We start from the raw sequence: 114320 nt of genomic DNA, 5'->3' as shown, positions 1-114320 counted from the left end.
CGGCGCGATCACGCGCGACGGCGTGCTCGCCGTCTACCGCAAGACGCACCTGTGGGACCTCGAGCAGACCCTCTTCGAGCCCGGCGACGCCGAGCCGCCCGTCGTCGAGACGCCGATCGGCCGCCTCGGGCTCGCCATCTGCTACGACCTCGAGTTCCCCGAGGTGCCGCGCGCGCTCGCGCTCGCCGGCGCCGAGGTCATCGCCGCGCCCGTCGCGTGGCCGCTCGTCGACCGGCCCGCCGGCGAGCGACCGCCCGAGCTCATCCAGGCGATGGGGTCGGCGCGCACGTCGCGCATCCCCATCGTCATCGCCGACCACCACGGCGACGACCGCGGCATCGACTGGACCGGCGGCACCGCCATCGTCGACGCGTACGGATGGGTGGCGGATGCGGGCGAGACCGCCGCGACCGCGACGGTCGAGATCCCCGCCGACACCCGTGCGGGCGACCGCAACGACCTGCTCGGCGACCGCCGGCCCGAGCTCTACCGCGGACTGCTCGACGAGCAGCCGAGCGCGCCGAGGAGGCACCGATGAGCAGCACCATCGAGACGAAGTCCATCGACTTCGTGCCGCTGACGGAGCGCAAGGGATCGGTCTGGTCGCTCTTCCCGCTGTGGTTCATGTCGAACGCGAACCTCACGACCCTCGCCACCGGCATGATCGGCGTCGGCCTCGGCGCGACGTTCATGACGAGCGTCATCGCGATCCTCGCCGGCGTCGCCGTCGGCACGATCTTCACGGCGTTCCACTCGGCGCAGGGTCCGCAGCTCGGTCTGCCGCAGATGCTGCAGTCGCGCGCGCAGTTCGGCTACCGCGGCGTCGCCGTGATCTGCGTCGTCACGATCCTCAGCATCGTCGGCTTCAACATCTTCAACCAGATCCTCGCCGCCGACGTGCTCACCATCACGACCGGCGCATCCGTCGCGCCCCTCTGGTACGTGCTCATCACCGGCCTCGCGCTCGTGCTGGCGATCGTCGGCTACCACTGGATCCATCGCACGCAGCAGTGGCTCACCCTGCTGTTCCTCGCGACCTTCGGCGTCTTCTCGATCGCGTGCATCGTCGCGCTGCCGCTGCCCGCGGAGCAGCTGGGCCTCGGATCCTTCGCGTGGCCCGCGTTCCTCGTGCAGTTCGCCGGCGCCGCCGGCTACGGGCTCGGCTGGGCGCCGTACGTCTCCGACTACTCCCGCTACCTCCCGCCGCGCACGAGCCCCGCGGCCGCGACGGCCTTCACGTACGGCGGCGTCTTCGTCGGCGCCTCCTGGCTTATGGTGCTCGGCGCCTTCGTCGCCGCCCAGTTCGCGGGCGCGGCGCCGCTGCAGGCCGTGGCGCAGGCGGCGGATGCGATCCTCCCCGGCGCGAGCGGATGGCTGCTGCTCGCGGCCCTGCCGGGCCTCATCAGCGTCATCACCGTGAACATCTACGCGGCGTCGATCGAGGGCATCACCGTCATCGACTCCTTCCGCCCCCTCGCGCCCACCCGCCGCGTGCGCATCGTCGCGTGCTCGATCGTCGGCGGCGCCGGCCTGCTCGGCGCGCTGCTCAGCACCGGCGAGTTCCTGGCGAACTTCGGCAGCTTCCTCGTGATCCTCGTGTACGTGCTCGTGCCCTGGACGAGCGTGAACCTCGTCGACTACTACCTCGTGCGGAAGGGCCGCTACGCGATCGGCGAGATGTTCCGCCCCGACGGCGTCTACGGTGCGTGGGGCTGGCGCGGGCTCGCCTCCTACGGCATCGGCATCGTCGCGATGGTGCCGTTCGTCGTGACGGCGTGGTTCGTCGGGCCGCTCGCGCAGGCGATCGGCGGCATCGACATCGCCCTGTTCGTCGGGCTCGTCGCGGCCGCCGTCGCGTACCTCGCGCTCACCGCGCGGCAGGACCGCAGCGCCGAGGACGACGCCATCGCACGCGCCGCCGACTCGGGCGCCGCGTCGTCGGTGAGCTTCGGGCGGGAGCCGGCCGCGCGTCCCTGACGCGAGCGGTGCACGGATGCGCGCCTGAGTCATCCAGGGCGGGCGCATCGGCGACGCATCGGGCGCGCACCGCATCCGTCCCCTACGGTCAGGAGCGTGACGGACGAGACGCGTGCGCCGGCGGGTGCGCGACCCGTCGCCGCCGTCGTCCACAACCCCGTGAAGGTGTCGACCGCGCGCCTGAGGGCAGCAGTCGAGCAGGCCGAGCAGAGCCACGGATGGGCGCCGTCGCGCTGGTACGAGACCGCCGCCGACGACTCCGGCGCCCAGGCGGCGCGCGACGCCGCAGCGGCACGCCCCGACCTCATCCTCGTCGCGGGCGGCGACGGCACCGTGCGCGCCGTCGCGGAGGCGATGCACGAGTCGAGCATCCCGCTCGCGCTCCTGCCCTCGGGCACCGCGAACCTCCTCGCCCGAAACCTCCGCCTGCGCACCACGAGCCTGCCGCGTGCGGTGTCCGACGCGTTCGCGGGCGTCGACCGACCGATCGACGTCGCCTTCGCGACGATGCGCACCGCCGACGGCGCGATCAGGCGCAAGGCGTTCCTCGTGATGGCGGGCATCGGCCTCGACGCGCGCATGGCCGCCGACACCGACGCCGAGCTGAAGCGCCGCATCGGCTGGGGCGCCTACGTCGACCCCATCGCCCGCTCGATCCTCGGCGGCGCCCGCTTCGACCTCCGCTACCGCGTCGACCGCAGCCGCGCGCGGTCGCTCACGGCGCACACGATCATCGTCGGCAACGTCGGCACCGTCACCGCCGGCCTGCTCCTCATGCCCGACGCGGTCGTCGACGACGGGCTGCTCGACGTCGTCGTCTTCAAGCCGAAGAGCGCATGGGGATGGGTGCAGATCGCGTCGCGCTTCACGACGAACGGCATGTTCCAGGCATCCCGCCCCGGCCGGTGGGTGCTGAGGAACACCCCGGATCTGCACGCCCTTCGGTACACGCAGGGCCGCCGCTTCGACGCGCGCTTCGAGACGCCGCAGCTGCTGCAGCTCGACGGCGACGTCGTCGGCGAGGTCGTGAGCGTCGCGCTCACCGTGCAGCACCACGGGCTGCTGCTGCGGACGCCGCGGGGCTGATTCGCGCGGCGCGATCCCGCAGATCGCGGCGCGACCGCATCGCGCGCACGGCCGAGGGACAGGGGCTGGGCGGGCGCCTGCCGGAGCGGCCCGCGGTGCGCGCGAGCCGCCCCGCCCTCACCCCTCGTCGGAAGTGAGGAGCACGACCTTGCCGGGGCCGAAGCGCTCGCTCTGGGCGCGGCCGGCCTCGGCGAGCGGCAGCGTCGCGGCCACGATCGGCCGCAGCAGCCCCGACTCCACGAGCTCGACCATGCCTGCGAGCCCGACCTGGTCGGCCTCCACGAACAGCGCCGCGGCGCGCACGCCCGCGGCCTCCGCGATCGGCGCGAGCGTCGCCATCTGCTGCGGCAGCGTGATGACGAGGATGCCGCCCGGCCGCACGGCGGCGACCCCCAGGGCGGCGCTCTCGCCGCCCTGCACGTCGAGCACCACGTCGGCGCCGCGCACGACGTCCGCATAGTGCTGCTCGCGGTAGTCGAGCACCTCGTCGGCGCCGAGCGAGCGCACGAGCGCCGCATCCGTCGCGGATGCGACGCCGATGACATGCGCGCCGATCGCATGGGCGATCTGCACCGCGAGATGGCCGACGCCGCCCGCCGCGCCCGTCACGACGACGCGCTGCCCGCGCTCGAGGCGCGCGGTGTCGACCAGCGCCTGCCACGCGGTGAGTCCGGCGAGCGGCAGCGCTGCGGCCTCGGCGTGGCTCAGCGACGCCGGAGTGCGCACGAGCGCTCGCGTCGGGGCGACGACGTGGGTCGCGTACGCGCCCGCGGCGTGGGGGAAGGGCAGCATGCCGAACACCGCGTCGCCGGGTGCGAACAGCGTGACGCCGGGGCCGACCTCCTCCACGACGCCCGCGACGTCGTAGCCGATGCGGATCGACCGGCCGCCGCCGAACGTGCCGTGCTGGCGCTGCATGACGTCGACCGGGTTCACGCTCGCCGCGTGCACGCGCACGAGCACCTCGCCGATGCCGGGCTCGGGCATCGGCACGGCGGCGACGCGGAGGACGTCGGGCCCGCCCGGCTCGTCGGCGACGACGGCGCGCGCCGAGGCGGCATCCTCGGGCATCAGAACATGCCGTGGTCGTTGCGCGACTGCGCCGGCACGGGCTGGATCGCATCCCAGTGCTCCACGATCCGACCGTCCTCGAGGCGCCAGAAGTCCATGGCCGACATGGTCGCCCCACCGACGTCGAAGCGGCTGTGCGTCGCGACGAGGTCGCCCTCTGCGACGATGCGGATGAGCTGCGCGCGGAAGCCCGGATCCTGCTGCTGCAGCGCCCCGACGAACCCGACGAGCCCCTCGGCGCCGTCGACGGCGAGCGGGTTGTGCTGGATGTACTGCTCGCCCAGGTGCTCAGCAGCGGCCCCAGCCGGATCCTTCTGCTGGAACGCCTGCGTCCAGAACTCCCTGACGATCTGCGCGTTGTCCATGCTTCCTCCTCATGAGTGCGATCGAAACCGACTGTACTCAGAAATGACGAAAGGGCAAGCGACGGTGCGCGCGGATAGCCTGAGCGCGCCGAGGGGAGACGAGTGGCAGCAGGCACGGCGGAGCCGACGGGACGGCGCGAGCGCAACAAGCAGGAGAAGCTCGAGCGCATCACGCGAGCGGCGCGGGAGCTCTTCGACGCTCGCGGCGTCGACGGCGTCACGACGCAGGAGGTCGCCGACCGCGCCGACGTGGGCACCGGCACGCTCTTCCTCTACGCGCCGACGAAGGGCGACCTCCTCCTGCTGGCGCAGAACGCCGCGTACGCCGAGGCGCTGGAGCGCGGCATCGCTCGTGCCGACGTCGCGACGGAGGCGCTCGACGGCGTCATGGCGATCATCGGCGAGGTCGTGCACTGCAACCGCGCGCACGTCGCGAACGGCCGCACCTACCTGCGCGAGCTGCTCTTCGGGGATCCCACGACGCCCCACCGGATCGAGGCCCTGGCCTCGACGGCGCGGACCGAGCGCGCGATCGCCGAGACGATCGCGCGCACGACCGGCGTCGACGCGACGGCTGCGGCGACGCTCGCCCGGCTGGCGAACGCTGCGATGCTCCTCGCCCTCACGTCGCCGCTCGCCGCCGACGCGTCGGAGGACGAGCTGCTGGCCTTGCTGCGCGCGCAGGTGACGGTGCTGCTGCCCTGAGCGCGTGCGACCCGCACGGCTGCTCGGCGTCCGAGCGAGCCGTGCAGGCCAAGCGGTGCGCAGGCGCGCCATCCGCGGATGAAGGCAGTCGCGGAACGCTTGTCGCGCCGCCCCGTACCTCGCAGGCACCGCGGCCGCGTCCGAGAGGATGGACCCATGCGCATCCTCATCACCGGCGGCGCCGGCTTCGTCGGCACGCAGCTCGCCCACCGCATCCTCGGCCTCGACGCGCCGCTCGGCCGCGTCGACAGCCTCACGCTGCTCGACATCGCCGAGCCGCGCCCCGAGCTGCTCGAGGACGGACGGGTGGATGCGCTCGTCGGCCCGATTGGCGAGCAGGTGGCGCATCTCGGCCCGCTCGACGTCGTGTTCCACCTCGCGGGCGTCGTCTCGGGCGCCGCGGAGGCCGACCTCGACCTCGGCCTGCAGACGAACGTCGACGACACCCGCGCGCTGCTCGACCACCTCCGCGCCGCGACCGAGCGCGGCGCCGAGCCGGCGACCTTCGTGTTCTCGAGCTCGCTCGCCGTCTTCGGCGACGACCCCTTCCTCGGCCAGCCCGACGTCATCCGCGACGACACCCTGCCGCGCCCGCAGTCGAGCTACGGCGCGCAGAAGTACATGGCCGAGCTGCTCGTCGCCGACTACGGACGCCGCGGCCTCGTGCAGGCGCGCACGCTGCGCCTCCAGACCGTCGCGGTGCGCCCCGGCGCGCCCAACGCTGCCGCATCATCCTTCGTGTCGGGCATCGTGCGCGAGCCCGTCGCGGGCGTCCGCGCCCCGCTGCCGGTGCCGCGCGACACCCCCATCACGCTCTCGTCGCCCGAGCGGACGATCGACGCGCTCGTCCGCGCCGCGACCGCGACGGCCGACGAGTGGGGCAGCCCCACCGCCGTCATGCTGCCGGGCCTCTCGACGACGCCCGCGCAGATGCTCGAGGCGCTCGACCGCGTCTCGGGGCGGCCGCTGTCCGACCTCGTCGACGACGCCATCGACCCGGCGATCGTCGCGATCGTCGAGACCTGGCCCGCGGCCTTCGCGCCCGAGCGCGCGATCGCGCTCGGCATCGAGGCGCCGGAGTCGGTGGATGCGGTGATCGCCGAGTACCTCGCGCTCGTCGGGGAGTCGACCGCGGAGTGAGCGCCTCGCCCCGCGGTGCGGCTCGCCGCCGACCTCAGCCCTCGGCGCGCACGAGCGCCCACGCCATCGTCACGTCCTCATCGGCCGCGAGGGACAGCTGCACGAGTCCGTCGTAGGGCAGCGAGTACGAGAAGTTCTCGACGGCCGGCGCATCGCAGTCGATCGTGCCCTGCACGAGCAGCCGCTCGTCGGCGTCGCCCGCGATGGCCCGGTCGACGCGGAAGTCCATCCGCTCGCCACCCGTGCACTGCCCCTCGACGACGAACGTCTGACCGGCGACGACCGGCGCGAGTGCCGTGATGCTCATCTGCGGCACGCCGTCGACCATCGCGATCTCGGCACGGGCGATGGATCCCTCGGGCGTCCCGGGATCGTCGTACGGCGCGGCGCTCGCCGAGGGCGTCGGCGAGGGGCTCGGTGACGCGGAGGCGGACTCCGGCGCGGACGGCGACGGCTCGGGCTCGGGCTCGGGCGCCGACCCGCATCCGGAAGCGGCGAGCACGGCGGCGACGGCGGCCGCGCTCAGGACGATGCTGCGCGTGGCGTGCATCCCGGCAGCCTGCCAGAGGCGGCAGCGGCATCGAAAGGGCCTCTGGATGATCCGTCGAGCCACCCGAGACGGGTCCACGATGGAGGCGCGACGGCCGTGACCGACCGCGCGTCGAGATCGGAGGGGTCGTGGCGGTGCTGCTCGAGAGCGCGGTCTGGGGAGCGATCGCCGCGTCGTCGCTCCTGCTCGGCGCCATCCTCACCGCGATCCGGCCGTGGCCGCGGATGCTCGTCGGACTCGTGCTCGCGTTCGGCGCAGGTGCGCTCATCGCGAGCATCGCGTTCGAGCTCGCCGAGGAGGGGCTGTCGACCGGCGGCGCCGTGCCCGTCGCGATCGGGCTCGCCATCGGCGCCGCCACCTTCTTCCTCGCCGACCGCGGGGTCGAGCGGCTCGGCGCGCGCGACGGGAAGAGCGGAGCAGGGCTGCCGCTCGCGATCGGTGCGCTGCTCGACGGCATCCCCGAGCAGGCGGTGCTCGGCATCGGCATCGCCACCGGCGAGGGCGTGAGCGCCGCACTGCTCATCGCCATCTTCGTCTCGAACCTGCCCGAGTCGCTCGGCTCCTCCGCCGACATGCTGCGCGCCAAGTCCCCACGCCGGCATGTGCTGCTGCTCTGGGCCGGTGTCTCGGTCGCGTGCATGGTCGCGACGGTCGTGGGCACCCTGGTCGCCGACGCCGCATCCGACGAGCTGCGCGCCGGCATCGAGGGCTTCGCCGCCGGCGCGCTGCTCGTCATGCTCATCGACGCGATGGCGCCTGAGGCGCGCGAGAAGGCGAAGGGATGGGCCGGCCTCGCGACCGTGCTCGGCTTCGCGCTCGCGGCCGGGCTGTCGCTGCTGTCGGGGGAGTGAGCCGCAGGGCCTTGAGACGACGTGCGCGGCACCGACGCGATCGCGATCGCTCCGCCGTCCAGGCTCAGGGTGCGCGGAGACGGCGTGTCACGATCTCGCAACGGTGAGCGAGACTCGAGTCTCGATGTCATTGGTGGCACATAGCATCCGACCATGACGACTTCTGCTGCCACGCCGGCGGGCTGGCACCGCGACGCCCACGGCGTCGAGAGATGGTGGGATGGCCAGGCTTGGGGTGCTCCCCGGCAGGCCGCCAACGAGATCATGCTCCATGCGCCGACCGCTCCGATCGCGCAGGCGCCGCAGCAGTCGCCGCAGCCCCAGTTCTACGCGTACGCCCAGCCGCAGGTGGTGATCGTCGCGCCGCTCAAGGAGGCCGGCATCGCCTACGTCCTCGCGATCTTCCTCGGGACGCTCGGCATCCATCGCTTCTATCTCGGCCGCGTCGGCTCCGCGATCGGGATGCTTGCGCTCACGCTGCTGAGCGGGCCGCTCATGATCGCCTTCGGGCTCGGGCTTGTCGCCTGGCTCGGCGTCGCCATCTGGTGGGTCGTCGACCTGTTTCTGATCCCGGGCATGGTGCGCGAGGAGAACCAGCGCCGGATCGCGCTGCAGCAGGCGCCTCGGCAGTTCTAGTTCTGCCAACCCCGCCGAAGAGGCTCGAGCCGCACGCAGGCCAGGACGCGGAGCAGTGGTCGGCGCGGCGATGCGTCACCGCGGGAATGCGCGAGCAGCCCGCGCGGCCGTGTGACGAGCAGCGAGCCGCGTCGATCGGGAAGCGCTTTGCGGCCGCATTCGCTCGGCGGACTCGACGCGCGGCGCAAGCCGTCGCCCGCCGACGCCCGCGCGGATAGCGTCGTGCGCATCCGCCCGAGCCGCTGAAGGAGCCGCCGCCCCATGAAGATCCTCGTCACCGGAGCATCCGGCCGCGTCGGCCGCGCCACGGTCGCGCACCTGCGCGAGCATGGGCACGACGTGCTCGGCATCGACCAGGCGCCCTCGCCCGACGGACCCGACGGCGGGCCGATCGTCGACCTGACGGACTTCGGCCAGGTCGTCGAGGCGATGAGCGGCGTCGACGACCGGCTCGGCGGCTTCGACGCGGTCGTGCACCTCGGCGCCGTGCCCGCGCCGGGGCGCAAGCCCAACGCCGCGATCTTCGCCAACAACGCCGTCTCCGGCTACAACGTCCTCGCGGCCGCGCGCATGCTCGGCATCGCCAAGGTCGTGTGGGCCTCGAGCGAGACCGTGCTCGGCCTGCCGTTCGAGACCCCGCCGCCGTACCTGCCGGTCGACGAGGAGTACACGGTGCGCCCGGAGACGACGTACTCGCTCGGCAAGGCCGTCGAGGAGGAGATGGCGCGGCACTTCGCGCGCTGGCAGCCGGGCGCATCCATCATCGGCCTGCGCTTCTCGAACGTGCTCACCGACGACGACTACGCCCGCTTCGACTCGTGGCAGGACGACCCCGCCGCCCGCGCCTGGAACCTCTGGGGCTACATCGACCATCGCGACGCGGCGCAGGCGGTGCGGCTCGCCGTCGAGGCGGATGGGCGACGCGGCGCCGAGGTCTTCATCGTCGCCGCCGACGACACCGTCATGCGCCGCCCGAGCGTCGAGCTGCTGACCGGCGCGCTCGCCGACCTCGAGCGCCGCGCCCCCATCGAGGGCCGCGTCACGCTGCTGAGCAACGCCAAGGCGAAGCGAGCGCTGGGCTTCCGGCCCGCGTACTCGTGGGTGGACCGCGTCTGACCTTCGCGAGCTCAGCGGATTGAGGCTCTCGGCTGGATGCGGCCTCACGTCCGGCCGAGAACCTCACTCTGAGCGGAGGATGAGGCGCTACTTCACCGAGCCCTGGGTCAGCCCGCCGACGAGCCAGCGCTGCAGCAGCAGCGCCAGCACGTAGACCGGCACCATGCCCGTGAGGGAGGCCGCGGCCATCTGGCCGAACATCACCTCGCGTCCGCCCTGCATGAGGGAGATGCCCACGGGCAGCGTCTGGCTGTCCGCGCTCTGCGTGAGGATGACCGGGATCAGGAAGTCGTTGTAGACGAGCACGAAGCCGATGATCGCCACGGCCACGACGCCCGGCATCACGAGCGGCAGCACGATGCGCACCAGCGTGCGCACGGGTCCGCAGCCGTCGAGCGCCGCCGCCTCGTCGATCTCCTCGGGCACGGCTCGGAAGAAGCCGTCGAGCAGCCAGACGACGACGGGCACGATCACGAGCGCCTCCACGAGGGCGAGGCCGAGGATCGAGTCCATGAGCCCGAGCGTCCGCACGAGCAGGAACAGCGGCACGACCGCGACGACCGGCGGTGCGATGTACACGGAGACGATGGTGCCGAGCGCGCTGCCTCCGCCCGCGCGAAGACGGGCGATCGCGTAGTTCGCCGGGATCGCGATCACGAGCGCGACGAGCGTGGCGAGGCCGGCGACCGCGAACGAGTTCGTCAGGTACGTCGTGATCGGGAAGCGCTCGAACGCCGACGACCAGTTGCTCCACGCGAGCTCCGCCGGGAAGACGCGCAGCGCCAGGATGTCGGCGGGGCCCTTCAGCGAGGTGAGCACGAGGGATGCGACGGGCAGCAGGGCGAACAGCACGGCCACCGCGACCACGATGCCCGCGGCGATGCGTCCCCATGGTCCGCCGGCCGCGCCGCGTGCTCGTCGACCGCGGGCGGGCAGGCGGCGAGCACGGACCGCGCCGCTCGCGTGCGTGACGATGGACTCGGTGCTCGGGGGCACGGGAGGCTGTGCACCCGCGACGCGGGTACGAGCGAGCGGGCGGAGCGTGGTCATGCGGTGCCTCCTTGCAGGCGCTGCCGGATGCGGCTGATCGGCAGCACGAAGAGCGTCACGACGATGAGGAAGATGATCGTCTGGGCGCCCGCCTGCCCGAGATCGAACTCCTCGAGCATCGAGCGGTAGATCGTGTAGCTCGCGACCGAGGTGTCGAGGCCGGGGCCGCCGCTCGTCATGATGAACACGAGGTCGAAGACCTTGAACGAGATGATGAGCTTGAGCAGCAGCACCGTCACGAGGCTCGGCAGCAGCAGCGGCAGCGTCACCGAGCGGAAGGTGCGCAGCGGCGATGCACCGTCGACCTGCGCCGCCTCGTAGACCTCGGCCGGCAGCGTCTGCAGCGCGGCGTAGATGAGCAGCATGCACAGTGGCGTCCACTGCCACGCGTCGGTGACGACGAGAGACAGCATCGCCGACGGCGTCGTGCCGAGGAACGACACCGGCTCGGTCGCGAGCCCCGTCGCGCGCAGGATGTTGTTCACGGTGCCGCCGGTGGGGGCGAGCATGAGCTTGCCGATCACGCCGGCCATGACCGGCGGCGTCATGAGCGGCAGCAGCAGGATGGCCCGCACGATGCGCCCGCGTCCGCGAGCGTGGTGCAGCGCGAGGGCGACCGCGAGCCCCGCGACCACCGCGAGCAGCGCCGACGGGATCGCGAAGCCGAGCGAGCGGACCATCGAGGGGATGGTGTCGCCGCGCGTGAGCACCGACGTGAGGTTGTCGGTGCCCACGAACGACTGGAACGGCACACCCAGCGACGAGCGCGACAACGAGACCGCGAGCGTGTAGACGAGCGGGTAGATGCCGATGACCGCGACCGCGAGCAGGGCGGGCAGGAGCAGGATGCGCCCCGTCCACCGGCCGCGGGCCGGGCGACGCATCGCTCGTCGCTGGGTGAGTGCCGTCATGATGCTCAGCCCTCCAGCTGGTCCCAGGCCTCGGACGTCTGCGACAGCGCCTGCTCGGGCGTCAGGTTGCCCTGCAGCATGAGGGCGAGGTTGTCGCTGAGCGTCGAGATCATGTCCGGCGCGTTCGGGCCGGTCGGCCACGGCTGCGCCTCGGGCAGCACCTGCGCCGCGACCTCGGAGACCGCCGGGGCGAAGTCCGTGTACGTGGCGTCGGTGAGCGTGGAGGTGCGGGTGGGGTCGACGCCGGAGCCGGTCGTCGACGACAGCTCGACGTTCATCGCCGACGAGGTCGCGAAGGCGACGAAGTCCTGCGCGAGCTCGAGGTCGTCGGTGGCGGGGCTGATGCCGATGGCCCAGCCGGCGTTCATGGCGCCGGAGATGCGACCCTCGGGGCCGACGGGCAGCGGCACGACCCCCCAGCCGTCGACGATCGACGACTGCTCGGGATCCTGCGCGAAGACGCCCAGGTCGGTCCAGAACTCCATCATCCCGACGTTGCCGGCGAGGAACTGCGGCAGCGCCTCCTCGAAGCCGATCTCGAGCGGGCTCGGGAGGGCGTACTCGGATGCGTCGAGCATCGCCTGCGCCGCCTGCAGCGCGTACTCGCTCGACAGGTCCGGCCGCTGCGAGTCGATGGGGTCGGGCGAGATCGTCGCGAGGCGGTTGAAGAACGTCGAGCCGATGTTGAACGCCGCCGAGTCGCCGAGCAGCGCGGAGCCGTACACGCCGTTGCCGCTCTCGTTCTCGGTGATCGTCTGCGCGGCCGTCAGGTACTCGTCCCACGTCGTGGGCGGCTGGACGCCGTTCCGCTCGAGGATGTCGGTGTTGTAGAAGAGCACGTGCGTGTCGCCGTCGACGGGCAGGCCGTAGCGCTGGCCGTCGTAGAGCGAGTACGCGTCGTAGATCGTCGGCAGGAAGTCGTCGGCGTCGATGTCGTCGTCGCTCTCGATCCAGTCGGTGAGGTCCATGAGCGCACCCGCCTCGGCGAGCGCACCGACGCCCGTGTACCAGTACACGATCGCGTCATACGTGCCCGAGCCCGACTGCACGTCGAGGATCGCGGTCGTCTGGATCTGGTCGTAGGGCACGACCGTCACCTCGACCTCGGCGCCCGTCTGCTCCTCGAACTGCGTCTCGAGGATCTCGCCGGCGCCGGCCTGCGGTGCGGCGATGAGCACGTTGAGCGTCCCGTCGCCCTCGCCGCCTCCTCCTCCGCCGTTCGAGCATCCGGATGCGGTGGCGATCGTCGCGACGGCGAGCGATGCTGCGAGCGCCCGCCCCGTCCACCTGCGTCGTTGCATGGTCATGGTGTTCCCTTTCGTCGTGCGAGCGCTACGCTGCGCTCGGCGTCCACGGGCGGTCGACCTTGTCGCCGTCGACCGCCGGAGTCTTGATGAAGAGCAGGCGCGCGGATGCGTCGCCCGCGTTGCGCACGAGATGCTCCACGCCCGGTCGGGCCTGCAGCAGCTCGAGGCGCGTCAGTCGCACCTGGTGGGTGCGGTCGAGCCAGACCTCCACCTCGCCCTCGAGCACGAGGAACGACTCCGTGTGGTGCTCGTGGAGGTGGTTGGCGAAGGCGTCGCCCGGGCGCAGGACGAGGGTGCCGAAGGCGGCATCCTCCTCCTGCACGAGGTAGCCCGGGCCCCAGTCGCCGAAGCGGAGGTCCGCGTCGAGCACGCGATGCACGGTCGGCGCCGCGGTCGCGGCGCTCGCACCCGCCTCGGCGCTCACGCGGCGCCCTCGACGAAGCGCGCGTGCGCCTCGCCCGGCTCGACGTCGTCGTGGACGACGGCGCGCACGGCCCGCAGCATCGCCGCGGGGTTCGCGCTCTGGAAGATGTTGCGGCCCATGTCGACGCCGGCGGCGCCGCGGCGCACGGCGTTCGACGCCATCGTGAGGGCCTCGAGCTCGGGCAGCTTCTTGCCGCCGGCCATGATGACGGGCACGGGGCAGCCGGCCACGACGTCCTCGAACCCCTCCTCGCAGTAGTACGTCTTGACGAGCTGCGCGCCGAGCTCGGCGATGATGCGCGTCGCGAGGCCGAGGTAGCGGGCGTCGCGCACGAGCTCCTTGCCGACCGCCGTGACGCCGAGCACAGGGATGCCAGCGTCGTAGCCGCGGTCGACGAGCGTCGTGAGGTTCTGGATCGAGCGCGACTCGTGCTCGCCGCCGACGAAGACCTGCACGGCCATCGCGTCGGCGCCGATGCGCACGGCGTCCTCGATCGACATCGCCGTGTGCTCGTCGGAGAGCTCCTTCAGCACCGACGGCCCACCCGAGGCGCGCAGCACCAGACCGGCGCGGGTGGCGGCCGGGATCGACGTGCGCAGGGCGCCGCGCGTGCACATGAGGGCGTCGGCGTGCTCGGCGAGCGGTGCGATGCCGAGGTCGATGCGCTCGAGGCCCGACGTCGGTCCCTGGAAGTAGCCGTGGTCGAAGGCCAGCATCACGGTGCGGCCCGTGCGCGGGTCGAGGATGCGGGCGAGGCGGTGCTGCATGCCCCAGTCGAGCGCGGTCGCGCCCTTGATGGCGTGCGTGAACGTGGCGGCGGGCGTCTCCGCTCGGAACTGCTTGCCGGAGATGGTGCTGTCGAGATCAGCCATGGGTGCCTTCCTTCAGGAGCGAGGGGGTGATCGCGGTGGCGGCGCGGTACGGGCCGCCACCGGGAGGTTCGAAGAGGGGGTCGATGCCCGCCAGGCGGCCGGCCCTCACCTGCGCGTCGGTGGCGGCGAACCAGGTCTCGGCGTGCCGGTCGTAGGCGGCGATCGCGTCCGGCTCGGGCACGATGCGCTGGGCCAGCGGCTCGGCGGCTGCGACCTCGGCACCGACGGATCGCGCGGCGAGCCGAGCGGCACCGAGCGACGTCGCGTCGGGGACGGGCGACCGGGAGACCGCGCGGCCCGTCGCCTCGGCGATGATGCGGGGCCACGCGACGCCCGAGCTCGCGCCACCCGTCAGCAGCAGCTGCTCGAGGTCGATGCGCGGCTCGAGCTCGGCGAGGATGCCGAGGTGCCCGCGAGCGACGTAGGCGGCCGCCTCCTCGACGGCGCGCACGAGCGCTGCTCGGCCATGGCCGTGCGCGTCGGAGACGTCGAGCCCGACGAACGACGGCGGCGCGTGATGCCACGCATCCGCCTGCATGACGTTCGCGAGCACGGCGACGAGGCCGCCGGAGCCGGCGGGGACCGATGCGGCGTCGGCATCCATCGTGGCGAAGCCCTCGCCGGCGGGCACCTCCGAGTACGCGACGTCGCGCAGCCACCGGAACGCGAGCCCATTGAGGAAGCCGATGCCCTCCGTCATCCACGTGCCGGGATCGACGTGGCACAGGGTGCGCAGGCGGCGCTCGGGATCGATGCGCGGCTCGCGCGTCACGAGCGTCGTCTGCCAGAACGTGCCGCTCACGAGGGTCGGCACGCGCACGTCGGCGCCGAGACCGTGGAGCGCGAGCTGCGTGTCGGCGCCGCCGACCGCGACGGGCGTCCCGATCGCCAGGCCCGTGGCCGCCGACGCCTCCGGCGTCACGACGCCGAGCGGCGTGCCGCACTCTCGGACCTCCGGCAGGATGCGCGCATCCACGTCGATCGCGTCGACGAGCTCCGCCGACCACGTCCGCGTGGCGAGGTCGAAGAGCGCGGTCGACGAGCCGCACGTGGGATCGGTCGCGTGGACTCCCGTGAGGCACCATCCCGCCCAGTCGCTGAGCATGCCGAGCGTGCGCGCAGCGGCGAGAGTCTCGGGCTCGTGCTCGGCCAGCCACAGCAGGCGGGCGGGCGCCGTGATCGACACCCAGTCGCCGCCGACGGCGTAGATGCGGTCGGCGCGGCCGTCGGCCGCGAGACGACCGGCTTGCGCCCGCGCCCGCCCGTCGGTGTTGGGGCAGGCGAAGATCGGGCGGTCGTCGGCGTCGAAGAGCACGAATCCCTCGCGCATGCTCGACGCCGCGACGGCGGCGACGGCGCGACCCTGCAGCTGCTCGACGACGTCGCGGATGGCGCCGGCGATCGCTGCCCAGCCGCCGTCGACGTCGAACGTCGTGCCGCCGGGGTGCCCGGGCAACGGCCGATGCGACCATTCGCGGCTGCCGCGCGCGACCTGCGCCCCCGACGCGTCGAAGGCGATGGCGCGCGCGGATCCCGTGCCGGCGTCGACGGCGAGGAAGACCGGACTCGTCATCGCGCCCACTCCAGCGGCTCGTCGCGCACGAGCCGGTCGACCTCGGCGGCGATCATCTCGGCGCCGCGGCGCAGCGTCTCGACGGTCGCACCGCCGATGTGCGGCAGCACGAGGACCGAGGGATGCATCGCGAGGGCCCGCCATGCGCCGTCGTGCTCGAACACGTCGAGGGCCGCACCGGAGAGCGCACCCGACTCGAGCGCCGCGAGCAGCGCCTCCTCGTCGACCAGCGACTCGCGCGCCGAGTTCACGAGCGATGCGCCCACCGGCAGCGCGGCGAGCTCGGCGGCGCCGATGAGGTGACGGTTGTCGTTCGTCGCACGCGCGTGGACGCTCAGGACGTCAGCCTGCGGCAGTAGGTCGGCGAGCTCGTCGACGCGCTCGGCGTGCTCGAAGGCACCGGCCGGCGCGAAGGGGTCGAACGCGACCACCCGCATCCCGAGGGCGGTCGCGCGGGCAGCGACCCGGCGCGCGACGTTGCCGTAGCCGACGAGGCCGAGCGTCGTCGAGGCGAGCTCGCGACCGAACCAGCGCGCGCCGTCGAAGGTCGACACGACGCCCGGGCCGCCGGTCGCGGCGTCGTGCGCGAGGTCGTGCGCGGACGCGGGGACGTTGCGCAGGAGGGTGATGACGCAGCCGATCGTGAGCTCGGCGACGGCCTCTGCGTTCTTGCCGGGCGACGTGGTCACGGCGACGCCGCGCTCGGCAGCGGCCTCGATGTCGACGTTGACCGGGCCGCCGCGCGCGCATCCGATGAGGCGCAGCGACGGGGCGGCCTCCAGGACCTCGCGCGTGACGGGCGCGCCGTGGATCACGAGCACCTCGTGGTCGTCGAGCAGCGCCGCGACCTGCGCCGGGTCGCCCTCGAACTCCCGGATCCGGTCCGTCGGCCAGGTCGGGTCGGCCACCGCGATCTGGTGCACGTCGACGGTGACGTCGTCGCCGAGCGCCGCGAGCGCCTCGGCGAACCAGCGGCCGTCCATGTAGCTGTCGCCGATGACGAGGATCCTGATGCTCATTCGGGGGTTCCTTCCGTGGCGCCGAGGCGCACGTGGTGCGGCGTCGCGACGCCGGTGAGATCGATGTGGCCGCTGTCGACCGTGATGCGCAGGCGGTCGGTCCGCACCGTCGCGCGTGACACGTCGACGACCTGCTCGTCGGTGTCGTACGCGACGAGCTCGACGACGACCACGGGGTGCCCCTCCTCGAGCTCGAGGAGCCGCGAGACGTGCTTGTCGGCGAGCGCGCCCTCGATGGTCCGGTGGACGCGTGCGATGCGCACGCCGGCGACGCTGCGCAGGGTGCCGTACAGGGAGGCGTGGGGGTCTCGCAGCTCGGGGACGACGCCGTGCAGATGCTGCGGCAGGTAGTTGAGGACGTGCAGCGCGGGGAGCCTGCCGACCGAGCGCACGCGCTCGATGACGGTGCCGACGCTCGCCCGTCCGCCGAAGGCCGCAGCGACCATGGGCGGCAGCGGCTCGATGCCCGCGCGGATCACGAGCGACGTCAGCGGGCTCGCGCCCTGCCGGTCGTCGGGATCGAAGATGCTCGCGGCGGCGGGCATCGTCCAGGCCCACGGCGTCGGCAGCTGCTCGACGTAGGCGCCGCTGCCCTGCCTGCGGCTGACGATGCCGGAGCGCTCCAGCCGATCGAGCGCGGTGCGCACGCTGGTGCGGGACAGCCCGAGCGACGCGCTGAGCTCCCGCTCCGTCGGCAGGCGATCGCCAGGGACGAAGGCGCCCTCGACGATGGCCTGCTCGATCGCTCGGAACAGCTGCATCCAGAGCGGGACGCTGCTGCCCGCATCCAGCTGCAGCCGCTCCGTGACGTCGTCGTCCATGTGCTCCTCCTCGAGTGGTCTCAGTGAAGCGCCCGATTGGTTCGGTGCAGAAGAGACCAATCCCGCGGGTTGGTCACGGTTTGGTCTCGCCGAGGACGGGCGTCTGACCGGTGATTCTTCCGCATCCGGGGTTCCGAGCGATGCTCATGGAGAGGTGGCGTCGCAGATGGGTCAGGACCAATTCGACGGCCAGCGGCATCGCTGTGGCTGCGACGACCAGCGGCGGTGCGACGTGCGGCAGACGAGCGGGTGCGCGGCGACACGACCTCGCCGACCACGTTCGAGGAGCACGGCGGGCCTGCACGCGTCGAACGCGGACCCGCTGCGCATGAGAGGGCTCTCGGCCGGATGCGAGGTCGCATCCGGCCGAGGACCTCGACGCTGCGGCTGGGGCGGCTGGCGGGCAGGGCGGCGCAGGGCGAGCGTCGGCGGCGGTGCGCGGCGGGGCCGCAGGCGGAGCGCGTGCGGAGCTACGAGGCGCGCGACGCCGGCGGGCGGGCCGGCCGGCGGCTCACCAGGCGGTCCGCCAGTGCCTGCGCCGCCTCGAGGAGCGCGGACACGTGGTCGCGCACGTCGTCGTCGGACACGACGCGCTTCGGCTCGACGAGCGAGATGGAGCCGACCGGTCGGGTGCCGAGCAGCACGGGCGCCGCGATCGCACGCGTGCGCTGGTCGTACTCGCCCTCCGAGTACGCCCATCCGTCGCGGTACGTCTCGTCGAAGCGCTGCTCGATGACGGCCTCGTCGACCTCCGTCAGCTCGGTGTAGCGCGCGAACGGTCGGCCCGCGAACATGTTGCGACGCTCGAGCGGGTCGAGGAACGCGAAGTAGGCACGGGACGTCGCACCCGTATGCGCCGGGTAGAGGTCGCCGACGAGCGGATGGCTGCGCACCGGGCCTGCGGCGCCGTCGACGGCGGCGATGCAGCGCACGTGCATGCCGTCGGGGGTCGTGAACGTGGCGGTGCGATCGGTCGTCGCGGCGAGGTCGGCGAGCACGGGCTCGGCGAGCCGCGCGAGCCCGCCGGTGCGCTCCCACAGCGTCGCCATGCGCCACATCGCCGGCCCCAGCGAGTAGCGGCGCGTCTGCGGGTCGGCGATGAGGAAGCCGCGACTCGCGAGCGACGCGAGCAGCCGCTGGCTCGTCGACGTGTTGAGGTCGAACGCCGTCGCGAGCTCGGAGACGCCCCAGCTCGTGCGGGTCTCGGAGAACGACTGCAGCACCTGCAGCGCGCGGTCGACGGTCTGCAGCGGCGGGGTCGTGGAGGGTGCCACGAGACCTCCTGTCTCGGATGTAACACCAGTGAAGCATGCCGGTATCCCAATTGTGATCCCATATAGCGGGATCCGCTTGCGAATGGTGCGCACCGGTCGACACCCTGAACGTCGACCGAGAGGAGTGCGATGCGCACCGTCGTCCGCCGCGTGATGGCGATGATCCCCGCCCTGCTGGGCGTGCTCGTCGCCGTCTTCCTCCTGACGCGCGTGCTGCCCGGCGACCCGGCGCGCACGCTCGCCGGCGAGCAGGCGGATGCGGCGACCGTCGAGCGCATCCGCGAGCAGATGGGCCTCGACCGGCCGCTGCCCGAGCAGTTCGTCTCCTACGTCGGCGCCCTGCTGCGCGGCGACCTCGGCTTCGCGTGGCACACGGGCCGCCCCGTCGTGGAGGACATCGCCACCCGCCTGCCCGCGACGATCGAGCTCGGCCTCGCCGCCCTGCTCATCGCGATCGCCGTGGGCGTGCCGCTCGGCATCGCCGGCGCCGTGCGCCGCGGCCGGATCATCGACCACGTCACGCGCATCGTCTCGCTCGCCGGCGCATCCATGCCGCTGTTCTGGCTGGGCCTGCTCGTCATCGCCGTCTTCGCCTTCCAGCTCGGCGTCGCGCCCGCCCCGATCGGCCGCATCGGCGACGACGTGCTGCCGCCGACGCGCATCACGGGCCTCTACGTGCTCGACTCGCTGCTCTCGGGCGACACGGTCGCGCTCGGCTCGTCGCTGCAGCACCTCATCTGGCCGGCCATGGTGCTCGCGACCGGCGCGACGGCGATGATCGCGCGGATGACGCGCTCGGCGATGCTCGAGGTGCTCGGCCAGGACTACATCCGCACCGCCGACGCGAAGGGGCTGCCGCCTGCGACGGTCGTCGTGAAGCACGCCTTCCGCAACGCCTCGCCCGCTGTCCTCACGGTCGTCGGCCTCGAGCTCGGGCAGCTGCTCGGCGGCGCCGTGCTCACCGAGACGATCTACAGCTGGCCCGGCGTCGGCTCGTACGTGACGCAGTCGATCCTCGCCACCGACTACGCGCCCGTGCAGGCGTTCACGCTGCTCGCGGCCGCGATCTTCCTCGTCGTCAACCTGCTCGTGGACCTCGGCCACGCCGCCATCGACCCCAGGATCCGCCATGCAGCCTGACAGCACCACGAGCGCCGAGACCGCCACGCGCTCCACGGCCACCGCGTCCGCGACGGCCGTCGGCGCCGCACCCGCGCCCGACCTCGCCCCCACGACCGCCCGCCGCTCGGCGAAGGGCGCCCTGCGTCTGCTGCTCGCGAACCGCCTCGCGCTCGTCGGCATCGCCGTCATCCTGCTCTGGTCGCTCGGTGCCCTGCTCGTCGGCGTCCTCAGCCCGTACGGCGTCGCCGAGACGGGCGCGGGGGAGCGGCTGCAGCCGCCGAGCCCGGAGCATCTGTTCGGCACCGACAACTTCGGCCGCGACGTGCTGACCCGAGTGCTCGCCGGCGCGCAGCTGTCGCTGTGGACGGGCCTCATCGCCGTCGGCCTGTCGATGCTCGTCGGCGTGCCCCTCGGCGGCATCGCCGGCTACGTCGGCGGATGGGTCGGCTCGACGATCATGCGCGTCATGGACGTGCTGCTCGCGTTCCCCTCGCTCGTGCTCGCCATGGCGATCGCCGCCTCCCTCGGCCCCGGCGTCGGCAGCGCGATGATCGCGGTGGGCATCGTCGGCATCCCCGAGTTCGCCCGCATCGTGTACGGGCAGACGATGGCGCTCAAGCAGCGCGAGTTCGTCGAGGCCGGCCGCGCGCTCGGCCTCGCGCCGGCGACGATCCTGCTGCGCCACATCGTGCCGAACGCCATGGCGCCGATCGTCGTGCGCGCCGCGCTCGGCATGGGCGCCGCCATCCTCACCGCGGCCGCCCTCAGCTTCATCGGCCTCGGCGCGCAGCCGCCGACCGCCGAGTGGGGCGTCATGATCTCCGACGGCCGCGGCTACATCGTCAGCGGCGACTGGTGGCTCACCGTCTTCCCCGGCATCGCCATCGCCTCGTCGATCCTCGCCTTCAACCTCGTCGGCGACGCCCTGCGCGACGTGCTCGACCCGCGGCTGCGCACCACGGCCTGACCGACCCCTCGACCCCTTCCCCTCCCTTCCCACCGAGGAGCACCATGCACCGTTCCATCCCCCTGGTCGCCGCGAGCGCGATGACCGTCCTGCTCGTGGGCGGCTGCGCCCAGAGCGCCAACGCCCCGGGCGCGGGCGACGAGCGCACGTCCCTCGTCGCCGCCTACTCCGAGGGTGGCCAGACGCTGAACCCGTACGAGGCGAACGACGTCACGAGCGACACATTCGTGCTCGCCGCGTACGACCAGCTCGTCACGTATGCCGTCGACGTCGTCGACGGCGAGGCGACCGCCCGCACGCAGGAGATCGAGCCCATGCTCGCCGAGTCGTGGGAGGTGAACGACGACGCGACCGAGTACACGTTCACGCTGCGCGACGACGTCGAGTTCCAGAGCGGCAACCCGCTGACCTCCGCCGACGTCGTCGGCAGCCTCGAGCTCATCGAGGCCTCCGCGAGCGCGAGCTTCCTCTACGGCATGGCCGGCATCGCCTCCTACGAGGCGCTCGACGAGCACACGGTGCGCATCTCGCTCACCGGCCCGAACCACCTCTTCCTGCAGATCCTCCCCATGTACTCGTTCTCGATCGTCGACACGGCGCTCGTGGAGGAGTCGGGCGGCGCCGAGTGGCTCAGCACGAGCACGGCGGGCAGCGGCCCGTACGTCATCGAGGCGTGGGACCCCGCGACCGAGGCGACGCTGACGCGCAACGAGGACTACTGGGGCGAAGCGCCCGCCGTCGACGACGTGACGGTGCGCTTCATCGCCGAGCCCGCGAACCGCGTGCAGCTGCTCTCGGGCGGCGACGTCGACCTCGCCACCGAGATCCCCGCGAACGACGTCGAGGGCCTCGCCGAGACCGACGGCGTCGTCATCGACTCCCGCGCGAGCAACAAGATCCTCTTCTTCGCGATGAACAACGAGATCGCACCGTTCGACGACCCGCTCGTGCGCCAGGCGATCTCGTACGCCATCCCCTACGAGCAGCTCGTCGACGACGTCATGGAGGGGCAGGCCAGCCCCCTCACGTCGGCCGTGCCGAGCTCGATGGCGGGCTTCGACGACAGCACCTACGCCTACGAGCACGACCTCGACCGCGCCCGCGAGCTGCTCGCCGAGGCCGGCTACCCGGACGGCTTCACGTTCGACTTCACGCTCGGCGGCGGCTTCCAGGACTGGGCCGACGACGCCGTGCTCATCCAGGCCGAGCTCGCCCAGATCGGCGTGACCATGAACATCCAGAACATGGCCCGCCCGCAGTTCCTCGAGGCGCTCGACACCCGCCAGGTGCAGGCGTACATCTCGCGCTGGACGTCGTTCGTGAACGACCCGCAGTACCACCTGGGCCTGCTCATGACGACCGACACCTCGTCGAACTACATGAACTACTCGAACCCCGAGGTCGACGCGCTCTGGCAGCAGGCGTCGCAGGAGACCGACGAGTCGGTGCGCGAGGAGCTCTACGGCCAGATGCAGGCGCTCATCACCGCCGACGCGCCCTGGGCGTACCTCTACGAGTACAACATCGTCGTCGGCCTCTCCGAGGGCACCGAGGGCTACACCTCGTACCCGGACGGCATCGTGCGCTTCGCGCAGCTGAGCGTGGAGGCGTAGGCGCATGACCCGGGTGCATCGATCCGACTGGGACGCCGTGCTGCGCGAGCGCATCGCCGAGCGCGCCGACGAGCTCCTCGAGCTGGCAGGCCTGCTCATCCGCACGCCCAGCGAGAACCCCGACGGCGACTGCACCGCCGTCGCGGAGGTGACCGCCGCCTACCTGCGCGACCGCGGCCTGCCGGCCGAGGTGCACGACGCGGGCGACGGACGCGTCAACGTGCTCTCGCGGATCGATGCACCCGGCGAGCGCCACCTGGCGCTCTCCGGCCACTACGACGTCGTGCCCGTGGGCGACCCGGCCCGCTGGTCGTTCCCGCCCTTCGCGGGCGACGTCGTCGACGGCTACCTCCGCGGTCGCGGGGCGAGCGACATGAAGGCCGGCCTCGCCGGCGCGCTGTTCGTCTTCTGCCTCATGGCCGAGCTGGGCGTGCCGCTCGGCGGCCCCGTCACCTTCCTCGCCGTCTGCGACGAGGAGACCGGCGGGAGGCGCGGCGCGGACCTCATGCTCGAGCAGGGCGCCCTCGCCGGCGTCACGGGCGCCGTCATCGCCGAGCCCGCCCACCGCGCGCACCCCACGATCGGGCAGAAGGGCAGCCACTGGTTCCGCCTGACGATCGACGGCGTGCCCGGCCACGGCAGCCTGCAGCCGCTGCACGGCACGAGCGCCAACCTGCTCGCCGCCCGCGCGGTCGTCGCGCTGCAGCGGCTGTGGGACCTCGAGCCCCACGCGCCCGCCGAGGTGCAGGGGCTCATCGAGCGCTCGAAGGTCTTCGCCGCCGAGCGCGAGGGCTACGGCCCCGGCATCGGCGCGGTCTTCGAGCACGTCACCATCAACGTCGGCACCATCCACGGCGGCACGTCGACGAACGTCGTCGCCGACCGCGCCGTCGTCGAGATCGACACCCGCATCCCCATCGGCCTGTCGGCGGCGGAGGTCGACGCGGCCATCCGCGCGATCCTCGCCGAGGAGGGCATCGAGGGCACGATCGAGCCCCTCGGATTCCGCAGCGAGCCCAACTGGACGCTGCCGACCGACCCCATCGTCGCCACCCTCGTCGAGGCGCTGCGCGACCTCGGCGAGCCCGAGGCCGACGGCGTGCTGCAGTGGGCGTCGTCCGACGCCCGCACCTTCCGCAGCCACGGCATCCCCGTGCTGCAGTACGGCCCCGCCGAGCTCTCCACCATCCACGGCTTCGACGAGCGCGCACCCGTCGACGACGTCGTGCTCGCCGCGCAGGTCTACGCGCTCACCACCCTGCGGTACCTCGGCGTCGCCGAGGGCTGACACGTCTGAAGAAGAGGACCCCATGCTGCACCACGTGCTCCAGCTCATCGAGCTCATCGACTCGCCCGCCGCATCCGGCGAGCGCATCGCCGAGCACCTCCGCGCGCTCGCCCCCGCAGATGCGTCGATCGAGGTCGAGGTCGCCGAGGAGGGCGCGCTCGCCACCGACTTCGTGCGCGTCACGATCCCCGGCACCGACGGGCGCTCGTCGGGCGGATCCGCCCCCACCCTCGGCATCGTCGGTCGCCTCGGCGGCGTGGGCGCGCGGCCCGAGCTCATCGGCATGGTGAGCGACGCCGACGGGGCCGTCGCGGCGCTCGCGGCGGCGGCGAAGCTGCTCCACATGGCGTCGCTCGGCGACCGGCTGCCCGGCGACGTCGTCGTCTCGACGCACGTCGACCCCGACGCGCCCACCGAGCCGCACGACCCCGTGCCGTTCATGTCGTCGGCGGTCGACATCGCGACGATGAACGCGATGGAGGTGTCGAGCACGATGGATGCGATCGTCTCGATCGACACCACGAAGGGCAACCGCATCCTCAACCACCGCGGCATCGCCCTGTCGCCGACCGTCCGCCAGGGCTACATCCTGCGCCCCGCGCCCGACCTCGTCGAGGTCGTCGAGACGGTGACGGGCGAGCCGGCGCGCGTGCTGCCGCTCGCGCAGCAGGACATCACGCCCTACGGCAACGGCCTGCACCACCTCAACTCGATCCTGCAGCCGGCCGTCGCGACGCACGCGCCCGTCGTCGGCCTCGCGCTCACGACGGTGACGCCGGTCGCGGGATGCGCGACGGGCGCGAGCCATGAGACCGACATCGCGGCGGCGGCGCGCTTCGCGCTCGAGGTCGCGAAGGGCTTCGGCGCGGGCCGCATCGCCTTCCACGACGAGGACGAGTTCGAGCGCATGACCGCCCTCTACGGCGGCAACGAGCGCTTCCAGACGCTCGGCCGCGAGGTCGTGACGACGCCGTGACCTCGCTGCTGTCGATCGAGGACCTGCGGGTCGAGATCCCCACGAGCGACGGCGTCGCCGTGCCCGTGGCCGGCGTCGACCTCGCGATCGGCGAGGGCGAGATGCTCGGCCTCGTCGGCGAGTCCGGCAGCGGCAAGAGCATGACGGCGATGTCGATCCTGCGCATGCTGCCGACGCCGGCGGCGCGGCTCGCCTCCGGCCGCATCCTCTTCGACGGCGACGACGTCACCGCCATGACTTCCAGGCAGCTGCGGCGCGTGCGCGGCGGGCGGATCGGCACGATCTTCCAGGAGCCGATGACGGCGCTGAACCCCGTCACGACGATCGGCGACCAGATCACGGAGCCGCTGCGCACGCACCGCCGCATGCGGCGCGGCGACGCGTGGCGGCGCGGGCTCGAGCTGCTCGAGACCGTCGGCATCCGCGAGCCCGAGCGCATCATGGCGAGCCATCCCTTCCAGCTCTCCGGCGGCATGCGGCAGCGGGCGATGATCGCGATGGCGATGTCGTGCGAGCCGCGGCTGCTCATCGCCGACGAGCCGACGACGGCGCTCGACGTCACGACGCAGGCGCAGATCCTCGACCTCATGGTCGAGCTGCAGCGCAGCCACGGCACCGCCGTGCTGCTCATCACCCACGACCTCGGCGTCGTCGCGCAGACGTGCGACCGCGTCGCCGTCATGCGGCACGGCGCCGTCGTCGAGACCGCGGGCGTCGAGCGGCTGTTCGCCGATCCGCAGCACCCGTACACGCGGCAGCTGCTGGAGGTGCGACCCCAGGCGATCGGCGCCGCACGGCTGCGGGAGCGGCTCGCGGTGGCCGCGGACGAGCCGGCGGCGACCCCGCTGCTGGAGGTCTCGGACCTGCGGGTCGAGTTCCGCACGGGTCGCGGCGCGCGGCGCCGCACCGTCGCGGCGGTCGACGGCGTCGACCTGTCGGTGCGCGCGGGCTCGACGATGGCGATCGTCGGCGAGTCCGGCTCGGGCAAGACGACCATGGGGCGCGCCGCCCTGCGCCTCGTCGAGCCGACGAGCGGATCCGTGCGCTTCGACGGCCGCGACGTGCTCGCGCTGCCGCCCGCCGAGCTGCGCGCATGGCGGCGCGAGGCGCAGATCGTCTTCCAGGACACCTACGCCTCGCTCGACCCGCGCTGGAAGGTCGGCGCCTCGCTCGCCGAGCCGCTCGCCACGCACACGCCGCTCACCGCATCCGAGCGGCGCGATCGCGTCGTCGAGTCCCTCGAGCTCGTGGGGCTGACGGCCGCGCACGCCGAGCGGTTCCCGCACGAGTTCTCGGGCGGCCAGCGACAGCGCGTGGGCATCGCCCGCGCGCTCGTGCTGCGGCCGCGGCTCGTCGTCGCCGACGAGCCCGTGTCGGCGCTCGACGTGTCGGTGCAGGCGCAGGTGCTCGAGCTCATGCGCGACCTGCAGGAGCGGCTCGGGCTCACGTACCTCTTCATCACGCACGACCTGTCGGTCGTCGCCGAGGTGGCCGACGACGTCGCCGTCATGCGGCGCGGCGTCGTCGTCGAGCACGGACCCGTCGCGGGCGTGCTGCGCGATCCGCAGCACGACTACACGCGCGCGCTCATCGCGGCCGTGCCGCCCGCGGATCCCGCATCCGCCTGGAGCCGAGAGCGCCGGCAGGCCGCCGTCGCCCGCGGCCTGGAGGCGGAGGCCGCCGCCGTCTGAGGCCGGCGCGGCGAGGCCCGCCCGCCACCGGGTCAGCGGTGGCGGGCGGGCCTCGACCCTGCACCCGCGGCCACAGAAGTGAGGTTCTCGGCCGGATGTGAGGTCACATCCGGCCGAGAACCTCCCTCTCGTGGGGCGTGGGTCATGCGGGGACGGGCTACGCCGGACCGGGGAGCACCTCGCGCAGCAGGTCGTCGAGCGTCACGACGCCCACGAGCTCGTCGCCCGCGACGACCGTCGCGAGCTGCACGTGCTCGCGCCGCATCCGGCCGAGCACGTCGGCGACCGACGCATTCGCCGTCACCGCGAACGCGTCGCGCGCGAGCGTCGCGACCGGGGTCGCGCCGTCGACGAGCAGCGTGTCGCGCACGTGCACGACCTGCGCCGCCGCACCCGCGCCGACGAGCACGCGCATGTGCCCGGTCGCGGCGGTGGCCGCCTGCACGTCGGCGGCGGTCGCCGTCGCTGGCACGGCTGTCGGCACCCCGCCGGTGCGCACGACGTCGCCGATTGTGAGCGTCACGAGGTCGAGCGCCTTCGCGATCGGCTCGGAGTACTGCGACTCGAGCGTGCCGGCCGCCTTCGAGTGCGCGACGAGCTCGCGGATCGTGTCGACGTCCTGCCCGCCGGCCGCGGCCTTCTCGACCGGCTCGACGCCCGACGCCGCGACGAGGCGGTTCGCGATCTGGTTGATCCAGACGAGGAACGGCCGCAGCAGCCAGGCGAGCGCGCGCGCCGGGATGCCCGTGGCCTTCGCCGCGGTCTCGGGGTGCGCGATCGCCCACGACTTCGGCGCCATCTCGCCCACCACGAGGTGGAGGAACGTGACGACGATGAGCGCGACCATGAACGCGACGACGCCGGCGAGCCACGTCGGCAGCCCCCAGTCCTCGAGCACGGGCGCGAGCGCGTAGTCGATCGCCGGCTTCGTGATCGCGCCGAGCAGGAAGGTGCACGCCGTGATGCCCAGCTGGGCGAACGCCATCATGATCGTGAGCTCGTTGACGCCGCGGAGGGCGGCGCGGGCCGACGCGCTGCGCGGGGCGTCCGCCTCGAGGCGGTGCCTGCGCACGGCGAGCAGCGCGAACTCGACGATGACGAAGAACGCGCTCGCGACGATGAGCAGCGTCGTGATGATCGTGACGAGCCACCAGCTCATCGGACCACCTCCTCGTCCGTGGTCGACGCGTCGTCGGCATCCGCCTCCGCGGCGGTCGCCTCGCGATCGAGCTCGACGAGCCGCAGCACGACCTGCGACGGCACGTGCCGCTCGACGGCGACGACCTCGACCTCGAGCCAGCGGTCGATGAGGATGCCCTCGACCCGCTCGCCCGCATCCTCCGGCAGGTCCACGCGCACGACCTCGCCGGCCGCGGGCAGGTCGCCGTGCACGCGGATCGCGACGCCGGCGATCGTCTCCTCGTCGCCCTCGGGCAGGTCGTGGCCGATGAGGCGCTCGACCTCGTCGACGTGCACGTCGCCCGGCACGACCCACGCGTGGTCGCCCTCGGCGACGACCTCGGCCTCGTCGACGTCGTGCTCGTCGGCCAGCTCGCCCACGACCTCCTCGGTCAGGTCCTCGATCGTGAGGATGCCGTCGAACGAGCCGTGCTCGTCGACGACGCACGCGAGCTCGTTGCGCGACCGCTGCATGCGGTCGAGGGCGAGCGGCAGCAGCATCGTCGCGGGCAGCACGACGGCCTCCCGCATGATCTCCGTCACGGGCGCCGTGTCCGGCGCCTGGGAGCGCAGCACGTCGACGAGGTGCACGACGCCCACGGGGGAGTCGTGCTCATCGACGATCGGGTACCGCGTATGCGCGACGGCCATGAGCGCGCGCACCTCGCCGATCGTCGACTCCGGCGCGACGGCGTCCACGCGACTGCGCGGCACCATCGCGTGCTCGACGTCGCGCTCGGGGAAGTCGAGGATGCGGTCGATCATGAGCGACACGTCGGCGGGCAGGTGCCCGCTCTCGCGCGACTCCTCGACGATCGCCTCGAGGTCGCGGGCGGTCGCGGACGCATCCACGTCCTCCAGCGGCTCGATGCGCACGAGGCGCAGGAGCGCGTTCGCGGCGTGGTCGAAGATCGTGATGAGCCAGCCGAACGCCAGCAGGTAGATGCGGGTCGGCACGGCGAGCGCGCGGGCGAGCGGCTCGGGGTTCGCGATCGCGTAGTTCTTCGGGAACAGCTCGCCGAAGATCATCGTCACGACCGTCGCGACGATGAGCGCGAGGGTCGTGCCGACGAGCACGCTGACGGCCGGGTCGATGCCGACGCCGCCGAGCAGCGTGCCGAGCGACTGGCCGATGAGCGGCTCGGCGACGTAGCCGATGAGCAGGCCCGTCACCGTGATGCCGAGCTGCGCGCCCGACAGCATGAACGACGTGCGCTTCGTGATCGCCTGCACGCGCTTCGCCTGCGCGTCGCCCGCGGCGACGCCGGCCGCGATGCGCGACCGGTCGACGGACATGTAGGCGAACTCCTGCGCCACGAAGAAGCCGCACGCGGCGATGATCGCCAACGTCAGCAGCACGCCCACCAGCAGCGTGAGCACCGCCTCGATCACTCGTCCTCACCCCCTCGGGGGCGACGCGTGCGCGTCAGGCTCGGCCTGTGGCCGTCCGCGTCGGAGTCGGGACTTCGCCCCTCCGAGTCGGCGCTGGGACTGTGGCCCTCCGAGTCGGGGGCGGGGATTCGATGGCTCACGGGGTTCTCTCTCGTGGGTCAGGGAATGGTTCTCCTCATCGTACGGAGCGGACGCGGCGCGGGATGGCGATATCGACGCGATCAGCGCCCATGGAGGGCGAACGCATAGGGAGCGGGGGATGCGTGGCTCATCCGCGCGTGCGGCCGTCTGGTGTTCGCGCTTCGCAGGCGATCCCGGCTCTCGAGGGCGATGCTCCCTCGAGGGGCGGGATCGCCTGCGAAGCGAAACCGTCCGCTGGCGACTGCGCGCGACGCCGCTCGCTGCCGATGGCCGAGCGGGGTCTGCCGGGTGTTCGCGTTTCGCAGGCGATCCCGGCTCTCGAGGGGAATGCTCCCTCGTGAGGCGGGATCGCCTGCGAGACGCAGCCAGGGGCGGGGATGCCGGGGTCGCGCGCGTCGGCGGCGGCTCCTAGGCTCGGCTGCACCCGACTCACGGAGGCCCCGGTGACGACGATCGTCTCGACCCTGTTCATCGCGCTCGACGGCGTCGCCGAGATCGATCCCGCGTGGCACTTCCCGTACTTCGACGACGCCGTCGGCGCCGCGGTCGGCGAGGACTACGCAGGCGTCGACGCTCTCATCCTCGGCCGGGTCACGTACGACTCGTTCGCGGGCGCGTGGCCGGATCGCGAGGCGGCCGGCGGCGACGACGCCGGATTCGCCAAGGAGCTCGGCGACCTGCGCAAGATCGTCGCGACGCGCGGCCTGCAGGATCTCGGCTGGCGCAACGCGGAGCGCTCCAACGACGTCGTCGCGGCGGCGAAGGCGCTGCGCGACGAGGGCGTGGGCAAGGTGCTCGTCGCCGGGTCGATCTCGATCGTGCGGCAGCTGCTCGCGGCCGGCCAGCTCGACGAGCTGCGCCTGCTCATCCATCCCGTCGCCGCGGGCACGGGCGAGCGGCTCTTCGCCGAGGGTGTGCCGACGCAGCACCTCTCGCTCGTCAGCGCCGACGCGCTGCCCACGGGCATGCTGCGCACGATCTACCGGCCGGCCCCCGATCCGTCGGCCGGCGGGGACGCGCCCGCGACGTACGAGGACGCGACGCCGCACGTCGCCGAGGCGGAGCGCCGGGTCGCCGACGCGCGCGGCGGCGACTTCGGCGTGGACCCGGGATGACCGACCGCGCCGTGCCGGTGCTGCCGTCGCGCTCGTTCGACGCGACGGTCGCCTTCTACGCCGCGCTCGGCTTCGAGGAGGCGTACCGCGACGACGAGTGGCTCATCCTGCGCTGGGGCGAGGTGCAGCTGGAGTTCGTGCTCGCGCCCGGCACCGATCCGCTGACGAGCGACGCGCTGTGCGTGCTGCGCGTCGCCGACGTGGATGCGCTCGAGCGCGCCATCCGTCGCGCGGGCGTCGAGGAGGGGAGCGAGGGCTTCCCGCGCCTCCATCCCGTGCGCCGTGCGCCGAGCGGCCTGCGGATCGGGCACCTCATCGACCTCGACGGCTCGCAGCTGAGCCTCGTGGAGGAGGTCGGATAGGAGAGCGGCGGTCTCGGCGCGCGCACCGCTTAGCACGCACCGCTGCACGCGCGCAGGGCCGCGCTCGCAGGTCACGAAACGGCAACGTTCCGCGCACCTCGACGGCGAACGAACGGTCAGCGCCTCCTGCTACGCACGCACGCGATAGTCGGCGAGCGGCGCCGTCGCAAGCCCCTGACCGACTTGCACTCGAGCAATCCTCGCGGCACGGTGGACGAGGTCCTTCGGGGCCGCGATCCGACCAGTCCGCGATCGCTGGTGATGCAGATCCGAGTGCGCGCGAGCGCCGACGCATCAGACCGGCGGACGTACGGTCGGGGGCCCTGGCGCAGATCCGACATCCGCGCCGCGCGCCGCCGTGCAGCTCGGCGCCGACCGGTCCCCACCCGGACGCGATGACGCCGCCGTGCCCGCGCGGCGGCGAGAGGTGCGTGCGTGACCGTCCCAGCCATCGAGGCAACCGGCCTGTACAAGGTCTTCGGCAAGAACCCCAGATCGCTCGTCGAGCGCCTGCGCGCAGGCGCGAGCCGCGACGAGCTGCCGGGCACGGCGGCCGTCATCGACGCGTCGTTCTCCGTCGAGCCGGGCGAGATCTTCGTCATCATGGGGCTCTCCGGCTCGGGCAAGTCGACACTCATCCGCATGCTCAACGGCCTGCACGACGCCTCGGGCGGCACCGTCACCGTGAACGGCGACGCCATCACCGGCGTCTCCGACGCGCGGCTGCGCAGCATCCGCCGCGACCGCATCGCCATGGTCTTCCAGCACTTCGCGCTGCTGCCGCACCGCACCGTCGCCGCGAACGTCGCCTACCCGCTCGAGCTGCGCGGCATCGCGAAGGCCGAACGGCTCGCGAAGGCGCAGGAGGTGCTCGCGCTCGTCGGGCTCGACGGCTGGGGCGAGAAGCTGCCCTCCGAGCTCTCCGGCGGCATGCAGCAGCGCGTCGGCATCGCCCGCGCGCTCGCCGCCGACACCGACATCCTGCTCATGGACGAGGCGTTCAGCGCCCTCGACCCCCTCATCCGCCGCGAGATGCAGGAGCAGCTGCTCGAGCTGCAGGCGACGCTCGAGAAGACCATCGTCTTCATCACGCACGACCTCAACGAGGCGATGTTCCTCGGCGACCGCATCGCCGTCATGCGCGACGGACGCATCGTGCAGATCGGCACGCCCGAGGACATCCTCACCGACCCGGCCAACGACTACGTCGAGCAGTTCGTGCAGGACGTCGACCGCGCCCGCGTGCTCACGGCGTCCAACGTCATGGAGCGCTCGCGCTCGGTCGTCGCCGACACCGCCGGCCCGCGCACGGCGCTGCGCACCATGCGCGACGCCGGGGCATCCGCCGCCTACGTCGTGACGAAGGAGCGCCGCCTGCTCGGCATCGTCACCGACCGCGACGCCATGCGCCTCGTGCAGCAGGGCATGACCGCGCTGACCGAGGTGCTGCGGCCCGTGCCCGTGAGCGTGCGGCACGACGAGGTGCTCATGAACCTGTTCGTGCCCGCCGCCGAGTCGCCGCTGCCCCTCGCCGTCGTCGACGACGACGACCGCCTCGTCGGGGTCATCCCGCGCGTCACGCTGCTCGCAGCGCTCGGCCCGGGCGCGAACGCCACGGGCGAGCTCATGGTGCTGCCGCAGCCCGTCGCCCACGACGTCATCGACGAGGTGCTCGGCGACGAGCCCGACCCCGACGCCGACCACGTGGACACGACCGCGACCCCCGAGGAGGTGCGCTGATGGATGGCTTCCGCATCCCCGTCGGCATGTGGGCCGAGGATGGCGTGCGCTGGATGCGCGACAACCTCGACTGGCTGCTCGGCACGATCTCGACCGTCATGGGCACGCTCGTGCGCTCGCTCACCGACCTGCTCGTGTCGTCGCCGATCGTGGTCGTCGTGCTCGTCGCCGCGCTGCTGGGCTGGCTGCTGCGGTCGTGGCAGTTCGCGATCGGCACCGCCGTCTCGTTCGCGCTCGTCCTCGCGATGGGGCAGTGGGTCAGCGCCATGCAGACGCTCGCGCTCGTCGTGGTGGCGACGCTCATCGCCGTCGCGCTCGCGGTGCCGCTCGGCATCCTCGCCGCGCGCAGCGACCGGTGCAGCGCGGTGCTGAAGCCGATCCTCGACCTCATGCAGGCGATGCCCGGCTTCGTCTACCTCATTCCGGCGATCGTGTTCTTCTCGATCGGCGTCGTGCCCGGCCTGGTCGCGACGATCATCTTCTCGCTGCCGCCCGGCGTGCGGCTCACCGAGCTCGGCATCCGCGGCGTCGACTCGGAGACCGTCGAGGCGGGCTACGCGTTCGGCGCGAAGCCCGGCCAGATCCTGCGCGGGGTGCAGCTGCCGCTCGCGATGCCCACGATCATGACGGGCGTCAACCAGGTCATCATGCTCGCGCTGTCGATGGCCGTGATCGCCGGCATCGCCGGCGCCCCCGGCCTCGGCGCGCAGATCGTGCAGGCCATGTCGACGGTGGACATCGCCACGGGCGTCGAGGCGGGCCTGTGCGTCGTCATCCTCGCCGTCTACCTCGACCGCCTCACCGCCGCGCTCGGCGCGGCCCGCGAGCATCGCTGGTCGCTGCTCGGCATCCTGCAGCGCCGCCGCGTCGCGGCGAAGCGCGCCGAGGTGAGCGACGCGCAGCGCGGCCTCGCGCAGGTCGCCTGAGGCTCCTCGCCCCTTCCGAACCCATCCCGATACGCAACGCACGAACGACATACGAAAGGCACCACGCATGCAGCGCAACCGCATCACCAGCATCGCCGCCATCGGCGCAGCCGCCGCCATCGCCCTCACGGGCTGCGCGACCGGCGACCAGGCCGAGGGCGGCTCCGGCGAGGGCTCGGGCGACAGCTTGGGCACCATCACCCTCGGCTTCCTCCCCTCGTGGACCGACGGCCTCTCGACCGCCTATCTCCTCGAGCACCAGCTCGAGCAGCTCGGCTACACGGTCGAGATGCAGGAGCTCACCGAGGCCGGACCCCTGTACACCGGCCTCGCGCAGGGCGACGTCGACATCTACCCCTCGGCATGGCCCGAGCTGACCCACGCCTCCTACATGGAGGAGTACGGCGACTCGATCGAGGACCTCGGCACCTACTACGAGGGTGCGAGCCTCAACCTCTCGGTGCCCTCGTACGTCGAGGACGTCACGTCGATCGACGACCTCGTCGGCCAGGCGGACCGCTTCGGCGGCCGGATCGTCGGCATCGAGCCCGGCGCGGGCCTCACGGCGCAGACGCAGTCGATGATGCCCGAGGCGGGCCTCGACGACTACGAGCTCGTCACCTCGTCGACCGCGGCGATGCTCGCCGAGCTCGACACCGCCATCGCCGCCGAGCGCGACATCGTCGTGACGTCGTGGGCGCCGTACTGGGCGAATGCGTCGTACGACCTGCGCGCGCTCGAGGACCCGAACGGCCTCATGGGCGGCACCGAGGGCCTGCACTTCCTCGCGACCGCGGGCTTCGCGGAGGAGTTCCCCGAGGCGGCGGAGTACATCGCCGGCATCCAGCTGACCGACGAGCAGTACGCGTCGCTCGAGGACATGGTCGTCAACGAGTACGGCGAGGGTCGCGAGGCCGAGGCCATCGAGGCCTGGCTCGAGGCGAACCCCGACGCGTACGACACGATCGTCGTCGAGTAGTCGGATCCTCGACGGCGGGCGGGGCGGCGGCCTTCGGTCGCCGCCCCGTTGGCGTGTCCCGGGGGGTCGTGCGGGGTCTTCCGTTCTGCAGGCGATTCCGCCTCTGGAGGGGAATGCTCCCTCGTGGGCCGGGATCGCCTGCGAGACGTCGCGGTCCGGGATCGGGCCGTGCACGTTCTGCAGGCGATCAGGGGTGGCGGAGGGGGATCTTCCCTCGGCACATGCGGATCGCCTGCGAAACGCACGGCGACACGAGGGTCGGCGGTGACGGTCGGGCCACGCAGGCATCCGCCCGTCGTGCGTCCGCTGCCTCCGGAGCCGCGATCGCCTGCCGTGCGACACGCGATGACGGTCTCCGGGCATAGCCGCCTCGACGGTCGCCTGTCCAGGCGGTGGGCGGCGCGGCGCATCGCGGGAAGCCTTGCCGCATGCTCTTCCTCGCAGGCGACGACGCCGGACCCTCCGACCCGCTCACCGCCGACCTCACGCCCGTCTTCCAGACGCTCGGCGTGGTCGGCGCCGTCGTGGTGGTCCTCGCGCTCGTCGTGCTCGCCGTCCGATTCGCGCGGCTGCGGCGGCGCGAGACGATCCCGCGCGCGCTCACGGTCGCCGCGGTCGTCGGGGGCGCCATCGGGTTCATCCTGCTGGTGATGGCCATCGGCGCGGGCGTCGTGGTCGCCTGATCGTCGCGGCGCGCGGTCAGCGGGATCGGCGCTGGTCGACGGTCGCCGCGCGCCGATGGCCGGGCGCGCGCCATCCCGTCCGCGTCGGACAGCCGAGGAGCGACGGCCGCGCGGAGGCGGGCGTCTCGACCGCGTCCGGCGCTCAGCCGACGACGCGCGGGTCGTCGAGGGGCGTGCCGGCCTCGTAGGGGCCGAAGAACAGGTCGGCGCCGTCGGCGGTCAGGGTCGTGCCCAAGCCTCGGCGGCCGCCGGCATCCGCCTCCTCGATCGCTGCGACGTCGGCGAAGTGCAGGCGCACGGTCGGCGCATCCGGATCCGAGAACTCGACGCGCCAGCCGTCGCCGACGGGCGTGAGCGAAGGCTCCGACAGCTCGACGTGCATCATGCCGTTGTGGCCCTCGAACGTCACGACGCCGCCGAACCGGAGGGTGTCGCCGTCGAGGCCGCGCGGCGGGAAGGCGAAGCCCTCGGCCGTCTCGACCACGCCGTCGTCGAGCAGCACCTCGCCGTCGGACATGCCGCGCACGTAGGCGATGAGCGACTCCTTGATGCGCCACACGAGGCTCCCGGGCGGCGCGGAGGGGCCGAATGCGGTGGCGTCGTCGGCCGGCGTCGGCACGGGGTCGGGCATCGCCACAGCGTAGCCGGGGCCGGCCGCGAGGATGCCGGCGAGCGCGAGCAGTGAGGGATGTGGACGGTCCGCTCGTCGTCCGCCATGCGAGGCGCTCGACGCCACGGCCGCCCACCGTTCCGTCCCCTAGGTGCGAGCGCAGCGAGCCTCGAGGGGTGGCCGTCCAGACGCCGGGTCAGCCGTCCTATGCTCCGCTCCCTGAGGTGCGAGCGGAGCGAGCCTGGAAGGGTGGCCGTCCAGACCACGGGCCAGCCGTCCAACGCTCCGCTCCCTGAGGTGCGAGCGCAGCGAGCCTCGAATGGAGCACCCGCGCATCGTCCCCCGCAGGGTCGGGCTCGCGGCATCCGATCTCCGCCCCGGGCCTCGACGCGCCCGAGTCGCAGATGCCCTGCGCCTCAGACGGGCGTCGGCCACTCCAGCGAGGTCGCGAAGTCGATGAGCGCCGCGACGCGCGCGGGCGGCTCCGCCTCCGCCGACCAGATGACGTCCACGCCGACCGGATCCACCGCCGGCTCGATCTCCCGCACCGCGAGCGGCAGCCCCTCGTAGCTCGCGGGGTTCGCCGGGCGCTGCACGAGGATGCCGTAGCCGAGCCCGCGCGCGACGAGCGTGCGCACCGCCTCGTAGCCGCGCACGCGCTGGCGGATGCGCGGCGTCAGCCCGCGGGCGGCGAAGAGCGACAGCGTGTGCTCGCTCGACGGCGGCGCGTCGAGCAGGATGAGGTCGCGGTCGACGAGCGTCTCGAGCCGCACGGTCGGCTGCGCCGCGAGCGGATCGTCGGCGGCGAGCACGACGTGCGCCGGCAGGGCGTAGAGGCGTCGCCGACGCGGGTTGCCGGGCACGAGCGTCTCGTAGACCACCGCGACGTCGATCTCGCCCGACTCGATGCGGCCCGCGAGCCCGTCCTGCGTCGTCTCGACGACGCGCAGGTCGACGCCGGGATGCGCGGCGGCGAAGCCGGCGAGCAGCGGCGGGAGGATCGTCGGCACGAGCGTCGGGAAGCACGCGATCGTGATGGGGCCGACGAGGGCGTCGCCCGCGGCGACGCTCCGCTCGAGCTCCAGCGCGGCGGCGAGGATGGGTCGCGCCTGCGCGACCACGTGGGCGCCGGCGCTCGTGAGGGTGAGTCCGTGCGCGCGGCGGCGGATCGCGAGGTGCGCGCCGAGCGCGCGCTCGAGCTCGGCGATCCCATCCGACATCGCCGACGCCGACACGTGCAGCCGCGCGGACGCCGCAGCGATGGTGCCGGCGTCGGCAGCCGCGACGAGGTATGCGAGCTGCCGCAGCGTGAGGTCGGGTACCTGTGCGTCGCGGCTCATCCGATCTCCTTCCTCTCATCGGTCACTCGATGCTGCGTTCGGAGGCAGATCGCAGCACCTGTCGACCACGCAGCGGAATCGAATGACCGATCACCGGGGCGAAGGTGATTCCACGGTTCCATCGCGGAAGCATCTCGCATCTCTCCGTTTTTCACGAGGAAGCGAGACGCGGATGCTGGAGGTGCGCGCAGCGACGACGCCGCGCGCGGAAGCGGAGCGAGACCATGCCGACCCCTCCCGTCGCCGACTGGGTGCGCATCCCCGACCTGCATCGCGACCCGTTCCCCATCTACGAGCGCCTGCGCGACGAGGGTGGCGTGCACTGGGTGCCGGCGGTCGGGCGCTACCTCATCACCTCCTACGAGGCGGTGCACGCGACCGAGCTCGACCAGGAGACGTTCTCGGCGAACGAGGAGGGGTCGCTGCAGATCCGCGCCATGGGGCACTCGATGCTGCGGCGCGACGACCCCGAGCATCGGCTCGAGCGGCAGGCGTGGCAGCCGACGCTGCGGCCCGGCGTCGTGCGGCGCGTCTGGCGCGGGGTCTTCGAGCGCAACGCCGCACGCTACCTCGACGAGCTCGTCGCGAAGGGCCCCGGCGAGGCCGACCTCATCTGGGACTTCGCCGCCCCCTTCGCGGCCGAGAACCTTCGCGAGATGCTCGGCTTCCACAACGTGCACCAGACCGACCTGCAGCGCTGGTCGCAGACCCTCATCGACGCGACGGGCAACTACGCCGACGACCCCGAGGTGTGGGCCAAGGGGAGGCGGTCGTTCGACGAGGTCGACGCCGCGCTCGACGAGATGCTCGCGTGGCACGCGCAGCATCCCGACCACTCCCTCATCTCGCAGCTGCTGCGCATCCCCGACTATCGGATGCCGATCGAGCGCATCCGCGCGAACGTCAAGATGACGATCGGCGGCGGCCTCAACGAGCCGCGCGACGCGCTCGGCGTCGCGGCGTGGGCGCTGTTCGAGCACCCCGAGCAGCGCCGCATCGTCGAGGCCGACGCGACGCTCTGGCCGACGGTGTTCGAGGAGACGATCCGCTGGATCTCGCCCATCGGCCTCTACTCGCGGCAGACGACGCGCGAGGTCGAGCTCGCCGGCGTCACGCTGCCGCAGGGCGCGCGGCTGGGCATCTGCATCCTCTCGGCGAATCGCGACGAGCGCGTGTGGGATCGCCCGGAGGCGTTCGACGTGCGCCGCGAGGTCAAGCCGCACCTCGCGTTCTCGAAGGGCGTGCACGTGTGCCTGGGCAACTGGGCGGCGCGCTCGGCCGTCGCCGACGTCGCGCTGCCGATGCTCTTCGAGCGGCTCCGCGGGCTCGACCTCGTGGCCGAGCGGCCCGCCGAGATCGGCGGCTGGGTCTTCCGCGGCATGCTGACGCTGCCCGTGGCATGGGATGCGGCCACCCTGGCGAGCGCGCCGGTCGCGGTCGACGCGACGCGGCAGGCGGCATCCGCCGACCTCGCGCCGAGCGTCGCCGTCGTCGGATCGGGTCCCGCAGGATGCTTCTCGGCGCAGGCGCTGCGGCGCGCGATGCCGGCGGCGCGCATCGACGTGCTCGACCGCCTGCCCGTGCCGTACGGGCTCGTCCGCCATGGCGTGGCCGCCGACCATCAGGGCACGAAGGCCGTGAGCCGCCAGTTCGACCGGCTCTTCCTGCACGAGGGCGTGCGGTTCGTCGGCGGCGTGCACGTCGACGCGGCGCTGCTCGCGCGGCTGCGCGAGACGTACGACGCCGTCGTGCTCGCGACCGGGCTGCCGGTGGACGCGGCGCTCGCGATCCCCGGGGCCGACCTGCCGGGCGTCGTCGGCGCGGGCGTCGTGACGCGGGTGCTGAACGGGCATCCCGACGAGGAGGCGGTGCCGCGGCTCGGACGCCGCGTGGTCGTCGTCGGCCACGGCAACGTCGCCGTCGACGTCGCGCGGCTCGTCGTGCGCGACGCGGCCGACCTCGACGGCACCGACGTCGACGACGCCGTGCGCGACGCGCTCGCAGGCGAGGTGCGCCAGCTGCACCTCGTGGGCCGCTCGTCGCCGTCGGCGGCGCGCTTCGATCCGGTCATGGTCCGCGAGCTCGCCGCGCTCGCCGGCGTCGCGCACGTCGTGCACGACGCCGACCTCGACGCGGCGGCACCGGGCAAGGATGCGCGACTCGATGCGGTCCGCGCGCTCGCGGCCCGCTCGGCCGACGCGGTCGGCGACGTGCGGGTTCGCGTGCACTGGTGGTTCTCGGCGACGCCGGTCGCCATCGAGGGCGAGGATGCCGTGACCGGCGTCCGCGTGGCGACGCCGGCGGGGGAGCGCGTGCTCGACGCCGATGCGGTCGTCACCGCGATCGGCTTCGCGGCGGGGGCCGACCGCCTCGTCGAGCCGGGCGCGCATCCCGACGGCCGCGTCGAGCCCGGGCTGTACGTCGCGGGCTGGCTGCGGCGCGGACCGCGGGGCACGATCCCCGACCAGCGCGCCGACGCGAAGGGGGCTCGCGGGTCTCGTGCTCGACGACCTCGCGGCCGGCGCGGCGCCGATCGGCCACGCTGGGCTCGCGTTCGACGATGCCGTCGACTTCGACGGCTGGCGGCGCATCGACGCGGTCGAGACGGCCGCCGCGGCGCCCGGGCGACGTCGCGCGAAGCTGCGCTCGGTCGCGGCGATGCGCGCAGCCGCCGCGGATGCGTCGATCGTGCTGCCGGAGGCGTCGGAGAGCGGCGGGTCGGGCGGGGGCGAGCGAGTGCCCGTGACCATCCTGTTCGGCTCGGAGTCCGGCGGGGCCGAGCTCGTCGCCGACGAGCTCGCCCGGCACCTCGCGGATCGCGCCGACGTCGAGGTCGTCGACCTCGCCGACGCCGATCCGCACGGGCTGGACGCAGCCCGTCTGCATCTCGTGGTGTGCGCGACGTACGGCGACGGCGAGGTGCCCACGACGGCGCGGCCGTTCGTGCGGGCGCTCGAGGAGGGCGATGCGTCGCTCGCCGGGCTGCGCTACGCCGTGCTGGGCATGGGCGACCGGTCGTACGCGAGGACGTACTCGCGCGGCTCCGAGATCGTCGACGAGGCGCTCGCCGCCCGCGGCGCGACGCGCATCGGCGAGTACGGGCGGCACGACGCCTCCGGACCGCTCGACGCCGGCGACGTCGCGCGCGAGTGGGCGGACGGCGTGCTCGCGGCGGAGGCGGCGGAAGCGGCGGTGCCTGCAGTCGCTCCCTGAGGTGCGAGCGCAGCGAGCCTCGAAGGATGCCGAACCCGTCGGCGTGTGCCACCCATCAGCTGGTCGAGGAGGCCCCGAGCGCAGCGAGGAGCCGTCACGAGACCGCGTGACGAGCCTTCCCGGCGCGACCACGCTCGGGGCTGGGCGGGAGGCGCGGGTCGCGTGGTCTCGTGACGCGTGCTCGCTCGCGCTCGCGCGCTCCTCGACCAGCAGGATCGGCGCCCGCTCCCCTCGGCAGCCTGGCTCCGTCGCGAGCGCTCCTCGCTCGCGCCGCGCGATCGGTCACGACCGCTCCCTGAGGTGCGAGCGCAGCGAGCCTCGAAGGGTGCCGCCCCTCCCCAGCAGCTGGGGAGCGCCCCCTCGCGACGCGCGATCGGTCACGACCGCTCCCTGAGGTGCGAGCGCAGCGAGCCTCGAAGGGTGCCGCCGCCCCCCAGCAGCTGGTCGAGGAGGCCCCGAGCGCGAGCGAGGAGCCGTCACGAGACCACGTGACGAGCCTTCCCGACGCGACCACGCTCGGGGCTGGGCGGGAGGCGCGGGTCGCGTGGTCTCGTGACGCGTGCTCGCTCGCGCTCGCGCGCTCCTCGACCAGCAGGTGCAGAGCCGCCCGCTGCGCAGCCGCTCAGGGGACACGCAGCGCTCGCCTCGCACGGTGACGGCGGATGGGTGCATGATCGTCTCCGTGCCGAACGACGTCACCACCGACCTCCTCGAGATGCAGAGCGTGCTGCGCGCCTTCGACGACGAGACGATCGGCATCCGCGACGTCGCCGAGCTCGACCGCGTCGACGCCTGCGCCGCCTCCGCCAGCGAGCACCTCGGCGACACCGACCTCGACCGCTCGGTCGCCATGTGCATCCTCGCGGCCTGCCAGGCGGCCGACGAGGCGCGCGAGGCTGCGGAGAGCCACCGTCGCCTGCCCATCCTGCGCCCCATCACGCGCCTGCAGTTCGACGCGCGCATCGACGAGGCGACGGATGCCGTCGCCGTGGCGCTCGCGGACCTTGGCGACGACGAGGCCGCGCGCGGCTAGCCGTGCGCCGCACGGCGCCCGAGCAACGCGGCTCAGCGCCGCACGAGCCTCGCGAGCGCCCATGCCGCGACGGGCGCGTACGCGGCCGTCACGGGCAGCGGCCCGCGGATGACGAGCCGCGTCAGCGTGCCCTCGCGCTGCGTGCCGACCTGCGTCGCGGCGACGACCGAGTGGGCGAGCCGAAGGCGCACCGGGCCGATGCGCACCGTCCACGACCACGTGCGCGCGGCCTCGTCGACGGCGTCGACGCGGAAGCGCGCCGCGATGCCGCCGACGGCGACCACGCGGCCGGTGAGGCCGGGTCGGATGCGCGCATCCGGCTCGCCGCCGTCGACCTCCACGGCGCGCAGATGCCCCGCCCACCACGTCCACCGGTCGGTGCGGGCGTAGCGCTCCCAGGCGAGCGCGGGATCGATCGGCCCGCCGACGGCGAGGTGCATGCGACCGCGCACGCACCTCACGAGGGCTCCGTCGCGACGCGCATCGATCCAGGCTAGCCGGGCGTGCGACGGCCCCCTCGACCGGCCTCGCCGGATCGAGGGGGCCGCGGAGCGATCAGCGGCCCAGGCCGACGCGGTCGACCTTGCGGTGGAAGCGCATGCCGGCGAGCCCGCCCAGCACGGCGCCCAGCAGGCTCACGAGCAGCGCAGCGACGGCCGTCACGATGCCGGCCGTCGTCAGCTCGCCCTCGCCGAACGGCAGCCTCGGGAAGCTGTTGAGGTTCGCGAGGACGTTCCACTGGCTGCCCGCGATCGCGCTGACGATCGCGAGCACGATGGCGACGACGAGCGCCCACAGCCACACGGCGATGCCCTGCTTCGCACCGCTGAAGCGCGCCATGCGCCCGGCGACGTAGCCGCCCGCGAAGTACGCCACGAGCAGGATGACGAGCACCGCGATCGCGCCGACGAGGCCGATCGTGCCGGCGTTCTGCGCGGCCTCGTCGGCCACCTGCTCCGGGTCCACCTGCGAGCCGAGCCCCAGCGCGGCACCGGCGCCGGCGACGAGCGCCGTGAGCAGCACGGCCGTGCCCGTCGCGGTGAGCCATCCGAAGAAGGCGGTGCCGAGCTGCATGCCGCCGAACTCCTGCTTCTCTCGCGCGACGACCTCCTCGCGCACGGGAACCGCCTCGCGCGCGGCGGCGGCGACGCGCGCGTCGTGGTCGGCGTCGGCGGTCGTGCGCCGGTCGATCGGGCCGCGGTGGTCGTCGACCACCTCGTCGCGGTGGACGTCGCGGTCGCGTGCGTCGGCGACCGGCACGGTGCGCGGTTCGTCGATGCGCGGGTCGTCCACGCGCGGCTCGTCGATGCGCCGATCGTCCGCGCGCGGCTCGTCGATGCGCCGATCGTCGACACGCGGGTCGACGACGCCCCCGGGGGCGACGCGTCGATCGCGGTCGTCGAGCGGTGCTGCCTCGTACCGCGGGTCGATCGGGTCGCGATCGTCGCGGGGCGGATCCTGTCGTGCGTCCATGGTGCGCATCTCCCGTCCTTCGATGGTGCGCCCCAGCGAACGCGCCCGCGGACCCCGCGCGCAACGGGTAGCCGCAGGGTTGCTCCACGTGCCGCGGGCGGCGATGCAGGCGCCACGGCGGTCGAGTCCGACGGGCGCCCGGCGCTCGCGAGGGGTCGGGGAGGGTCGCACCGCGAGCGGACCTGCGACGCAGGTCGGGCCCGACGCCACCGCGCGAGCGCCGCGCCAGCCGGTGCGACCATGGGGCATGCCCTCGCTCCTGCGCTCCTGGCGTCCGCTGCTGCGCACGCGCGGCTCCGTCACGCGCCTGCGGTGGCTCAGCCGCCGCTCCCTCACCCAGCGGTGGTATCCGCAGGGCATCGACGTGGGCACGTGGCAGGGACGCCGTTGCCTGGCGGTGAGCTGGTTCCGACAGGATCGCGCCCGGCGGCACCTCGCCTCGCGGATCGCGTTCGTCGACCTGGAGCGGGGCACCAGCATCGACGTCGCGCTCGCGATCCCGGCCGACGACGGCGCCCTCGAGCCCGCGCCGGTGCACGCCGGCGGTCTCGCATGGATGGGGGACCGGCTGCTCGTCGCGGCGACGGGCAAGGGCCTCTGGGAGTTCGACCTCGGCGACGTGCGCACGGTGCGCGGCGCGGCCGCCCGCCGGCTCACGGGATCGCGCCTGCCGGCCCTCGGCGCCCGCGTCCGCGCCGTCGTGCGCACCCGCGTGCACGAGGTGCCGCTGCGCTGCTCGTTCGTCGGCCGCGCCTACGACGCCGATGGCGCGGCGCTACCGAGCGTGCTCGTCGGCGAGTACCGCACCGACGAGACGGGGCGCATGGCCGAGATCGCCGTCCCCGCAGCGGGGGAGGCGCTGCCGGCGCCCTACGTCCCCACGACCCCGGGCATCGTCAGCATGCAGGGCGCCGTGCGGTGGGGCGGCACGGTGCTCGTGTCGCAGTCGCGCGGCATGCGCCCCGGGCGCCTCTGGCGGGGTCCGCGGGATCGTCTCGAGCCGAGCGGCATCGCGCTGCCGGTCGGATGCGAGGACCTCGCCATCGATGCGGAGTCGGGGACGCTGTGGACCGTGGCCGAGCATCCGTGGCGGCGCGAGGTCCGCGGCATCGCGCTCGCCGATCTGCAGGTCCCCCACGGCCGCCCGTAGCACCTCCGAGCGCTGCGCGCATGGGGCATGCCACCGCCGTCGCGCTCTGCGACCATCGCTCGATGGCGACCGATCACCGCGTACGCGAGGCGCACGCCACCGAGGCAGCAGCTCGCGGCAGCGACGACGCCGACGTGCGGGTGACGGTCGTCGTCCCCGTCTGGCGTCCTGGTGAGGCGATCGATCCGCTCATCGCCTCCCTCGACGCCCAGACGCTCAGCGCGGACCGCTTCGAGCTGCTGCTGTGCGACGACGGCTCGGGCACGGAGACCGAGGAGCGGCTGCGCGCCATCGCCGACGCGCGCCCGAACGTGCGCGTGCTCGCGCTGCCGCACTCCGGCTGGCCCGGCACGCCCCGCAACCGCGGCGTCGAGGAGGCCCGCGGGCGGTACGTGCAGTTCGTCGATCAGGACGACCACCTCTTCCCCGAGGCGCTCGAGCGCCTCGTCGACTACGCCGACGAGCACGGCGCCGACGTCGTCGTCGGCAAGGAGGTGGGCGTCGGCCGCGACATCCCCGGCCGCATCTTCCGGCGCGACGTGCCCGACGCTCGGCTGGGCCGGGATCCGCTGCTGCAGATGCTCACGCCGCACAAGATGTTCCGCACCGCGTTCCTGCGCGAGCACGGCATCCGGTTCCCCGACGGCAAGGTGCGCCTCGAGGATCACCTCTTCGTCATGCAGGCCTACTTCGCCGCGCGCCGCATCTCGATCCTCGCGAGCACGCCCTGCTACGCGTGGCTGCGACAGCCGGGCAGCGCGAGCTCGTCGCGCATCGACCCGGAGTCGTACTTCCCGCACCTCGAGACCGTGCTCGACGTCGTCGAGGCGAACACGGAGCCGGGCGAGCTGCGCGACGGACTGCTGCGGCACTGGTTGCGCGGCAAGATCCTGCAGCGGCTCTCGGGGCGGCAGATGACGCGCTACCCGGACGAGTACCGCGAGCGGCTGCTCGACGTCGTGACGCCGCTCGTCGAGCGGCGCTTCGGCCCGGGCGTCGACGCCGGGCTCGCCTACCCGCACCGGCTCCGCGTCGCGCTGCTGCGCGAGGGGCGTCGCGACGATCTCCTGACCCTCGCGCGGTTCGAGCAGTCGATCGGCGCGGCCGCGACGATCGAGCGGGCGACGTGGTCGCGCGGCGGCGGCCTCGCGCTGCGGCTGCGGCTGCGGCTCGACGGCGAGGAGACGTGGACCGGCCCGGCATGGCTCGACGCGCTGCACGCCCGCGTCACCTCCGAGCCGGTCGACGACCGCCTCGAGATCCTCGCGAGGCACGACGACGACCCGGCGACCGACGTGCGGATCGCATCCGGCCGGATCGACGGCGCCGGCGTCGCCCAGGTCGCGATCGATCCGTTGCGCGCCTTCGCCGCCGACGACGAGGCGCGCCGCGTGGCGCTCGTGGTGCGCGCGCAGCGCGCCGGCTGGCCGCTCGAGGCGACGCTCGGCGCGTCCGCCGCGCTCCTCGCCGCCGTGCCCGCCTCGCCGCTGCTCGCCGGCCGCGCCGTGCGGCTCGAGCAGGACGACGCCGGCCACGTCGCGCTGCGCCGCCGGTGGCCCGAGGGGCGCATGCGCGACGCCGCGGGCCGCGCCGCCCGCCGCGTGCGCCGCCGCCTGCGCCGCCGCGCGTAGCCCGATGCGGCAGCGCGAGCATCCCGCGCCTGCCAGGATGGATCCTCGGATCGAGGAGGACCATGACCGCGCCGAGCGCACCCGCCACGCTGCCGCCGCTCGGCGAGGGCTCGCACCGCCGACGTCTCGGCCTCGTCTCGATCGTCGCGTGCCTCGGCGGGCTGCTCTTCGGCTACGACACCGGCGTCATCAACGGGGCGCTGCTGCCGATGACGCAGGAGCTGGGCCTCACGCCCTTCACGCAGGGCGTCGCCACCTCGTCGCTCGTCTTCGCCGCCGCCATCGGCGCGCTCGTCGGCGGCCGGGTCTCGGATGCGCGGGGCCGCCGCGCCACGATCGTCGCGCTCGCGGTGCTCTTCTTCGTCGGCGCGCTCGTCGTCGTCGCCGCGCCGAGCCTGCCCGTGCTCGTGCTCGGCCGCGTGCTGCTGGGCCTCGCCGTCGGCGGGGCGTCGACGGTCGTGCCCGTCTACCTCTCCGAGCTCGCGCCGTACGAGATCCGCGGCTCGCTCTCCGGTCGCAACGAGCTCGCGATCGTCTCCGGCCAGCTCGCCGCGTTCGTCGTCAACGCGATCCTCGGCGCGCAGCTGGGGCACGTCGAGGGCGTGTGGCGCATCATGTTCGCCGTCTGCGCGCTGCCCGCCGCCGCCCTCTTCGTCGGGATGCTGCGCATGCCGGAGTCGCCGCGCTGGCTCGTCGACCACGGCCGGCGCGACGAGGCGCTCGCGGTGCTGGGGCGCATCCGCACGCCCGAGCGCGCCGCCGCCGAGCTCGCCGAGATCGAGGCGCTCGTGCGCCTGCGCCGCGCCGACCGCGTCACGATCGGCGACGTGCTGCGCGACCGCCGCCTGCTCGCGGTGCTGCTCACGGGCATCGGCCTCGGCATCGGCCAGCAGGTGACCGGCATCAACGCGATCATGTACTACGGCCAGACGGTGCTCGTGGAGTCGGGCTTCGAGCGGCAGGCGGCGCTCGTCGCGAACGTCGCGCCCGGCGTCATCGCGGTCGTCGGCGGCCTCGTCGCGCTGTGGATGATGGATCGCGTCGACCGGCGCACGACGTTCGTGCTCGGCTTCGCGCTCACGACCTTCTGCCAGCTGCTCATCGGCGTCGCCTCGCTCGTGCTCGAGCCGGGCGACCCCGCGCGGCCCATCGTGATCCTCGCGCTCGTCGTGGCATTCGTCGGCGCGATGCAGACGTTCCTCAACGTCGCGTTCTGGGTCACCCTCTCCGAGATCTTCCCCATGCGGATGCGCGGGCTCGGCGTTGGCGCGGGCGCCTTCGCGAACTGGATCGCCAACGCGACGCTCGCGCTCGCCTTCCCGACGCTCGTCGCATCCGTCGGCATCTCGGGCACGTTCTTCGGCTTCGCGGCCCTCGGCGCCTGCGCGCTGCTGTTCGTGCTGTGGCGCCTGCCCGAGTCGCGCGGTCGCACGCTCGAGGCGATCGAGGCCGACGTCGTGGGCGCGCGGCGCTGACGGCCTCATCCGCTCGGACGACGCGGCCGGTCGCGCCGCGCGGCTAGCGTCGTGTCTCGATGCGTCGCCCGTCCCCCCTCGTCCTCGCCGCCGGCGGCGTCGTCCTCATCGTCGTCGCGGGCATCGCGACCGGCGCGCTGCTGCTCGAGCAAATCGTCCACCCGCCGAGCCCCACGACCACCGTCGTCGCCGAGGACGGCACCGAGGTCGTGCTCGACTGGGCGGACTACCCGGCCGATCCTTGGGTCGACCCCGAGGAGGTGCTCGCGGCGCCGCGCGCCGAGGACGTCGAGGAGGTGGGCGACGCCGAGCTCGCCGCGCTCGCCGCAGCGATCGGCGCGGTCGCGCCCGGACTGACCTGGACGCTCGAGCCGACCGGCAACGCCGAGGACGTCATCCCGACGGGCGGTGGCAACGGCTACGGCGGGCCGACGCTGCACCAGGTCTACAACTCGCCGACGAGCCTGGGCGACGCGCTCGCCGCCGACGCCGACTGGCGCGCGATCGCCGACGCGCTCGACGCCGAGCTCGCGGCTCTCGGCTACGGACCGATCGCCTGGGACCACGAGCGCGAGCCCTACGACCACGAGACCGAGGCCGACCGCGACGCGCAGATCGTCGCGCAGTTCGGATCCCTCGACCCGGGCGCCATGTGGATGTGGGCGGGGACGGCCGAGCGCGGGTCGATGTGGGTGTGGGTGTCGATCTGGGACACGCGCCGCGGCTCGACGCCGGAGGGCGCCTGGAGCGAGACCGACGCGGGCGTGAGCCTCTTCGTCGGCGGCACCGTCGTGTCCGAGGACGACGCGCAGGCGTACGCCGACGGCACCGCGCCGTTCGACGGGCTCATGCGGCCCGAGCCGACCCGCTCCGACTGACCTCGCCGAGCGCCCCGTCATGCCCGAGTGCGATCCGTCAAGGGCCCCGGTTCTTCGGCGGCGCGGTGCATGCTGGGCATCCCGGGTCGGCGGCGTCGCCGACCCGTCCGAGGACAGGAGCACGACGTGGTCAGCACTCGTCGCATCGCGGGCGTCGCCGCCGTCGCCGCACTCACGACCGCCGTCGCCGGCTGCGCCGGCTTCACGGGAGGCGGGGGAGGTGGCGGTGACGCATCCGACGACACGCTCACGTTCACGACCTGGGCGAGCGAGTCGGAGCAGGCCGCCTTCGAGGACCTCGTCGCGCAGTTCGAGGAGGAGTCCGGTGCCACCGTCGAGCTGAACGTCGTGCCCTACGAGCAGATGTTCACGAACATCGACGCGCAGCTCGGCTCGGGCGACGCCCCCGACGTCTTCCGCGTCGACTACGGCAACCTCGGCGTCTACTCGAGCCAGGAGCAGCTGCTCGACCTCTCGTCGTACTTCTCCCAGGACGAGGTCGACGCGTTCACGCCCGCGATGTGGGAGGCCGTCTCGTACGATGGCGCGCCCTACGGCGTGCCGCACCAGACCGACGTGTCGGCGCTGCTGGTGAACCTCGACATGCTCGAGGCCGCCGGCATCGACACGTCGACGCTGCCGACGACGCAGGACGACGCGTGGACGTGGGACGAGTTCGCCGAGGTCGCGACGCAGCTGCGGTCGTCGCTGCCCGCCGAGCAGTACCCGTTCGTCGTGAACTGGCAGCAGGGCGGCGTGCTGCGCTGGCTCTCGTGGCTGTTCCAGGCGGGCGGCACGCTCATGGACGAGGACGGCGCGCCGCAGATCGACTCGGCCGAGGGGGCCGCGGCGCTGGACTTCACGCGCTCGTTCTACGACCAGCAGTGGGTGCCGCCGGCATCCACGCCCACCGGCACCGTCTACGCCGACTCGCTCTTCTCCGAGCAGACGACCGCGATGGCCTTCGTCGGCTCCTTCCTCGTGCCCGACCTCGACTACTTCAACGAGTTCGAGTGGACGGCGCTGCCGATGCCGCGCGACGAGCGGGGCGCGACCGACCTCGGCGGCAACGCGCTCGTCGCGACCGCCGACGCCGCGAACCCGGACCTCGCGGCCGAGTTCCTGCGCTTCATGGCGTCGGAGGATGCGATGTCGTCGTTCTGCGGCGCCACCAACGAGCTGCCGACGCTCACGGCCCTCGAGGGCGACGCGGTCGAGTTCGCCATCCGCCCCGACCTCATGCCCGTCTTCGTCGACCAGGCCACGACGATCGAGCCCGACGACGTGCGGCAGCTCACGTCGCCCGCGATCGCCGAGATCGGCGTCGCGATGAGCACGGAGCTCGAGGCGGCGTTCGTGCAGGGGCAGTCGACCGAGGACACGCTCGCCAACCTGTCCGCCGCGATCTCGGACGCGACGGGCCAGTGACGAGCGCCGCCGTGCGCGCCGGCCGGAGGGGCGCACCACCCACCCGGCCGCGCGCCGGCGCGCGTCGGGCCAGGCGGCGGGAGGGGATGGTCGGCTGGGCCTTCCTCGCTCCGAACCTCGTGCTCATGATCGGCTTCCTGTTCGTGCCGATCGTGCTGGCGGTGCAGCTGTCGTTCCAGGAGACCCGCGGCTTCGGCGACCCCCAGTGGGTGGGGCTCGCGAACTACCGGACGATGGTCGAGGATCCGGACTTCTGGCGCAGCCTCGCCAACACCATCCTCTTCACCGCCGTCACGGTGCCGATCGAGCTCGCCGCCGGTCTCGGCCTCGCCGTGCTCATGAACTCCGCGCTGCCGGCCCGCGGGCTGCTGCGCACCCTGCTCGTGCTGCCGATGGTCGTCTCGGGCGTCGCGTCGGCGATGATCGCCGTCATCCTCTTCTACGAGTCGAACGGGCTCGTGAACAAGGTGCTCGAGACGCTCGGCCTCGACCGCGTCGGCTGGCAGTCCGAGGGCGCGCCCGCCATGGTCTCCGTCATCCTCGTCGCCATCTGGCTGCGGCTCGGCTTCAACATGGTCATCTACCTGGCGGGCCTGCAGTCGATCGAGCCGGAGCTCTACGAGGCCGCGCGCATCGACGGCGCCTCGCGCTGGCAGCAGCTGCGCTCCATCACCGTGCCGCTCCTCGGGCCCTCCACCTTCTTCCTGCTCATCATGAACGTCATCGCGTCGTTCCAGGTGTTCGACGTCATCTTCGTCATGACGGGCGGCGGTCCGTCGGGCGCGACGAGCGTGCTCGTCACCTACGCGTACCGCAACGGATTCCAGATCCGCGAGCAGGGCTACGGCGCAGCGCTCGGCATCGTCATCTTGCTCATCACCCTCGTGTTCACGTTCGTGCAGTGGCGCACGAGCCGCACCCGCGACCTGGCGGGCTAGGAGGCATCGTGACCGCTCCCGCGCACCAGCTGCCCGCGCAGGCGGCGACCGTCGCCGCGCCGCAGCAGCCCCGGCGGCGTCGACGGCGCGACGAGTCGCGCCGCGGCATCGTGTGGCGCACGATCGTCGCCGTCGTCGTCACGATCGTCGTCGTCTTCCCGCTCTACTGGATGCTCGTCGTCGCGTTCTCCCCGCGCGGCGAGATCTTCGAGCCGGGGCTGCGCCTGTGGCCGTCCACCTTCACCCTCGAGAACTTCGAGAAGATCCTCGACCGCTATCCCGTGCTCGGCTGGTTCGGCAACTCGCTCGTCATCGGCGTCTTCGTCATGGTGCTCACGACGGCGCTCAACCTGCTCGCCGGCTACGCCTTCGCCCGCCTCCGCTTCCGCGGGCGCACCGCGATCTTCCTGCTGGCGCTGTCGACGATGATGATCCCGGTCCAGGCGATCATGGTCGCCCAGTTCCGCCTCGTCGTCGACCTCGGCGTCTACGGCACCTACTGGGGCGTCATTCTGCCGGGCGCCGCGGCGGCGTTCGGCATCTTCCTCGCGCGGCAGTTCTTCCTCTCCATCCCCGACGAGCTCGTCGAGGCCGCGCGGCTCGACGGCGCCGGGCACCTGCGCATCTTCCTGCAGATCGTGCTGCCGCTGTCGCGCCCGCTCATCGCCGTGCTGCTGCTGCTCACGTTCCTCGGCTCGTGGAACGACTTCGCGTGGCCGCTCATCGCGCTCAAGGAGAACGAGCTGTTCACGCTGCCCGTCGGCCTGCTCTACCTCAAGGGCCAGACGACGCCCGACTACAACGCGATCATGGCGATGGCGCTCATCTCGGTGCTGCCGATGGTGCTGCTGTTCCTCTTCTTCCAGCGCTACTTCGTGCAGGGCTTCGCGCGCAGCGGCATCCGCTGACGCGGGGCGAGCGCTCGGGCGCTGCTCCTAGGCTCGTGCTCGAGCGAGGGGGATGCATGGCGACGAGACGCGAGGAGCGCGACGAGCGACGGTTCGTGCAGATCGCCGAGCGGCCGAGCCTCGGCGTCGAGCTGCCCTCGGGCACGCCGTGGGTCGGCGTCGACCGGCAGGTGGGCCACGGCTCCGCCGACGCCCTCTTCGCGCTCACCGACGCGCAGTACTCGGGTGCGCTCGTCGACTCCTGGACGGCGCTCGACGGGTTCGAGGCCGAATGCTGGCGCGGCGAGCATCCGGACCTCGAGCGCTTCGGGCCGGGTGGCGCGCACTGGCGGCCCGAGGGCTGGTTGCCGCGGCGAGCGCGGATGCTGCCGCAGGCGTTCGAGGGCGAGCTGTGGCGGATCGTCGACGCCGTCGATGCCGGCGACCCGGACGGCGAGCGCATGGCGATCGCGGGCGACCTCGCGCGGGGGGCGCTGCACGTGGAGGGTCGCGGCGATCGGCCGCGGGCGATCGTGGTGCCGCTCGTCGGCGACGTCGCGTACCCGCGGCCGTCGGCGCTCGTCGGCGGCGGGCTCGGCCCCGGTGCGGCGCGCGACGACGTCGAGCGCATCCTCGGTGCGCCGACCCCTGGGGAGCGCGATGCCCACGCGGTCGAGGGCGTGCTCGTTCGCGCTCGGTACGACGACGCGGGCGGGCTCGTCGCGCTCGCGGTCGAACGCCGACCGACGCCCGAGCCGCCGGCCGGCGCGATCGGCGTGCTCCTCGCGGCGGTCGGCGAGCCCGAGGAGGGCGACGCGTATCGCGCGGTCGCACGGCTCGACGGCGCGACGAGCCGGCGCTGGGTGCCGTCATCCGGACACGCCAGGCGCCTGATCGCCTTCGACGCCGGCATCGAGGTGCACGTCGAGGACCTCCGGGTGCTCGGCGTCCGCGCCGACCTCGTCGCCCGGGCCGAGATCGCAGAGGGGCCGGGACGGGCGGCGGATCCCGTGCTCGCGGCGCTCGGCGCGACCGACGGCCTCGCGACGCGCGCCGACGTGCACCGGATGCTCGGGGCACCGCTCGACGCGCGCGGCCGCGTCGAGCTGCGCCGCTTCGGACGCTGCGACCTGCTGTTCGAGCTCGACGGGGACGGCGACGATGCGATCGCGACGTCGATGACGGCGGTGCAGGTCGGCGTCTCGATCTCGCCGACCATGCACCGATGGCGCTCGGGCGACCTCACGCGGTTCCTCGACGCGCTCGGCCGACCCGCATCCGAGCCGCTCGTCGCGGCGCTGCAACAGCGCGACGGCGTGCGGGTGCGGCTGGAGGCGGGCGTCGTCGACGCCGTCGAGATCCAGGCGCCCGGCCCGCTCGCCGCGTCCTTCCTCGACGGCATGCCCGAGGCGCCCGAGCGCGGCGACATCCCGCTCGGCTGGCCACCGTACGCGCTCGAGCGCGAGGACGCCTGGCGCTTCGACCAGGGGTGGGTCCACGTGCACGCACCCGACGGCCGCACCATCGGGCGCATCGTCGTGCAGCGCTCGCAGCCGCCGGGGCTCGGCAGGGAGGGCGACGGCACGCGGTGGTGGGCCGAGCGGTTCCGGCCCGGCGGTCGACGCTAGCCGCGCGACCCGTCCACGCCGAGCCTGTCGAGCGCCCGCTCGGCGAGCGTCACGAGCCCGTGCGGGCCGAGCATGCCGTCGAGGGCGGCGGCGCGATCGACGCCGACCGGTGCCGTGTCCGCGAGCGCGTGCCGCACGACGGCGGCGACGTCCTCGATCGCGCGCACGCAGCCGAAGCGCGCGATCCGCTCCTCGTCGATCGGCGCGTCGAGGCCGTAGCCGGCGCGGAACCGCTCGCGATGCGACTCGTCGAGCGGCATCGAGAACAGCACGCCGAGCTCGACGAGCATGAGGTCGACCTCGCGCGGTGCGACCGCAGCCTCGTCGAAGTCGATGAGCCACGGTCGGCCCTCGAGGTCGACCACGACGTTGCCGAGGTGCGGATCGCCGTGGAGCGTGACGCGACCGGCGGGCTGTCGCGTGCGCTTGAGCGCGCGCTCCGCCCGTGCGAGCCTGCGCAGTCGCGGCAGCGCATCCGGCCATCGTTGCCGCAGGGGCGCGAGACGCGTGTCGTCGCCCGCGGCGGTCAGCTGCGCGTCGACCTCGTCGAGCAGCGCCTGCGGTGAGCGGTCGACGCGGCGGATGCCGCGACGGCGGGCGCGCACCGTGCGCGGCGGCTCGAGGTCGTGCACGCGCCGCAGCGTGCGACCGAGCATCGCGAAGTCGACGACGTCGACCGGCACCGTGACCGCGTCGGCGCCCGCCACCCACGCCGAGACGACGAGCGCGACGCCGTCGAGGTCGTGCCACAGCCGGCCATCGCGCGTGCGACGCGGCGGCACGACGCCCTCGGCGCCCTCGTCTGCGAGCCGCGCGGCGACCTCGAGCCCGAAGCGCACGTCGCGCACCGTCGCCTTGACGCTCCAGTAGCCGCCGTCCGCGTCGTCCGCGACCCACACGATCGCATCGCCGTCCCAGCCGCCCGCGACGGGCCGGAGGTCGCCGACGCGCAATCCGTACGCATCGTCGAGCGCCGCGAGCACGCGCTCGCGCGGCAGGTCGCCCGGCCTCACGGGACGCGCCCCGCCCGCGTCCCGCTGCGACATGCTCGCGAGCCTAGCCGCGGCCGGCGCCCTCGCTCGCACGTCGCGTCGCCAGCGCACCCGGAGCCTCGGCGCAGGCACCGTCCAGCCGGCATCCGTAGGTTGGCCGCATCCCCGCACCTACGGAAGGACCACCGTGTTCGGTCTCGACCTCGGCCTCGTCGTGCTCATCGCGCTCGCGGTCATCGTCCTCCTGCTGCTCGTCTTCGGCGCCGTGCGGCGCTACCGCATCGCGGAGCCCGACGAGGCGATCATCGTCACCGGCCGCAAGGGCCGCACGTACGTCGACGCGCAGGGCAACGAGGTCACCGACCTCTCCGGCCAGAAGGTCGTCACCGGCGGCGGCATCTTCGTCATGCCGTTCGTGCAGAAGCACTTCCGCATGTCGCTGCGCTCGCGGCGGCTCCTGTTCAACACGACGGCGCAGACGCGCAACGGCATCACGATCCACGCGCAGGCCGTCGCCGTCATCAAGGTCGGCGGCTCGGAGGAGATGATCCGCCACGCGGCTCAGCGCTTCCTCTCGCAGCAGGAGGAGATCGAGTCGTCGACGCAGGAGGTGCTCTCGGGCTCGCTGCGCGGCATCATCGGCTCGCTCACGGTGCTCGAGATCATCCACGACCGCAAGGCGCTCGCCGACGCGGTGCTGCAGGCGGCCGAGGATGCGCTGTCGAAGCAGGGCCTCGTCGTCGACACCCTGCAGATCCAGGAGATCAACGACACGCAGAACTACATCGCGAACCTCGGCGTGCCCGAGTCGGCCGCCGTGCAGCGCGCGGCGGCGATCGCGAACACCGAGGCGCAGAAGGCCGCCGAGCAGGCGTCGATCGAGGCGAAGAAGCAGATCCTCGAGGCGAACCGCGTGCTGCAGCTGCAGGAGGCGGCCGTGCAGGCCGAGACCGACAAGGCGCTCGCGCAGGCGAACGCCGCGAAGCCCCTCGAGGACGCGGTGCAGCGGCAGGCGATCGTCGCGCAGGAGGAGATCACGGCGCAGCGCGAGGCCGAGCTCAAGGAGCAGACGCTGAACGCGGAGGTGCGCAAGGTCGCCGACGCCGAGGCGTACCGCATCCGCATCACCGCCGAGGCGAACGCCGTCGCGCGGTCGACGGAGGCCAACGCCGAGCGAGCCGCGCGCGAGGCCCGCGCCGAGGCGCAGAAGGCGGAGGGCGTCGCGGAGGCGAGCGTGACGGAGGCGCGAGGCAACGCGCAGCGCACGTCGCGCATCGCCGCTGCCGAGGCCGCGAAGGCGGAGGGCGAGGCGGAGGCCGTCGCCGTCGCCGCGAAAGGTCGGGCCGAGGCCGAGGCGATCTCGGCCCGCGGTCGCGCCGAGGGTGACGCGATCGCCGCCCGTGCCGCGGCGCTCGCGGAGAACAGCCAGTTCGTGCTCGCGCAGGAGCTGCTCGAGCGCCTGCCGGAGGTCGCGGAGGCGTTCGCGAAGGCGTACGCGTCGTCGAGCATCACGGTCGTCTCGGCCGACGGCACGAACAAGCTCACCTCCGACATGGTCGGCAACATCGCCTCGATGACGACGATGATGAAGGACGCGACGGGCATCGACCTGCAGCAGGTCATCAACGCGACGGCGCAGGGCAATGCGGCCGGCAACGCGGTCGCGAACGCGCAGGACCGCTCGGGCTCGCGCGCGACGAGCGCGACGCGCGCCGCGGCGGCGACGACGGGCGGCGAGCAGCCCGACGCGGAGTGACCGCCCGACCTCCTCGTTCCGAGGTACGCATCTCGTCGTCAGGTACTGCGGTTGCGGTACCTGCCGGCGAGATGCGTAGCTCGCAACGGGTGGATGCGGGGGAGGGGGCTGCCGAGCGCGAGCGGCTCGGGGTCAGGCGCCCCAGTCGGCGGGCTTCGTGTCCTTGCCGTCGAGCCACAGCGTGTCCGACTCGTCGCGATGCGTGCCCGTCGTGCCGACGTGCTTCGATCCGATGCCTGGGCCCTTCGTGATGACGTGCACCATGGCCATGCCGTGGCCGCGGCCGAGCCCGTAGGACTCCTGCAGCCACGCGAGGATCGGGCCGGCCTTCGTGTCCGGGCCGAAGCCGAGCTCCGTCGCCTCGGCGACGAGCGCGCGCGGCGTCTTGCCGGTCTTCGTCTCGACGGCGTCGAGGTAGGCCTGGAACGACATGGGATCCCCTTCGACCGATGCGGCTGCTGACGGCATCCTGCCACCGGGCGTCGCGGATCGGCACCCCTCGAGGCTCGCTGCGCTCGCGCCGTCATGACTGCTCCTTGAGGTGCGAGCGGAGCGAGCCTCGAAGGGGGCTGCGTGGCGCGACTCGGCGCCCCTCGAGGCTCGCTGCGCTCGCACCTCGGGGAGCGGTTGGGTTCGCTGCGCTCGCACCTCGGGGAGCGGTTGGGTTCGCTGCGCTCGCACCTCCGGGAGTGGGTGGGCTCGCTGCGCTCGCGACGCCATGCCCGCCCCTTGAGGTGCGAGCGGAGCGAGCCTCGAAAGGGGCTGCGTGACGCGGCTCGGCGCCCCTCGAGGCTCGCTGCGCTCGCACCTCGGGGAGCGGGTGGGTTCGCTGCGCTCGCACCTCGGGGAGCGGGTGGGCTCGCTGCGCTCGCACCGTCATGCCCGCCCCTTGAGGTGCGAGCGGAGCGAGCCTCGAAAGGGGCTGCGTGACGCGGCTCGGCGCCCCTCGAGGCTCGCTGCGCGCGCACCTCGGGGAGCGGGTGGGCTCGCTGCGCTCGCGCCTGAGGGAGCGCGCAGGCGCGCTGCGCCTCCGCCCGGAGGACCCGCTACGGCAGCGGCGCCAGCCAGGACACCTGCCCCTCGCGGCGGTTCTCCTCGTCGAAGAGGTGCCCGACGCGCTTGTAGTAGTGCAGCAGGATCGCCCGGTCGAGCACGCGCAGCTCGAGGCTGCGCGCGAGCTCCGCCTCCATCGGCGCCGCGTCCTCGAGCTCGCGCAGCCACACGATGACGTAGAGGTTCGACGCGCCGCCGGCGAGCGCCGCGCACATGCGCGTCATCGGCAATCCCGCGATCTGCAGCGCCGTCGCCTCGAGCCGCGCCGCCGGCACGACGAGCCAGAGCGCGAGCGCGTGCGGCCACATCCGCTGCTCGAGCGACACGTCGATGCGCTGCTGGATCCAGCCGTGCGCCACGAGCCTGCGCACGACCCGCCGCGCGTGCGCCTCCGAGGTGCCGAGCCGCTCGGCGAGCTCGCGCGCCGACGCGCGGCCGTCGCGCTCGAGCACCTCGAGCGCTGCGAGCCACTGCTCGCGGCTCGCCGCCTCGCCGTCGGCACGGCTCTCGTGCACCGTCGGCAGGAGCCCGTCGTGCGGCGGCCCCACGGCGCGCCACCGCGAGCCGTCGGAGAACATCCGCGTCACGATCGTCGAGCGCACCGCCGTGACGGCCTCGTGCGTGCCGAGCCACGACTGGATGAGCTGGCGGAACTGCGCCATGTCGTCGGCCAGGATCGTGAGCACGAGGTCGCGCTCGCCCGTCATGCCCGTGACCGAGATGATCTTCGGATGCGCGCGCAGCGCGGCCGCGACGGCGTCGACGGTGCCCGGTCGGCAACGCACCTCGGCGAGCCCGAACAGCAGCCCCGCGGCGAAGCCGGCATACGTCGTCGCCCACGCCGCACCCGACTCGGCGATCGCCTCCCAGCGGCGCCTGGCCGTCGGCGCGCTCACGCCGATCGCCCGCCCGATCGCCGCCCAGGACGCACGCGGCGCGTCCTGCAGGGCGGTCACGAGCGCGAGGTCCGAATCCGGCAGGTCGTGCGGATGCGCCGGGGCGTTCGATCGCGAAGCATGCACGAACCCAGCATCCCAGGTGCGAATCGAACATGACACACGGTTCGTGACATGGGAACGGCAGGATCGCCACCAACTTCCGTCCCGACACGCACACAGCACGGAGCACGCACATGTCCACCGACACCACCACGACGCTCACGCTCGCCGACGCGAAGGGCGTCGGCGGCCGCATCCTGCGCGGCATCGAGCGCGTCGGCAACAGGCTGCCGCACCCCTTCTACCTCTTCCTCATCATCGCGGGCCTCGTCGCCGTCGCCTCGGCGATCGCTGCGCTGCTGGGAGCCGAGACGACCGACCCCGCCACGGGCGAGCCCGTCGCGATCCGCAGCATCCTCTCGGGCGAGGGCGCCGTCTACGCGCTGACGTCGGCGATCGAGAACTTCGTCACCTTCCCGCCGCTCGGGCTCATCGTCACCGTCATGCTCGGCATCGGCGTCGCCGAGCGGCTCGGCCTCCTCAAGGCCGCGATGCGCGGCGCCGTGCTCGCAGCCCCGGGCTGGGCCGTGACGTTCGTCGTCGTGCTCGTGAGCCTCATGGGCAACCTCGCCTCCGACTCGGCGATGGTCATCCTGCCGCCGCTCGCCGCCGCCGCGTTCCTCGCCGCAGGGCGCCATCCCCTCGCGGGCTTCGCCGCGTCCTACGCTGCGGTCGTCGCCGGCTTCAGCGCGAACATCGTGCCCGCGGGCACCGACGTGCTGCTGTCGGGCATCACGACCTCGGCGGCGCAGATCGTCGACCCCGAGGCATCCGTCTCGCCCGTGGCCAACTACTTCTTCATGGCGACGTCGACGATCCTGCTCGCGATCGTCATCACGATCGTCTGCCAGCGCTACGTCGAGCCGCGCCTCACGCCCTACGAGGGCGGGCTCGCCGACGAGGACGCGTCGAAGCCGCTCGAGCCCGTCGAGCGCCGCGGCCTGCGCGTCGCCGCCATCGCGGTCGTCGTCTACCTCGCGCTCGTCGCGACCGTCGTGCTGCTGCCCGGCTCGCCGCTGCAGGGCGAGGGCGGCCAGATCCTGCGCTCGCCGTTCATGACGGCGCTGCCGATCTTCATCCTCTTCCTCTTCCTCATCGCCGGCGTCGCCTACGGCCTCGGCGCGAGGACGCTCAGGAGGGCGACCGACGTGCCCGAGCACATGGCGGCCGCGGTGAAGGACCTCGTGCCGTTCATCGTCGTGATCTTCACGGCGGCGCAGGCGATCGCCTGGTTCAACTGGTCGCAGCTCGGCCTCCTCATCGCGACCTCCGGCGCCCACGCCATGGAGGCGACGGGCCTCGGCGGCATCGGCGGCCTGCTGCTCTTCAGCCTCTTCTGCACCCTGCCGGCCCTGCTGCTCGCGTCGGGCTCGGCGCTGTGGACGCTGCTCGCGCCGATCTTCGTGCCGATGTTCATGCTCGCCGGCATCGACCCCGCCTACGTGCAGGCGGCGTTCCGCATCACCGACTCCGCGACGAACCCGCTCGTGCCGATGAACCCGATGCTGCCGGTCGTGCTCGGCCTGCTGCAGCGCTGGGAGCCGAAGGCGGGACTCGGCACCCTCTTCAGCCTCGTCATCCCGTTCACGCTCGTCATCTGGGGCGTGTGGCTGCTGCAGTTCCTCGTATGGGGCTTGCTCGGCCTGCCCGTCGGTCCTGGCCACGGCCTCGAGCTGCCGTGACGCCCCGCACCCCCACCATCGTCCCCGCCGACCCCGAGGAGGTCCATCCCGTGTCCATCACTACCGCGCCCGAGGCCGTGCGTCCCGCCACCGAGGCGAGCGTCGCCGCGATGCCCGCGACGATCGCCGAGCTGCGCGCGCTGCTCGAGCCGCGGCTCGCGACGCTCGTCGACGTCGCCGCCGACCTGCACGCGCATCCCGAGATCCGCTTCACCGAGGTGCACGCTGCTGCGCGCCTCACCGCGGAGCTCGAGCTGGCGGGCTTCGCCGTCGACCGCGGCTTCGCGGGCCTCGACACCGCGTTCGTCGGCCGCTGGTCGACGCCCGGCGCCGGCGACGACGCCCCGACGATCGCGATCTTCTGCGAGTACGACGCGCTCGAGGAGATCGGGCACGCGTGCGGCCACAACGTCATCGCCGCCGCCGGCCTCGGCGCCGGCATCCTCGTGAAGGACGCGCTCGAGGCCTCGCCCGTGCCCGCGCACCTCGTCGTGATCGGCAGCCCGGGCGAGGAGGGCGCGGCGGGCAAGGTGCCGATGATCGACGGCGGCGTGCTCGAGGGCGTCGACCTCGCGATCATGGTGCACCCGTCGGGCTCGGACGCCGTGCGTGGCTCGTCGCTCTCGCGCGTCGCGCTCGACGTCGACTTCCACGGCAAGGCCGCGCATGCGGCCGGCGCGCCCGAGCTCGGCCGCAACGCGCTCGACGGCGCGACGCTCTCGCTCACCGCCATCGGCCTCCTGCGGCAGCAGATGACCGACGACGTGCGCATCCACGCCATCATCACGAACGGCGGCCAGGCGCCGAACATCATCCCCGAGCGCGCCTCCCTGCGGATCTTCGTGCGGGCGGGGGATCGCGACCACCTGCTCTCGGACGTCGTGCCGCGCGTGCGGGCGTGCTTCGACGGGGCGGCGCTCGCGACCGGCACGACGGTCGAGATCGCCGAGAACACGCCGCCGTACTTCTCGCTGCGCTCGAACGCCACGCTCGTCGACGTCGCCGAGTCGGCGTACGCGGTGCTCGGGCGCGAGCTCGAGCCGAACCCGACGCTCGCGGGCTCGACCGACATGGGCAACGTCAGCCACGTCGTGCCGTCGATCCACCCCATGATCTGCCTCGCCCCGGGCGTCGCGGCGCACACCCGCGAGTTCGCGGCGGCGGCGGGCGACACGGCGCTGGCGACGCCGGCGATCGCCGACGGTGCGCTCGTGCTCGCGGCGACGGCGCTCGCGGCCTTCCGCGATCCGGCGGTGGTGGCGGACGCGCAGGAGACGTTCGAGGGCTGAGGCTCGGCAGTACCGGCCATCGTCGGTCGAGACTGGCCACGAACGGTCTTGATCGGCCACGAACGGTCGAACGCTGGCCACGTGTGGTGAGCAGTGGCCACGAAGGGCGACCCTTCGTGGCCACTGCTCCGCCGTTCGTGGCCAGTCCGCACCCTCCGCGGCCAGTCCGGACCGTTCGTGGCCAGTCCGCACCCTTCGTGGCCAGTCCGCACCCTTCGTGGCCAGTCGGCCGCTGCGCAGCGACGGGGCAGCGGTCAGCGGTCCGCGGGGCCTCGCACGGTGGCCAGGAAGGGTCGGACGGTGGCCGCCTGTGGTGAGGATCGGCCACGAAGGGCGACCCTTCGTGGCCATCGTCCTGCCCTTCGTGGCCAGTCCGGACCCTTCGTGGCCAGTGCGGACCCTTCGTGGCCAGCGCGGACCCTTCGTGGCCAGCGCGGACCCTTCGTGGCCAGTGCGGACCCTTCGTGGCCAGTGCGGACCCTCCGTGGCCAGTGCGGACCCTTCGTGGCCAGTCCGGACCCTTCGTGGCCAGTCCGTCGCCTCGCGGCGGCGAGGTCGCCGGTCAGCGGTCGGCGATCGCCCGCACCGCGGCCACGACCGCATCCGGCACCTCGATCGCATCCTCGGCGAGGCGGCGACGGCGCTCGGCGACCGACCGCGCGAAGGGAGCGCGCACGGGATGCGCCGAGTCGAGCGGCGCCGTCGTCTGCAGCGACGCCTGCAGCTCGGCGACGCTCGCGCGCAGCGCGTCGCGACCGCCGAGCAGCTCGGGATCGATCGCGAGCACCAGCATGCCGAAGTCGCGCAGCTCGCCCGGCGCGACCGGCGCGCCCGCGAGCGCCCCGAGCAGCTGCACGGACATGGCGAGCCCGCTGCCACGATGCCCGCCCCACGAGGCGAACGCGCCCGCGAGCGCCTCGACGGGCGACGTCGTCGGGCGGCCGGAGGCGTCGAACGCGACGCCGTCCGGCAGCGGCAGGCCGAGCCGCTGCGCGAGCACGACCTCGGCGTGGATGATCGCCGATGTGCCGATGTCCCACACGAACGGATCGCCGTGGGAGGGGAAGGCGAAGCAGATCGGGTTCGTGCCGACGCGCGCCTGCGTGCCGCCGTGGGGCGCGACCCACGGCGTCGCGCTCGAGGCGAGCATCGTCACGAGCCCCTCCGCGACGATGCGCTCGGCGTAGACGCTCAGCATGCCGGTGTACCAGGTGCCGTGCGCTCCGACGAGCCCGATGCCCGCCGAGCGCGCGTGGTCGATCGCCGCGGTCGTGGCCTCGTCGGCGACGAGGTAGCCGATGCGATCGCGCCCGTCGATGCGCGACGACGTCGGCGACGTCCGGACGATCGAGGAGGGCTCGGGGGCCGGTCCTGCCGCGCCGAGCCGGTCGGCGATGCTCACGATGCGCGCGAGCCCGCTCATCCCCAGCCCGCGCAGCTCGCAGTCCATGAGGTGCGCCGCGATGGTCGCGGCGTCGGCGCTCGGGTAGCCGAGGCCGACGAGCGCGCGCACCGCGAGCGTGCGCGCGCCCGACGCCGTCAGCGTCGTCACGGCAGCGGCACGCCGGCGCGCTCGGCCTCCTCGACGAGGATCGGCACGGCGGTTGTCGCGGCGTGGATGCCGATGACGCTCGCGATCTCCATGACCTCGAGGATCTCGCCGACGGTCGCGCCGTAGCCGATCGCGTTCTCGATGTGCAGCTTGAGGCCGGGCTTGTAGAGGTGCGTCGCGGCCGTGTCGAACGCGATGTAGACGAACTCCTTGACCTTCGGCTCGAGCGTGCCCGTGCGCCACGGGACCGACGAGAAGGCGGTGTACGCCTCGAACAGCTCGGGGTCGAGCTCGAGGATCTCGTCCCAGAACGCGTGCCAGTAGCCGCGCGTCGCGGTGAAGTCGTCCTTCATCGCCTGCTGCCGCTCGTCGAGCGGGGCGGGACCGGTGCGCAGGCCCTGCTCCTCGAGCACCTCGACGAGGATCGGCACGCCGATGTTCATGGCGTGGATGCCGAGGGTCGAGGCGCACTCGATGACCTCCATGATCTCCTGCACCGTCGCGCCATGGCGGAAGGCGGCCTGGATGTGCTGGCGCACGCCGGGCAGGTACATGTGCGTCGCGTTCGCGTCGACGGCGATGTAGATGAGCTCCTTCGTCTTCGCGTCGAGGTGGGTCTTGCGCCACGGCACCATGGACAGCTCGCGGTAGGCGTCGAGGAACTCGGGATCGATCCTCGCGATCGACTCCCACAGGGGGCTCCAGGCGCCCTCGCCGCGCTGCTCGACGAACGCGTCCTTCGACTGCTGCTGACGGGGGGTGAGGGTCATGTGCTGCTCCTTCGCGAGCGGATGCGGATGCGGATGCGGATGCGGATGCGGATGGATGCCGCCGCCGCCCACGAGTGCGGACGGGGCGTGCGGGGTCGGGGCGAGGTGGCCGAGTCGCGCGCGGCGCGAGCGCTCGGTCAGGCCTGGTCGCGCAGGGCGCGCAGCGCGAGCCGCGACGCCATGTGGATGTGCTCGGCCATGAGGCGCGCGGCACGGTCGGGGTTGCGGGCCTCGATGGCCTCGACGATCTCGCGCATCTCGTGCACGACGTGCGGGAGGCGGTCGGCCGTCGAGAGCGACGTGACCCGCAGCAGGCGCACGCGCGCCTGGATGGAGCCGAGCAGCTGCGTGAGCGACGCCGAGCGGGCGCCGGCGAGCAGCACGTCGTAGAACGCGTCCTTCGCCTTCAGGAAGTCGACGATCGTCGGCGGCTCGTCGAGCCGCTCCGCCATGCGGTCGACGGTCGCGACGAGCTGCGCGACCTCGACGTCGTTCGCGCGGTCGATGAAGCGGCGCACGACGAGCGACTCGAGCGACGCGCGCACCTCGTAGAGGTCCTCGGCGTCCTCGAGCGAGGGCGACGTCACGTGCGCGCCCTTCTGCGGCACGATCGTGACGAGCCCCTCGGAGGCGAGCACGCTGATCGCCTCGCGCACGGTGGCGCGGGAGACCTCCATCGACTCGATGATCTCGCGCTCGACGAGGCGGTCGCCCGGCCGCAGCTGGAAGTCGAGGATCGCGTCGCGGATGGCGGTCACGACCTGTTCCTTGACGGGTGCCGCGACGCGCCCCACCGGGGCTGCCGCCCAGCGCTGCGCTGCCGTCTCGGTCACACCAGGGATGCTACTCATCGCGCACCTCCGCCAGCGCCTCGCGACGGCTCGCGACCCACTCCGCCACGCGCGTGTGGTCGGCGTCGGCCGGCAGGGCATCGGCGGCCTCCGCCCACAGCTCGACGGCATCCGCGCCGAGGCGGGACGGCAGACCGACCTGCTCGGCCAGCCCCGTCGCGATGCGCATGTCCTTCAGCATGAGGCGCAGCCCGAAGCCCGAGTCGTACGTGCCGGGCAGCACGAAGCTTGGCCACTTGCCCTCGGTGGAGCCCGATCGGCCGCTCGAGCCGTTGAAGACCGCCAGCATGACCTCGGGGTCGAGGCCGAAGCGCATGCCGGCGTGCATGGCCTCGCTCGTGGCCCACAGGTGCGTCGCGGAGAGCAGGTTGTTGAGGGCCTTGAGCGCGTGGCCGGCGCCGACGGGGCCGCAGTCGACGACGCGGCCGAGCGGTGCGAGCAGCGCGTGCGCGCGCTCGCGATCCGCATCCCGTGCGCCGAGCATGATCGTGAGCGTGCCCCGCTCGGCCCCGCGGACGCCGCCGGAGACGGGGGCATCCGCGAACGCGATGCCGCGGTCCGCGAGCCGCTCGGCGAGCGCCTGCGTGCGCGTCGGCTCGGACGACGACATGTCGACCACGAGGGTCTGCGCGCCGATCGCATCCGCCGCGAGCAGCTCGTCGAAGACCGACTCGACGACGGCCGAGCTCGGCAGCATGAGGATGATGGCGGTCGCTCCGGCAGCGGCCTCGGCGGCGGTCGCGGCGGGCTCGCCGCCGACGTCGCGCAGCCGCTCGCGCGCCGCCTCGGCGAGGTCGAAGCCGCGAACGCGGCTGCCGGCGCCGACGAGGCGCCGCGACATGGGCGTGCCCATGTTGCCGAGGCCGACGAGCGCGACGTGGCTCACGGCTGCGCCGCCCGAGCGTCGTAGGCGTCGACGGCCTCGTCGCCGAGCTCCTCGCGCAGCACGCGCTCGGCGATGCGGAACGCCTCGAGCGCGGCGGGGGCGCCCGCGTACATGCCCGCCTGCAGCAGCACCTCCTGGATCTGCCGCATCGAGATGCCGTTGCGCACGGCGCCGCGCACGTGCACCGCGAGCTCGTGGCTGCGATTCAGCGCGACGAGGATGCCGAGGTTCACGAGGCTCCGCTCGGCGCGGTCGAGGCCGTCGCGCGACCAGATGCCGCCCCAGCAGAACTCCGTGACGTAGTCCTGGACGGGGCGCGAGAAGGGGCTGACCTTCGCCATCGACCGCTCGACGTGCTCGGCGCCGAGCACCTCCTTGCGGATGGCGAGGCCCTCCTCGTAGGTCTCCAGGTGGCTTCCCTCAGCGAACATCGGCCCGGTCCTCTCCATCGATCGGCTGCTGCGCGTACTCGTCGTCGCCCACGGGCTCCGCCCACACGGTCTGCCCGAGGGAGATCGCGGTGTGGACCATGAACGAGTCGGGGGCGGCGCCGTGCCAGTGCCGCTCGCCCGGCGGGCACCACACGGTGTCGCCGACGCGCAGCACGTGCACCTCGCCGTTCGCGCACACGAGCCCGCGACCAGCGAGCACCTGCAGGATCTGCCCGTGCTCGTGGTGGTGCCAGTAGGTGCGGGCGCCGGGCGTGAAGTCGACGGTGTTGATCGTCACGCCGTCGGTCTGCGCCATCGTCACGTACGGGTGGACGTCGCCGGTGAACTGCGAGCCGGGCTTGCCGGCGGTGCCGTCGTAGTCGCGCGGATGCGTGATCCTCATGCCTGGGCCTCCTCGGTGGATGCGTGCAGGCGGACGCCGCCTGCGATGTCGCCGATCGCATCGACGACGGTGTTCGAGATGCGGTCGGCGTAGCCGAGCTGCCGCGCGAGCCCGAAGGATGCGACGGGGCCGGCGCCGTTGAGGCTCGGCACGCCGAGCGATCCGAGCAGCTCGAGGTAGAGCGTGACGTCCTTGAGCATGAGCGTGTTCGTGAGCCCGCCCTCGAGGTAGTCGCCCTGGATGATGCGCGGGAAGCGGTTGATCGTCGCGAAGTTGACGCCCGACGAGGCGTTGAGCACGTCGAGCACCGTCGCGAGGTCGAGATCCGCCTTCCTCGCCGCGACCATCACCTCGGCGGTCGCGGACAGCGCGATGGCGTTGAGGAAGTTGTTGAGCAGCTTCACGGTGTGCCCGGCGCCGGAGGCGCCGCAGTGGAAGACCTGCTTCGAGAAGCGCCCGAGCACGGGCCGCACGCGCTCGAGCGCGTCGGCGTCGCCGCCGACCATGAGCGTGAGCGCGCCGACCTCGGCGGCGGCGGCCCCGCCGGAGATGCCGGCGTCGAGGTAGACGGCGCCGCGCTCGGCGAGGTCCGCGGCGATGCGCCGGGTGGACTCGGGTGCCGCGGTCGACAGGTCGACGATCACCTGCCCCACGCGCACGGATGCGAGGAAGGCGGGGTCGCCGTACACGACCGCCTCGACGACCGTCGAGTCCGGCAGCGACAGCAGCACGACGTCGCTGCCGGCCACGACGTCGGCGGCGCTCGCGGCGGGCGCCGCGCCAGCCTCGCCGATCGCGGCCTCGCGCGGGTCGAAGCCGAGCAGCGCATCCCCGGCGCCCGTGATGCAGCGGGCCATGCGCCCGCCCATGTTGCCGAGGCCGACGAAGCCGATGCGCATCGTCTCGTCGCTCATCGTGCGGCCTCCGGGTCGAAGCCGGGCCACTCGGCGAGCAGGGGCGCGTCGACGGGCGCCGTGTCCCACGCGCCCGCGCCGCCGGCGGGGCGCACGGTGTTGACGATGGATGCGCCGCCGTCGGCCGCGACGATCTCGCCCGTCGTGTACGAGCTGTCGTCGGAGAGCAGGAAGGCGACGACGCCGGCGATCTCCTCCGCGGCGCCCGCGCGACGCAGCGGCGTCGTCGAGGCGCGCCGCACCATGTCGTTCCCGCCGCCCGTCTGCGTCGCCGCGGCGGCGAACAGCTGCGTCGGCACGATGCCGGGCGCGACGCCGTTGACGCGGATGCCGAGCGGGCCGCCGTAGACGGCGGCGCCGTGCACGAGCCCGACGACGGCGTGCTTCGAGGTCTGGTACGGCAGCAGGTCGGCCGAGCCGCGATGGCCGGCGATCGAGGCGGTCACCGCGATGGCGCCGCCGGCGAAGGAGCCGTCGGCCACCTGGTCGCGGTAGTGCCGGAAGGCGGCGCGCAGGCCGAGGAACTGCCCCGTGACGTTGACGCGCATGACCTGCTCGAAGTCGTCGACCTCGAGGTCGGGGATCGAGGCGAACGAGCCGAAGATCCCGGCGTTGAGGTGGAAGCGGTCGATGCGGCCGAACGCGTCGATGCCCGCCGCCATCGATGCGTCGACCGATGCCTCGTCGGCGATGTCCGCGACGACGCCGATCGCCTCGCCGGGCAGCGCCTTCGCCGCCTCGACGATGCGCTCGTCGCGGTCGACGGCGACGACGCGGGCGCCCTCGGCGGCGAGCCGCTGGGCGGATGCGGCGCCGAGGCCGCCTGCCGCGCCCGTCACGAGGGCGACGAGCCCTGCGAACCTCTGCGATGCGGTCATGGTGTGCGCGCTCCTGTCTGCGTGGCGTCTGTCATGGATGGTCGGCTCAGCCGATGCGGGCCGTGAGGCCGGGCAGCGGGCCGTCGGCGATGCGGCCGAACCGGTCGAGCGTGGAGGGGTCGTGGCCCGAGACGAGGTGCTGCACGCGCCCGTCGGCGACCATGGCGTGCAGCAGGTCGAACCCCGCGTACATCGCCGGGAGGTCGGCGACGAATGCGAACGGCACGTCGTCGTCGTGCTCCTCGTAGTAGTGGATGGCGTCGGAGGCGAGCGCGACGACGCCGTCGGCGGTGTCGACGAGCACGATCGACTGGCCGGGCGTGTGCCCGCCGACGCGCAGCATCCGCACGCCGGGAGCGATCTCGAGCTCGTCGTCGAATGTGCGCAGGCGGCCCTCGGCCTCGACGCGGCGCAGCGTCTCGAGCTCCGCATCCTCGATCGAGTGATGGAACTGCGCGCGCTGCTCCATGCCGCTCGACCAGAAGTCGCGCTCGGCGGCCGAGATCGTCACGCGCGCCGACGCGAACGCGTCGACGTTGCCGATGTGGTCGTAGTGCGCATGCGTGACGAGCACCTCGGGCGCCGTCGCGGCGTCGACGCCGAGGGCGGCGAGCGCCTCGATCGGCTGGGCGAGGAAGGTGCGGGAGCGGTTCGCGCCGCCCGCGGCGGAGAACCCGGTGTCGACGACGATCGGACCGCTCGGCGTCTCGACGAGCCAGAGGAAGTAGTCCATGCCGATGGGCTCGTCGGGTCGGCCGTAGATGCCCCAGTTGAGGTACACCTCCGACTTGCGACCCTGACGCGTGCCGTACTGCACGATCGTCACGCGGTTCGCACCGCTCGTCGACACCGGGTTCGTCATGCGTGCTCCTACCGCTGCTCGGTCGTCGTGGCCGCGGGCGCGGCCGGGGTCGTGCCGGGCACGTGTTCCTCGAGGTGCGCGAGGTCGAGCCCGAGCGCCTCGCCCCGCTCCGCCTGGTGGTCGGCGGTGATGTCGCGGCCGGCCGTCTCGGGCAGCCAGCGCCAGATGAACGGCAGCGCGATGAGCGCGAGGACCACGAGGTACCAGGCGGGCGAGACCGGGTCGCCGGTGACGCCCGCGAGCCACACGCCGACGTACGAGGCGGGGCCGGCGATGAACGCGAGGGCGAAGTTGAAGCCGATGGCGCTCGCGCTCGAGCGGTTCGAGGCCGGGAAGAGCTCGACGAGCATCACGACCGTCGTGACCGAGACGAGCGCCTGCGTCATCGTCAGCAGGATCATCGCCAGCACGACGGGCGCGAACCCGCCGCCCGTGCTCGACATGATCATGAAGACCGGGATCGGCAGCAGCACGTAGCCGATGGTGCCGATGATGTTGAGGCGACGTCGACCGAAGCGGTCGGAGAGGGCGCCCGCGACCGGGCACAGGATCATGTAGACCGTGAGGCCGACGGCGCTCATCGCGAGGGCGACGGGCCGCTCGACGCCGACGACCGTCATGAGGTAGTTCACGATGAACGTCGCGAGGTAGTAGAAGCCGGTGCCCTGCACGGCCGCGATCGCGACGGTGAGCAGGATGGGGCGCCAGTTCTCCTTGAACGCGCGCAGCACGGGCGCCTGCTCCTTCTCGTCCTTCGCCTCGACCGTCTTGTAGACGGGCGTCTCGCCGAGTCGCATGCGGATGTAGAGGCCGATGAGCGCGAGCGGCGCCGCCATGAGGAACGGCACGCGCCAGCCCCACGCGAGCAGGTCCTCGGTGCTGAGGATCGTGTTGAGCAGCAGCGCGAAGAGGCTGCCGGCGATGATCGCGAGGGCGGCGGTCGCCGAGATGACCGAGCCGAACTTGCCGCGGTGCGCGGTCGGCGTCGACTCGATGAGGTACGCGGCCGAGCCGGTCCACTCGCCGCCGGCGGAGAGGCCCTGGATGCAGCGGCACACGACGAGCAGGATCGGGGCGAGGATGCCGACGGTCGCGTAGATCGGCAGCAGGCCGATGATCGTCGTGGCGATGCCCATCGCGAGGATCGAGACGGCGAGCGCCGTGCGGCGGCCGAACTTGTCGCCGATCGGGCCGAGGATGAAGCCGCCGAGCGGTCGCATGAAGAAGCCGACCGCGAAGACCGCGAGCGACGACAGGATCGCGACGAACTCCGACGTGTCCGCCGGGAAGAACAGCTGGCCGATGATCACGGCGAAGAAGCCGTAGACCGCGAAGTCGAACCACTCCATGAAGTTGCCGACCGCGACCGCGACCGCCACCTTCGCCTTGGACGGCGCACCGGCCGTCGACGTGCTCGTGCTCACGAGTACCTCCTTGTACTGCGACGCCCTCCACGAGCGTGCGGGGCAACCATGCCTGATTGTCTGACAAAGCACAAGTCGGGCACCAGGTCGCGTCCCCTCGAGGCTCAGCATACGGGGCATTCGCGGGCTCGGCCTTGTTCGCAAGGCGTCTCATATGTACGATTGCCCGACAATCGGACATTCGCGTCGCATCGTGCCTCGCCGTCCGACGGACACCCGCAACGACGCGAGAGGCCGCCATGAGCGCGACGACCGATCCCAGCACGCTGCCCGACGATCCCGCCCGCCCAGGTCTCTCGCCACGCGGCGTCATGGTCGCGAGCGTCGTCGGCAACACCCTCGAGTTCTACGACTTCCTCGTCTACGGCACGATCGCCGCGCTCGTCTTCCCCGTGCTGTTCTTCCCGCAGGGCGGGGATCCGGCGATCGGCGTCCTGCTGTCGCTGTCGACGTTCGCGGTCGGCTTCTTCGCCCGGCCCGTCGGCGCGGCGGTCTTCGGGCACCTCGGCGACCGCATCGGGCGCCGACGCGCGCTCATGGCGACGCTGATCATCATGGGCGTCGCGACGATCCTCATCGGCTGCCTCCCGGTCTTCGGCCAGGTCGGCATCGTCGCGCCCATCCTGCTCGTCCTCCTGCGCCTCGTGCAGGGCTTCGCCGTCGGCGGCGAGTGGGGCGGCGCCGTGCTCATGATCTCCGAGTCGGGGCACCCGAGGAACGCCGGCCGCGGCACGAGCTTCGTGCAGCTCGGCTCTCCCTTCGGCCTGCTGCTCGCGAACGGCGCCGTGCTGCTCACCGTCACCGCCACGACCGACGAGCAGTTCCTCGACTGGGGCTGGCGCCTGCCGTTCGTGGCCTCCGCGCTGCTGCTCGTGGTCGGCATCTACATTCGGCTGCGGCTCGAGGAGACGCCGGTCTTCAAGCAGCTCGAGGAGGCGGGCGCGGTCGCCAAGGTCCCTGTCGCCGACGTCTTCCGCCACCAATGGCGCGCGCTGCTGCTCGGCATGGGCGCGACCGCCGTCGTGTTCTCGGGCTACTACGTCTTCACGATCATCTCCGTGACCTACCTCGGGAGGATCGGCGCGGACACGTCGATCGTGCTCACGGGGCTCGTGGTCGGCAGCGCGCTGTCGATCCCCGTCATCCTCTGCACGGGACGGCTCTCCGATCGCATCGGCCGTCGCCCGCTCTACTGGGTCGGCGCCGCCGCGACGGCCGTGTGGGGCTTCGTCTTCTTCCCGCTGCTCGACACGGGCTCCGCGCCCCTCATCGTGCTCGCCGTCTCCGTCGGCATCCTCACGTGGGCGATCATGTACGGCGTGCAGGGCGCGTTCCTGCCCGAGCTCTTCCCGCAGCAGCTGCGCTACACGGGCTCGTCGCTCGCCTTCCAGCTCACGAGCGCCCTCGGCGGCCTCGTCCCGGTCGTGTGCATCGCGCTGCTCACCGCGTTCGGCACCACGGCGGCGATCGGCGCCTTCGTGGCGCTCACCGCCGTGGTGTCGGCCGTCGCGGCGCTCCTCGCACCCGAGACGGCGCCGGGTGCGCTCGAGGCGAGGGGAGCGGCCGCCGAGCGCTGACGCGGTCGCGTGTCGTCAGCCGGCGCGCTCGGCGGTCGGGGCGACGCCGACGAGGGATGCCGCCTCGTCGAGCATGCGGTCGGCGCGATCCTCGGCGCCCTGCTGCACCGCCGACAGCGCGTGCGCCAGCAGATGGGCTGCGGTGAGCGCCCGCGAGTGGGGGCCGTCGAGCCAGCGGTCGGATGCGACGTCGGCGAGCACGTGCAGCGCGACGGCAGCCTCCGAGCGTCCGGCCGCCTCGGTGAGCAGCGCGCTCGTGCGCGCGTGGCCGATGAACGCCGCGGAGTCCTCGTCGCGGTCGCCGACGCCCGCGGTGTCGACGTCGATGAGCCCCGTGACGGCGTCGCCCGTGAAGAACAGCTGCCCCAGGTGCAGGTCGCCGTGGACGACGACCGGCAGCGTGACGTCGCGGCGGCGCCGGTGCACGCCCGCGCGCACAGCCATCGCGACGCCCGCGCGCGCCGGCGAGGCAGCAGCGAGCCTGGCGGCGTACCAGTCGATCCGGGACGCGAGGGCGGGTCGGGCGGCGCCCGAGACCTCGGCGCGCTCGAGCCCGACGCGCACGACGTCGACCGCCTGCAGCAGCACGTCGGGGGCGAGCTCCGTCGCCGCCTTCGGTCCCGCGACGCCCTCGGCGCCCTCGATGAGCAGACAGCCCTGCGCGGCCCTGCCGGCGACGCGGGGCACGGGCACGCCCGCCTTCGCGAGGGCGGTGTGCAGCTGCGCGATGCGCTCGGTCGCGTCGGGCGTGACGATCTTCAGGAAGCGCTCGCCGTCGTCGCCGCGCAGCCGCAGGACGGCGCGCTTGCCGGGTCGGTACGCGACGATCTCCGACTCCACCGTGCCCTCGACGCCCAGCAGCTCGAGCAGCCGCGCGGCCGACTCGCCGGTCGCCGCGACGGGCAGGGTCGGCAGCCGCGGGTCGGCGGGGTGCATCCACACGCGTGCGCGCACGGCGTCTCCCGAGCGCACGACGAACCCGGTCTCCTCGGGCACGGACTCGCCGGAGGTGTCGACGAACCAGGTCTGGGACGCGCCGTCGTCATCGACCTCGAACCCGGCGATCACGCCACGGCCGTACGGGTCGCGCGAGATGAGCCGCCCGCGGCGGCCGATGGCCTCCTCGAGCAGCGCCTGCTCGGCCGACGACGACTCCATGCCCACGATCCTCCCAGCCCGCGCTGGGCGGGTGCTGGTGTTGCATGCGCGGCGTCGGTGTGCCACGTCGCCCACGACGTCGGTGGCCGTCGCTAGCGTCGGGGCATGGTCGACGTCGCCCTCATCCTCCCGCCCGATCAGCCGCCCGAGTCCTTCTGCCGCGTCGCGGTCGCCGCCGACGCCGCAGGGCTCGACGAGCTCTGGGTGTGGGAGGACTGCTTCGCGCAGTCCGGCGTGGCCGCCGCTGCCGCGATCCTCGCCTGGACGCCGCGGATCCGCGTGGGCATCGGCCTCATGCCCGCGCCGCTGCGGGCCGTCGCGCTCGAGGCGATGGAGGTCGCGACGCTCGCCCGCCTGTTCCCCGGCCGGCTGCTGCCGGGATTCGGGCACGGCGTGCAGTCGTGGATGGCGCAGGCCGGCGTGCGCGCCCGCTCGCCGATGACGCTGCTGCGCGAGCATCTCGAGGCGCTGCGGCCGCTGCTCGCGGGCGAGTCCGTGACGACGATCGGCGACGAGGTCGTGCTCGACGACGTGTGGCTGCGCTGGCCGCCGCGCGAGCCGCTGCCGCTCCTCGTCGGCGCGACGGGTGCCCGCTCGCTCGCGCTCGCCGGCGAGCTCGGCGACGGGGTCATCCTCACCGACGGCCACGACGTCGACGTCGTCGCCGAGCGGATGCGGCACGTGCGAGCGGCCCGCGATGCGGCGGGGCGCCCGGGCGCCCCGGCCGCCGTCGTGTTCCTCGGCGACCGCTGGGGCTCGGACGCCCGCTCGCTCGCGGAGCGGATCCGGTCGCTGGCCGCCGTCGGGGCGACGAGCGTCGCGGTGTTCCACGCCGACGAGCCCGGCGGCGCGCCGATCGGCGATGACCGCATCCTCGAGTCCGTCGCGATCGTCGCCGAGGCCCGGACGCTGCTGCGCGGCTGATCCGCAGGCCCCCGCGCCGCGCGCTCAGCCGACGGGCGCGATGCCGCCCGGCAGCGGCGTCGCGTGCTGCGGCACGCGCTCGGCCCCGCGCGGCGGCGGGGGCGGGGTGCCCTCGCCGAACGGCGAGCCGCCCGTCGACAGCGAGGCGCGGTCGTGCGGCTCGAGCCAGCCCTCGAGCGCCGGCCCCTTCGGCACGATGCCCGACGGGTTCACGTCCTCGTGCACGACGTAGTAGTGCTCCTTGATCTGGGCGAAGTCGATGGTGTCGCCGAACCCCGGCGTCTGGAAGAGGTCGCGCGCGTAGCCCCACAGCGCCGGCAGCTCCACCAGCTTCTGCCGATTCGCCTTGAAGTGCCCGTGGTACACGGGGTCGAAGCGCGCGAGGGTCGTGAAGAGGCGCACGTCGGCCTCGGTGATCGTGTCGCCCATGAGGAATCGGCGGGTCGACAGGCGCTCCTCAAGCCAGTCGAGCGCCGTCCAGAGTCGGTCGTAGGCGTCGTCGTACGCGGCCTGGCTGCCCGCGAAGCCGCACCGGTACACGCCGTTGTTGACCTCGGTGTAGACGCGTCGCATGACCGCATCCATCTCCTCGCGCAGATGCGCGGGCAGCAGGTCGGGCGCGCCCTCGCGGTGGTGCGCGCGCCACTCGGTGGACAGGTCGAGGCTCATCTGCGCGAAGTCGTTCGTCACGACGGCGCCCGAGGGCACGTCGACGATCGCCGGCACGGTGATGCCCTTGGGGTAGTCGGGGATGCGGCGGAGGTAGGCCTCCTGCAGGCGCTCGATGCCGAGCACGGGGTCGACGCCGCCGGGGTCGAGGTCGAAGGTCCACGAGCGTGCGTCGTGCGTCGGGCCGCACAGGCCGAGCGACAGCACGTCCTCGAGGCCGAGCAGCCGCCGCACGATGAGCATGCGGTTCGCCCAGGGGCACGCCCGCGCGGCGATCAGCCGGTAGCGGCCGGGCTCGACGGGCCAGCCGTCGGCGCCGTCCGCGGTGATGCGCGACTCGATGTAGTCGGTGTCGCGGGTGTACTCCTGGCCGGGGCTCACGTAGTCGGAGGGCATGGTGCCAACGCTACGTGCGCATCCCCTGCGGTGCCGATGGGATGCGGAGACGGCGATCGGGCGGTAGTGGCTCGCTCGTGTCGCGAGCCACCGCCGCCCGATCGCGCGCCGACCGTGATCGATCGGTCAGGAGGCGAGGACGATCTGAGCGATCGGCTTGCGCGCGCGGGGCGCGTGCTCGCGCTCGCGCAGCATCGCGTCGAGCTCCTCCGCGTCGCCGAGCGAGCCGAGCGCGACGACCGTGACGGGCTGGAGGCGCTCGTCGAGGTCGAAGGCCGTCGCAGCCGCCGCGGCGTCGAAGCCCGACATCTGGTGCACGACGAGGCCGTCGGCGTGCGCCTGGATCGTCAGGTGCGCGACGGCCTGGCCGAGGTCGTAGACGGCGGTGGGGTTCGCGCGGCCCTCCTCGTTCGCCGTCTCGGCGATCGCGAGGATGAGCACGGAGGCGTTCGGCGCCCACATGCGGTTGAACTCGGCGAGCGATGCGACGATGCGGTCGAACGCCTCGGTGCCGCGGCGCGCGACGACGAAGCGCCACGGCTGGGCGTTGTAGGCGGACGGGCTCCAGCGGGCGGCCTCGAGGGCCTTCGCGAGCAGCGCCTCGTCGATCTCGACGGGCTCGTAGGCGCGCGGGCTCCAGCGCTCCTGGAGGACCTCGAGGATGTCGTGGTCGGTGGGTGCGGTGCGGTCGACGATGGTCATGTCGGCTCCTTCGGTCGCGTGACGGATGGATGCGGTCGCCGTTGACCCGACGACTGCAACGCATCCGTCGCCCTCGTCCATTCCCGATTCGTTCGAATGTGAAGGACCGGTGGCCGCGACGTCGCCGCGCGGAGGGGCGCGCGTCGCCGAGCGCCGCGTCAGTACGCCTGCGAGCGCTGCTCCACGACGACGTGCAGCAGCACGAACCGGTCGCCGGTGCGCGCGAGCTCGAGCGCGCGGGCGACGGCGTCCGGCACCTCGGCATCCGTCTCGACGCGGATGCCGTGCCCGCCGTACGCCTGCGCGAGCAGCGCGAAGTCGGGGTTCTGCAGCTGCGTGCCCGATACGCGCCCGGGGTGGTGGCGCTCCTGGTGCGTGCGGATCGTGCCGTACTCGCCGTTGTCGACGACGATCACGAGGAGACGCGCGCCGATCTGCGCCGCCGTCGCGAGCTCCTGCCCGTTCATGAGGAGCTCGCCGTCGCCGGCGATCGAGACGACCTGGCGCCCGGGGAAGCGCAGGGTCGCCGTGACCGCCGAGGGGATCGAGTAGCCCATCGAGCCGTTGCCGCAGCTGAGCATCGAGGCGTACGTGCGGGTGGGGAAGTACCGGTGCGCCCAGTTCGTGTGCTCGCCGGCGCCGAACGTCACCATCGCGTCGTCGTCGAGCGCGGGCACGAGATGGGCCATGACGGTGTCCATCGAGGCGCGGCCGGCCCGGGGCGTCGGCGACGGCAGCCCCGCGAACGACTCCTGCTGGCGGCGCAGCGTGCGCGTCCAGGCTCCCCAGCCGTCGTGGGGCAGGTCGAGCTCGACGAGGTCGCGCACGAACGCCTTCGGCCTGGCGAGGATGTGGTGGCTCACGGCGCCGGAGCGACCACGCAGGCCGGAGTCGATCGAGACGAGCACGTTGCGGCGCGTCAGCCCCTGCCTCGCCTGGAAGCCGTCGGTGACGACGTCGCCGGGCAGCGTGCCGACGAAGAGCAGCAGGTCGCACTCCTCGAGCACGTCGTACGTCGGCTTCGGCCGCCCGTAGCCGATGGGGCCGACGTATGAGGGCGAGTCGAAGCCGACGATGCCCTCCGTGCGCCACTCGGCGGCGGCAGGGATCCGGTGCCGCTCGAGCCAGGCGGTGAGCGCTGCGGCCGACTCGGCATCCCAGTCGTTGCCGCCCGTGACGACGAGCGGCTTGCGCGATGCGAGCAGCGCGTCGCGCAGCAGGTCGCGGTCGGCGCGCGTCATGCCGCCGTCGGCGACGGGCAGCACGGGCTGCTGCACGCGAGGCACCGGCTGGCGGATGACGTCCTCCGGCAGGCCGATGACGACGGGGCCGGGGCGGCCGCTGCGGGCGGTGAAGATCGCCTCCGCGACGGTCTCCGCGGCGCGCTCGGCGACGTCGAGGATCATGACGCGCTTCGCGCCGGTGTCGAACCAGCCGCGCACGTCGAACTCCTGGAAGGCCTCCTTCTCGCGATGTCCGCTCGGGATGAGGCCGACGAAGAGCAGCATGGGGGTCGAGTCCTGCCATGCGGTGTGGACGCCGACGAGCGCGTTGGCGGCGCCGGGCCCGCGCGTGACCATCGCGACGCCCGGCAGCGCGCCGAGCTTTCCCTCGGCCTCGGCCATGTACGCGGCGCCGCCCTCGTGGCGGCAGACGATCGTCTCGATCGCCGAGTCGTGCAGGCCGTCGAGCACCTCGAGGTAGCTCTCGCCCGGCACGACGTACGCGCGCGGGATGCCGTGCTCCTCGAGCACGCGCACGATGGCGTGGCCCGCGGTCTCGAACGGCGGCGGGCTGGCCTGCTCGGCGTCGAGGATCGCGGTTCTTGACGTCTGGGACACGGTCTCTCCTGGGGTCGACGGCCGCCGACGACGCGTGCGGCGCGGACGGCGGGGTGCGGCGGGTCGCCGTGTCGACCGCATCCGAGCGGCGCGGCGACGATGGGCGAGCAGCACCGGCACGTCCTCGTGCCGCGGTCGACGCTACGCGCGCTTCCGCCGGCCGTAGTAGGCGAATGTGGAGAAGTCGCGTGGTGGATTGCGCGACTGGCAAGAAGTCGAGGTCTTGCGGCGCCGAGCGATGCCAGCGACTCACGCCTTCGTCGTGTGCAGCTCCTCGGTGACGGTCGCGAGGCGCAGCGTGCCCGTGCGCGTCATGCGGTCGGCGCGTCGCTGGCGCGTCCACCACGCGGCGCCGATGAGGAACGCGACGAGCGCCGTGAAGCAGGCGACCATGATCGCCCAGCTCGGCCCGAACTCGTCCGCGACCCAGCCGACGATGGGCGCGCCGATGGGCGTGCCACCGAGGAACACCGCCGAGTACAGCGCCATGACGCGCCCGCGCATCTCCGGCGCCGTCGACAGCTGCACCGTCGAGTTCGCGTTCGTCATGAACAGCTGCGCCGTGAAGCCCGCGAGCGCGAGCCCGACGGCGAAGAGCCAGAGGTTCGGCACCCAGGCGAGGATCGCGCAGGCGACGGCGAAGGCACCGAGGCCGCCGATCACGAGCGTCCACCGCGGTCGCTCCGAGCGCGCGGCGAGGAGCGCACCCGAGACCGAGCCGATCGCCATCGACGACGACAGCAGGCCGAACGTGTCGGCGTTCGCGCCGAACTGCACCGTCATGGTCGAGATGAAGATCGGGAAGTTCAGGCCGAACGTGCCGAGCGTGAACGCCATCACCATCACGATGACGATGTCGTGGCGCCTGCCGACGTAGCGCATGCCCTGCACGATGTCGCCGAGCCCGCGGGCGCCGCGCGGCGCGGGCTGCAGCTCGTCGCGCCGCAATCGTGCGAGCGCGATGAGCATCGCGGCGAACGTCAGCGCGTTCACGAGGAAGACGGGGCCGGCGCCGATGAGCGCGATGGCGAGGCCGGCGACGGCGGGGCCGACGAGGCGCGCGCCGTGGAACGACGCCGAGTTCAGCGCGACGGCGTTCGAGATCTGCTCGGTCCCGACGATCTCGGACACGAACGACTGCCTCGCGGGGTTGTCGAACGCCTGCGTCGAGCCGAACAGCGCCGCGAACACCCACACCATCCACAGCTGCAGCGCGCCCGTGACGGCCAGCGCGCCGAGCGCGAGCGAGAGGATGCCGAGCGTCGACTGCGTGACGACGAGCACGTTCCGCTTCGGGAAGCGATCGGCGACGAGGCCGGACAGCGGCACGAGCAGCAGCTGCGGGCCGAACTGCAGCGCCATCGTGACGCCCACCGCCGTCGCGTCCTGGTCGGTCAGCTGCGTCAGCGTGATCCACGACAGGGCCGTCGCCTGCATCCATGCGCCGACGTTCGAGATGAGGGCGCCGACGAACCACGTGCGGTAGTTGAAGATCCGGAGGCTGCGGAACATCATGCGCGGGCCTCCGGCTCGTCGATGGGGATGGGAGAGTCGAGGGTGGGGCCGCCGCGCGTCATGCGTCGGCCTCCGCGATGCGCTCCATGATGCGAGCGGCCTGCTGCAGCGTCGCGCGCTCCTCGGGGGTGAGGTCGTCGAGGCGGGCGGCGAGCCACGCGTTGCGGCGGCGCCGCGTCTCCTCGATCATCTGCTGACCCTCGTCGGTGATGACCAGCAGCTGCTTGCGGCCGTCGGTCTCGTGCGGCGTGCGATCGACGTAGCCGTGGTCGACGAGCCCCTGCACGGTGCGCAGCATGCTCGGCGGCGTCACGCGCTCCTTCGTCGAGAGCTCCTGCAGCGTGATGGGGCCGCACTTCTGCATCGTGCCGAGGGCCGACATGTGCGGGAAGCCGAGCGTCTCGTCCGCGACCGAGCGGCGCAGCCGGCGCGACAGACGCGCGACCGCGATGCGGAGGTCGTTGGAGAGCGCGAGGGAACGAGGCATGCCGTTCGTTAGCCTAACGAATGGTCTGTCGACACGCCAAGCCCACGTGGTCAGCCGACGCGCGCCTCAGTCGTCGTCGGGGATCTGCGCCGTCTCGCACTCGCCGAGCAGCGTCGAGCGCACGGGGGCGAAGATGCCCTCGAGCTGCGCCGCCTCGGCGTCGGAGATGCGCGAGAGGAAGAGCTCCTCGACGTGGCGCGCGTGCATCGGCCGCGCGCGACGCAGCGTGCGACGACCGTCCTCGGTGAGCACCGCGTCGGTGCCGCGGCGGTCGGCGGGCGACGCCTCGCGCTGCACCCAGCCCTTCGCCTCGAGCTGCTGCATGCGATACGTCAGGCGCCCCGGCGCGAACGCGAGCTGACGGGCGAGGGTGCCCATGCGCATGCGCTCGCCGTCGGCCTCCGACAGCAGCAGGAGGATGTTGAAGTCGGCGAGATCGAGGCCGCACGCGTCCTTGAGGCGCCGCTCGAGGGCGGCTGCGAGCATCGCGCTGCCCTCGAAGTAGGTGCGCCACGCCTCGGAGGCGGCGGTCATGGCTCGAGCGTACGGCGCGTCGCTGGTGACCGCCTGCGATCCGGCGGCGCCGACGACGGTCATCGTCCCAGCAGCGACGCGAAGTCCTCGAAGTCGTCGCTGTCGGCGTCGAACGGATCCGCCTTCGGTGCGCGCGGCATCTGCGTCACGAGGCGGGCGAGCTCGCGGCCGGCACGATCGATGCGCGTCTGCAGCGCGGAGTCCTGGCCCCAGTCCTCCGTCGCGGCGAACACGCCGGTGGGGGCGACGACGGCACCGAGATACGCGAAGAGCGGGCGCAGCGCGGTGTCGACGACCATCGAGTGCCGCACGGTGCCGCCCGTCGCGCCGAGCAGCGTCGGGATGCCCGCGAGCTCGCGCTCGGCGATGCCGTCGATGAACGACTTGAACAGGCCCGAGTACGACATCGTGAAGACCGGCGTGACGGCGACGATCGCGTCGGCCGTCGTCACGCGACGCACCGCCTCCTCGAGCGCCGGGGGTGCGACGCGCGTCACGAGGTTCGTGGCGACGTCGTGAGCGAGCGGACGCAGCTCGACCGCGTCGACGGTGGCGGTGCGGCCGACGTCGGCGAGCGCGCGCTGCGTCGCCTCGCCGAGGCGGGTGGCGAGCATCGTCGTCGTCGAGGGGTCGCCGAGGCCCGCGCTCACGATGGCGATGCGGGTCGGGGTGGTGTCGGTCATCGGTTCCTCCTGGAGGTCCAACCGGGATGCGTCGCGGATGCTTCCGCGTCCATCCCTGAGATCCGTGCCAGATCTGAGGTCTTCGGCCCTTCGTGAGGTCGGAAAGGGCCGAAGACCTCAGATCCGTGTGGGGGTCAGGCGCGCTCGGGGGCGATCGCCGCGGCGGTGTCGACGTCGTCGCGCACGACGTGCTCCGCCTCCTGCACGAGCTCCGCGTCGCGCTGGGCGACGAGGGATGCGTGCGTCGGCGCGTCGGGGACGCCGGGGGCGCGCAGACGGTCGAACTCGGCCCGCAGCACCGGCACGACCTCGCGGCCGAGCATCTCGAGCTGGTCGAGCACGACCTCCACGGGCAGGCCCGCGTGGTCGATGAGGAACAGCTGGCGCTGGTAGTCGCCCGCGTAGTCGCGGAACGACAGCGTCTTCTCGATGACCTGCTCGGGCGTGCCGACCGTGAGGGGCGTCTGCGCCGTGAAGTCCTCGAGGCTCGGGCCGTGGCCGTACACCGGCGCCTCGTCGAAGTAGGGGCGGAAGCGTCGCTTCGCCTCGGCCTCGGTCTCGGCCATGAAGACCTGGCCGCCGAGGCCGACGATCGCCTCCTCCTTCGCGCCGTGCCCGTGGTGCTCGAAGCGCCGGCGGTACAGCTCCACCATCTGCTGGGTGTGCTCCTTGTTCCAGAAGATGTTGTTGTGGAAGAAGCCGTCGCCGTAGTAGGCGGCCTGCTCGGCGATCTGCGGCGTACGGATCGAGCCGTGCCACACGAACGGCGGCACGCCATCGAGCGGCGCGGGCGTCGAGGTGTAGCCCGTGAGCGGCGTGCGGTGCTTGCCGGACCAGTTCACGACCGGCTCGCGCCACAGGCGGCGCAGCAGGTCGTAGTGCTCGATCGCGAGCGACAGCCCGTCGCGGATGTCGTACCCGAACCAGGGGTAGACGGGCCCGGTGTTGCCTCGCCCGAGCGTCAGGTCGACGCGACCGTCGGCGAGGTGCTGCAGCATCGCGTAGTCCTCGGCGATCTTCACCGGGTCGTTCGTCGTGATGAGCGTCGTCGCGGTCGACAGCTGCAGCGTCGTCGTCTGCGCGGCGATGTACGCGAGCGTCGTCGTGGGGCTCGACGAGAAGAACGGCGGGTTGTGGTGCTCGCCGAGCGCGAAGACGTCGAGCCCGACCTCCTCGGCCTTCCTCGCGATCGCCAGGACGTCCTGGATGCGCTTCGCCTCGGTCGGCGTCCGCCCGGTGGTGGGGTCGCGCGTGATGTCGCTCACCGTGAAGATGCCGAACTGCATGCTGCTCATGGCCGCCTCCTGCTGGTCTGTCGATCCAAAGTATTTCGAATCTGAAGCAAACCAACAAGCGCGACGCGAATCCATTCCCGCTGCGCGCAGGAGCGCCGCATCCCGGGCGTGGCGCGCCGGTCGCGCGCAGCACGGCTCGCCTGGTCCGCGCCACCCGTCGCGCCCGTCTCGCGCTCGTGCCACGCTCGCGGCATGGAGCCCATCACCGAGCTGGCCGAGGACGAGGTCTTCGTCTTCGGGTCGAACGCCGACGGCGCGCACGCCGCGGGCGCCGCGCGCACCGCGGCCGAGCGCTTCGGCGCGGTGTGGGGCGAGGGCGACGGGCTGCACGGACAGTCGTACGCGATCGACACGATGAGCGGACCCGAGGTGCTCGCCGATCGTGTCGCCGCCTTCCTGCGGTTCGCCGCCGAGCATCCGCGCCTGCGCTTCCTGCTCACGCCCATCGGCACCGGCATCGCCGGCTACCGGGCGGAGGAGGTGGCGCCCTTGTTCGCCGGTGCACCCGCGAACGTCGTGCTGCCACCGGAGTTCGCCGAGCTGCCCTGACGCGAGCCGCCACGCACGCCCCGGCGCGCGTGGCAAGCGCGTGCGCGGCCGGGCGGTCGGCGGTATCGTCCGTGCACCGTACCCCTGCGTGCGCGTTCGCGGGCAGCCAGCCGCGGCGCGCGCCACCAGCGGAAGGATCGCATCGTGACCACGCAGCACACCGAGCCGGACGGCACGGCATCCCACCCGAGGCTCGAGGTGGCCGACGTCATCGTCGTCGAGCGGAAGAAGGTCCGCACCGCCATCTCGGGCACCGTCGTCGGCAACTTCATGGAGTGGTTCGACTTCGGCATCTACGGCTACCTCACCGTGACCCTCACGGCGGTGTTCACCGCCGACCTGCCGGACCCGTGGGGCATCCTCGTGACGCTGCTGGGCTTCGCGATCTCGTTCATGGTCCGCCCGCTCGGCGGACTCGTGCTGGGCCCGCTCGGCGACCGCATCGGCCGCCAGAAGGTGCTCTTCCTGACGATGGCGATGATGGCGACCGCCACCGCCCTCATCGGCCTGCTGCCGACCTCGGCGCAGATCGGCCTGTGGGCGATCGTGCCGCTCTACCTGCTGAAGATGGTCCAGGGCTTCTCGACCGGCGGCGAGTACGCCGGCGCCACCACCTACGTCACCGAGTTCTCGCCCGACCGCAAGCGCGGGTTCTGGGCGTCGTGGCTCGACGTCGGCTCCTACGTCGGCTTCGCGGCCGGCGCGTCCGTCGTGGCCATCACGACGCTCGTCGTCGAGTCGATCTCCGGTCCCGACGCCATGCTCGAGTACGGCTGGCGCATCCCCTTCCTGCTCGCGATCCCGCTCGGCGCCGTCGCGATCTGGTTCCGCCTGCGCATCCCCGAGACTCCCTCGTTCGAGGTCGCCGAGCATGCCGGCTCGATCTCGAAGGACCCCTCCGATCCGCTGGCACGCCACGGCATCGGCGGCATCCTGCGCCACCACTGGCGCGCGATCCTCATCGCGATCGCGCTCGTCGCCGCGACGAACTCGGCCGGCTACGCGCTCACGAGCTACATGCCGACGTACCTCGAGGAGGAGGTCGGCGTCTCGAACCTCATGGCCGCCGTCGCGACGGTGCCGGTGCTCATCCTCATGTCCGCCTGCCTGCCGCTCATCGGACGGCTGTCGGATCGGATCGGCCGCAAGCCGGTCTACGGCATCGCCGTGGTGTCGACGCTCGTGCTCATGGTGCCCGCGTTCGCGATCATGCAGATCGGGGAGGAGTGGGCCGTGTTCATCGCGCTCGCGCTGGTCGCGATCCCCGTCGCGTTCTACGTCGCGATCTCGGCATCGGCGCTGCCTGCGCTCTTCCCGACCGCGACGCGATTCGGTGCGATGGGCATCGCCTACAACCTCGCGGTGTCGCTCTTCGGCGGCACGACGCCGCTGTTCTCGCAGGGCCTCATCGAGCTGACGGGCAACACCTACATGCCGGCCTTCTACATCATGTTCTTCGCAGCGCTCGGCGGCATCGCGATGCTCACGATGCGCGAGTCGGCGAACCGCCCGCTCATCGGCTCGGTGCCCGCGGTCGAGACGCGCGAGGAGGCCGAGGCGGTCGTCGAGCGGCAGGACACCGATCCGCTCATCGACACCTCGCAGATGCCGGTCGTCACCGCGCGAGGCTGAGCCGACGCCTCCATCGACGCCCCGAGCCGCACTGCTCGGGGCGTCGCTGCATCCGGGCGGCGCTGGCACGATGGAGCGCGTGCTGCGGGTCGAGGTGTGCGTGACCGACGTCGACGGGGTGCGCGTCGCACGCGCGGCCGGCGCGGATCGCGTCGAGCTGTGCGTCGCGCTCGACGTCGGCGGCCTCACGCCCTCGCTCGGGCTCGTCGAGCGCGCCGTCGACGCGGCAGGGGCCATGGGCGTGCACGTGCTGCTGCGCCCGAGGCCCGGCGACTTCGTGGCGGATGCCGACGAGGTCGCGCTCGTGCTGCGCGACGCGGAGCTGGCGCTCGCCGCCGGTGCGGCGGGCATCGTCGCGGGGTCGCTGCGCCCCGACGGCCGCGTCGCGCTCGACGCCATGCGACGGCTGCGGGAGGTCGCCTCGGGCGCGGAGCTGACCGCGCATCGCGCCGTCGACGTGCACCCCGAGGTCGAGACGACGATCGCGGACCTCATCGAGGTCGGCGTCGACCGCATCCTCACCTCTGGCGGTCGCACGTCGGCGCACGACGGCGCGGACCGCATCGCGCGCGCCGTCGCGGCTGCGCACGGGCGCCTCGCGGTCATGGCCGGCGGCGGCATCCGTCCCGAGCGCATCGAGGAGCTCGTCGCAGCCACCGGCATCGCCGACGTGCACCTCTCGGCGCGCGTCGAGGTCGCCGCCGACGAGGGGTTCGGCGCGCGGCATCGCACCGATCCCGCGGTGCTCGCGCGCATCCGACGCTGAGCGCGCCGCATCCGGTCGCGCGGGCATCGCGGCGTGATGCATGTCATCCCGGGCGTGTCGCGTACGGTTCCGAGGGCCCGACTGCCCCTGTCCCGACTGGGCAGTCGCCGGATGGCGACACGCCCGGGCAGACATGCATCTCGATCGTCGTCGATTGGTCCGACCACGGCGAGGTCGGTATCGTCCCATGACCGTCCGGGGCATCCCGCCCGAATCCCGCATCACAGGAGAGCCATGCCCCACGGCGACGCGCACGACCCCTCGGCCCCCGCAGCCCCGACCGCGCAGACCGCGCCAGGAGCGCATCGGCTCGAGGTCGACGACGTGATCGTCGTGCCCACCTCCCGGGTGCGGAAGGCCATCTCGGGCACCGTCGTCGGCAACTTCATGGAGTGGTTCGACTTCGGCATCTACGGCTACCTCGCCGTCACGCTCGCCGTCGTCTTCACCGCCGACCTGCCCGAGCCCTGGGGGCTCCTCGTGACCCTGCTGGGCTTCGCGATCTCGTTCCTCGTGCGCCCGCTCGGCGGACTCGTGCTGGGCCCGCTCGGCGACCGCATCGGCCGCCAGAAGGTGCTCTTCCTGACGATGGCGATGATGGCGACCGCCACCGCCCTCATCGGCCTGCTGCCGACCTCGGCGCAGATCGGCCTGTGGGCGATCGTCCCGCTCTACCTGCTGAAGATGGTGCAGGGCTTCTCGACCGGCGGCGAGTACGCAGGTGCGTCGACGTACGTCACCGAGTTCTCGCCCGACCGCAGCCGCGGGTTCTGGGCCTCGTGGCTCGACGTCGGCTCGTACGTCGGCTTCGCGGCCGGCGCCTCCGTCGTCGCGCTCACGACCGTCGTCACCGAGTGGCTCGCGGGCCCCGGCGCGATGGTCGACTTCGGCTGGCGCATCCCCTTCCTCATGGCGGTCCCGCTCGGCGCCGTCGCGATCTGGTTCCGCCTGCGCATCCCCGAGACGCCCGCCTTCGAGGCCGTGCACGCCGAGGGCGCCGAGCGCCCCGACGACCCGATGGCGCGCCACGGCATCCTCGGCACGATCCGCCACCACTGGAAGGCGATGCTCGTCGTCGTCGCGCTCGCGGCCGCGACCAACACGGTCGGCTACGCGCTCACGAGCTACATGCCGACGTACCTCGAGCGCGAGCTCGGCGTGCACAGCCTCACCGCCGCGATCGCGACCGTGCCCGTGCTGCTCGCGCTGTCGGCACTGCTGCCCGTCATCGGCCGCATCAGCGACCGCGTGGGCCGCAAGCCCGTCTACGTCACGGCCGTCGTCTCGACGCTCGTCGCGATGGTGCCCGCCTTCGCGATCATGCAGCTCGGCACCTTCTGGGCCGTCATGGTCGCGCTGTGCATCGTCGCCGTGCCCGCCGCGCTCTTCATCGCCGTGTCCGCGTCCGCGCTGCCCGCGATGTTCCCGACCGCGTCGCGCTTCGGCGCCATGGCCATCGCGTTCAACGTCTCGGTCTCGCTCTTCGGCGGCACGACGCCGCTCTTCGCGCAGGCGCTCATCGAGGTCACCGGCAACCCGTACATGCCGGCCTTCTACATCATGCTGTTCGCCGCGCTCGGCGGCATCGCGCTGCTGTCGATGCGCGAGTCCTCCAGCCGCCCGCTCGTCGGCTCCGTGCCGACCGTCGAGACCCGCGAGGAGGCCGTCGAGGTCGTCGAGCGGCAGGACGCCGACCCGCGCATCGACCTGTCGTCGATGCCGCTCGACCTCCTGCACTCCGACGACGACGGCGCGCGCCGCGACGACGACCGCGAGCTCTCCCGCACCTGACGCGCGAGCCCCGACCATCCGTCGACCCCGGGCGGCATCCGCAGGGATGGGCGACGGATGGCCCTGTGCGCCGCGCGGGGAGTACGCTGCACGCCGGAGCATCCGGAGGTGCCTGTGCCCAAGTTCGCCGTGATCCGGCAGGACCACACGTTCGTGGACCTGCAGGGCGTCACCATCCACTGGTACACGTGGATGCCCGGCAAGCCGAAGGCCATCGTGCTCATCGTGCACGGGGTCGGCGAGCACGCACTGCGGTACGACCATGTCGCGCAGCACCTCGTGAACGCCGGCTACGGCGTCGCGGCGCTCGACCAGCGCGGCCACGGTGCGACGGGCCTCGAGCAGTACGGCGGCGACGTCTCGCGCCTCGGGCGGCTCGGGCCGGGCGGCGGCATGGCGGTCGTCGGCGACGTCGTCTCGCTCGTGAAGCGCCTGCGCGGCGAGCACCCGCAGCTGCCGCTCGCCGTCATCGGCCACTCGTGGGGCTCCCTCACGATGCAGCGCCTCCTCAACCGGCACGCCGCGCTCATCGACGCCGCGGTGCTGACGGGCACCGCGTACCGCATGCCGGGATGGATGAACGCCGGCGATCTCAACGCGCGCCACAAGCACCTGGGCGACACCGGCTACGAGTGGCTCTCGCGCGACCCGGCGGTGCAGGAGGCGTTCGTCGCCGACCCGCTGACCTTCCCCGCCGACGTGCTGCGCCTCTTCGGCCCCGTCGAGGCGGCGAGGCTCATGGGCGTGCCCGCTCGCTCGCTCGGCGCCGACATCCCCATCCTCGTCGCGGTCGGCTCCGACGACACGCTCGGCGGCGAGGCCTCGGCCCGCCGGCTCGTGCGCGCCTACGAGGAGCGCTCGGGCCTCACCGACGTCGCGCTGCGCGTCTACCCGGGGGCGCGGCACGAGATCTTCAACGAGATCACGAAGTCGAAGGTGCTCGACGACGTCACAGCCTGGCTCGACGCGCACCTCGTTCCCGACCGCGACGGCGTCGGCCGCGCGTCGGCCGCCGCCGGCTGAGCCGCGGCACGCGGGCGGATGTGCTGGGCGTCCGCGACGATCGGGAGCACCATGGAGGCATGGACCCGCGCGGACACCCGCGGGCATGGCGCATCGCAGCGCCGGCCCTGCTCGGATGGAACGTCCTCGGCGGCGCCGTCGGCGGCACCGTCGTCGTGGTGGCCGTGTTCCTCTCGCCGAGCGGCGGGACGGCCGCCTTCTCGCCCGACTCGCTCGCGCTGACGATCCTCGTCGTGGCCGTCGCCGCGATCCTCGGCGCGGTCGGCGGGCTGCTGGGCGGCGGCACGCTCGTGCTCGCGCGCGGACGCAGACCCACGCCGCGCACGCTCGTGCGCGGCCTCGCCGCCGGGCTCGTCGTCGCCGCGCTCGTCGTGCTCGCGGCGCTCTTCGCGCCGATCATGCCGGATGCGACGCGACCGATCGCCGTCGTCGTCGGCCTCGCGATCGGCGCGGTCATGCTCGGCCTCGCCTTCCAGTCGCACGCGGTGCACTGGCGCGAGGAGGAGCCGACGCAGCGCGACCTCCCCGGCGGCGACGCGCCCGCGTACGCGACCGACCCCATCCGCGACCTCGTCGACCCGGATCCGCACGCCGCCGACGACGACGTCGCCGCCGGGCGCTGACCGGCCCGCGCCCCGGCGCTCGGTCGTAGGCTGGGCGTCGGCCCACGTCGACGAGGAGGCGCGCGATGCACGGCGAGTACAAGGTCCCCGGCGGCAAGCTCGTCGTGGTCGACGTGGAGACGGACGGCGAGCGCATCTCGGCGTTCCGCCTCTCCGGCGACTTCTTCCTCGAGCCCGACGACGCGCTGGAGCAGATCGACGCCGCCGTGCTCGGCCTGCCGTCGACGGCGACCGCCGCCGAGATCGGCGCGGCGATCCGCGAGGGTCTGCCCGAGGGCGTCACGATGCTCGGCCTCACGCCCGAGGCCGTGGGCGTCGCCGTGCGCCGCGCGCTCGCCAAGGCGACGTCGTTCGCCGACTACGACTGGCAGCTCATCGACGACGAGCCGCGCCTGCCGATCCTCCACGTCGCCCTCGACGAGGTGCTCGCGAACGAGGTCGGCGAGGGTCGTCGCGGCCCGACCCTGCGGTTCTGGAACCTCTCCGGACCCGCCGTCTACATCGGCTCGTTCCAGTCGTACCGCAACGAGGTCGACCCCGAGAACGCCGAGCGCTTCGGCATCCCGATCATCCGCCGCATCTCCGGCGGCGGCGCCATGTTCTCCGAGCCGGGCAACGCCATCACGTACTCGATGTACGTGCCCGCCGACCTCGTGCAGGGCATGAGCTTCGCCGACTCCTACGCCTTCCTCGACGCGTGGGTCATCGAGGCGCTGCAGGGGCTCGGCATCGATGCCTCGTACGCGCCGCTCAACGACATCACCTCGCCGCAGGGCAAGATCGGCGGGGCCGCGCAGAAGCGGCTCGGCTCGGGCGGCGTGCTGCACCACGCGACGATGTCGTACGACATGGACGCGGAGAAGATGGTGCAGGTGCTGCGCATCGGTCGCGAGAAGCTCTCCGACAAGGGCACGACGAGCGCGAAGAAGCGCGTCGATCCGCTGCGCTCGCAGACGGGCATGGCCAGGGAGGCCGTGCAGGAGGCGCTCAAGGACTCGTTCCGCCGGCTCACGCGTGCGCAGGACGGCGAGCTGACCGCCGACGAGCTCGCCGCCGCCGACGCCCTCGTCGCGTCGAAGTTCTCGACGCAGGCCTGGCTGCACCGCGTCCCGTAGCGGCGCTCGGGTGCTGGCGTCGGCGGATGGCGGCGTCAGCTCGTGCTGGCGAGCCCGCCGAGCAGGAGGACGGGCAGGATCACGATGTGCAGGATGATCCAGCCGATCGAGGCGACGATCGAGATGGATCCGAGCACGATCGCCCAGACGGCGCGGCTGCCGCCCCCGAGCCGCTGCGCGCGTGCGGCGATGCCGAACTGGATGGCGACGATCGCCGGCACGAGCGTGAACCAGTTGAGCAGCGGCACGGCGGAGAGCACGATCGCGACGATGCCCCACACGAGCGCCCGGGTCGCGACGCGATCCGAGCGCTGCGACGCGAGCATCGCATCCGGCACGGGCTGGAACTGCTGCGGCGGCGCGAACCGTCGCTCGGGCCCCTGCGGCGGGCCGGGCTGCGGAGCGGGCGTGCCGGGGAAGGGCGGCGGCGTGGTCACCGGGTCATCGTCGCATGCGCACCCGCGCGTTCCCAGCGAGGATCGGCCATGATCGCCCCATGCTCGACTTCTCCCTGGAGTTCACCCCCGACCTCGTCGCGGTGTTCCTCACGCTCTTCGTGCTCGAGGTCGTCCTCGGCGTCGACAACGTCATCTTCATCTCGATCCTCGCCGCGAAGCTGCCCGCGGACCAGCAGGCGAAGGCCCGCAACCTCGGCCTGACCCTCGCGATGGTCATGCGCGTGCTGCTCGTGCTGCTCGCCGGCTGGATCATCACGCTCACCGAGCCGCTCTTCACGCTCGGCTTCCTCGAGTCCACGCCCTTCGATCCCGAGTTCTCGGGCAAGGACCTCATCCTGATCCTCGGAGGCGGCTTCCTGCTGTACAAGGCGGTCACCGAGATCCACCACAAGCTCGAGGGCGCCGACGACCACGGGTCGACCGGTGGCGCGGCGAAGGCGACGTTCGGCGCGGTCATCGCGCAGATCCTCGCCCTCGACCTCGTGTTCTCGCTCGACTCCGTCATCACGGCCGTCGGCATGACCGACCGCATCGTCGTCATCATCACGGTCGTCGTGCTCTCGTTCGCGCTCATGCTCATCGCCGCGAAGCACATCTTCACGTTCGTGAACCGCCACCCGACCGTGAAGATGCTCGCCCTCGCGTTCCTCGTGCTCATCGGCGTCTTCCTCGTCGCCGAGGGCTTCGGCTTCCACATCGAGAAGGCGTTCATCTACGGGCCGATGGCCTTCGCCGTGCTGGTCGAGGTGCTGAACCTCGCCTCCGCGGCCCGCAAGAAGCGGCGCGCCGAGGCGGCGAAGGATGCAGCCGCGCCGGAGCCCGTGCGCCTGCACTCCGGCTACACGGTCGAGGAGGAGCAGCAGGCGCTGCAGCGCTCGTCGAAGGCGACGACCTCCGAGCCGACGCCGAAGCGGTAGCCCGCATGCGATGGCGCCCAGCGGGCCGTCGAGGGGCATGCACCCTCGCGGCATCCCTGGGCGCCATCTCGTGCGCCGGCCTCGGTCGCCGCACGCCGCGCCGACGTGCCGTACGATGGCTCTCGCTGCCCCTCGCGGGGCGGCGCCGGGGATGTAGTTCAATGGCAGAACTGGTGCTTCCCAAGCACCCGGCGCGGGTTCGATTCCCGTCATCCCCTCCAGCGGAGCCTCCGGCCGTCACCCGGTCCCGGCCCGTCTGACGACGCGGTCGCATCCGCTCGGCACACCCTCCTCGCGGACCGCGTCCGGAGTCGAAGGCCTTCGACCCGAGGGGACGCCATGTCCGAGCCGATCACCGTCGCCATCGAGCGCCAGGTCGACCCGACGAAGCAGCGCTACGCGCTCAGCTGGGTGCGGCAGGGCATCGACCTCGCCCACACGTATCCGGGATTCCTCGGGTCGGGATGGGTGCAGGCCAGGCCCGGCAGCGACACGTGGCACATGCTCTACCGCTTCGACACCGCCGCGAACCTGCTCGCATGGGAGGCGAGCGACGAGCGGCGGCTGTGGCTCGACGCCGGCGCGGACTTCGCGCGCGAGGCGAGCGTCGAGCGCCGCAGCGGCATCGAGGGATGGTTCGACTCGGCATCGGGCGAGGGCGTGGCGGGCGACCGCGTCGAGGTGCGCTCCGTCGAGCCCGTGCCGCCGCGCTGGAAGCAGGGCGTCGTCGTGTGGCTCGGCTTCTTCCCCGTCAACGTGCTCGTGACGCTGCTGCTCGGGCTCATCCCGGGCTTCGCCGAGACGCCGATCGTGCTGCGGCTGCTCGCGACGAGCCTCGTGCTCACGCCGATCATGGTCGGGTTCGTGCTGCCAGCAGTCACGCGCCTGTTCCGGCCGTGGCTGCTGCGCGGTCGGGGCTGACCCGCCCCTGCGTCCCGAGGTACGCATCTCGCGTTCCGAGGTGCGCATCGTGCCGTCCGGTACCGCACTCGGCGTCCCTCGACGCGAGTTGCGTACCTCGCAACGGAGCGACGGCCGGGAATCGCGCGTGACGGATGCGGTTGCATCCGGCATGCGACTCGTCATCCTCCACGGCTACGGCGCGCTGCCGACCTCCCACTGGTTCACCTGGCTCGGCGACGCGATCGGCGGCGACGTCGACATCCCGGCGCTGCCGGACACGGAGGCGCCGCAGCGCGACGCCTGGGTCGATGCTGCACGCGCGGCGATGGCGGGCGACGACGACCTCGTGGTCGTGGGGCACTCCCTCGGCACCGTCGCCGCGCTGCTCGCGCTCGACGGCGTCGACCGCTCCCGCATCCGCGGGCTCGTGCTCGTCGCGCCGTTCTGGGAGCCGGTGCGGACGCTGCCCGAGCTCGACCGCTTCCTCGACCTGCCGGCGATCCCGGATCTCGGCGACGTGCCCGTCGTCGTGATCGCGAGCGACGAAGACCCGATCGTGCCGCCGGAGCTCTCTGAGCGAGCCGCCGCGTCGCTCGGGGTGCCCGTGACGACGGTCGCGAGCGCCGGCCACTTCCTCGACCGCGACGGCTGGACGACGCTGCCCGCCGCGCGCGACGCCGTGCTGGGGATGCTCGCGCGCGCCTGAGGGGCGCCGCGTCAGCCGCGCGGCAGCGTCGGCCAGGACAGCACGCCGAGCTCGACCCAGACGATGGGCGCCGCGACCGCGAGCACCGCGACGAGCACGAGCGTGCCGGCGAGCGCCACGTAGGCGCGTCGCCGTCGGCCGGCGCTGATGCGGTGCATGCTCCACGACAGCGGCGCCGCGACGAGCGAGACGAGCAGCGCGATCGTCGGCGCCACGAGGTGCGGGATGAAGGCGAGCACCGCGAGGACGACGGCTCCGGCGATGGCCGCCCACGGCGGCCGATCGGCGAGCGCCGCCGCGTGCGCCGCCGCCGCGTCGTCCGCCGCGTCCGAGGTCGCGGCGACATCGATGCGCTCGGGCATCGGCACGCGCACGATGGGCGGCAGCTCGCCGCGGCGCAGCCGCTCGACCTCGTCGGCGTCGCGCCCGCTCCACCGGCCGTCGCTCACGCCTCCATCATTCCGCGCGCACGTCGCCCATCCCCAGGGTTGCGAGGTGCGGCTGCTGCGCTCAGGTGCCGTTGCACCAGCACCCGAGTGCAGCAGCCGCACCTCGGAACGCGAGGACGGGTCCGCGCGGGGCGACTACTGCTGCACGATGGCGCCCGTGTCGGGCGTGACCGTCGGCTCCTTCGCGGCCGTGAGGGCGACGCCGGCGGCCGCGACGACGACGATGCCGAGCGCGAGCATCTGCAGCCCGCCGATGCCCTCGCCGACGATGGCGAGCGCGAAGAGCCCCGCCGCGACGGGCTCGAGCGCCATGAGCACGCCGAACACCCTGGGCGGGATGCGGCGCAGCGCCGCGAGCTCGAACGCGTACGCGAGCGCGCTCGAGAGGATCGCGACGCCGAGCGCGGGCAGCAGCAGCCACGGCTGCGCCGCGACGCCGGTCACGGCGCCGACCGCGCCGAAGGGCGTCGTGAGCACCGCGGCGATGCACATGGCGGCCGTGAGCCCGCCGACGCCCGGCACGAGCTCGCCGACGCGGTGGGACGCGAGGATGTAGCCCGCCCAGCACGCGCCCGCGGCGAGCGCGAGGAGCACGCCGAGCGCGTCGAGCGCGCCCGTGAGCGACTGCGCGCCGATGATGCCCACGCCGCAGCCGGCGAGCAGCACCCACGCGGCCTCGACCCATCGGCGCGAGAGCACGAGCGCGAGCACGAGCGGACCAAGCAGCTCGAGCGTCACGGCGAGCGCGAGCGGGATGCGCTCCATCGCGACGTAGAACATGAGGTTCATGCCCGCGAGGGCGACGCCCAGCAGCACGACGGCGCGCCAGGTGCGCCGATCCCACGCGCGCACCTTCGGCCGCGCGACGACGAGGAGGATGAGGGATGCGAACGCGAGCCGCAGCCACGTGACCGCGGCGGGGTCCAGGTGCTCGAACAGCAGCTTCGCGACCGAGGCGCCCGCCTGCACCGAGCAGATGCCCGCGAGCACGAGGGCGATGCCCGAGCCGCCACGACGATCCATCCGCACCACTCGACGCTAGGGGATCGGCGGCGGGTCCGCGGACGTCGTCCGCGCGGATGACGCGCGCGTCCAGGCGGGCCGCCTAGCCTCGGACGCATGCCGCCCGACGAGTCGACCGCAGACCGACCCGAGCAGCCGACCCCCGACGCGCAGCCGGCACCGCCCGCGACCGAGCACGACGCCCACGACCGCCGCTTCGAGCGCCCCGCCGCACCCGGCCAGCATGCGCGACCGCCGCACGCCGCTGGGGCAGGCGTCGCCGCCGAGCCGAGGTGGCTCGCGCCCGACGGCACGCCGCCGGCGCCCATGGCGCCGGCATCGACGCACCCCGCTGCGGCGCAGATGCCCGGCGCAGCGCCCGGCGCGTCGCCGCGCCCGGCCGGCATCGACGTGGTCGACGTGCGTCGCGCGTTCGGGTCCGTGCACGCCGTGCGGTCGATGACGTTCTCGGCCGCCCCGGGCAGCGTCACGGCGCTCATCGGGCCGAACGGCGCCGGCAAGACGACCCTCATGCTCATGCTCGCGTCGCTCCTCGCGCCGGACGCCGGCCGCATCCGCGTCGGCGGCATCGACCCCGTCGCCGAGCCGCGCGCCGCCCGTCGCGTGCTCGGCTGGATGCCCGACGTGCTCGGCACGTGGCGCACGCTCACGCCGCGCACCGTGCTGCGCATGGTCGGCAGGCTGCACGGCATGCCGGTGCGGCTCGCGCGGCAGCGCGCCGACGAGCTCGTGGCGCTGCTCGACCTCGAGCAGCTCGCCGACCGTCCGAGCCGCGTGCTCTCGCGCGGGCAGCAGCAGCGGCTCGGGCTCGCGCGCGCGCTCGTGCACCACCCGAGCGTGCTGCTGCTCGACGAGCCCGCCGCCGGCCTCGATCCGGCGTCGCGGCTGCGGCTGCGCGGCCTGCTGCGCGACCTCGCCGACGCGGGTGCGACCGTGCTCGTGTCGAGCCACGACCTCGGCGAGCTCGACGAGGTGGCGGACGCCTCGGTCTTCGTCGAGCACGGCGAGGTCGTGTCGGGCGAGCGCGTCGCGAGCGCTCGCGGCACGTCGGCGACGTGGCGCATCCGCTCCCTCGATCCCGCCGCGCTCTCGCTCGCGATCGCCAGGATCGGCGTCGCGATCGACCGCGTGCGCGTCGAGGGCGATGCGACGACGGTCGTCGTCGATCGCGACGAGGATGCCGCCGACCTGCTCGCCCGGCTCGTGGCGCAGGGCGTGCCCGTCGTGCACTACGCGCCGACGGTCGGCACGATCGAGCGCACGTTCCTGGGGCTGCAGGGCGGGCCGGATGCGCCGGGCGGGCCGTCGACGAGGGGAGCGCGCCGATGAGCGCCTGGATGGGTCTGCTGGGCGTGGTCGTGCAGCTCGAGCTGCGGCAGCGCGTGCGCAGCGTCGCCTGGTACGTGCTGCTCGGCGTCGTCGGCCTCGTGACGGGCGCCGTCATCCTCGTGCTCTTCCTCGGGCTCGGATCGACGCCGCAGGACATCGGCGGCCTCGTCTTCTCGACGGTGCTCTTCCTCGTCCTGCTCGTGGCGATGCTCGTCACCCCCGCGCTGTGCGGCGCCGCGATCAACGGCGAGCGCGAGGCGGGCACGCTCGCCGCCACGCAGCTCACGCAGGTCACCGCGACGCAGCTCGTGCTCGGCAAGCTGCTCGCGGCGTGGATCGCCTCGCTCGGCTTCCTCCTCGTCACGGTGCCGTTCCTGCTCGTGGCGATGGCGCTCGGCGGGCTGCGCCCCGAGGTCGTCGTGGTGGGCGTCGTCATCCTCGTGCTCGAGATCGGCGTCACGGCCGCGATCGGCGTCGGCCTGTCAGGACTGCTGCGCACGCCGGTCTTCTCCATCGTGACCACGTACCTCGCCATCGCCGTGCTCGGCCTCGGCTCGCTCATCGCCTTCGGCATCGGCGCGCTCGTCGTGCAGGAGACCCGCGAGGTGCCGAGCCTGTACTACGAGTCGACCGACGACGGCGCGACGACGACGTGCGTCGTCGACGGCACCTACGAGGTCTCGCAACCGCGCACCGACCTCATCTGGTGGACGCTCGCCGCGAACCCCTTCGTCGTGATGGCGGATGCGATCCCGCCCTCGTTCGGCTCCTACGGGCAGCCCGACGACGTCTTCTCGGGCATCTCGCTGCTCGTGCGCCAGGCGCAGCAGGCGCCGACGTGGCCGGGCGACTGCGAGGACGAGGAGGCGCTGTACGGCGCGCCGTACTCGCCGACCGACACCACCGACGAGGTGTACGCGAGCAGCGTGCCGAGCTGGTTCGTGGGCCTCGGCGTGCACCTGCTGCTCGCAGGCGGCCTCGTCGCCGGCGCGATCGCACGCACGAGGGCGCCCGCACGGCACCTCGCGCCGGGCAGCCGCATCGCCTAGGGTGAGGCTGCGGCAGCGCGGGCGGCGGCCCCGTCGGTCACGGCGACCCCAGCACGAACGTCGCGATCTCGAACGGTCGCAGGGTCACGGCGCCGAGGTCGGCGGGACCCGCGTCGAGGTCGAGCCCGCCGTCGGCGTCGACGCGGCGCTCGAGCATGTCGGTGCGCCACGCGGCGCGGTGCGGGATGGCCGTGGTCAGCGACGTCGTCGTGGCGCGACCGAGCGACTCGTAGACGCGCACGACGGCGCCGTCGCCCTCGTAGGCCGGCGCGATCGTCTCGACCACGACCCCGGGGTCCGTCGACGTCACGAGCGACGGCAGCGCATCCGCGCGCCCCGGCACGAGCCGCGGCGGAGCCTGCAGCCGGTAGCCGTCGGCGATCACCTCATGCAGTGCGCCGGCGGCGTACGGGCGGATGGCGTACGCGAAGGCGTGCTCGCCGCGGTCGGCGGTGCGATCGGGGAAGGTGGGGGAGCGCAGCAGGTTCAGCGACAGCAGACCGTGCTTCGCGCGATGCCCGTACTTGCCGTCGTTGAGCATCGCGAAGCCCGCGCCCGACGCGTCCTCCACGGCGAGCCAGCGATGCGCGCACACCTCGAACTGGGCCCGCTCGACGCTGTCGCGCTCGGTCGTCGCGCGTCGGATGTGGCCCATCTGGATCTCGCACAGCGCCTCGGGTCCGTACCGCGTCGGTCGGTGCTCGACGCGAAGCATGCGATGCGTCTGGTGCCAGTCGACGTGCGTCTCGAAGCGCACGAGCATCGTGCCGGCCTCGAGCACGACGTCCTGCCGCACACGGACCCGCGGCCCCTCGAGCACGTGCCGGCGCACGGCGCGGGGACCGTGGACGTGCCAGGAGCGCTCGACGACCCGCAGCGGTGTGCCGCTCGCGGCCGCGGCTCGCGGCGAGATGTCCCATGCGTCCCACGGGATCTGCAGCGGGTCGCGCTGCAGCACCAGGCGTCCCAGCCCCTCGCCCGCGTGCTCGAACCCGTCGGCGTCGAGCATCGAGACGATCGTGCCGGTCGCATCGTCGAACCGCAGCGTCACGAGCCCGTTCGCGAGTCCGGCGGCGTCGGCGACGAGCTCGGGATGCGCGGGCTCGGGCACGAGCGCGGCCGTCGCGTACGGCGGCACCTGCGCTCGCATCCACGTGCCGTCGACGAGGATCGGCTCGTCGCGCGCGACGGGCGCGAGGTTCAGCGCCGCCGGGGCGTCGCCGTGCGTCGGCAGCGCGGCGACGAGCGCGTCGATGCGGTGCTCGACGACGCCGGCGAGGCGCTCGAACGCGGCGACGGACTCGCGGTGCACGCGCGCGATCGACGAGCCGGGGAGGATGTCGTGGAACTGCTGCAGCAGCGCCTCCTGCCACACGGGCTCGAGCTCCTCGCGGACGCGCTCGCGCACCGCGGGCCCGTGCGCGGCGGCGAGCGCCTCCACGTCGTGCAGCAGCCGCTCGAGGGTGCGGTTCCAGCGCTTCGTCGCCGCCTGCGTCGTGTACGTGCCCTGGTGCTTCTCGAGGTAGAGCTCGCCGTGGTGCACGTGAGGGACGTCGCGCGTCGCGAGGTCGCGGAAGAACTCGGAGGCGCTGCCGCGGCGCACGCGCGGCAGGCCCGGGATGCCGGCGCCGTCCGGCCCGATCTCCCGGTCGAGCACCTCGTGGTGCACCTCGCTCGGGCCGCCACCGCCGTCGCCGCCCCCGTACACGAGCAGCGCCGTGCCCGTCGAGCGCTCGGGATGCTGCCGCAGCCCGCGCAGCAGCCCGTCGGCGGCGGCGCGGGAGTTGTAGTCGCCCTCCGGGGGCATGTGCACGAGCACCTCGGTGCCGTCGATGCCCGCCCAGCGGAACGAGCGGTGCGGGAAGTCGTTCACCGTGTTCCAGGCGAGCTTGATCGTCTGGAACCACTCCATGCCCGTGCCGCGCAGGATCTGCGGCAGCGCACCGGAGTAGCCGAAGGTGTCCGGCAGCCAGCACAGCCGCATCCGATCGTCGGTGAGGCCGAGCTCGCGCTGCCAGAAGCGACGGCCCACGACGGCCTGGCGGATGAGCGACTCGCCGCTGGGCAGGTTGGTGTCGGGCTCGATCCAGAACGAGCCCTGCGCCTCGACGCTGCCCGCGGCGATCGCGGCGCGCAGCCGTTCGAAGAGCGCCGGATGCCGGTCGCGCAGCCACTGCAGCTGCTGCGGCTGGCTCGTGCCGTAGACGTAGCCGGGGTGCCGCTCGACGGCGTGCAGCTGCCGCGTGTAGGTGCGCGCCGACTTGCGCCGCGTCTCCCGCAGCGGCCACAGCCACGCCATGTCGAGATGCCCGTGGCCCACGGCGGTGTACTCGAGCGGGTCGGTCGCGCCACCGGCGAGCGATGGCGCGAGGGTGGCGCGCGCGGCGGCGAGGTCGCCCGCGCGGAACCGCGCCCACGCATCGTCGAGCGCGGCGCGCAGCGTTCGACGCAGCGCGTCGTCGTCGGTGTGGCCGGCGAGCTGCGTGAGCGTGAGCGCGTCGAAGTAGAGGCCGTAGGCCGTCTCGTCGCGCACGGCGAGGTGCGCGCCGTGGAAGACGGCACGGCCGACGGGGTAGATGAGGAACCCGTTGTACGTCGCATCGGCGTACAGGTCGATGCGCTGCGAGACGTCGACGCCCCGCACCGCCCGGAAGCGGCCGCCGGGATGCGGCAGGTCGCCCTGCAGGTAGACCGTCGTCGTGGCGTCGAGCACCTCGCCCGCGGCGTCGTGCACGAGGCTCTCGCCCCGCAGGCCCAGCAGCACCTCGGCGCGCGGATCGGGGGAGGCGGCGCCGGTCAGGTGGATCCAGCCGCACTCGTGCACGCCGCCCCACGCGGTGCCCGGCCGCAGCGGCGTGAAGTCGCTCGCGCGCCAGTCGCCGAACGGCGTGGGTTCGCCGCTCACGAGGATCGAGGCCTCGAGCGGCACGATGCGGCGCCAGATGCGGGAGCGCATCGCGCGCAGCCGCCGGTACGCGGCCGGTTGCTCGGCGGGGAGCCCCACGAGCCAGCTGGCGAGCCGCCGCACGGCACCTCCTCATGCGCATCGAGGTCGCCGTCGCGCATCCTCGGCGCGGCGGTCGGCGCCAGCGTAGGCCCGCGACGGGGTGCGCGGCTGGATGCCGCGTGCGAAGGGAGAGATGCGCGACTCCCGCACGAGATGACGCTGAGCGCGGCCTCGAGCGGAATGCGCCCTCGACGCGCCACTCGGCGTCATCTCGTGTCTCCGGTCTTGGCAGGATGGCTGCGTGACCATCCCCGCGAAGGCCCTCGCCATCCAGCAGCAGCTCGCCGACCACGGCGTCGACGTCGAGATCCTGCAGTTCGACGGCGGGGTGCACACCGCGAAGGCCGCGGCCGACGCGCTCGGCATCGAGGTGGGGCAGATCGCGAACTCGCTGATCTTCTGGATGGCGGATGCGCCGCTGCTCGTGATGACGAGCGGCGCGCACCGCGTCGACACGGCGATGCTCGCCGAGGCGCTCGGCGAGGGGCCGATCGAGCGCGCGACGCCCGAGCAGGTGCGGCAGGCGACGAGCCAGGTCATCGGCGGCGTCGCGCCCACGGGGCACCCGTCGCCCATCCGCACGATCGTCGACGTCGCGCTCGCCTCGTACGATCGCATCTCCGCGGCTGCCGGCACCCCCGACACCGTCTTCCTCCTCACGTTCGACGAGCTCGTGCGCGTCACGGGTGGCACGGTCATGACGGTCGGCGACTGAACCGATCTCGATCGGGGTTCGCTCTTGCGTGAGCAAGCCTCACCTCCTAGCATCGGCAGCAGCGACCGGCAGCGTTCGCCGCGCACGCACCAGCGGGCGGTCACCTCTCGGTCCCTGGAGCCTCTCGTGCGTCGACACCTCCTCCGTCTCCTCGCCCTCGCGGCCGTCGTCCTCGTCGGGTGGACACTGCCCGCCGCACCCGCGGCGCAGGCCGCCGACGAGGTGCCCGTGCCGATCGCCGCGCCCACCCCGCCCTCGGAGCGGCCCCCGGGCACCAAGGGCTGCTACGGCGTGGCGAACGAGTGCGCCGCGGTGTCCTACCGCGGCATGACCTTCCACGTCCTGTCCGATGCGAGCAACTACTGGGGTGCGTACGTCGCGGGCTACGACGACCGCGGGCGCCTCCAGTCGTTCGAGCTCGTGCCCGGCGAGAACCGCTACTACGACGCCGTCACGGCCGTCGACCCCGTCGCCCGCACGTTCACGGTGCACGGCCAGTCCGGTGAGACCGCGATCTCGTTCGACGTGCTCGACCGCATCGCGTCGACGCCGCTCGTCACCTTCCGCATCCCGGCGCGCATCGGCACGCTGGAGGACGTGTCCTACGCCGTCGAGGTCACGAGCGCCGCCCGTCCCGTGCCCGGCCGGCTGGCGCTCGAGCTCCGCGCGGCGGGCGCGGAGTCGGTGCTGCCGAGCGTGGTGCCGCTCACGGACGGCACCTTCTCGGAGACCTTCCCCGGCGGCGAGCTCCTCCCCGGCGAGTACGAGCTCGACGCGACGTTCCTGCCCGACGCGGACTCGACGCTGTCGTCGGCGTCGACGACCGCGTCGTTCGAGATCTTCCTGCAGCACCGCGTGACCTTCGTCGACTTCGAGGGGACCACCCTGTCCGAGGTCGTCGTCGAGGACGGGCGCGGCGCCCTGGCGCCGCCTGCGCCGGAGCGCACCGGCTACTCCTTCGCCGGCTGGGACCGCGCGTTCGACGTCGTCACGAGCGACCTCACCGTCGCGCCGACCTCCACGGCGAACCAGTACCTCGTGTCCCTCGACGCCGCCGGCGGCACCGTCGACCCCGCGACCCGCGTCGTGACGTTCGACGCCGCATACGGCGCGTTGCCAGTGCCGACGCGCGCCGGCTACGACTTCGAGGGATGGGTGTTCGCGCTCGAGGACGGCTCCGTCTCGACCGTGACGGCCGACACGATCGTCGCGACGCCGTTCGACCACGTCCTCGAGGCCGCCTGGCAGCTCGACGCCACGGTCGACTCGATCGAGCTCACGCCGTCGGGCACCGAGGTCGCCGAGGGCGGCTCCGTGACGTTCACGGCGGAGGGCTTCAACGCCGGCGGCGTGTCGTTGGGCGACGTGACGGCGGACGTGACGCTGACCTCCGACGTCGCGACCGACGTCGTCGACGGCGCGACCGTCACCTTCCCGACGGCGAGCCCGCACACCATCACGGCGACGCACGTCGACGGCGCCACGGACGCTGTCGTCATCGACGTGGAGGCCGCCGCCTCGCCGTCGCCCAGCGCCCCCGCGCCGGGCAGGCCCGGCCCGAGCGCGCCGGCTCCGAGCGCACCGGCGCCGGGATCCCCGACGGCGACCGGCGCGGGCCAGCTGCCGACGACCGGCGGCGAGCCGCTCGCGGCCATCGTCGCGCTCGCGATGCTCCTCATCGCCGGCGGCGCGCTCACGCTGCGTCGACGCGCGACCCGCTGACGCCAGAACGGCGTCCGGGCGCTCGCGCGCCTGGACGCCGTCGGCGCGCGTCCACGGCGCGCCCTACCGTGCGGCACGGCACACTCGCGACCCCGCGCGCAAGTCCAGCGAGCGCATGGGTGCCGCCCGTAGTGTCGGCACGTGAGCACAGCACCTGAGGTCTGGCCCGGCACCGCCTATCCGCTGGGGGCCACGTACGACGGCAACGGCACGAACTTCGCGCTCTTCACGGAGGTGGCCGAGCGCGTCGAGCTGTGCCTGTTCGACGACGACGGCACCGAGACGCGCGTCGACCTCGTCGAGGTCGATGCCTACGTCTGGCACGGCTACCTGCCGAACGTCCAGCCCGGCCAGCGGTACGGCTACCGCGTCCACGGCCCGTACGACCCGTCGCAGGGCCAGCGATGCAATCCGTCGAAGCTGCTGCTCGACCCGTACGCGAAGGCGACGAGCGGCGACATCGAGTGGGGCCAGCCCCTCTTCTCGTACGACTTCGGCGACCCTGCGAGCCGCAACGACGAGGACTCCGCGGCGCTCATGACGAAGTCCGTCGTCATCAGCCCCTTCTTCGACTGGACGGGCGACCGCGCTCCGCGCATCCCGTACAACGAGTCCGTCATCTACGAGGCGCACGTGAAGGGCCTCACGCAGCGGCACCCCGACGTGCCCGAGTCGATGCGCGGCACGTACGCCGCCGTCGCGCATCCGAGCCTCATCGCGCACTACAAGCGGCTCGGCATCACGGCCGTCGAGCTCATGCCCGTGCATCAGTTCGTGCACGACTCCACGCTGCAGGAGAAGGGCCTGCGCAACTACTGGGGCTACAACACGCTCGCGTTCTTCGCCCCGCACGCCGAGTACGCCGCCTCCGGCAGCCTCGGCCAGCAGGTGCAGGAGTTCAAGGGCATGGTGAAGGCCCTGCACGCCGAGGGCATCGAGGTCATCCTCGACGTCGTCTACAACCACACCGCCGAGGGCAACCACATGGGCCCGACGCTCAGCATGCGCGGCATCGACAACGCGGCCTACTACCGGCTCGTCGAGGGCGACCTGCAGCACTACATGGACTACACGGGCACCGGCAACACCCTCAACGTGCGCACGCCGCACTCGCTGCAGCTCATCATGGACTCGCTGCGGTACTGGGTCACCGAGATGCACGTCGACGGCTTCCGCTTCGACCTCGCCTCGGCGCTCGCACGCGAGTTCTTCGACGTCGACCGCCTCTCCACCTTCTTCGAGCTCGTGCAGCAGGACCCGGTGATCAGCCAGGTCAAGCTCATCGCCGAGCCGTGGGACGTCGGCCCCGGCGGCTACCAGGTCGGCAACTTCCCCCCGCAGTGGACGGAGTGGAACGGCAAGTACCGCGACACCGTCCGCGACTTCTGGCGCGGCGAGCCCGGTGCCGTCGGCGACTTCGCGTCGCGCCTGGCCGGCTCCGCCGACCTCTACGAGGACTCGGGGCGCAGGCCGTTCGCATCCATCAACTTCGTCACGGCGCACGACGGCTTCACGATGCGCGACCTCGTCTCCTACAACGAGAAGCACAACGAGGCCAACGGCGAGGACTCGAAGGACGGCGAGAGCCACAATCGCTCCTACAACCACGGCGTCGAGGGGCCGACGGACGATCCGTTCATCCTCTCCACGCGCGCCCGTCAGCAGCGGAACCTGCTGGCGACGCTGCTGCTCAGCCAGGGCGTGCCGATGATCCTGCACGGCGACGAGCTGGGCCGCACGCAGCAGGGCAACAACAACACGTACGCGCAGGACTCCGAGCTGTCGTGGATCGACTGGGATGCGGCCGACCATCCGCTCATCGAGTTCACGGCGCAGGTCGCCCGCCTGCGGCACGAGCACCCCACCTTCCGTCGCAAGCGCTTCTTCACGGGCTCGACCGTGCGCACGGGCGACGGCGAGCGCCTGAACGACATCGTCTGGCTCGCCCCCGAGGGGCACCCGATGGAGTCGCAGGACTGGGACTCGCCGGCCGACAAGACGATCGGCATGTACCTCAACGGCCACGGCATCGCGGGCCGCGGCGTGCGCGGCGAGCGCATCGAGGACGACCACTTCCTGCTCTACTGCAACGCCTCCGAGCAGGACGTCGAGGTGACGCTGCCCACGGAGGAGTACGCACCGGTGTGGCAGGTCGCGATCGACACGGGCGGCGAGGTGGGCGCCCAGGTGCTCGCCCCGGGCGGCACCATCACCCTCATGGCGCGCAGCCTCGTGCTGCTGCAGGAGGCCGCGCCCGCCGAGAGCGAGGACTCGTCGGTCGCCGCGTCGGTCGCGAGCCTCGGCGCATCCGTGCCCGCTCCCGAGCCGGCGACGACGACGGGCGCCATCCCCATCGGCCAGAGCCCGCGGTCCGTGCCCGAGGCGCCGACGCCCGCGGACGACGACGAGGCGCGCGAGGATGCGATGGCCGCCGCCGAGGACATCGAGCCCGCCGCCGGGTCGACGAGCGACGAGGCCCGCTGATGCGGGTGCCCACGAGCACGTACCGACTGCAGGTCACCGCCGAGCAGACGCTCCACGACGCGGCGGCGAGGCTCGAGGCGCTGCACGACCTCGGCGTCGACTGGGTCTACCTCTCGCCGATCCTCGCGGCCGAGCCCGGCTCGAGCCACGGCTACGACGTCGTCGCGCACGACCGCGTCGACCCGGAGCGCGGCGGCGCCGAAGGCCTCGCTGCGCTGTCCGCCGAGGCGCGACGCCTCGGCATGGGCGTGCTCGTCGACATCGTGCCGAACCACGTCGGCGTCGCGACGCCCGAGCAGAACGCCTGGTGGTGGGACGTGCTGCGGCTGGGCCGCGACTCGCCGCACGCCGATGCCTTCGACGTCGACTGGTCGCAGCACGACGGCCGCATCCTGCTCCCGATCGTCGGCGACGACGACGACCTCGGCGGCGGCCGCGTCGACCACCTCTCGATCGACGGCGACGTGCTGCGCTACTGGGACACGTCGCTGCCGATCGCGCCGGGCACCGCGCGGCAGGGCGACGACGCGAACGCCGTGCTCGCGCGGCAGCACTACGTGCTCGGCCACTGGCGCCGCGGCGACGACGAGCTCGCCTACCGCCGCTTCTTCGCCGTCACGACGCTCGCGGCCATCCGCGTCGAGGATCGCGCCGTCTTCGACGCGTCGCACGCCGAGATCCGCCGCTGGTTCGACGAGGGCCTCGTCGACGGGCTGCGCGTCGACCACCCGGACGGCCTGCGCGACCCCGAGGGGTACCTGCGCGACCTCGCCGACCTCTCCGGCGGCGCGTACGTGCTCGTGGAGAAGATCCTCGAGCCCGGCGAGGAGCTGCCGGCGTGGCCGACGGCGGGCACCACGGGCTACGACGCTCTCGCGCTCGTCGACCGCGTCCTCACCGACCCCGCCGCCGAGCAGGCGCTCGACGCGATCGACGCGCGCCTGCGCGGGCTGCCGACCGACTGGCACGCGCTCATCCACGCCACGAAGCGCGGCATCGCCGACTCGATCCTGCGCGCCGAGGTGCTGCGGCTCGAGCGCGAGGTGCGCGCCGAGCACGAGGATGCGCCGAGCGACGTCGCCGATGCGCTCGCGGAGCTCCTCGCTTGCTTCCCCGTCTACCGCTCCTATCTGCCGGAGGGTGCCGAGCACCTCCAGCACGCGGCCGACCTCTCCGCGCACTGGCGCCCCGACCTGGCCGAGACCGTCGCGTGGCTGCTGCCGATCCTGCTCGAACCGTCGGAGCCCGCCGCGCGCCGCTTCCAGCAGACGAGCGGCATGGTGATGGCGAAGGGCGTCGAGGACACCGCCTTCTACCGGTACGCGCGCCTGACCTCGCTGAACGAGGTCGGCGGCGATCCGAGCGTCTTCGCGATCACGCCCGGCGACTTCCACGCGGCGATGACGCGCAGGCAGCAGGCATGGCCGCATGCGATGACGACGCTCTCGACGCACGACACGAAGCGCGGCGAGGACGTGCGGGCGCGCATCGCGACGATCGCGGAGGTGCCGCACGAGTGGGATGCGCTGCTCGAGCGCATGCTCGCGCACGCGCCGCGCCACGACCGCTCCTTCTCGAGCCTGCTGCTGCAGGCCGTCGTCGGCGCATGGCCCGCGAGCCCGGATCGGCTGCACGCGTACGCCGAGAAGGCGGCGCGCGAGGCCGACGCGCGCACGCACTGGACCGCGCCGGACGAGGCGTACGAGGGCGAGCTCGCCGCGTTCGTCGACGCCTGCCTCGCGGGCGAGGGGAGAGCGGCGATCGAGGCGTTCGTGGACGCCGTCGACGCTGGCTGGCGGTCGAACGTGCTCTCGGCGAAGCTGCTCGCGCTCGCGATGCCGGGCGTGCCCGACGTCTACCAGGGTTCGGAGGTGCGCGAGCTGTCGCTCGTCGACCCCGACAACCGGCGGCCGATCGACTGGGACGAGGCGGATGCGCTGCGCGCGCGGGCGGCGTCGCATCCTGCGCACGTCGACGACCTCGAGCACGCCAAGGTGCGTCTCGTGCGCGAGACGCTGCGGCTGCGCCGCGATCGCCCCGAGCTGCTGACCGGGTACGCGCCCGTGCAGGCGCACGGCGCCGCCGCCGAGCATGCGCTCGCGTTCGATCGCGGCGGCGCGGTCGCGGTCGTCACGCGCCTGCCGCTCTCGCTCGCGCGTCGAGGAGGCTGGCGCGACACCACGATCCCGCTGGCCGAGGGTCGCTGGCGCGAGCTGCTCTCCGGTCGCGAGCACCACGGCGGTGCCGTGCGTCTCGCCGACCTGCTGCGCGATCTGCCCGTCGCCCTCCTCGTGCGCGCGGACGCATAGTCGCGCGGCGACGGGACGCGACAGCAACCCAGGCCGTTCGCACCCCCGGTCCAGCCTGCGGCGTCGGGGCCGGACTACCGTCGCGGCATGACCACGCCTCCCGAGGAGCCGCGCCGCAGCGCGCCGCGCTTCATCGTGCCCGTGCCGGTCGGCAGCGTCGCCGCGAGGGGCGACGAGGCGCACGCGCCGCCCGCGGTCGCCGAGGCGCGACAGGGTCGCTCCGGGCCGCCGCGCGTCACGCGCCTCGACCGGCCGGACCCCGTCGCCTTCGCCGTCCTCCTGCTGTGGGCGTCGTTCGCGCTGTCGGTCGGGGCGGCGATCGGCGTGCTCGTCGCCCTCGCGGCGGCCGTGACGCTCGCGCAGTCCACCGGCGCCGCGTCGATCGAGCCGGACGCGGTCGCGATGACCGTGGTCGCGGCGACGGCGATCGTCCTCGTCGTGCAGCTCGTGCTCACCGTGCTCGTCGCACGCGGCAGCGATGGCGCACGCGCGGGGCTCGCGATCGTCGCGGTGCTCGTCGGCGTGCTCGCCCTCGTGGGCGGTGGCGGTGCCGGCCTCGGCGCCGTCGTGCTCGTCGTCGCCGTCGCAGCGCTCTTCGTGCCGTCGTCGAACGCATGGTTCCGCGAGGTGCGCGGCCACGGCGCGGCGCGATGAGCGCGGCGCGGCGCGCGACCGACGCCTAGTCGCCGTCGTCCGGGCGGCGCAACCGCGCCGCGTGCCCAGGCGCGCTCTGCTTGCATGAGGGCATGGCCGATCACGAGTACCGAGTCTGGGCGCCGCGCGCGACCCGCATGCGCCTCGTCACCGAGGGAGCGTCCACCGAGATGGAGGCCGTCGGCGACGGCTGGTGGCGCCAGACCGGTCCGGCCGGCGAGTACGGGTTCCAGATCGACGACGACGACGCGGTGCGCCCGGATCCGCGCTCGCGGCGCCAGCCGCGCGGCGTGCACGACCGCTCGCAGACGTTCGAGCCGGCGGAGCACGACTGGCAGGACGCCGCGTGGACGGGTCGGCGGCTCGCCGGCGGCGTGATCTACGAGCTCCACGTGGGCACCTTCACGCCCGAGGGCACGCTCGACGCCGCCGCGACGCGACTCGAGCACCTCGTCTCCCTCGGCGTCACGCACGTCGAGATCCTGCCGGTCAACGCGTTCAACGGCACCCGCAACTGGGGCTACGACGGCGTGCTCTGGTACGCGGTGCAGGAGGAGTACGGCGGGCCGGCCGCGTACCAGCGCTTCGTCGACGCGTGCCACGCCGCCGGCCTCGCGGTCGTGCAGGACGTCGTCTACAACCACCTCGGGCCGAGCGGCAACTACCTGCCGCTCTACGGCCCGTACCTGAGCGACGAGCGCAACACGTGGGGTGAGGTCGTGAACGTGCGCGAGCCCGAGGTGCGCCGGTACGTCATCGACAACGCGCTGTACTGGCTGCGCGACATGCACGTCGACGCGCTGCGCCTCGACGCCGTGCACGCGCTCGTCGACGATCCCGACGACCACATCCTCGAGGCGCTCACCATCGCCGTCGCCTCCGAGTCCGCCCATCAGGGCAGGCCGCTCACGCTCATCGCCGAGTCGGACATGAACGACCCGCGGCTCATCACGCCGCGGGAGGGCGGCGGGTACGGGCTCGACGCGCAGTGGAGCGACGACTACCACCACGCCGTCCACGTCGCGCTCACCCGCGAGACGACCGGCTACTACGCCGACTTCGAGCCGCTCGGCGCGCTCGCCAAGGTCATGGAGCGCGGCTTCTTCCACGACGGCACGTTCTCGTCGTTCCGCGACCGAGACCACGGGCATCCGGTCGACGTCGAGCGGATGCCGTCGTGGCGGCTCGTCGTGAGCGCGCAGAACCACGACCAGATCGGCAACCGCGCCGTGGGCGACCGCATCGTCGAGGTGCTCGACGACTCGCAGCTGCTCGTCGCGGCGATGCTGCTCTACGCGGGTCCGTACACGCCCATGCTCTTCCAAGGCGAGGAGTGGGCGGCCTCGACCCCCTTCCAGTTCTTCACCTCGCACCCCGAGGAAGAGCTCGGCCGCCTGACCGCCGAAGGGCGCATCGCGGAGTTCGCCGCGATGGGCTGGGATCCGGACGTCGTGCCCGACCCGCAGGACCCGGCGACCTTCGAGCGCTCTCGGCTGCGCTGGGACGAGCTCGGATCGGGTCGTCACGCCAGGGTGCTCGAGGGGTACCGGCGGCTCGCGACGCTGCGCAGCGAGTGGGCGGCGCTCACCGACCCCTCGCTGCATGCGAACGCCGTCGTCGTCGACGAGTCGGCGCGCACGCTGCGGCTCACACGCGGCGGCTCGCTGCGGGTCGCGGGCTCGTCCGACGCCGATGCGGCGCCGGGCACCGGTCCCGTGGACGTGCTCGTGAACGTCGGCGAGTCGGCCTGGGAGGCTCCGGTGCAGCCGGGTGCGACGCTGCTGTTCGCGACCTCGCCCGACGTCGCGCTCGACGACGCGGCGGTGCGCCTGCCCGCCGGCAGCGGCGCGCTCGTGGCGCTGCCGGCGAGCTGAGGCCAGCGGGACGGGTCAGCCCAGGCGGTAGCCGACGAGGCCCGACGGGGTGGCCATCACCCAGGTGTCCCCGATCCGCGTCGTGATCGCCTCGAGCACGACGGGGTCGACCTCCGGCTCGGCGACGAGCGTCCCCGACGCGTCGCACCACGCGGGCAGCTCGGCGATCGGGATCGACAGCGCTCCGTCGGTCCACGCGACGGTCGATCCACCCTGCGCGCACGGCAGGGGAGCGTCGACGGGCACGGCGCGCTGCTGGCCCGTCGCCACGTCGACGACCACCGGCTGCCCGGCCTCGTCCGGGAGCAGCGCGTGCACGGGTGAGAACCACGACCAGCGGCCCTCCCCGTTCTGCATCTCGACGCCCGACTCGGGATAGGTCGCGCGCCAGCGCTCCTCGCCCGTGGCGAGGTCGGTGCCGACGACGGCGACCGAGGTGTAGCGCGTTCCGGAGTCGTCGTCGGTGCCGCCCATCTCGCAGAGCAGGATCGTCGCGGAGTCCGCATCCGTGCACGGCATCGCGCCCTCGACGCGCCAGCGGACGGCTCCGGAGTCCACGTCGAGCGCCACCGTGTCGATCGACTCGAGCTGCAGCGTGCGCGAGAACCACCCGGGCGCCGACGTCACCAGCAGCAGGTCGCCCGCTCGTCGCACGTCGATCGCACCGTCGGCGAACACGTGCGAGAAGGCGTCCGCCCACGGCCTCGACCAACGAATCGCGCCGTCGACCATCAGGTCGATCGTCTGCGTGGAGCGATCGGTGTAGAGCCCGAGCTGCGTCGCGAAGATGGACCCTTGCTGCGCGACGGGCAGCAGGTCGACGCCGTGGCCGGGTCGGATGCGCAGGAACTCGGCGGTCGTCTCCGTGCCGTCCGGCACCGAGAAGCACAGGGACGTCGCGGGCTGCTCCGGGCCGCAGCGCCACAGCTGGTAGACCTGCTCCCACGACGCCGGCGTGCCGTCGGCGGAGCTCGTCGACCACGCCTGCTCCTCGCCGGTGAGGAGGTCGCGGACCGACCACCGCACGGCATCGCCCTCGGGCACGAGCACCGGCACCACGAGGCGGCCGGAGCCGTCGTCCAACGGCACGATCTCGGCGGCGCGTCCGCTCGCGAGGGGTGCGCTCGGGACGCGCCACAGCTCCGTGCCGTCCGCGCCATCCCACGCGACCACCTCGAGCGAGTCGGGGCCGGCCGTCGTATACGCCACGAGCGTGCCCGACTCCTCGTGCGGCATGGTCACGAGGCGGTCGTCCACGCGCCACGCCTCGACCGGCGACGGCAGGGGAGGCGGCTGGATGACGCAGGCGGTCAGCGTCGCCGCGAGCGCGGCGACGACGAGGGCGGAGGAACGGCGATGCATGCCTCGAGTCCAGCACGGAGGTCTGGACGGCTCGTGCGCAGGCGCTGGTCGTCGCCCCGACGTGCGTCGCCGATCGGCTCAGGCGACGGGCGCGAGGGCCGAGCGCGTGAGCTGGAAGCGCTGCCGATAGGCGCTCGGGGTGGTCGAGAGGTGCTGCTGGAAGTGGTGGCGCATGAGCGCGGCGCTGCCGAACCCGGCCTCGCTCGCGACGGCGTCCAGCGTGAGGTCGGTGGCCTCGAGCAGCTGCTGCGCGAGGCGCACGCGGTGGCTCGCGAGCCATGCGGCGGGGGTGGTGCCGAGCTCCTCCTTGAACCGGCGCGCGAAGGTGCGCTCGCTCATGTGCGCACGGGCCGCGAGCGAGCCGACCGAGTGATCGAGCGCCAGGTTGGCCGACATCCATGCGACGAGCGGCGCGAGCGTCTCGGCGTGCCGCTCGGCGACGGGGCCCGTGGCGTACTGGCTCTGTCCGCCGTCGCGTTGCGGCGGCATCACCATGCCCCGCGCGATCGTCGAGGCCGCCTGCGCGCCGATCGCGATGGTCACGAGGTGCAGGGAGGCGTCGATCGCGCCGGCGGTGCCGGCGCTCGTCACGATGCGACCGTCCTCCACGTAGAGCGCGTCGCATCGCACCTCCACGGCCGGGAACTCCTCCTGCATCCGATCCGCGTGCCGCCAATGCGTCGTCGCAGGTCGCCCGTCGAGCAGCCCGGCCCTGGCGAGCACGAAGGCGCCCGTGCAGAGCGACAGGATCCAGGCGCCGCGGGCGTGCGCTCGACGGACGGCGTCCAGCACCTCGGTGCCGCACGTATCCCGCGCGCAGTCGCGGAAGGCGGGCACCACGACGATGTCGGCCTCGTCGACGAAGGCGAGGTCGTGCGCGACCTCGAGCGAGAACCCGCCCTGGTAGTCGACGGCGACCCTGCCCGGCACGGGTGCGACGACGCGGAAGTCGAACCGCGGCACGCCCCGATCCGAGCGGTCGTCGCCGAAGACCTCGCACGCGACGCCGAGCTCGAAGGGGTTGACGAGGTCGTCGACGATGCATGCGACCTTCACGGCGCCTCCTCGCGGGCGTTGGCGGGATCTTGACGGATGCTGGCGATCATGCCACTGGTGGCAGGATCTTGCAAGGTGTCAAATGACTGCCATGAACGCCTTCCTGGTCCTGCTCATCGCCCTCGGCGTCGCCGCCGTCGTCGCGGTCGTGATCGACGTGCGCACCGACGGCTACCGCGCCCATCCCGTCGACCCCGTCCTCCGCCAGCGGCTGCTGGATCGCGACGAGGTCCAGCGCACCCTCGACGCCGCGCGCGACGCGGCCGACGCCGCGCGCACGCCGGTCGTGCCACCCGGGCTCGCCGCCTGGCGCGACGCCCCGCACGTCGCCGTGCGACGCACGCGGATCCGCGCCCGGCGGGTCATCCGCTGACGCCACGGGTCGACCGGTGGCCCGCCGCCAGCGGGCCACCGCCCGGCGAGGATGGATGCATGCCGCCCCGTCACGTCGCCCTCGCGCTGCTCGTGGTGCTGCTGTGGGGCTCGAACTTCGTCGTCATCGACGTCGGGCTCGAGGAGCTGCCGCCCTTCCTGCTCCTCGCGCTGCGGTTCCTGGTCGTGCTCGTGCCCGCGATCCTCCTCGTGCCGAGGCCCGATCTGCCGTGGCGCACGATCCTGCTCGTCGGCGCGACGATGTCGCTCGGCCAGTTCGCCCTCCTCTACCTCGGCCTCTCGCTCGGCATGCCGCCCGGCCTCGCGTCGCTCGTGCTGCAGACGCAGGTCGTCGTGACGATCGCCGTCTCGGCCCTCGTGCTCGGCGAGCGACCGACGCGCGTGCAGGCGGTCGGCATCGCGATCGCGGTGCTGGGCGTCGCGATCGTCGCCGTCGGTCGATCCGGCGACGTGCCGCTCGTCGCGCTGCTGCTCGTCGTCGCATCCGCCGCCACGTGGGCGATCGGCAACGTCATCACGCGCAAGGCCGGCGCCGCGAGCGGGCTCGGGCTCACCGTGTGGTCGGCGATCGTCGTGCCGGTGCCGATGGCGGCGCTCTCGCTCGCCGTCGACGGGCCCGAGCGGATCGTGGATGCGCTGACGCACGTGAGCCCGCTCGGCATCGGATCGGTCGTCTACACCGCCGTGGTCGCGAGCCTCATCGGCTACGGCATCTGGAACTCGCTGCTCGCGCGGCATCCTGCGTCCTCCGTCGTGCCGTTCGCGATGCTCGTGCCGATCGTGGGGATCGCGACCAGCGTGCTGCTGCGCGGGGAGCGGCCGTCGACCGCCGAGCTCGTCGGCGGCGGCGTGCTGCTCGTGGGCATCGCGGTGGCGAACGGCGTCGCGGCGCGCATCGGCGACGCGCTGCGCGGTCGTCGGCGGCGTGGTCCCACCGAGACGGCGCCGATCACGATCGCGTCCGTCGTCGAGGATCCGCCTGCCGAGCGCGACGTGGACCCCGCGGCGAGGCCCGGCACCGCCTGAGCCGGGCTCAGGCGATCTCGTAGACCTCGAAGCCGCCGCTCGTCTCGACGAGCAGCAGCGCGTCCTCCACGCCGCGCATGATGCCCGCGATGCCGTCGCTGCGCGATGCTCCGCTGCGGTCGCGCGCGTGCAGTCGGTCGTTGTCGGTGCACCAGACGTAGCCGTCGTGCACGAGCGTCGGGATGTCGAAGTCGCCCAGCTCCTCGGCGCCGGGACGCGCCGCGTCGCCCGTCGAGCTCCAGAGCCGGTAGCCGGGGAGCGCGTCCTCGGTCTCGGAGTAGGGCGAGCGGACCCAGGTCGCCAGCGGCTCCCCGTCGACGCCCGTGCCGAGCTCGATGCCTGCCGGCGTGCGCGTCGTGTCGTCCACGAGCTCGACGAGCACGTCGCCCGTGCGAGCGTCCGCGAGCCACGCGGCCCCCTCGGCCTCGACCACGACGGCGCCACCGGCGGGTCCGACGAGTCGCTGGCCGACCTCCGCCTCCCACAGGTCGTCGCCCGTCGCGGCATCCACCACGACCATCGCGTCGCCGGCGTCCGTCCGTCGCCATCCGAGGACGACGTCGTCGACGACCGTCGCGGCGACGAATCCGGGCTGCTCCCAGACGGTGCTGCCGTCGACCGCCGAGACCGCGACCGTGCCCGCATCCAGCGGGTCGCTCGGCGCGGACCCGCCCGAGACCGCCAGCTGCGCGTCTCCGACCCGTACGACGAGCACGTCGTCGGTGCCCCCGACCGGCTGCGTCGACGCGTTCCGCCTGCGCTCGGCCGCAGGATCCTCGGCGTCGACCGGTGGCACGAGCAGCGCATGCCATCGCAGCTCGCCCGAGTCGAGGGCGAACGCGGCCACACCGCGTCCCTCGGTGCGATCGAGGCCCTCCGAGCCGCAGATCGCCGCGTTCTGCGGGCACGGGTTCAGGTAGGTCGACGCCGCGAGGATCGTCTCCGCCCCGACGCCGGCGGTGGCGAGCTCGCTCGGCGAGAACGCCGAGAGCGCCGGATCGATCGCGGCGACGGCCGGCTGCGCCTGCGGCCACGTCCACAGCGTCGCGCCCGAGGCGGCGTCGAGCACCGCCAGCCGCCCCTCGATCGCGTCGGTGTCGTCGTACAGCAGCACGCGACCCGCCACGAGCGCCATCGAGTAGAAGGCCGTCGAGGTCGTGACCTCCTGGCCGAAGCGGCGCGTCAGGAGGAGGTCGGACAGGACGGCGTCGATGGTGTCGGGCATGCTCGGCGTCGGCGACGGAGTCGGCTGGTCGCGCGCGCAGCCGGCGAGCGCGAGGAGGCCGAGGCCCAGCAGGCCCGCCGAGCCCGTGAGCATCGTGCGGCGATCGATCACGTGCATGAGGGCACGGTAGGCCCGGCCGCTGGATGCGCGCTGGCGCGGTCCTCCGCACGTGACGAGCCGGAGCGCCGGCCGCCGGTAGCGTGACGACCGTGAGGATCACCCGTGCCCGCCTGCAGGACGACTCGCTCGTGGACGTCGAGCTGGCCGACGGACGCATCGCCGCGATCGCGCCCTCGGAAGGTGCGGCGGACGCCGACCTCGACCTCGACGGCCGCATCCTCGTGCCGGGCCTGTGGGACGAGCACGTGCACCTCGGCCAGTGGGCGGCGCACCGGCGACGCGTGTCGGTCGCGCACGCCGCCAGTGCCGTCGAGGCCGCGGCGATCGTGGGCGCGGCGCTGCGCACGCAGCCCGCCGACGAGCCGCTCGTCGCCGTCGGCATGCGCGAGGGGCTCTGGCCCGATGCGCCGAGCCGTGCCCTCCTCGACGCCGTCGCCGGCGACCGCGCCGTCACGGCGATCAGCGCCGACCTGCACGCGACGTGGTCGAGCAGCGCGATGGGCCGCATGCTCGGCGTCGAGCTGCCCGAGGACGGGATGCTGCGCGAGGCACCGAGCTTCGCCGCCATGCGCGCCCTCGAGGCGACGGTCGACGACGCGACGCGCGAGCGCTGGATCCGCGACGCGCTCGACGCCGCCGCGAGCCGCGGCGTGGTCGGGCTCACCGATCTCGACCTCGACGACGCCGTCGGCGCCTGGTCGCGGCGCTCGGGCTCGCGGATGCGCATCGACGTCGGCGTCTACCCGCACGACCTCGATGCCGCGGAGGCGCGCGGCGATCGCACCGGCCGCGCGATCCACGAGCGCGTGCACGTCGGCCCGCTCAAGGTCATCACCGACGGCTCGCTCGGCACCCGCACCGCCTACTGCCACGACCCCTACCCCGACGGCGGTCGCGGCCTGCTCGAGGTGC

General features: G+C 73.1%; 103 protein-coding genes, 1 tRNA gene and 1 pseudogene (2 of these 105 only partly in view). 58 read left to right on the top strand and 47 right to left on the bottom strand.

Annotation, left to right across the window (positions count from 1 at the left end; all coding sequences use genetic code 11):
• The 3 genes from C1N71_RS13120 to C1N71_RS13110 all read left to right on the top strand — a co-directional run.
• A protein-coding gene (locus C1N71_RS13120; protein WP_137756812.1) for a nitrilase-related carbon-nitrogen hydrolase crosses the window boundary here: on the top strand, positions 1-538 show its 3' portion. Its footprint begins 320 nt before the window's first position; the window shows 538 of its 858 coding nt (coding positions 321-858); the start codon falls outside the window, past its left edge; the stop codon is at positions 536-538.
• Positions 535-1977: a purine-cytosine permease family protein gene (locus C1N71_RS13115; protein WP_137756811.1), complete on the top strand. Its 1443-nt coding sequence runs from the start codon at positions 535-537 to the stop codon at positions 1975-1977. The genes C1N71_RS13120 and C1N71_RS13115 overlap by 4 nt, the downstream gene beginning before the upstream one ends.
• A 96-nt stretch (positions 1978-2073) precedes the next feature.
• Positions 2074-3063, top strand: coding sequence for a diacylglycerol/lipid kinase family protein (locus C1N71_RS13110; RefSeq protein WP_137756810.1), 990 nt, complete (start codon positions 2074-2076; stop codon positions 3061-3063).
• Positions 3064-3180: 117 nt separating this feature from the next.
• On the opposite strand, the gene C1N71_RS13105 is transcribed toward C1N71_RS13110, so the two are convergent.
• Positions 3181-4134 (bottom strand): NADP-dependent oxidoreductase, encoded by a 954-nt coding sequence (locus C1N71_RS13105; RefSeq protein WP_137756809.1) that lies wholly within the window; start codon positions 4132-4134, stop codon positions 3181-3183.
• A complete protein-coding gene (locus C1N71_RS13100; RefSeq protein WP_137756808.1) occupies positions 4134-4499 on the bottom strand; it encodes a nuclear transport factor 2 family protein in 366 nt (121 codons plus the stop codon). The genes C1N71_RS13105 and C1N71_RS13100 overlap by 1 nt, the downstream gene beginning before the upstream one ends.
• 102 nt (positions 4500-4601) lie before the next feature.
• Here C1N71_RS13100 and C1N71_RS13095 point away from each other — a divergent pair, with 102 nt between their 5' ends.
• Positions 4602-5204, top strand: coding sequence for a TetR/AcrR family transcriptional regulator (locus C1N71_RS13095; protein WP_137756807.1), 603 nt, complete (start codon positions 4602-4604; stop codon positions 5202-5204).
• Positions 5205-5360: 156 nt separating this feature from the next.
• Positions 5361-6344: an NAD-dependent epimerase/dehydratase family protein gene (locus C1N71_RS13090; protein ID WP_137756806.1), complete on the top strand. Its 984-nt coding sequence runs from the start codon at positions 5361-5363 to the stop codon at positions 6342-6344.
• Positions 6345-6378: 34 nt separating this feature from the next.
• Here C1N71_RS13090 and C1N71_RS15045 read toward each other — a convergent pair whose 3' ends face one another.
• A complete protein-coding gene (locus C1N71_RS15045) occupies positions 6379-6894 on the bottom strand; it encodes a hypothetical protein (RefSeq protein ID WP_175414225.1) in 516 nt (171 codons plus the stop codon).
• Positions 6895-7022: 128 nt separating this feature from the next.
• On the opposite strand from C1N71_RS15045, the gene C1N71_RS13080 reads away from it, so the two are divergent.
• The 3 genes from C1N71_RS13080 (at position 7023) to C1N71_RS13070 (ending at position 9497) form a co-directional block, all read left to right on the top strand.
• On the top strand, positions 7023-7745 hold the full coding sequence (locus C1N71_RS13080) for a ZIP family metal transporter (protein WP_254678011.1): 723 nt from the start codon (positions 7023-7025) through the stop codon (positions 7743-7745).
• A gap of 153 nt (positions 7746-7898) precedes the next feature.
• Positions 7899-8381 (top strand): NINE protein, encoded by a 483-nt coding sequence (locus C1N71_RS13075; protein WP_254678010.1) that lies wholly within the window; start codon positions 7899-7901, stop codon positions 8379-8381.
• A 261-nt stretch (positions 8382-8642) separates the two neighbouring features.
• Positions 8643-9497: an NAD-dependent epimerase/dehydratase family protein gene (locus C1N71_RS13070; protein ID WP_137756805.1), complete on the top strand. Its 855-nt coding sequence runs from the start codon at positions 8643-8645 to the stop codon at positions 9495-9497.
• 87 nt (positions 9498-9584) lie between these two features.
• Here C1N71_RS13070 and C1N71_RS13065 read toward each other — a convergent pair whose 3' ends face one another.
• From C1N71_RS13065 to C1N71_RS13025, 9 genes are all read right to left on the bottom strand, one after another.
• Positions 9585-10355: a carbohydrate ABC transporter permease gene (locus tag C1N71_RS13065; protein WP_175414224.1), complete on the bottom strand. Its 771-nt coding sequence runs from the start codon at positions 10353-10355 to the stop codon at positions 9585-9587.
• A 188-nt stretch (positions 10356-10543) separates the two neighbouring features.
• Positions 10544-11458, bottom strand: coding sequence for a carbohydrate ABC transporter permease (locus tag C1N71_RS13060; protein WP_137756803.1), 915 nt, complete (start codon positions 11456-11458; stop codon positions 10544-10546).
• Positions 11459-11463: 5 nt separating this feature from the next.
• The gene (locus C1N71_RS13055; RefSeq protein WP_137756802.1) at positions 11464-12765 is read right to left on the bottom strand and encodes an ABC transporter substrate-binding protein; all 1302 of its coding nucleotides are present in this window, start codon (positions 12763-12765) and stop codon (positions 11464-11466) included.
• 25 nt (positions 12766-12790) lie between these two features.
• Positions 12791-13189: a cupin domain-containing protein gene (locus tag C1N71_RS13050; RefSeq protein ID WP_137756801.1), complete on the bottom strand. Its 399-nt coding sequence runs from the start codon at positions 13187-13189 to the stop codon at positions 12791-12793.
• The gene (lsrF, locus tag C1N71_RS13045; RefSeq protein ID WP_137756800.1) at positions 13186-14061 is read right to left on the bottom strand and encodes a 3-hydroxy-5-phosphonooxypentane-2,4-dione thiolase; all 876 of its coding nucleotides are present in this window, start codon (positions 14059-14061) and stop codon (positions 13186-13188) included. Before lsrF ends, C1N71_RS13050 begins: the two co-directional genes overlap by 4 nt.
• Positions 14054-15634 (bottom strand): FGGY family carbohydrate kinase, encoded by a 1581-nt coding sequence (locus C1N71_RS13040; protein ID WP_137756799.1) that lies wholly within the window; start codon positions 15632-15634, stop codon positions 14054-14056. The genes lsrF and C1N71_RS13040 overlap by 8 nt, the downstream gene beginning before the upstream one ends.
• Positions 15631-16653 (bottom strand): NAD(P)-dependent oxidoreductase, encoded by a 1023-nt coding sequence (locus C1N71_RS13035; RefSeq protein ID WP_137756798.1) that lies wholly within the window; start codon positions 16651-16653, stop codon positions 15631-15633. The genes C1N71_RS13040 and C1N71_RS13035 overlap by 4 nt, the downstream gene beginning before the upstream one ends.
• Positions 16650-17474, bottom strand: a complete 825-nt coding sequence (locus C1N71_RS13030; protein ID WP_137756797.1) for a GntR family transcriptional regulator — start codon at positions 17472-17474, stop codon at positions 16650-16652. Before C1N71_RS13030 ends, C1N71_RS13035 begins: the two co-directional genes overlap by 4 nt.
• Before the next feature lie 470 nt (positions 17475-17944).
• A complete protein-coding gene (locus tag C1N71_RS13025; RefSeq protein ID WP_137756796.1) occupies positions 17945-18748 on the bottom strand; it encodes an IclR family transcriptional regulator in 804 nt (267 codons plus the stop codon).
• 129 nt (positions 18749-18877) lie between these two features.
• Between C1N71_RS13025 and C1N71_RS13020 the strand changes: the two genes are divergently transcribed.
• From C1N71_RS13020 to C1N71_RS12995, 6 genes are read left to right on the top strand one after another with little or no spacing between them, the layout of a single operon-like run.
• A complete protein-coding gene (locus C1N71_RS13020; protein WP_137756795.1) occupies positions 18878-19888 on the top strand; it encodes an ABC transporter permease in 1011 nt (336 codons plus the stop codon).
• Positions 19878-20837: an ABC transporter permease gene (locus C1N71_RS13015; protein ID WP_137756794.1), complete on the top strand. Its 960-nt coding sequence runs from the start codon at positions 19878-19880 to the stop codon at positions 20835-20837. Before C1N71_RS13020 ends, C1N71_RS13015 begins: the two co-directional genes overlap by 11 nt.
• 44 nt (positions 20838-20881) lie before the next feature.
• A complete protein-coding gene (locus C1N71_RS13010) occupies positions 20882-22450 on the top strand; it encodes an ABC transporter substrate-binding protein (protein ID WP_137756793.1) in 1569 nt (522 codons plus the stop codon).
• Between the two features lie 4 nt (positions 22451-22454).
• Positions 22455-23738, top strand: a complete 1284-nt coding sequence (locus tag C1N71_RS13005) for a M20 family metallopeptidase (RefSeq protein WP_137756792.1) — start codon at positions 22455-22457, stop codon at positions 23736-23738.
• A gap of 34 nt (positions 23739-23772) precedes the next feature.
• Positions 23773-24714, top strand: coding sequence for a DUF1177 domain-containing protein (locus tag C1N71_RS13000; RefSeq protein ID WP_217496001.1), 942 nt, complete (start codon positions 23773-23775; stop codon positions 24712-24714).
• Entirely contained in the window at positions 24711-26405 is a 1695-nt protein-coding gene (locus C1N71_RS12995; protein WP_137756790.1) for an ABC transporter ATP-binding protein, read from the top strand. Before C1N71_RS13000 ends, C1N71_RS12995 begins: the two co-directional genes overlap by 4 nt.
• Positions 26406-26562: 157 nt before the next feature.
• Here C1N71_RS12995 and C1N71_RS12990 read toward each other — a convergent pair whose 3' ends face one another.
• Both C1N71_RS12990 and C1N71_RS12985 read right to left on the bottom strand, forming a co-directional pair.
• Positions 26563-27564, bottom strand: coding sequence for a CNNM domain-containing protein (locus C1N71_RS12990; protein WP_137756789.1), 1002 nt, complete (start codon positions 27562-27564; stop codon positions 26563-26565).
• The gene (locus C1N71_RS12985) at positions 27561-28976 is read right to left on the bottom strand and encodes a hemolysin family protein (RefSeq protein WP_137756788.1); all 1416 of its coding nucleotides are present in this window, start codon (positions 28974-28976) and stop codon (positions 27561-27563) included. The genes C1N71_RS12990 and C1N71_RS12985 overlap by 4 nt, the downstream gene beginning before the upstream one ends.
• Positions 28977-29560: 584 nt before the next feature.
• On the opposite strand from C1N71_RS12985, the gene C1N71_RS12980 reads away from it, so the two are divergent.
• The 6 genes from C1N71_RS12980 (at position 29561) to C1N71_RS12955 (ending at position 34922) form a co-directional block, all read left to right on the top strand.
• Positions 29561-30232 (top strand): dihydrofolate reductase family protein, encoded by a 672-nt coding sequence (locus tag C1N71_RS12980; protein WP_137756787.1) that lies wholly within the window; start codon positions 29561-29563, stop codon positions 30230-30232.
• Entirely contained in the window at positions 30229-30594 is a 366-nt protein-coding gene (locus tag C1N71_RS12975; protein WP_137756786.1) for a bleomycin resistance protein, read from the top strand. The genes C1N71_RS12980 and C1N71_RS12975 overlap by 4 nt, the downstream gene beginning before the upstream one ends.
• Positions 30595-31029: 435 nt before the next feature.
• Complete coding sequence (locus C1N71_RS12970; protein WP_137756785.1) at positions 31030-32334, top strand: quaternary amine ABC transporter ATP-binding protein; 1305 nt, start codon at positions 31030-31032, stop codon at positions 32332-32334.
• Positions 32334-33260 carry an ABC transporter permease gene (locus C1N71_RS12965; RefSeq protein WP_137756784.1) on the top strand — a complete coding sequence of 309 codons (927 nt, stop codon included), beginning with the start codon at positions 32334-32336 and terminating at the stop codon, positions 33258-33260. Before C1N71_RS12970 ends, C1N71_RS12965 begins: the two co-directional genes overlap by 1 nt.
• A gap of 67 nt (positions 33261-33327) precedes the next feature.
• Positions 33328-34239: a glycine betaine ABC transporter substrate-binding protein gene (locus tag C1N71_RS12960; RefSeq protein ID WP_137756783.1), complete on the top strand. Its 912-nt coding sequence runs from the start codon at positions 33328-33330 to the stop codon at positions 34237-34239.
• Between the two features lie 428 nt (positions 34240-34667).
• On the top strand, positions 34668-34922 hold the full coding sequence (locus C1N71_RS12955) for a hypothetical protein (RefSeq protein WP_137756782.1): 255 nt from the start codon (positions 34668-34670) through the stop codon (positions 34920-34922).
• A 142-nt stretch (positions 34923-35064) separates the two neighbouring features.
• Here C1N71_RS12955 and C1N71_RS12950 read toward each other — a convergent pair whose 3' ends face one another.
• Positions 35065-35553 carry an HtaA domain-containing protein gene (locus C1N71_RS12950; RefSeq protein ID WP_137756781.1) on the bottom strand — a complete coding sequence of 163 codons (489 nt, stop codon included), beginning with the start codon at positions 35551-35553 and terminating at the stop codon, positions 35065-35067.
• 395 nt (positions 35554-35948) lie between these two features.
• Positions 35949-36872 carry a LysR substrate-binding domain-containing protein gene (locus C1N71_RS12945; RefSeq protein ID WP_137756780.1) on the bottom strand — a complete coding sequence of 308 codons (924 nt, stop codon included), beginning with the start codon at positions 36870-36872 and terminating at the stop codon, positions 35949-35951.
• A 224-nt stretch (positions 36873-37096) separates the two neighbouring features.
• On the opposite strand from C1N71_RS12945, the pseudogene C1N71_RS15535 reads away from it, so the two are divergent.
• The 3 genes and pseudogenes from C1N71_RS15535 to C1N71_RS12935 all read left to right on the top strand — a co-directional run.
• Positions 37097-38749, top strand: a pseudogene (locus C1N71_RS15535) (cytochrome P450); the annotation flags it as partial.
• Between the two features lie 448 nt (positions 38750-39197).
• The gene (locus tag C1N71_RS15530) at positions 39198-40085 is read left to right on the top strand and encodes a flavodoxin domain-containing protein (RefSeq protein ID WP_368074147.1); all 888 of its coding nucleotides are present in this window, start codon (positions 39198-39200) and stop codon (positions 40083-40085) included.
• Between the two features lie 670 nt (positions 40086-40755).
• On the top strand, positions 40756-41118 hold the full coding sequence (locus tag C1N71_RS12935; RefSeq protein ID WP_137756778.1) for a hypothetical protein: 363 nt from the start codon (positions 40756-40758) through the stop codon (positions 41116-41118).
• Between the two features lie 32 nt (positions 41119-41150).
• Here C1N71_RS12935 and C1N71_RS12930 read toward each other — a convergent pair whose 3' ends face one another.
• Positions 41151-41570, bottom strand: coding sequence for an SRPBCC family protein (locus C1N71_RS12930; protein ID WP_217496000.1), 420 nt, complete (start codon positions 41568-41570; stop codon positions 41151-41153).
• A 103-nt stretch (positions 41571-41673) separates the two neighbouring features.
• Positions 41674-42591 (bottom strand): YrzE family protein, encoded by a 918-nt coding sequence (locus tag C1N71_RS12925; RefSeq protein WP_137756777.1) that lies wholly within the window; start codon positions 42589-42591, stop codon positions 41674-41676.
• Between the two features lie 247 nt (positions 42592-42838).
• On the opposite strand from C1N71_RS12925, the gene C1N71_RS15040 reads away from it, so the two are divergent.
• The 8 genes from C1N71_RS15040 to C1N71_RS12890 all read left to right on the top strand — a co-directional run bounded on the left by C1N71_RS15040 (position 42839) and on the right by C1N71_RS12890 (position 52606).
• A complete protein-coding gene (locus C1N71_RS15040) occupies positions 42839-43741 on the top strand; it encodes a hypothetical protein (protein WP_175414223.1) in 903 nt (300 codons plus the stop codon).
• Positions 43742-43803: 62 nt separating this feature from the next.
• Positions 43804-45372 (top strand): glycosyltransferase family 2 protein, encoded by a 1569-nt coding sequence (locus tag C1N71_RS15035; RefSeq protein WP_175414222.1) that lies wholly within the window; start codon positions 43804-43806, stop codon positions 45370-45372.
• Between the two features lie 62 nt (positions 45373-45434).
• Positions 45435-46847 (top strand): sugar porter family MFS transporter, encoded by a 1413-nt coding sequence (locus C1N71_RS12915; protein ID WP_137756775.1) that lies wholly within the window; start codon positions 45435-45437, stop codon positions 46845-46847.
• Between the two features lie 59 nt (positions 46848-46906).
• Positions 46907-47725, top strand: a complete 819-nt coding sequence (locus tag C1N71_RS12910; protein WP_137756774.1) for a hypothetical protein — start codon at positions 46907-46909, stop codon at positions 47723-47725.
• Between the two features lie 126 nt (positions 47726-47851).
• On the top strand, positions 47852-49153 hold the full coding sequence (locus tag C1N71_RS12905; RefSeq protein ID WP_175414221.1) for an ABC transporter substrate-binding protein: 1302 nt from the start codon (positions 47852-47854) through the stop codon (positions 49151-49153).
• 86 nt (positions 49154-49239) lie between these two features.
• Positions 49240-50091, top strand: a complete 852-nt coding sequence (locus tag C1N71_RS12900; protein ID WP_137756772.1) for a carbohydrate ABC transporter permease — start codon at positions 49240-49242, stop codon at positions 50089-50091.
• Positions 50092-50099: 8 nt separating this feature from the next.
• Positions 50100-50999 (top strand): carbohydrate ABC transporter permease, encoded by a 900-nt coding sequence (locus C1N71_RS12895; protein ID WP_254678009.1) that lies wholly within the window; start codon positions 50100-50102, stop codon positions 50997-50999.
• Positions 51000-51055: 56 nt separating this feature from the next.
• A complete protein-coding gene (locus C1N71_RS12890) occupies positions 51056-52606 on the top strand; it encodes a hypothetical protein (RefSeq protein ID WP_175414220.1) in 1551 nt (516 codons plus the stop codon).
• On the opposite strand, the gene C1N71_RS12885 is transcribed toward C1N71_RS12890, so the two are convergent.
• Positions 52603-53652, bottom strand: a complete 1050-nt coding sequence (locus C1N71_RS12885) for a phosphotransferase enzyme family protein (RefSeq protein ID WP_137756771.1) — start codon at positions 53650-53652, stop codon at positions 52603-52605. The two genes, C1N71_RS12890 and C1N71_RS12885, sit on opposite strands and share 4 nt — an antisense overlap.
• Before the next feature lie 133 nt (positions 53653-53785).
• On the opposite strand from C1N71_RS12885, the gene C1N71_RS12880 reads away from it, so the two are divergent.
• Complete coding sequence (locus C1N71_RS12880; protein WP_175414219.1) at positions 53786-55354, top strand: SPFH domain-containing protein; 1569 nt, start codon at positions 53786-53788, stop codon at positions 55352-55354.
• 132 nt (positions 55355-55486) lie between these two features.
• Here the strand turns inward: C1N71_RS12880 and C1N71_RS12875 are convergent, their stop codons facing one another.
• Positions 55487-55786, bottom strand: a complete 300-nt coding sequence (locus C1N71_RS12875; RefSeq protein ID WP_137756769.1) for a DUF4287 domain-containing protein — start codon at positions 55784-55786, stop codon at positions 55487-55489.
• A 614-nt stretch (positions 55787-56400) separates the two neighbouring features.
• Complete coding sequence (locus tag C1N71_RS12870; RefSeq protein WP_175414218.1) at positions 56401-57429, bottom strand: Lrp/AsnC family transcriptional regulator; 1029 nt, start codon at positions 57427-57429, stop codon at positions 56401-56403.
• A gap of 110 nt (positions 57430-57539) precedes the next feature.
• Here C1N71_RS12870 and C1N71_RS12865 point away from each other — a divergent pair, with 110 nt between their 5' ends.
• Together C1N71_RS12865 and C1N71_RS12860 are read left to right on the top strand one after the other, a co-directional pair.
• The gene (locus C1N71_RS12865) at positions 57540-59087 is read left to right on the top strand and encodes an AbgT family transporter (protein WP_137756767.1); all 1548 of its coding nucleotides are present in this window, start codon (positions 57540-57542) and stop codon (positions 59085-59087) included.
• Between the two features lie 50 nt (positions 59088-59137).
• The gene (locus C1N71_RS12860) at positions 59138-60376 is read left to right on the top strand and encodes an amidohydrolase (RefSeq protein ID WP_175414217.1); all 1239 of its coding nucleotides are present in this window, start codon (positions 59138-59140) and stop codon (positions 60374-60376) included.
• Between the two features lie 562 nt (positions 60377-60938).
• On the opposite strand, the gene C1N71_RS12855 is transcribed toward C1N71_RS12860, so the two are convergent.
• From C1N71_RS12855 to C1N71_RS12810, 10 genes are all read right to left on the bottom strand, one after another.
• Positions 60939-61928: an Ldh family oxidoreductase gene (locus C1N71_RS12855; RefSeq protein ID WP_217495999.1), complete on the bottom strand. Its 990-nt coding sequence runs from the start codon at positions 61926-61928 to the stop codon at positions 60939-60941.
• A complete protein-coding gene (locus C1N71_RS12850; protein ID WP_137756765.1) occupies positions 61925-62698 on the bottom strand; it encodes a carboxymuconolactone decarboxylase family protein in 774 nt (257 codons plus the stop codon). Before C1N71_RS12850 ends, C1N71_RS12855 begins: the two co-directional genes overlap by 4 nt.
• A gap of 137 nt (positions 62699-62835) precedes the next feature.
• The gene (locus C1N71_RS12845; protein WP_217495998.1) at positions 62836-63531 is read right to left on the bottom strand and encodes a GntR family transcriptional regulator; all 696 of its coding nucleotides are present in this window, start codon (positions 63529-63531) and stop codon (positions 62836-62838) included.
• 10 nt (positions 63532-63541) lie between these two features.
• Complete coding sequence (locus C1N71_RS12840) at positions 63542-64435, bottom strand: NAD(P)-dependent oxidoreductase (RefSeq protein ID WP_217495997.1); 894 nt, start codon at positions 64433-64435, stop codon at positions 63542-63544.
• A complete protein-coding gene (locus C1N71_RS12835) occupies positions 64432-64866 on the bottom strand; it encodes a carboxymuconolactone decarboxylase family protein (RefSeq protein ID WP_137756763.1) in 435 nt (144 codons plus the stop codon). Before C1N71_RS12835 ends, C1N71_RS12840 begins: the two co-directional genes overlap by 4 nt.
• Positions 64856-65269 carry a cupin domain-containing protein gene (locus tag C1N71_RS12830; RefSeq protein WP_137756762.1) on the bottom strand — a complete coding sequence of 138 codons (414 nt, stop codon included), beginning with the start codon at positions 65267-65269 and terminating at the stop codon, positions 64856-64858. Before C1N71_RS12830 ends, C1N71_RS12835 begins: the two co-directional genes overlap by 11 nt.
• Positions 65266-66183, bottom strand: a complete 918-nt coding sequence (locus tag C1N71_RS12825) for an NAD(P)-dependent oxidoreductase (protein WP_137756761.1) — start codon at positions 66181-66183, stop codon at positions 65266-65268. Before C1N71_RS12825 ends, C1N71_RS12830 begins: the two co-directional genes overlap by 4 nt.
• Positions 66180-67061 carry an SDR family NAD(P)-dependent oxidoreductase gene (locus tag C1N71_RS12820; RefSeq protein WP_137756760.1) on the bottom strand — a complete coding sequence of 294 codons (882 nt, stop codon included), beginning with the start codon at positions 67059-67061 and terminating at the stop codon, positions 66180-66182. The genes C1N71_RS12825 and C1N71_RS12820 overlap by 4 nt, the downstream gene beginning before the upstream one ends.
• Before the next feature lie 46 nt (positions 67062-67107).
• Positions 67108-67923, bottom strand: a complete 816-nt coding sequence (locus C1N71_RS12815; RefSeq protein WP_137756759.1) for an N-acyl homoserine lactonase family protein — start codon at positions 67921-67923, stop codon at positions 67108-67110.
• A gap of 8 nt (positions 67924-67931) precedes the next feature.
• Positions 67932-69347: an MFS transporter gene (locus C1N71_RS12810; RefSeq protein WP_175414216.1), complete on the bottom strand. Its 1416-nt coding sequence runs from the start codon at positions 69345-69347 to the stop codon at positions 67932-67934.
• Between the two features lie 239 nt (positions 69348-69586).
• Here C1N71_RS12810 and C1N71_RS12805 point away from each other — a divergent pair, with 239 nt between their 5' ends.
• Positions 69587-70924, top strand: a complete 1338-nt coding sequence (locus C1N71_RS12805) for an MFS transporter (protein ID WP_137756757.1) — start codon at positions 69587-69589, stop codon at positions 70922-70924.
• Between the two features lie 15 nt (positions 70925-70939).
• Here the strand turns inward: C1N71_RS12805 and C1N71_RS12800 are convergent, their stop codons facing one another.
• Positions 70940-72082, bottom strand: a complete 1143-nt coding sequence (locus C1N71_RS12800) for a phosphotransferase (protein WP_137756756.1) — start codon at positions 72080-72082, stop codon at positions 70940-70942.
• A gap of 105 nt (positions 72083-72187) precedes the next feature.
• Here C1N71_RS12800 and C1N71_RS12795 point away from each other — a divergent pair, with 105 nt between their 5' ends.
• The gene (locus C1N71_RS12795) at positions 72188-73006 is read left to right on the top strand and encodes an LLM class flavin-dependent oxidoreductase (RefSeq protein ID WP_137756755.1); all 819 of its coding nucleotides are present in this window, start codon (positions 72188-72190) and stop codon (positions 73004-73006) included.
• Positions 73007-73030: 24 nt separating this feature from the next.
• Here the strand turns inward: C1N71_RS12795 and C1N71_RS12790 are convergent, their stop codons facing one another.
• The 8 genes from C1N71_RS12790 to C1N71_RS12755 all read right to left on the bottom strand — a co-directional run bounded on the left by C1N71_RS12790 (position 73031) and on the right by C1N71_RS12755 (position 81119).
• Positions 73031-74071, bottom strand: a complete 1041-nt coding sequence (locus C1N71_RS12790) for a glutathione S-transferase family protein (RefSeq protein WP_137756754.1) — start codon at positions 74069-74071, stop codon at positions 73031-73033.
• A gap of 126 nt (positions 74072-74197) precedes the next feature.
• Complete coding sequence (locus C1N71_RS12785; RefSeq protein ID WP_137756753.1) at positions 74198-74773, bottom strand: nitroreductase family protein; 576 nt, start codon at positions 74771-74773, stop codon at positions 74198-74200.
• 158 nt (positions 74774-74931) lie between these two features.
• Positions 74932-76695 carry a thiamine pyrophosphate-dependent enzyme gene (locus C1N71_RS12780; RefSeq protein ID WP_137757339.1) on the bottom strand — a complete coding sequence of 588 codons (1764 nt, stop codon included), beginning with the start codon at positions 76693-76695 and terminating at the stop codon, positions 74932-74934.
• 168 nt (positions 76696-76863) lie between these two features.
• On the bottom strand, positions 76864-78129 hold the full coding sequence (locus tag C1N71_RS12775) for an MFS transporter (RefSeq protein WP_254678007.1): 1266 nt from the start codon (positions 78127-78129) through the stop codon (positions 76864-76866).
• Positions 78130-78187: 58 nt separating this feature from the next.
• On the bottom strand, positions 78188-78616 hold the full coding sequence (locus C1N71_RS12770; RefSeq protein ID WP_137756752.1) for a MarR family winged helix-turn-helix transcriptional regulator: 429 nt from the start codon (positions 78614-78616) through the stop codon (positions 78188-78190).
• A gap of 66 nt (positions 78617-78682) precedes the next feature.
• Positions 78683-79150 (bottom strand): MarR family winged helix-turn-helix transcriptional regulator, encoded by a 468-nt coding sequence (locus C1N71_RS12765; protein ID WP_137756751.1) that lies wholly within the window; start codon positions 79148-79150, stop codon positions 78683-78685.
• A gap of 59 nt (positions 79151-79209) precedes the next feature.
• Positions 79210-79833, bottom strand: a complete 624-nt coding sequence (locus C1N71_RS12760; protein ID WP_137756750.1) for a CE1759 family FMN reductase — start codon at positions 79831-79833, stop codon at positions 79210-79212.
• Between the two features lie 134 nt (positions 79834-79967).
• Positions 79968-81119, bottom strand: a complete 1152-nt coding sequence (locus C1N71_RS12755; protein WP_137757337.1) for an LLM class flavin-dependent oxidoreductase — start codon at positions 81117-81119, stop codon at positions 79968-79970.
• Positions 81120-81320: 201 nt separating this feature from the next.
• Between C1N71_RS12755 and C1N71_RS12750 the strand changes: the two genes are divergently transcribed.
• The 7 genes from C1N71_RS12750 to C1N71_RS12720 all read left to right on the top strand — a co-directional run bounded on the left by C1N71_RS12750 (position 81321) and on the right by C1N71_RS12720 (position 88627).
• Positions 81321-81677: an A1S_2505 family phage non-structural protein gene (locus tag C1N71_RS12750; RefSeq protein ID WP_137756749.1), complete on the top strand. Its 357-nt coding sequence runs from the start codon at positions 81321-81323 to the stop codon at positions 81675-81677.
• A gap of 198 nt (positions 81678-81875) precedes the next feature.
• The gene (locus C1N71_RS12745; RefSeq protein ID WP_137757336.1) at positions 81876-83309 is read left to right on the top strand and encodes an MFS transporter; all 1434 of its coding nucleotides are present in this window, start codon (positions 81876-81878) and stop codon (positions 83307-83309) included.
• Between the two features lie 70 nt (positions 83310-83379).
• The gene (locus tag C1N71_RS12740) at positions 83380-84075 is read left to right on the top strand and encodes a copper homeostasis protein CutC (protein WP_137756748.1); all 696 of its coding nucleotides are present in this window, start codon (positions 83380-83382) and stop codon (positions 84073-84075) included.
• Between the two features lie 234 nt (positions 84076-84309).
• Positions 84310-85866 (top strand): MFS transporter, encoded by a 1557-nt coding sequence (locus C1N71_RS12735; protein ID WP_137756747.1) that lies wholly within the window; start codon positions 84310-84312, stop codon positions 85864-85866.
• Between the two features lie 108 nt (positions 85867-85974).
• Positions 85975-86889: an alpha/beta fold hydrolase gene (locus C1N71_RS12730; RefSeq protein WP_254678005.1), complete on the top strand. Its 915-nt coding sequence runs from the start codon at positions 85975-85977 to the stop codon at positions 86887-86889.
• A 59-nt stretch (positions 86890-86948) separates the two neighbouring features.
• A complete protein-coding gene (locus tag C1N71_RS12725) occupies positions 86949-87512 on the top strand; it encodes a hypothetical protein (RefSeq protein ID WP_137756745.1) in 564 nt (187 codons plus the stop codon).
• Between the two features lie 65 nt (positions 87513-87577).
• Entirely contained in the window at positions 87578-88627 is a 1050-nt protein-coding gene (locus C1N71_RS12720; protein ID WP_137756744.1) for a lipoate--protein ligase family protein, read from the top strand.
• A 35-nt stretch (positions 88628-88662) separates the two neighbouring features.
• On the opposite strand, the gene C1N71_RS12715 is transcribed toward C1N71_RS12720, so the two are convergent.
• Positions 88663-89064 (bottom strand): hypothetical protein, encoded by a 402-nt coding sequence (locus tag C1N71_RS12715; RefSeq protein WP_137756743.1) that lies wholly within the window; start codon positions 89062-89064, stop codon positions 88663-88665.
• A gap of 59 nt (positions 89065-89123) precedes the next feature.
• Here C1N71_RS12715 and C1N71_RS12710 point away from each other — a divergent pair, with 59 nt between their 5' ends.
• The 4 genes from C1N71_RS12710 (at position 89124) to C1N71_RS12695 (ending at position 91611) form a co-directional block, all read left to right on the top strand.
• Positions 89124-90002 (top strand): TerC family protein, encoded by an 879-nt coding sequence (locus C1N71_RS12710; RefSeq protein WP_137756742.1) that lies wholly within the window; start codon positions 89124-89126, stop codon positions 90000-90002.
• A gap of 147 nt (positions 90003-90149) precedes the next feature.
• A tRNA-Gly gene (locus tag C1N71_RS12705) sits at positions 90150-90223 on the top strand.
• A gap of 118 nt (positions 90224-90341) precedes the next feature.
• Complete coding sequence (locus C1N71_RS12700; protein WP_137756741.1) at positions 90342-90923, top strand: antibiotic biosynthesis monooxygenase; 582 nt, start codon at positions 90342-90344, stop codon at positions 90921-90923.
• Positions 90924-91074: 151 nt separating this feature from the next.
• On the top strand, positions 91075-91611 hold the full coding sequence (locus C1N71_RS12695) for an RBBP9/YdeN family alpha/beta hydrolase (RefSeq protein WP_137756740.1): 537 nt from the start codon (positions 91075-91077) through the stop codon (positions 91609-91611).
• 11 nt (positions 91612-91622) lie between these two features.
• Here the strand turns inward: C1N71_RS12695 and C1N71_RS12690 are convergent, their stop codons facing one another.
• Both C1N71_RS12690 and C1N71_RS12685 read right to left on the bottom strand, forming a co-directional pair.
• Positions 91623-92060 (bottom strand): hypothetical protein, encoded by a 438-nt coding sequence (locus C1N71_RS12690; protein ID WP_137756739.1) that lies wholly within the window; start codon positions 92058-92060, stop codon positions 91623-91625.
• A gap of 135 nt (positions 92061-92195) precedes the next feature.
• The gene (locus C1N71_RS12685; RefSeq protein WP_137756738.1) at positions 92196-93083 is read right to left on the bottom strand and encodes an EamA family transporter; all 888 of its coding nucleotides are present in this window, start codon (positions 93081-93083) and stop codon (positions 92196-92198) included.
• A gap of 96 nt (positions 93084-93179) precedes the next feature.
• Here C1N71_RS12685 and C1N71_RS12680 point away from each other — a divergent pair, with 96 nt between their 5' ends.
• Positions 93180-94412, top strand: a complete 1233-nt coding sequence (locus C1N71_RS12680; RefSeq protein WP_254678004.1) for an ABC transporter ATP-binding protein — start codon at positions 93180-93182, stop codon at positions 94410-94412.
• Entirely contained in the window at positions 94409-95461 is a 1053-nt protein-coding gene (locus C1N71_RS12675) for an ABC transporter permease (protein WP_254678003.1), read from the top strand. The genes C1N71_RS12680 and C1N71_RS12675 overlap by 4 nt, the downstream gene beginning before the upstream one ends.
• 37 nt (positions 95462-95498) lie before the next feature.
• Here the strand turns inward: C1N71_RS12675 and C1N71_RS12670 are convergent, their stop codons facing one another.
• Entirely contained in the window at positions 95499-98489 is a 2991-nt protein-coding gene (locus tag C1N71_RS12670; RefSeq protein ID WP_137756737.1) for an alpha-mannosidase, read from the bottom strand.
• A gap of 220 nt (positions 98490-98709) precedes the next feature.
• Between C1N71_RS12670 and C1N71_RS12665 the strand changes: the two genes are divergently transcribed.
• From C1N71_RS12665 to treZ, 6 genes are all read left to right on the top strand, one after another.
• A complete protein-coding gene (locus C1N71_RS12665; protein WP_137756736.1) occupies positions 98710-99183 on the top strand; it encodes a YbaK/EbsC family protein in 474 nt (157 codons plus the stop codon).
• Positions 99184-99309: 126 nt separating this feature from the next.
• Positions 99310-100905 carry an InlB B-repeat-containing protein gene (locus C1N71_RS12660; protein WP_137756735.1) on the top strand — a complete coding sequence of 532 codons (1596 nt, stop codon included), beginning with the start codon at positions 99310-99312 and terminating at the stop codon, positions 100903-100905.
• Positions 100906-101046: 141 nt separating this feature from the next.
• Positions 101047-103389: a glycogen debranching protein GlgX gene (glgX, locus tag C1N71_RS12655; RefSeq protein ID WP_137756734.1), complete on the top strand. Its 2343-nt coding sequence runs from the start codon at positions 101047-101049 to the stop codon at positions 103387-103389.
• Positions 103389-105698, top strand: a complete 2310-nt coding sequence (gene treY, locus C1N71_RS12650; protein WP_137756733.1) for a malto-oligosyltrehalose synthase — start codon at positions 103389-103391, stop codon at positions 105696-105698. The genes glgX and treY overlap by 1 nt, the downstream gene beginning before the upstream one ends.
• An 87-nt stretch (positions 105699-105785) precedes the next feature.
• On the top strand, positions 105786-106352 hold the full coding sequence (locus tag C1N71_RS12645) for a hypothetical protein (RefSeq protein WP_137756732.1): 567 nt from the start codon (positions 105786-105788) through the stop codon (positions 106350-106352).
• Positions 106353-106444: 92 nt separating this feature from the next.
• Complete coding sequence (gene treZ / locus C1N71_RS12640; protein ID WP_137756731.1) at positions 106445-108226, top strand: malto-oligosyltrehalose trehalohydrolase; 1782 nt, start codon at positions 106445-106447, stop codon at positions 108224-108226.
• Positions 108227-108241: 15 nt separating this feature from the next.
• On the opposite strand, the gene C1N71_RS12635 is transcribed toward treZ, so the two are convergent.
• Together C1N71_RS12635 and C1N71_RS12630 are read right to left on the bottom strand one after the other, a co-directional pair.
• A complete protein-coding gene (locus C1N71_RS12635) occupies positions 108242-109588 on the bottom strand; it encodes a hypothetical protein (RefSeq protein WP_137756730.1) in 1347 nt (448 codons plus the stop codon).
• A gap of 78 nt (positions 109589-109666) precedes the next feature.
• Complete coding sequence (locus tag C1N71_RS12630) at positions 109667-110644, bottom strand: GlxA family transcriptional regulator (protein ID WP_137756729.1); 978 nt, start codon at positions 110642-110644, stop codon at positions 109667-109669.
• Between the two features lie 82 nt (positions 110645-110726).
• On the opposite strand from C1N71_RS12630, the gene C1N71_RS12625 reads away from it, so the two are divergent.
• Positions 110727-111017: a hypothetical protein gene (locus C1N71_RS12625; protein ID WP_137756728.1), complete on the top strand. Its 291-nt coding sequence runs from the start codon at positions 110727-110729 to the stop codon at positions 111015-111017.
• Positions 111018-111076: 59 nt separating this feature from the next.
• On the top strand, positions 111077-112063 hold the full coding sequence (locus tag C1N71_RS12620) for an EamA family transporter (RefSeq protein ID WP_137756727.1): 987 nt from the start codon (positions 111077-111079) through the stop codon (positions 112061-112063).
• Positions 112064-112070: 7 nt separating this feature from the next.
• On the opposite strand, the gene C1N71_RS12615 is transcribed toward C1N71_RS12620, so the two are convergent.
• Positions 112071-113405 carry a PQQ-binding-like beta-propeller repeat protein gene (locus C1N71_RS12615; RefSeq protein ID WP_137756726.1) on the bottom strand — a complete coding sequence of 445 codons (1335 nt, stop codon included), beginning with the start codon at positions 113403-113405 and terminating at the stop codon, positions 112071-112073.
• 92 nt (positions 113406-113497) lie between these two features.
• Here C1N71_RS12615 and C1N71_RS12610 point away from each other — a divergent pair, with 92 nt between their 5' ends.
• On the top strand, positions 113498-114320 hold the 5' portion of the coding sequence (locus tag C1N71_RS12610) for an amidohydrolase (RefSeq protein WP_254678002.1). Its footprint extends 584 nt past the window's final position; the window shows 823 of its 1407 coding nt (coding positions 1-823); it begins with the start codon at positions 113498-113500; the stop codon falls past the right edge of the window.

It is taken from the genome of Agrococcus sp. SGAir0287, assembly GCF_005484985.1.
In the GTDB taxonomy this organism is placed as follows: domain Bacteria; phylum Actinomycetota; class Actinomycetes; order Actinomycetales; family Microbacteriaceae; genus Agrococcus.
This window is presented reverse-complemented; position numbering and strand designations above follow the sequence as displayed.

Bases quoted from the DNA above. Each gene is read 5' to 3' on its own strand.
- C1N71_RS13115 (WP_137756811.1), top strand. From the start codon at position 535: ATGAGCAGCACCATCGAGACGAAGTCCATCGACTTCGTGCCGCTGACG.
- C1N71_RS13105 (WP_137756809.1), bottom strand. From the start codon at position 4,134: ATGCCCGAGGATGCCGCCTCGGCGCGCGCCGTCGTCGCCGACGAGCCG.
- C1N71_RS13100 (WP_137756808.1), bottom strand. From the start codon at position 4,499: ATGGACAACGCGCAGATCGTCAGGGAGTTCTGGACGCAGGCGTTCCAG.
- C1N71_RS13090 (WP_137756806.1), top strand. From the start codon at position 5,361: ATGCGCATCCTCATCACCGGCGGCGCCGGCTTCGTCGGCACGCAGCTC.
- C1N71_RS15045 (WP_175414225.1), bottom strand. From the start codon at position 6,894: ATGCACGCCACGCGCAGCATCGTCCTGAGCGCGGCCGCCGTCGCCGCC.
- C1N71_RS13075 (WP_254678010.1), top strand. From the start codon at position 7,899: ATGACGACTTCTGCTGCCACGCCGGCGGGCTGGCACCGCGACGCCCAC.
- C1N71_RS13070 (WP_137756805.1), top strand. From the start codon at position 8,643: ATGAAGATCCTCGTCACCGGAGCATCCGGCCGCGTCGGCCGCGCCACG.
- C1N71_RS13060 (WP_137756803.1), bottom strand. From the start codon at position 11,458: ATGACGGCACTCACCCAGCGACGAGCGATGCGTCGCCCGGCCCGCGGC.
- C1N71_RS13055 (WP_137756802.1), bottom strand. From the start codon at position 12,765: ATGACCATGCAACGACGCAGGTGGACGGGGCGGGCGCTCGCAGCATCG.
- lsrF (WP_137756800.1), bottom strand. From the start codon at position 14,061: ATGGCTGATCTCGACAGCACCATCTCCGGCAAGCAGTTCCGAGCGGAG.
- C1N71_RS13040 (WP_137756799.1), bottom strand. From the start codon at position 15,634: ATGACGAGTCCGGTCTTCCTCGCCGTCGACGCCGGCACGGGATCCGCG.
- C1N71_RS13035 (WP_137756798.1), bottom strand. From the start codon at position 16,653: ATGAGCATCAGGATCCTCGTCATCGGCGACAGCTACATGGACGGCCGC.
- C1N71_RS13030 (WP_137756797.1), bottom strand. From the start codon at position 17,474: ATGGACGACGACGTCACGGAGCGGCTGCAGCTGGATGCGGGCAGCAGC.
- C1N71_RS13020 (WP_137756795.1), top strand. From the start codon at position 18,878: ATGCGCACCGTCGTCCGCCGCGTGATGGCGATGATCCCCGCCCTGCTG.
- C1N71_RS13015 (WP_137756794.1), top strand. From the start codon at position 19,878: ATGCAGCCTGACAGCACCACGAGCGCCGAGACCGCCACGCGCTCCACG.
- C1N71_RS13010 (WP_137756793.1), top strand. From the start codon at position 20,882: ATGCACCGTTCCATCCCCCTGGTCGCCGCGAGCGCGATGACCGTCCTG.
- C1N71_RS13005 (WP_137756792.1), top strand. From the start codon at position 22,455: ATGACCCGGGTGCATCGATCCGACTGGGACGCCGTGCTGCGCGAGCGC.
- C1N71_RS12990 (WP_137756789.1), bottom strand. From the start codon at position 27,564: ATGAGCTGGTGGCTCGTCACGATCATCACGACGCTGCTCATCGTCGCG.
- C1N71_RS12975 (WP_137756786.1), top strand. From the start codon at position 30,229: ATGACCGACCGCGCCGTGCCGGTGCTGCCGTCGCGCTCGTTCGACGCG.
- C1N71_RS12965 (WP_137756784.1), top strand. From the start codon at position 32,334: ATGGATGGCTTCCGCATCCCCGTCGGCATGTGGGCCGAGGATGGCGTG.
- C1N71_RS12960 (WP_137756783.1), top strand. From the start codon at position 33,328: ATGCAGCGCAACCGCATCACCAGCATCGCCGCCATCGGCGCAGCCGCC.
- C1N71_RS12955 (WP_137756782.1), top strand. From the start codon at position 34,668: ATGCTCTTCCTCGCAGGCGACGACGCCGGACCCTCCGACCCGCTCACC.
- C1N71_RS12950 (WP_137756781.1), bottom strand. From the start codon at position 35,553: ATGCCCGACCCCGTGCCGACGCCGGCCGACGACGCCACCGCATTCGGC.
- C1N71_RS12945 (WP_137756780.1), bottom strand. From the start codon at position 36,872: ATGAGCCGCGACGCACAGGTACCCGACCTCACGCTGCGGCAGCTCGCA.
- C1N71_RS15530 (WP_368074147.1), top strand. From the start codon at position 39,198: ATGCGGTCGTCACCGCGATCGGCTTCGCGGCGGGGGCCGACCGCCTCG.
- C1N71_RS12935 (WP_137756778.1), top strand. From the start codon at position 40,756: ATGATCGTCTCCGTGCCGAACGACGTCACCACCGACCTCCTCGAGATG.
- C1N71_RS12925 (WP_137756777.1), bottom strand. From the start codon at position 42,591: ATGGACGCACGACAGGATCCGCCCCGCGACGATCGCGACCCGATCGAC.
- C1N71_RS15040 (WP_175414223.1), top strand. From the start codon at position 42,839: ATGCCCTCGCTCCTGCGCTCCTGGCGTCCGCTGCTGCGCACGCGCGGC.
- C1N71_RS15035 (WP_175414222.1), top strand. From the start codon at position 43,804: ATGGCGACCGATCACCGCGTACGCGAGGCGCACGCCACCGAGGCAGCA.
- C1N71_RS12915 (WP_137756775.1), top strand. From the start codon at position 45,435: ATGACCGCGCCGAGCGCACCCGCCACGCTGCCGCCGCTCGGCGAGGGC.
- C1N71_RS12910 (WP_137756774.1), top strand. From the start codon at position 46,907: ATGCGTCGCCCGTCCCCCCTCGTCCTCGCCGCCGGCGGCGTCGTCCTC.
- C1N71_RS12900 (WP_137756772.1), top strand. From the start codon at position 49,240: ATGGTCGGCTGGGCCTTCCTCGCTCCGAACCTCGTGCTCATGATCGGC.
- C1N71_RS12890 (WP_175414220.1), top strand. From the start codon at position 51,056: ATGGCGACGAGACGCGAGGAGCGCGACGAGCGACGGTTCGTGCAGATC.
- C1N71_RS12885 (WP_137756771.1), bottom strand. From the start codon at position 53,652: ATGTCGCAGCGGGACGCGGGCGGGGCGCGTCCCGTGAGGCCGGGCGAC.
- C1N71_RS12875 (WP_137756769.1), bottom strand. From the start codon at position 55,786: ATGTCGTTCCAGGCCTACCTCGACGCCGTCGAGACGAAGACCGGCAAG.
- C1N71_RS12865 (WP_137756767.1), top strand. From the start codon at position 57,540: ATGTCCACCGACACCACCACGACGCTCACGCTCGCCGACGCGAAGGGC.
- C1N71_RS12850 (WP_137756765.1), bottom strand. From the start codon at position 62,698: ATGACCCTCACCCCCCGTCAGCAGCAGTCGAAGGACGCGTTCGTCGAG.
- C1N71_RS12835 (WP_137756763.1), bottom strand. From the start codon at position 64,866: ATGTTCGCTGAGGGAAGCCACCTGGAGACCTACGAGGAGGGCCTCGCC.
- C1N71_RS12830 (WP_137756762.1), bottom strand. From the start codon at position 65,269: ATGAGGATCACGCATCCGCGCGACTACGACGGCACCGCCGGCAAGCCC.
- C1N71_RS12825 (WP_137756761.1), bottom strand. From the start codon at position 66,183: ATGAGCGACGAGACGATGCGCATCGGCTTCGTCGGCCTCGGCAACATG.
- C1N71_RS12820 (WP_137756760.1), bottom strand. From the start codon at position 67,061: ATGACCGCATCGCAGAGGTTCGCAGGGCTCGTCGCCCTCGTGACGGGC.
- C1N71_RS12815 (WP_137756759.1), bottom strand. From the start codon at position 67,923: ATGACGAACCCGGTGTCGACGAGCGGTGCGAACCGCGTGACGATCGTG.
- C1N71_RS12805 (WP_137756757.1), top strand. From the start codon at position 69,587: ATGAGCGCGACGACCGATCCCAGCACGCTGCCCGACGATCCCGCCCGC.
- C1N71_RS12800 (WP_137756756.1), bottom strand. From the start codon at position 72,082: ATGGAGTCGTCGTCGGCCGAGCAGGCGCTGCTCGAGGAGGCCATCGGC.
- C1N71_RS12795 (WP_137756755.1), top strand. From the start codon at position 72,188: ATGGTCGACGTCGCCCTCATCCTCCCGCCCGATCAGCCGCCCGAGTCC.
- C1N71_RS12790 (WP_137756754.1), bottom strand. From the start codon at position 74,071: ATGCCCTCCGACTACGTGAGCCCCGGCCAGGAGTACACCCGCGACACC.
- C1N71_RS12785 (WP_137756753.1), bottom strand. From the start codon at position 74,773: ATGACCATCGTCGACCGCACCGCACCCACCGACCACGACATCCTCGAG.
- C1N71_RS12780 (WP_137757339.1), bottom strand. From the start codon at position 76,695: ATGCGGTCGACACGGCGACCCGCCGCACCCCGCCGTCCGCGCCGCACG.
- C1N71_RS12775 (WP_254678007.1), bottom strand. From the start codon at position 78,129: ATGATGTTCCGCAGCCTCCGGATCTTCAACTACCGCACGTGGTTCGTC.
- C1N71_RS12770 (WP_137756752.1), bottom strand. From the start codon at position 78,616: ATGCCTCGTTCCCTCGCGCTCTCCAACGACCTCCGCATCGCGGTCGCG.
- C1N71_RS12765 (WP_137756751.1), bottom strand. From the start codon at position 79,150: ATGACCGCCGCCTCCGAGGCGTGGCGCACCTACTTCGAGGGCAGCGCG.
- C1N71_RS12760 (WP_137756750.1), bottom strand. From the start codon at position 79,833: ATGACCGACACCACCCCGACCCGCATCGCCATCGTGAGCGCGGGCCTC.
- C1N71_RS12755 (WP_137757337.1), bottom strand. From the start codon at position 81,119: ATGCAGTTCGGCATCTTCACGGTGAGCGACATCACGCGCGACCCCACC.
- C1N71_RS12750 (WP_137756749.1), top strand. From the start codon at position 81,321: ATGGAGCCCATCACCGAGCTGGCCGAGGACGAGGTCTTCGTCTTCGGG.
- C1N71_RS12740 (WP_137756748.1), top strand. From the start codon at position 83,380: ATGGAGCGCGTGCTGCGGGTCGAGGTGTGCGTGACCGACGTCGACGGG.
- C1N71_RS12735 (WP_137756747.1), top strand. From the start codon at position 84,310: ATGCCCCACGGCGACGCGCACGACCCCTCGGCCCCCGCAGCCCCGACC.
- C1N71_RS12725 (WP_137756745.1), top strand. From the start codon at position 86,949: ATGGACCCGCGCGGACACCCGCGGGCATGGCGCATCGCAGCGCCGGCC.
- C1N71_RS12720 (WP_137756744.1), top strand. From the start codon at position 87,578: ATGCACGGCGAGTACAAGGTCCCCGGCGGCAAGCTCGTCGTGGTCGAC.
- C1N71_RS12710 (WP_137756742.1), top strand. From the start codon at position 89,124: ATGCTCGACTTCTCCCTGGAGTTCACCCCCGACCTCGTCGCGGTGTTC.
- C1N71_RS12700 (WP_137756741.1), top strand. From the start codon at position 90,342: ATGTCCGAGCCGATCACCGTCGCCATCGAGCGCCAGGTCGACCCGACG.
- C1N71_RS12695 (WP_137756740.1), top strand. From the start codon at position 91,075: ATGCGACTCGTCATCCTCCACGGCTACGGCGCGCTGCCGACCTCCCAC.
- C1N71_RS12685 (WP_137756738.1), bottom strand. From the start codon at position 93,083: ATGGATCGTCGTGGCGGCTCGGGCATCGCCCTCGTGCTCGCGGGCATC.
- C1N71_RS12680 (WP_254678004.1), top strand. From the start codon at position 93,180: ATGCCGCCCGACGAGTCGACCGCAGACCGACCCGAGCAGCCGACCCCC.
- C1N71_RS12675 (WP_254678003.1), top strand. From the start codon at position 94,409: ATGAGCGCCTGGATGGGTCTGCTGGGCGTGGTCGTGCAGCTCGAGCTG.
- treY (WP_137756733.1), top strand. From the start codon at position 103,389: ATGCGGGTGCCCACGAGCACGTACCGACTGCAGGTCACCGCCGAGCAG.
- C1N71_RS12645 (WP_137756732.1), top strand. From the start codon at position 105,786: ATGACCACGCCTCCCGAGGAGCCGCGCCGCAGCGCGCCGCGCTTCATC.
- treZ (WP_137756731.1), top strand. From the start codon at position 106,445: ATGGCCGATCACGAGTACCGAGTCTGGGCGCCGCGCGCGACCCGCATG.
- C1N71_RS12635 (WP_137756730.1), bottom strand. From the start codon at position 109,588: ATGCATCGCCGTTCCTCCGCCCTCGTCGTCGCCGCGCTCGCGGCGACG.
- C1N71_RS12625 (WP_137756728.1), top strand. From the start codon at position 110,727: ATGACTGCCATGAACGCCTTCCTGGTCCTGCTCATCGCCCTCGGCGTC.
- C1N71_RS12620 (WP_137756727.1), top strand. From the start codon at position 111,077: ATGCCGCCCCGTCACGTCGCCCTCGCGCTGCTCGTGGTGCTGCTGTGG.
- C1N71_RS12615 (WP_137756726.1), bottom strand. From the start codon at position 113,405: ATGCACGTGATCGATCGCCGCACGATGCTCACGGGCTCGGCGGGCCTG.